The organism is [Micrococcus luteus] ATCC 49442 (assembly GCF_010367585.1).
GTDB classification, from domain to species: Bacteria; Actinomycetota; Actinomycetes; order Actinomycetales; family Micrococcaceae; genus Arthrobacter; species Arthrobacter luteus_A.
On sequence record NZ_JAAAXP010000001.1, the window covers coordinates 3886389 to 4001731 of the forward strand.

Sequence of the window (115343 nt, forward strand, 5' to 3'; positions counted from 1 at the left end):
AGCGCACAATACGAGGATGACAACAACATGACTACGAATACTGACGGAATCAAGCCGACTGCCCTCCGTGCAGGTCTGGCAAGAGATGGCGTTTCGCGCCGCGGGCTCATTAAGCTGACGGGTGCCGGCGCCGCCGTACTTGGGCTGTCCGGTGTGGCCGGCATGGCAACTGCCGGAGCAGCCAACGCAGCGCCTGGCGGATCCCGCACCGATTTGGAGCCCGGAGACACCTCGAACGGCGCAGACAACTTCTACACCAGCGATCAGATCACGGTCCGGAAGATCTCCTTCAAGAACCAGTACCAAATGAAGGTCGTGGGCAACCTCTTTGTCCCGAACAACCTGGACCGCAGGCTCAGCAACCCTGCGCTGGTGGTCGGACACCCGATGGGCGCTGTGAAGGAACAGAGCGCCAACCTCTACGCCACCAAGATGGCCGAGCAGGGCTTCGTCACGCTGTCCTTCGACCTCTCGTTCTGGGGAGAGAGCGCCGGGAAGCCGGGCAACGCCGTCTCCCCGGACATCTACGCCGAAGACTTCAGCTCCGCGGTCGACCACCTGCGTTCGCTGTCCTTCGTGGACAAGGAACGGGTAGGTGCCATTGGTATCTGCGGCAGCGGCAGCTTCGTTCTCAGCGCGGCGAAGATCGACCCGCGGATCAAGGTCATCGCCACGGTGAGCATGTACGACATGGGCGCAGCAAACCGCGACGGGCTCCGGAAGTCCGTCACCCTGGAGCAGCGCAAGGAGTTCATCGCCCGGGCTGCGGCGCAGCGGGATGTGGAGTTCGACGGCGGCAAGATCGCCTACACGGGCGGCACCCCCGAAGTGCTGACTGCGGAATCGACCGCCGTCGACCGGGAGTTCTACGACTTCTACCGCACCGCCCGCGGCTGGTGCCCGAACACCACCACGCACCCTGCCCTGGCGACAAACCCGAAGTTCATGACGTTCTACCCTTTCAACGATCTAGGCCTTCTATCGCCCCGCCCGCTCCTGTTCATCACCGGCGACCAGGCGCACTCCCGCGAGTTCAGCGAGGAGGCCCACCGCTTGGCCTCCGGCCCGAAGGAACTGGTCCTGGTTCCCGGCGCCGGCCACGTGGACCTCTACGACCGCGTTGGACTGATCCCCTTCGACACGCTCACGGGCTTCTTCCGGGAAAACCTCTAAGCAGCCGGATGGCACTCCTCGGCTTCTGGGCCAAGACCCTTGTCGCCGGCCCATCACGATCACTTTTCTCAAGGGAGGAACCATGGACAATCCAATTGAATTGAACCCCCCACTGGCACTGAACAACGGCGTGCTAATGCCGGCGATCGGCTACTCTGTGTTCCAGAGCGCACCGGAAGAAACCGCGGTTGCTGTCGAGACAGCCCTCAAGGCCGGCTACCGGCACATCGACACAGCCGCAGGGTACGGAAACGAACGCGAGGTCGGTGAGGGCATCCGCCGGTCCGGCGTCGACCGGGACGATGTTTTCATCGAGACCAAGGTTTGGGTCAGCGACTACGGCTACGACGAGACACTGCACGCGTTTGAGAAGAGCGCGGCCAAGCTCGGCGTCGCGCAGATCGACCTGCTGATCCTGCACCAGCCCATGCCGCAACACTCCGAACGCACCGTCGAGGCATACCGCGCGCTTGAGTAACTCCTCGCAGACGGGAAGGTGCGATCCATCGGCGTCAGCAACTTCATGCCGCACCACCTGGCGGCGCTGCGCGAGCAGACGGAGATCGTCCCGGCGGTCAACCAGGTGGAACTGCATCCGTACTTCACCCAGCCCGCCGTGCAAAGTGCCAATGCTGAGCTCGGCACATTGACGCAAGCGTGGTTCCCGATTGGTGGCATCACCTTCTACCCGGGGTGGGGGGAGAACCGCGCGAGCGTCATGGAGGACGAGACGATCGGGCGTATCGCCGCGGTGCACGGCAAAACCCCCGTGCAGGTCATGCTGCGATGGCACCTCCAGCAAGGGAGGTCCGTGATTCCCAAGTCCATTAAACCGCAGCGGATCGCGCAGAACATCGACGTGTTCGACTTCGCCCTTAGCGACGGGGAACGTTACGTCATCGACGCGCTTGACCGCGGCGTGCGGGGCGGACCCGATCCCGACGAAGTTGACCCCTCGACGTGGGACCTGGAGATCCCGGAAGCCTGACCCCGCCACAACGGGAGGGCCCGCCGTCATAAGTCATCGGGGCACCCACACAGGAAGCACTCCGATTGATCATGCCGTCCAGGCATGCCGGTCCCCGTCTCAGCCTGCCTGGAACCGGGTCGTGCCGCGCAGTTGGCGGGGGCGGCCGTCCCTTACGCGGTAGCCGTGGCCATCTTCGGCGGCACGGCACCGTACTTGCAGAGCTGAGCTGGTCCAACGCTGCCTTCGGGCCCTCGGCCTTCACCATCTACGTGGTGGTACTTCTGATCATCTCCACGGTGGTGGCCTGGAAGCTCCCGGAAACGAAGGGCAAGGACCTGACGCAGCTGCAGCGGTGCGCGCCTGCCGGCCAGAGGCCAGAGTCATTGACGGCCCCGTGCCGACCGGCCACCATGAGTTATGAGCGAATCAGGAGCTGATACCGCGGGTGCCCCTCTTGACGACGACGGCGTCGTGTCGGAGCACACCGAAACCCCCGAAAGCATCGCCGAAGAAATCGTTCACGAAATTCGTCTGGGGCACGTGGAGGACGACGTCAGCCACGTTCTCGAGGAGCGCTTCGACAAGGCGGGCATCGAGTTGCCGCCCGAAGAGGTGGACGACCTTGCGGAGGAAATCGAACGGGACGCGTCGACTTAGCCATCGGGTCTGGTCCCGGGCCAAGGCCTACGTGCTAAGGCTCCAGTGGACCCGGATGGCCTCGGCAATTCGCTCGCTTGCGACGTCTACCCGGAAAGCAACGGGCGCGGTCCCGGTCTCTTCGACCACCGAGTCGCTGTACACGCGGCCGCAGGCGGGGCACAGCGTGTAGAGATCCTCGTCGTCAGGCCAAGCCGCCAGCTCCGGGGGAACGGGGGTGTCGTCAGCGTTATGGACAGGGACGCCTTGTGAGTTGGCCTGGATCAGCCCGTCCTTGCTGACGGTGTTGCCGCAGACGCAGGTGATGGTGGTGACATCATGGCCAATCACAGTGGCCGTTTCAGCGTCCACTTTGACCTCCCCGGTAGTGGAAGAGAGCTGCTGGTACTCCAAGCTTAGACCGATGCCCGGACCAGCACTTCCCCCAATCCGCAGGCCGCAGGACCGGTCGACGGCGGGAGGTCCCGACGTCGACCGTCTTACCTGTTGCGAAGCTTCGGGTCGACGATTTCTGTCCGGATCACGGCCGCCAGCGTCTGGACCGTTGTGGTGATCCCGGTGTTCCGCTTGATTTCCTTGCGGATGACGTCCAGCACCGAATCGGACAGGATGATGTCCAGAAGCGCATCCGGCGATGTTGCCGCCCGGTGCTTCCACAGCTCATCGATCCGGCGGCGCTTGAGTGCTTCCCGGTGGAGGAAGAACATCTTGTCCGCTTTTTCCTCCAGCGGCTCGGGGCCGAGGAGATCAATCTCGAAGGCGAGATTCACAATCACAGGGAGCCCGCCGGTGAGGTGGTATGCCTGCCAGACCTGGCCGTTGGTGAGGATCATCCACTCCACACCCTCGTTGACCGCATACATCTGGACCTGGCGAAGGTGGCGCTCGCTGAGTTTTTGGCTCACCCGCTTGACCTCGATGAACGCAATGAGCTGTTTATCAATCCTGACGCCGTAGTCCGCGAAATCCTGCTTGACCATGTATTCGGTGGTCAGATCGCGGAATTTGTCGTAGCCCAATCCCTCGCAGAGCATGTCCGTGATCAACAGGCGGGTGTCACCCTCGTTGGCATCACGGGCCAGGAGATCATGGAGTGGCTTGGTGAACCGCTGCACGGCAGCTTTCACCTGCTCGTGGGCCTCGGACTCCCACTTCGGTATCTTGGCGGCCGGCGGCGCGGGCTTAATCTCCGCGACCACCGTGACGGCTTCGGCGGTGTCGACTGCCACCAGGCTGACTTCCATCACCGGCGGCGCCGGCAGATCAACGACGGCACCCAAGGGACGCGACAGTTCGTCGGGGAGCTGGACATGTGCGTCCACCACACCAAATGCCGCCTGTTTCAACAGCCACTGGATGGTCGGCAACCAAGGCTCGACAACGTCCCTGCTGACCCCCGGGGCCTCGACGGTCCTCGCTGCGGAGATGGCCTCCAGATCCGCGATGCGCGGCACAAGGTGGCCCTGCCCGGCTGCGTCAGTGGCCCACTGGGACAAGACCTGCAGGCGCGCCTGATACTTCATGTCAGTCATTTTTCCCCCAATTGAATTCAGTCCCTTCTGAATTCGTCAATTAGACGAGACCATACACGGCCGCCTTGTCCGGCTCCGCCCGCGCCACGGCTCAATATTGGAGCGCATCCGCCCGGAGGCCGGATTGCCAAAATTCCTCAATTGCACGGGCGTTTACCGTGGGTTCATGCATTCGTCGCTCCGCTGATTTTGCCGCCAGCGTAAAGGGGCTTCGCACTTATCTCTATTCCGGCTAGGATCGCTCTCGAGTCCGGCCTGATCGGCATGGTCTGCGTCCTCACCCCGGCTAACGTCACATGTAGATAAGGAACTAGCGCATGGGCGGGCACGTTGGGAATTGAGGACGCGAGTATTTTCACACTAGCTGGAGGTTGAGAAATTATGGGTTTGAGCTTGCAGAAGGGCCAGTCGCTGTCGCTGACCAAAAAAGACGGCGGTTCGCTCACAAAAACCAAGATGGGCCTGGGCTGGGACTCGGCGGCTCCGGTCAAAAAGGGCTTCTTCGGAAAGGCCAAGACCGTAGAGGTGGACCTCGATGCCTCGGCCATTTTCTTCGACGCGTCCGGGAGGGCCCTGGACCAGGTCTGGTACAACCAGCTGCAGAGCAAGGACGGCTCCACGCGCCACACCGGGGACAACCTGACCGGCGACGGCGCCGGCGATGATGAGACGATCCTGGTCAACCTGGAGCTTGTCTCCCCGGCCGTGGCACACATCGTGTTCGTCATCAGCAGCTACACCGGCCAGACTTTCGACCAGGTGCAGAATGCCTTCTGCCGCCTGGTGGACGACTCGACCGCGGGAAGCCCGGAAATCGCCAAGTACCAGCTGACCGACTCGGGTACCCATTCGGCCATGATCATGTCCAAGGTGTCCCGTGACGGCGCGGGCTGGACGTTCAAGGCAATCGGTGAGCGCGCCCAGGGCCGCTCGGTCGCGGATCTGATTGCACCGGCCGCTGCCGTCCTCTAGCCGTTCGAAGGATCAATTATTTTGTCGAGCCTGACCCTTACCAAAGGCAATAATCTCTCCCTCACCAAGGCCGATCCGGGCCTGGAGCGGGCCCTGATCGGCCTGGGCTGGGATCCCAGGACCACCAGCGGCGAAGCCTTCGACCTGGACGCTTCGGCGCTCCTTGTCGGGGCGGACGGCAAGGTCCGGTCCCAGGACGACTTCATCTTCTACAACCAGCTCCAGGCCAAAGACGGGTCAGTGGTCCACCAGGGCGACAACCGCAGCGGTGTGGGCGACGGCGACGATGAACAGATCCTGATCGACCTCAGCCTGATCGCAGCAGACGTGGACCGCGTTGTCATCGTTGTATCCATCGACCAGGCGGATGTCCGCGGCCAGAATTTCGGCCAGATCCGCGGCGCGTACTGCCGTGTGCTGAACCAGGACACGGACCAGGAAGTGGTCCGCTACGATTTGAGCGAGGACGCGGCACCTGAAACGTCAATGATTTTCGCCGAGATTTACCGCAACCGTGCCGAATGGAAGTTCCGGGCGGTTGGCCAAGGCTATGCCACGGGCCTCCACGGCATCGCCACGGATTTCGGCATTTCGCTGGACTAGTTCGCACGACCGATTCAACACGAAGGAATGGTACAAACATGGCAGGACTAACCCTTACCAAAGGCAGCAATCTGTCCCTGACGAAGAGCGCACCAGGTCTGTCGAAGGCTGTAGTTGGGCTGGGCTGGGACCCGCGCACGACGACGGGCGAGGCTTTTGACCTCGACGCCTCCGCCCTCCTGATTGCCGCGGACGGCAAGGTCCGGTCCTCAGCGGACTTCATTTTCTACAACCAGCCCGCTGCCGCGGACGGCTCCGTCACCCACCTGGGTGATAACCGGTCCGGCGAAGGCGCCGGCGACGACGAGCAGATCCTGGTGGATCTCTCCCTGGTGGCGGCCGACGTCGAACGCGTTGTCATTGTGGTCTCCATCGACCAGGGCGAAACGCGCGGGCAGAACTTCGGCCAGGTGCGCAGCGCCTACTGCCGCGTGATCAACCAGGTCGACGACAAGGAAATCGTCCGCTACGACCTGAGCGAGGACGCTGCGCCCGAAACGTCGATGATTTTTGCCGAGGTCTACCGCAACAACGGTGACTGGAAGTTCAAGGCCGTCGGCCAGGGATACGCCACCGGACTCGCAGGCATCGCCAAGGACTTCGGCGTCGACCTTAGCTGATGAGTATCCCGGACTGATGAGGTCCGGACCGCTCCTTCCGCTCCGCATCGTTTCCACCTGAGGTGGTGTCCCGGCACATCGAAACCGGGACACCACCGAACTCTTGAAAAGGCAGCATCATGAATTCTCCGTTGACTCCCCCCGACGCCGCAGAGGCTTCATTGGTGCTCCATGCCCCGGAAGCCCCCGCCATTGTTCAGCCCGAAGAAGCTCCCGGCATGGTGCCGGTCCCCGACGAACGGCGGGCCGAGATCGACAGGCAGGCCAGGGAGTTCGTGGCCGGACTGGCCAAGCTGGACGCGCGCAGCCCGGAGTTCTCCTCACAGGTGGACGGCATCAACAAGATCGGCAGCGCCGAGATCACGGCGTCCAGCAACTCCTCCAGCAGGCTGCTGGAACGTTCCTCGACATCCATTGCCGGTGCCAAGAAGTCCGGGAACAGCGCCCAGGTGGCGGTCGCCAACACCCTCGGTGAGCTGCGGAGCACGGTGGAGGACCTCACCCCCAACCAGGCCAACCTGAGCGTGGGCAAAAAAATCCTGGGCTTCATCCCCGGCGGCAACAAGCTGGCCAAGTACTTCCAGAAATACGAGTCGGCTCAGACCCAGCTGAACCAGATCATCAAGTCCCTGATGACAGGCCAGGACGAGCTGCTGAAGGACAATGCCAGCCTGGCCAACGAAAAGGTCCAGCTCTGGGAGACGATGCAGGCACTGAGTGAATATGCCGTGTTCGCCAAGGCCCTGGACGCCGCCTGCGTGGAGAAGATCGACTCCGCCCGCGCCGCCGGTCAGATCACCGAGGCCCAGAAGATGGAGGCGGACGTCCTGTTCCCGGTGCGCCAACGCCACCAGGACATCCTGACCCAGCTCGCCGTCTCGGTTCAGGGATACCTGGCGATGGACCTGATCCGCAAGAACAACGTGGAACTGATCAAGGGTGTGGAGCGGGCGCGGACCACCACCATCTCGGCCCTGCGTACTGCTGTGATCGTGGCCCAGGCCCTCGCGAACCAGAAGATGGTCCTGGACCAGATCGACGCCGTCAACACCACCACCAACAACATGATCCTGAGCACCAGCGAAATGCTCAAGGACCAGACTGCCCGGATCCACCAGCAGGCTTCCAGCTCCGGTGTCAGCGTGGAGACGCTCCAGAAGGCCTTCGACAATGTCTTCGCCACGATGGATGCCATTGACACCTTCCGGTCGGAGGCTGCCAAGAACATGGAGAGCACCGTCGGTGCCCTCGAAGCCAGCGTGCAGAAGGCCAGGCCCTACCTGGAACGCGCACGGCAGGGCCAGACAGACTAAATGACAGCGGAAAGCAGCAGGCGGTACCGCAGTGATTGGTAAGTTCATCGGCTCCCTGTTCGGCGCTGCCCCCGTGCCGGGCACCGCCGAACAGGCCTCCGAGCCAACGGCCGACGCCGAGTTGGCGCAGGCCGCCGCATCCTTGGACAACCTGCGCAGCGCCATCCGGCGGGCAGGCGCTGAACTGCCGACGTCGGTCTCCTCGCAGCTGCGCCAGATCGACGATGTGCTGCGCCCGTTGGTCAGCCATATGTCCGAGCAGGGCGCTTCGATGGAACAGCAGGTGCTGCTGAATTCCATCGTCTGCAGCTACATCCCGGATCCGCTGCGCACCTACCTGGCGCTCCCGGACAGTGCCAGGACTGAAGAGTCCAGGCCGACGCAGCTGCTGGCGGAACAGCTCGCCACGCTCGAGGAGATCGCCCGAGACCTGGCCAATCAGGTTCGGATCGGTGCCATTGCCGAGCTGTCCACCCACGGCCGGTTCCTCGAGGACAAGTTCGCGCCGTCCGCGCTACGTCTGGAAGGCCGCTGATGGGCAAGCTTGTGGCAGGAGCCAACGCCGCACTGACGGCCGAGAACCCGGGACTGACCAGGATCCTGGTCGGCCTGGGCTGGCAGTCCATCCCCAGCCGGGGCCCGCAGTCCGAGCTGGTTCCCCTGGCGATCATGTGCGACGCCGGCGGCCGGGCCATCTCGAATGATCACCTGGTGTTCTTCAACCAGATCGCCAGCCCCGAGGGTTCGGTGGCTTTCGCCGGCACCGAGGACCAGGAGCAGATCGACGTGGACCTGTCCCTGGTGCCGGACAGCGTCGCCAAGATTACGTTCATCGTCTACGTCGACCCCGATCTCCGCGGGCCCGGCACCTTCTCCTCGATCCGCAGCCAGTACATCAGGGTGGCTACCGCACAGAACCTGGAGTTGGTGCGCTTCGATATTCCCCAGTCCCCGCAGGACAACATCACCGCCATGATGTTCGGCGAACTGTATCGCCACCGTGAGGACTGGAAGTTCCGGGCCCTGGGGCAGGGTTACACCACCGGCCTGCGCGGCGTGGCGGCCGACTTCCGGTTCGACATCTAGGCGATGGCACTGGACAGGTCCACGCTCCGCACGGACATCACCTTCCTCAGCCGCCGCGTCAAGCCGGCCGCCCGCGCTGACACGTCCGCGCCGGCCGCCCGCGCTGACACATCCGCCGCCGCACCCGTCCCGGCGGCAGCGCCGCCGTCGTCCGCTGCGGCCCCGCCAGCCGCCACATCGCTGTCCCTCAGCCGAACGCCCGCACCCGCATCCCCGGCACCGGCCACGTCGGCTGCCGCCCCATCCGCCGAAGCGCGCCCCGTGGCTGCGGCCCGGCCCGCCAGGCTCTTTCCGGCTCCCGGTATCGGCGAGACCAGGCTGCTCAACGCCCAGACGCCCATGATCCGCCTTGACCGGCGCCAGTCGGCGATCGGCAGCCTGCTGGTGACGGGGGCAACCTCGGCGGCCTGGGAAAGCTCGAAGCACGTGACCGGGGCGATGTCCGTTGACGGCACGGTCTCCGGCACGTCCATCACATGCCCGGGCAACCGTCCGCTGGTGGGCTACGTGGACGGGACGGCAGTCGTGGCGCTGCGGCATGTCCGCGAACTGCGGCGGGCGCTCTTTATCGGACACCCTTCGGCCTCACTGAGCGTGGAGATCTTCGACGGCGGCACCGTGACGCTGCCTGCAGCCGACGGGGAGACGGGGTACATCCTGTCCCTGACAGCCGTCGATGGAGTCATCGAGCTTCGCGCCGAACCGGTGCCGGCCCGCGCCGACGCCCCCTTGCACTGGCAGGAATTCGGCTTTTCCATGACCACCCAAGCTGCCGCCCGCCGGCAGGGACCCTGACGGGACGGCATGCGCCATTTCAGTTTCCTAACCGACGAGCATGCCTCGCGGCTTTTCCACATCGCGCCGCAGGAGCTGAGCCTGGACTCGGCCCCCGCTGTGCTGGCCGTGGCCCTGGGCGCCACGCTCTACACTCCGGCGGACCGCCCCAACCTGGCGCAGGACATCCGCAAACAGGCGGCCCGCGGCTGCCTCAGCATGGTGATCTGCCTTGAGGATTCGATCGCCGATGATGCGGTGGACTCCGCCGAGACCAACGTCGTGGACACGCTGACCCGGATGCATGCCGGCGACCCCGACGACGCGTTCAAACCCGACGGGGGGCCGTTGCTGTTCCTCCGGGTCCGCACCCCCGAACAGATGCTGAGCCTGGCCCGCCGCTGCGGCACCGCCCTGGGCATGCTGGTGGGCTTCGTCATCCCGAAGTTTGAGAATGAAACCGGCAGGGCGCAGCAGTTCCTGGATGCCCTGCATGAGATCAACGCTTCCCGCGGTGACGGCCGCCGGCTGCGGATCATGCCCATTATGGAATCTCCGCTCATGATCCACGGCGAGACCCGGACCAAAACCCTGACCGGTGTCTGCGACGTGCTGCAGGCCAACCGCGAGGATGTCCTGGCCGTCCGCGTGGGTGCCACGGACATGTCCAGTGCCTTCGGCCTGCGCCGCTCCCGGGACCTGACCATTTACGACGTCAAGGTGGTCGCCGCCGTGATCGGGGACATCGTGAACATGCTGGGCAGGCCGGACAGCGGGTTCGTGATCTCCGGCCCGGTCTGGGAGCACTACAGCAACAGCGAGCGGGTGCTGCGCCCGCTGTTGCGGCGCACTCCCTTCGCCGACGCCAATGAGATGCCGCTGCGCGACCGGATTCTGACGAACAACCTCGACGGGCTCATCCGCGAAATTGAACTGGACCTGGCCAACGGGCTGCTGGGCAAGACTGTCATCCACCCCACACATGTCCCGCTGGTCCATGCCATGTGCGTGGTCAGCCATGAGGAGTACGTGGACGCGCTGGAGATCGCCGGCAAGAACGGCGGCGGCGCCTCGGCCTCGCCGTACGGCAACAAGATGAATGAGATGAAACCCCATCAGGCCTGGGCCGGCCAAACGCTGCTTCGTGCCGCAGCCTTCGGGGTTGCCGCCGAGAACATCACCTACGTTGACCTCCTGGAAGCGAGCATGAATTGAGCCAGCACCCCTGGACCGGCGCCTTTGTGCAGGACGCCCTCGGCGTGGACATCACCACCGACCACTACGCCAGCCTGCTGCCGGTCGAGGACCTGGTGGGACTGGCGCTGCGCCGCAACCCCAAACGGGCGCACCTGCTGGTATCCCGGGTGCTGGGCAAGCACGTCCCGTCGGAACCCGGCCTGGTCATCGCCGCCGGTGAGCTGCTTGGGGTGCTGGTCGGCGAGGCGCTGTCCCCGGCCCCGGAGTCCGGACCCGTGACCCGGACGGTTGCGGCCGGGCTCGCGGCGCTCCTGCGCGGGGAAACGCACGACGGCGGCCGGCGGGCCGCGCTGCAGAGCCTCCGGCGGGAGCTGGCCGGGTTGAAGACCCGCAACCAGCACGTCATCACCATCGGGTACGCGGAAACGGCAACCGGCCTGGGGCGGCTTGTGGCCGACACGATCGGCTCGTACTACATCCATTCCTCCCGCCACGCCCCGGCTGGTGCCGCCGCCTACGGGTCCTTCGAGGAATCACATTCGCACGCGACCTCACACCGGCTGCTGCCCACGGATCCCCGGCGCCTGAGTGCCCCGGAACCGGTGGTGCTGGTGGACGACGAACTCAGCACCGGTGCCACCATCATCAACACCATCACCGAACTCCATGCCCTCGCACCCCACCCCAGCTACACGGTGGCCGCACTCGTGGACCTGCGGACACCGGGCGACCGTGCCAGGTTCGACGAACTCGCGAAACGGCTCGGGACCCGCATCCGGGTGGTGGCCCTGGGCACGGGCCGGATCACCCTGGGCGCGGACATCCTCCAACGCGCCGCGGAAGTGGTGGCGGCACTGCCCCAAGCGCCGGCCACTCCCAATGCGGCACCCGGCACGGTGACCTTCCTCAGGCCCGGGACGGCCGGCGCAGCTGTTCGCAGCGACCGGTTCGGCAATGGCGGCTCGCCCGCGGCGGCCACCTTGGCCGCCATCGGCGAATCGATCCACCGGGAACTGCCGGGGGCGGCCGCCGGAGAGCCCGTTCTGGTCCTGGGCAGCGAGGAGTTCATCCACATACCCCTGGCCGTGGCCGACTCACTGGACCGGCTGAATCCGGACCGCGGCGTCCGGTTCTCCACCACCACCCGGTCCCCGATCGTCGCGCTGGACCGCCCGGACTACGCCATCAACGGGACAGTGCAGTTCGCCAGCCACGATGTCACCGTGGACGGTCCCGGTGTGCGCTTCGCCCACAACGTATCCTCCTCCGGACGCAGGTTCGGCACGATCGTACTGATGCCCGAACCCGGGACCGCTGCGGAGGTCCTCGCCGGCCCCGGCAGCGTGACCGAGGCGCTCAGCACCGTCTGCAGCGCCGTCGTCGTTGTCCTCCTGCCTGCCGCACCCATCCTTCCGGCGCCGCTGGCGGGACCGGCGTTTGGTTCCTACGCCCCCGACGACGTCACCTGGCTGCTCAAGGACATCGGTGATGCCGCGCTGGAAGCGCCGGCGGCCGATCGTGAAGCCGTGATGCAATCGGGCGGGGGTAGCTATGCAGAGTCCCTGCCGATCGAATATTCGCCTTCGCAGCAGTACCGGCAGCTGTACCGGGATGCGTTGGAACGCTCCGCCGCCCGCGTGGCGCAGGCTGTAGGCACCGTGACCGAGCTGGCCCTGGCAGCGCGCGGCAACCGGCCGGTGCTGGTTTCCCTGGCCAGGGCCGGCACGCCGGTGGGCATCCTGATGCGCCGCTGGGCGCAGCAGATCCACGGCATTGACCTTCCCCACTACACGATGAGCGTTGTGCGGGGCGTCGGGCTGGACGAGACGGCGCTGCGGTACCTGGCCGCCCATCATGACCCGGAGCAGGTTCTCTTTGTGGACGGCTGGACCGGAAAGGGCGCAATCACCCGCGAGCTCTCCGCTGCCCTGGACAGCTTCGCCGAAACCGACGGTGTTGTGTTCCCGAAGGACCTTGCCGTGCTGGCTGATCCCGGGCACTGCGCCGACCTGTACGGCACCCGCGAGGACTACCTCATACCGTCCGCCTGCCTGAACTCCACCGTGTCCGGGCTCGTGTCCCGCACCGTCCTGAACAGGGACTTCATTGGCCCGGACGACTTCCACGGGGCCAAGTACTACCACCAGCTGCACGGTGACGACGTCTCGGCGGACTTCCTGGCCGCCGTCGCCGGCCATTTCGCCGACGTCGAAGGGTTCGCCCGGGCCGGAGCCCGGACCCTGACGGCCGCGGACCGGACGCCCACCTGGGCGGGCCGGCTCGCCGTGGAAAGCCTCGCCCTGGACCACGGAATCGAGGACCTGAACCTCATCAAACCGGGGGTCGGCGAGACAACACGGGTGCTGCTGCGCAGGGTGCCGTGGAAGATCCTGGTGCGTCCTGATGCCGCGGCCGAGATAGCGCACATCCTGCTGCTGGCTCAGCAGCGCGGCGTGGACGTGGTGGAGGTGCCGGGCCTGCCCTTCAGCTGCGTGGGGCTCATCGAACCGCGGTTAAGCCGTGCGGGAAGCGGCGCCGGCGCATCCGCCGAAGAATCAGCAGTGGCGGCCGCCCTGTGACTTCCGTTTTGGTGGCCTCGGATCTGGACCGGACCCTGATCTACTCCGCGAAGGCCTTTTTCCTGGACGTCCCGGACCACCTGGCACCGGACATGGTGGTCGCGGAGCTCCACCAGGGGGTGCCGATCTCGTTTATGACCCGCACCGCTGAGCGGCTGCTCCTGGAACTGACCCGGGCGGCCATCTTTGTCCCGGTGACCACCCGCACCGAGGCGCAGTACCGGCGGGTCCGGCTGCCCGGACCCGTGCCGGAATACGCAGTCACCACCAACGGCGGCGTCCTGCTCAAGAACGGCGAGCGGGACATCGAGTGGCAGACCGCCGTGGGGCAGGTCGTCTCGGAAGGCTCCGCACCGCTGGCCCTCATCGAGGAGTTTCTCTCCCGGGAGGCCTACCGGTCCTGGATCCTCGGGCCGCGCCGGGCCGAAGACCTGTTCCTTTACTCCCTCGTGGACCGGGCGCTGATGCCGGCGGAATTCGTCCGGGAGCTGGACGCATGGTGTGCCTCGCTTGGCTGGACAGTGTCCGTCCAGGGCCGCAAGCTCTACTGCGTGCCGCAGGCGGTGACGAAGAACAGCGCCGTCGCAGAGGTCGCCCGGCGCACCGGAGCCTCGCGGGTGATTGCGGCCGGGGATTCGCTGCTGGACGGGGCGATGCTGGCCGAAGCCGACGTCGCCTTCCGTCCCTCCCACGGCGAACTGGCGGACGTCGGCTTCCGCAGGGATCACCTGCGCGTCACTAAGGCCCGCGGCATCCTGGCAGGGGAGGAAATCTCCCGGCGGATCCATGAGCTGGTCCAACGCTAGGGACGCAGTGCCCAGTGATCCCCCAACTTCTTGTGCATCCATTGCCCTCGCTGCAATGCGCGGTTCACTATGGAGGGAATTGGGTGGGCCGGTACGGACCGGAACGCCCGCCGCCTGACGGCTCAAGGGAGAGTCCATGGACAGCACTGGTTCCGTTTCCCCTAACCGACGTACGCTGCTGAAGGCGGCCGGGATAGGTGCGGCCAGCGTTGCCGCCATCCCCCTGCTGTCCTGCTGCACCGCAGAACCTGCCCGGCTCGCGTCATCAACCCCGGCGTCGCTGCTCCCGGCCCCGCCGGGCCAGGTCGAGCCGCTGCTGGACCGGGCGAAAGTTACAAACGCCTTAGGCAAGCTCGAGGACCTGGTCCGCGAAGCCATGGAGAGCACCGGACTCCCGGGGATGGCTGTGGCCGTGGTGTATCAAGACGAGGTGGTGTACTCCGAGGGCTTCGGGGTCCGGGAAGTGGGGAAACCCGGGGAGATCACTCCTGACACGGTGTTCCAGGTGGCTTCGGTGTCCAAACCCCTCGCGTCCACAGTGGTGGCAGGACTGGTGGGGCGGCAGGTCATTAACTGGACCGACGCCGTCGTGGACCATAACAAGAACTTCGCGCTCAAGGATGACTACGTCACGCGGAATGCGAGCTTTGCTGATTTGCTGTCACACCGCAGCGGGCTGAAAACGGGCTCGGGCGACCTGCTGGAGGACCTCGGCTACGACCGCGCGTACATCCTCGGCCACCTCAACCAGGAGCCCCTTGACGCGTTCCGGTCCAGCTACAACTACAGCAACTTCGGCTTCACGGAAGCGGGCCAGGCAGCGGCCGATGCGATGAACATGACCTGGGAGGATCTGGCCGACGAGGTCCTGTTCCGGAAGCTGGGCATGTCAGCCAGCAGCTACCGTCACTCGGACTATGAGAGGGCAGCCAACAGGGCCATCCTGCATGTGCCGCTGGGGAACAAAGAGTGGGCACCGAAATACCGCCGCAACGCCGATTCCGAGGCTCCGGCCGGGGGAGCGAGCTCATCAGTGCGGGACCTGGCCCAGTGGCTCCGGCTGCAGCTCGGAAGCGGCAGTTACGAGGGCCAGCCCGTTATTGATCCCGCCGCCCTCCAAACCACCCACGTTCCCCACTCAGTCTCCGGTCCGGCGTCGGCTCCGGCTGCCCGTTCCCGCTTCTACGGGCTGGGCTGGAACGTCTCCTACGACGACCAGGCACGGGTCCAGCTGGGACACTCCGGGGCGTTCAATCTCGGTGCAGCCACCGCCGTCTCGATGCTTCCCGGAGAACAACTGGCCATTGTGGCCCTGACCAACGGGCGCCCGCAGGGCATTCCTGAAGCAATCGCCGCCGGCTTCCTGGATGCAGCCCAGCACGGGTCTCCCACGGTCGCTTGGCTGGCCTTTACTGCCGGCGTCTTCAAACAAATAGATGAGGCCGACAAACCGGAGGTCGACTACACGAAGGTTCCCTCCAACCCTTCCCCTGCCAGGGCAAACAGTGCGTACACCGGCACCTATGACAATTCCTACTATGGCCGGCTGGAGGTCTTTGACGAGGACGGCAAATTGGCCATAAGGATGGGGCCCGCCGCCAGTCCGACGGACTTCCCGCTCACCCACTTTGACGGCGACACGTTCAGCTTCGAATCCGTCGGAGAAAATGCCAACGGCCTGGCCGGCGCAATTTTTGCAGGGGCAAGCGACGGCCCGGCTCCAAGTGTCACGCTGGACTTCTACGACAGAACCGGGCTGGGAACCTTCACGCGGGCCTCGTAACGGGGCGGCACCCATCACCAGCGGACGACGGCGGGACCCGGTCGTCCGCTCAAATTTTCATTGTGGTCAACCCACAACAGGGCCACCATGATCGTATGAACGCTCAAACACCGAAGACGTCGGAACTAAACCTTCCCCAGGCCTTCCTCCTTCTGGCAACGAACGACACCACCGGCAAACCTGAAGTGCCGGTGTTCGCACTGAGGACCACGGTGGCCGGGGCAATACTGGCCGAGCTGGACCTGCTCGGTGCGATTGAGCTGCAGGGGAAGAAGGTCAGGGCCACCGGTGCCACCCCCGAAACCGACCTCCAGCACGAACTGGACGTCATCCGCGGCAAATCACGGCCGCATTCGCCCAAGAGGTGGGTCTCTATGCTTGAGGGCCGCGCCGAAGTGCAGCGTGTCTACGAGAGCATGGCGGCCCTGGGGATCGTGGAACATGTCGGTGAAAAGCACCTGGGCCGGTTCCGGGCCGTGCGGTACCCCGAGAAGGACCATGCGCCGGAGGCGGCGCTCCTCAAGAAGGTCGAGGCTGCACTCAGCGGCCCGCCGTCCGAGCTCGAGGTGCCTGATACGACGGTCCCTATCGATGCCTCAGTGCCCGGCGCGCCTGATGTCGGGGCCCCCGGGTCCAAGCCCGTTTCCAAGGGGCCCGAGGCCAGGACCATCGTGCTGATTGCCCTTTTGCAGGCGGCCGGGCTGCTTGGGAAGCTCTTCCCTTCAGCCGATCTGACCGCAGCAAGCGAGCTCTCCAAGGATTACTGGCCCACCCGAGCTGTGGAGGACGAACTTCGGCTGATCAGGCTGGCGGAGCAGGAAGCCGCAACTTTGTAGCGCCTGGAACCGCGTTGAGCGGAAACAGGCTCACACGCACGACGGCGGGAGGCTCCGCCGTCGTGCGTTCCACCCAGGGTCAGTGGTCCAGCAACCCGCCGCTGGCCCAGCGCCGCACCGCGAGTTTTTCCGCGGCGTCGAACTCCAGCAGCGCCACCCTGCAGAGTTCCTCCACGTTCGCGGTCCATGCTGCGGCCAGGCCTTCCGGTGTCGCCTCGTCGTTGAGCGGGAAATTGGCGTAGGCAATGCCTTGCAGGACGAAGCTCACGGCGTTGCGGGAAACGGGCTGGTCCGCGTTGACGCAATCGTCCCGGACCTGCCGGGACAGTTCGGTGCGGTTGACGGGATGCTCCCGTAGCCTCGCCGCCATGGCCTGGAACATCTGCCGGAACTGGGCCGCCGAGAGTGCCGGCACATCCGTGACCCTGGTGACCTGCTCCTCGATGCCCGGCTCGAGATCGCCGGGTGCGGGCAGGTCCTCGCTGGAAAACCGCTTGCCGTCCCAGACCCAGCCGCCCTGTGCGGGGGAGTATTCCACGCCCTGGCCGATCTGGGACACCCAGGTCCCGAACTTTCCGAAGCCGGCCCAGTCTGTCTTCAGCGACGGCTCGGCCGTCAGCGCCCGGTGGGCCACCATCGCGCCCACCACCGGGCCCGGGGCGGCACGGACCAGATCGAGGACGTCACGGATCGCGGGTGATGCTGCCTTGAACCTGGTCTTGGCCTTCGCGGTGACCGGGGCATCCTGCTGCTTTAGGGATGCGACCGCATGAATCGGTTCCGCTGTGGTGCCGTTGAGGATGGCCACGAAGTCGTGGGACTCCACCACATGGTCGGCCATCTCACGGTAGGCGAACGCCACGGCGCCGGCGGCAATGACCGTGGTCATCCGGTCCGCAGCCCGGAACCGCTGGATGAGGGACGTGAAATCGGCGTCAGCCGAGGCGATGAAGAATTCTTCGATGCCAACGTTGCCGGACAGGGCGTCCATCGCATCGAGCACCAGGTTGATGTCGGTGCTGCTCTTTCCGCGCTGGGTCAGGGACGGGCAGTCGATCACGCGGAAGCCTGCACGGGTCCAGTAGGTCCGGTACTTCGAATACACCACCGGGTTCAGGTAGCAGTTGCGGATCAGGAAGCGGCGGGTGTCCTCGCCCGAGCTTCCGGAGGATAACGCGTCCGCCCAGTGCTTGGGGTCTTCGGCGAAACGCTTTGCCGCCAGCGGATCGAGGGCCTGCAGACCGGTAAAGACATTGTCAAAATCAACAAACATCGCAGCACGGATACCAGGCCTGCGGGACGGTGAAAGCGCCTCATTCATTGGCTAAGTGTGACAGTCAGGGCGCCCGGCTGCACTCATCCTGTTCAAGACTCTGCCGCCTCCCTCTCCTCAGCAGCCGCCTGCGCATACGACGCCGACACCCGGCGGTAGACCGGGGTCAGGAAGGCCAGCAGCGCGGCCGCGATCATGATGGTCCCGGCCACCAGGAAGATCAGGGCGATGCCGCGGGAGACGCCCTCGCCCAGCAGCGGGGCCAGCTGGGCGGCGCCCTCCGGGGAGCGTCCCCAGGGGATGATCCAGACCTGTGCCAGCGGGGCAATGAGGAACGCGGTGATGGGCGCCGCCGCGGACTCGAAAGCCATGGCGAAGCCGAACACCCTGCCCTGGCGGGGGAGGGGTACCACCCGCTGGATGACTGTCTGCTCGGCGGCCTCCACAAAGGGGATCAGCACCATGTAGAGCCAGATGCCAACGATGTACAGCCAGGCCCACTCCCGGATGGTGAACACGGCACCGAGGACGCCCATCACGATCACCGCGAAGAGCATGGTGCGCAGCGGGTTGGACCCGAGCCCGAACTTGCCGATCAGAGCACCGCCCAGGATGAAGCCGGTGGCGCCGATAGCGAAGACGGCTCCCCAGGCTTCCACCGGGAACATCTCCAGGCCGTAGGGGTCCATCAGCGCCATGTAGACGCCGCCAATGAAGTTGTTGAACGTGCTGAACAGGATCAGCGCGAACAGCCCGGCAATGGCCAGGACGGCGGCGATGGACCCGCGCAGGTCGAACGCGCCGTGGGCGTCCGTGGCGGCCACGCGGACTTCCTCGGGCATGCGCAGGGTGAGCAGGTGCGCGAAGGCCAGCGCAGTGAGCACCAGGGACACCACAATGGTCCAGCCCATACCCAACAGCCCGACCGACAACCCGGAGAGCACCGACGTGACGATAAACGCCAGCCCCTGCACCATGCCCACCATCCCGTTGGCGTTGGCCCGCCGGTCCGGATCGATGAGGATGGTGACGGTGGTTGACAGGGCCACGTTGCGCATGTTCTCCACCACCGCACCCACCAGGATGATCAGGGCGAAGATCCAGAACCACGGCTGCGTCAGGTCCAGCATCGAGGCTCCGGGCGTCAGCAGGAACATCACCCCGGCCAGCAAAAACATGACCAGGGTGAAACCGGCCGCGAAGCGCATCACGGCAAGCTTGCGGTAGCGGTCCACGAACGTGCCGAAACTGATGCTCGAAACGGCGATCAGCAGCATGTAGGCGCCGCCGATCACCCCGGTGGCGATCACATTGCGCGTCTCCAGGTACACCCAGAACGTCAGGGCGAACCAGAGATAGCTTGTGGTTATGTTGGCCAGGGCGGTGTTAATCAGGATGCCGGCGAACGTGCGGGACCGCTGTGCCGGACTGCGCAAAGTGGTGTCGATGGCGTCGGGGTCGGCCAGGCCTGAAGACTCCGCGACCCCGGCCTGGGCCGGTTCGTGCTCGGTCATGCCTCCACTTTAGTAACAACCGGCTGACGCGGGTACCCCACTTACGGCCGACTTAAACGGAAACGGCCGACGGCGGGAGGTCCCGCTGTCGGCCGTTCACCTTCTCCGCCGCAGCAGCGGGGAGCGTCGCAGGTTAGTGCCAGAGGCCGAGGGCGAACTCTGCGATCACCGTGGAGAGCAGGAAGGACGCCGTGATGGCCACCAGGCCCACGGGGATGATCTTCCAGCCGATATTCTTCAGCAGCGGGATGTCCTTGCCGAGCGACAGGCCCGCGAGGGTCAGCATCACGGTGGCGATGGACAGGAAGTCCACGGTCTTGACGGCCGCGTTCAGCGGTTCCGCGCCGAAGAACCACGGGCTGGAGATGTAGGCGCCGATGGTGGTGACAAAAACGATCGCCGAGATCTTCCGGGTGAGCTTCGCCAGCGCAATGCTGAGCAGGACCAGGGCAAGCATGATGGCGTACCCGGCCACAATCGAGATGCTGAAACCCTTCGCCGCCACCGACGCCGTGCCGATGCCCAGCACCGTCAGGACCGATAGCGACAGCCACAGCGGAAGCTTCATGGCCGCGGAGGATTCGGCCACGCGCTCCCGGAACAGCCGGTTTTCTTCCGCCTGTGCTGCGTCGCGGTCAACGTCGGCAGCGGACCGCTCGGCAGGCGCCCCCGCCGTCACGGCCGCAGTTTCACGGGCCGTCTGCTTGCGGGTGAGGGCCTTGTAGAACTTGTCGGCCAGCGGCAGCGCGATGTAGATGCCCACATAAACGCCCAGGACGGTGGTGATCAGGTTGGACACGGCCGCCATGCCCAGGATGGCTTCCTCGTCGGCCGGGTAGGCCGCCACGATGCTGGCCGCGGAGGCCGCCATCATGGACCCGGACCCCACGCCGGCGCCCATGGCCAGGGCCAGCGGATCGAAGATCTTCCAGTTGGCCACCAGCGAGGTCAGGAGCGTGATGAACACGGCACCGAACAGCGTCCCGAAAACGTACATGGCCAGGACGCCGCGGTACTGGTCCGAATCGGGTCCGTACTTCTCGGACACCATGGCGAACGACGGCTCGCGGTCCAGCGAGAACGTGGCACCCACGGTGGCCTTGCCCATCCTCAGCAGGACGGCGAGGGGGAGCGCCAGCACGATGGTGCCCAGCAGGTGGCCCACCTCCTGGAGGAGCAGCGCCGGCCCCGCCTTGAGCAGGGTGGGCAGGCTGGGGCCGATGTTGAAGGCCAGTCGAGCCACCAGGAGCAGCACAGCCACGCCCACCAGGGCGGCCGCGACGCGCTGCAGGTCCAGGCCGAGCGGCTTGAACTTCTGGACCGAGACCAGCAGGCCCAGAATGAGGCCCCACACCATGGGGAAGATGATGATCGAGCCGATCCCGACGTCGATCTTGGCCTGCCCGATGAACTGGACCGCCAGCGCAATGACGAAGGCCAGGGCGGCAATCGGGAGGGTCAGCCTGGTGCCGGCCTTGTCCGTCCGCGCTGTTTTGGTGCTGCTGCTCATGATGTGCCTTCCTGGGTGAAAGCTTCCTGGGTGGAAGTACGACGGCGGTATGCCGCTTGGGTGAAGCGTTCCCGTTCTGCGGGGGTTGAGGCGGCCGCGGCGACGGTCCAGGCCAGCGCGGTGGCGGCCTCGAACATCGCCCCGTACGCCTGCGGGGTGTCGGCCAGTGCGGCGAACGCGTGCGAGTGGATGGGTACGTTGGCCCCGGGGATGCTCAGCCAGGGGTGCAGGGACGGGATGACCTGGGAGATGTTGCCCATGTCCGTTGAGCCGCCGCTGAGCCCGGACGAACGGGACGTGTCCTTGCCGAACACATCCATCGCATCCGTCCAGTGCGCCGCGAGGGCGTCGTCCTGAAGCAAAGGCTCGTAAAGGGGTTCGGTTGCTTCGATGGCCAGCGTTGTTCCGGTGGCCAGGGCCGCTCCCTCAAAGCAGCGCCGGACCCGCTCCAGCAGGGCCTCGTACTCCGGCAGGGTGAAGGCCCGGCACTCAAACTGCACCACGGCCTTGTCCGGGATGATGTTGGTGACGTGTCCGGCCTCGGCCACGAAGCAGGCGATGCGGTGGTCGCTGGGGATCTGCTGGCGGAGCAACCCGATGGCCACCTGGCTCAGCACGGCGGCGTCCGCGGCGTTGATGGCCTGGTGCGGTGCCGCCGCCGCATGCGCGGCCTTCCCGGTGAACGTGGCCTTGTACCGGCCCACCGCCTGTGCGCTGGTGCCCGCGGGGTTGTAGGTCAGCCCGTCCTGGACGGGATGGACCATCAAAGCCAGCCCCACGCCGTCGAACGCACCCTGTTCCAGCATCAGCGCCTTGCCGCCGCCGTGCTCCTCCGCCGGTGTCCCGATGGCCTTGAGCGTGATGCCCAGTTCGTCCGCGTACGGCGCCAGGGCAAGCGCGGCCGCGACCGAGGCGCCGGCGATCAGGTTGTGCCCGCACGCATGCCCGATGTCAGGGAGGGCGTCGTATTCCACGCAGAGCGCCACCGTGAGCTCGCCGCTGCCGGCAGTCCCGGTGAACGCCGTGGCCAGCCCGCCGGTGCCGCGTTCCACCTCAAAGCCGCCCTCTTCCAGCAGCCTTGCGATGGCATCAGCCGAGCGGACCTCCTCGAAGGAGACCTCCTTGAGCGCGTGGATTTCCTGCGCCAGTGCCTGGACGCGGGGCCTCCAGCGTTCGACGGCGTCCGCCAGGGCCGTGCGGAGCGTCGCCGTGGGCGGGGTGTCTGTCAGTTCCATAAGTACCTGCCTGCTCTGTTTTTGCGTGTCAGTTTGAGGTGTCAGTAGGACAGCGACGGGAAGGGCGATCCTGCCGCGCGGGTGGGCACCCAGATGGCCTTGGTCTGGGTGTACTCGTCCAGGACGCCGGGGCCGGAGGAGCGGCCGTGGCCGGAATCGCCGAAGCCGCCGAACGGGACCGCCACGTGGATGGTCTTATACGAGTTGATCCAGAACGTGCCGGCCTTAACCTCGCGGGCAACGTGGTGGGCGCGGGACACGTCCGAGGTCCACACGGCGCCGGCCAGGCCGAAGTTCGTGTTGTTGGCCCGGGCAATGGCTTCTGCTTCGGTATCGAACGCGTCCGCGCCCACCACGGGACCGAAGACTTCCGTGGTTTCGAGCCGGTTCGCCGGCGTTACCCCGTCCAGCAGGGTGGGCATCACCCAGTGGCCGCCGGCCAGGGCGGACCCGGCCAGCGCCTCCGGAAGCGTGGCCCCGGTGACCCGGCGGCCGCCGTCGTGCATTCCTGCCTCGATGAGGGTGGTGACGGTGGCGAACTGCCGGGCTGTGATGATGGGGCCCACCTCGGTGTCCGCGCTCAGCGGGTCGCCGACGCGCAGCTTTGCCGCCTTGGCGGCCACCAGCTCCACAAACTGCGCGTGCACGCTCCGCTCCACCAGGAGCCTGGAGCCGGCCACGCACGATTGGCCGGCGCCGGAGAAGATCGCGGAGATGGCACCGTCCGCGGCACGGTCCAGGTCGGCGTCGGCGAATACGATGTTGGCGCTCTTGCCCCCGAGTTCCAGGAGGGCGGGGATCCCGGCCTGCGCGGCAGCAACAGCCACGCGGCGGCCGGTGGGGACGGAGCCGATGAAGCTGACTTTGCCCACGCGCCGGTCGGTGGTGAGGGCGGCGCCGACGGTCTGGCCGAGCCCTGCGGCGACGTTGAAGACGCCTGCCGGCAGGCCGGCTTCGTGGGCCAGCTGGGCGAGCCGGACCGAGGAGGCCGGGGTGAATTCGCTGGGCTTGATGATCACGGCGTTACCGGCCGCGAGCGGGGCTGCGGAGTTCCAGCCGGCTGTGAACAGGGGAGCGTTCCACGGCGTGATGGCGACGACGACGCCCCAAGGCATGCGCTCGGTGTAGGTGTGCCAGTTGCCGGGGACCGGGATGGTCTGGCCGGTCAGCTTGTCCGCCCAGCCGGCGTAGTAGCCGAACATTTCGGCCACCTTGGCGGCTTCGGCACGGGTGTCGCGGATGGGCTTCCCCGTGGTGGCAGATTCGAGGATGGCAAGTTCCTCGCCGTGCTGTCCGACGACGAGGCTGACGTTGCGGAGGATGGCGGCCCGCTCGAAGCCGTTCAGCGCCGCCCAGGCGGCCGCGCCCGCCGTCGAGCTTTCCAGGATGGCGTTGGCGCCTTCGGCGCCGGGGTCCGCGTAGGTGGCGAAGGGTTCGCCGGTGGCGGCAGCGGTGAGCGTGATGCTCCCGCCGCTGCCGGTGACTACTTTGCCGTCAACGAACGCGCCGAGACCGGCCGGGAAAGCGGCGTCCAGGACGGCCCGGGCGGTGGCCGCCGAGGAGGAGGTGGGTGCTGTGGTGATGCTCAATGTGGTGGTCCTTAAGGGCTGGGAGCTGGTTGCTTAGGAGACGGGAGCGGTGCCGGGCGCGCTGGTACCGGGGGCGCCGGCGGGCGTGATGGCCGGGGCCACGGTCCTGGCGATTTCGGTGAAGTCGGCGCGGGGTCCGAGCAGGGCCAGGGCCTCCTGCCACTGCCCGGCCACGGCGGCGAGCAGCGCCGGCGTTTCGCCGATCTGGGCGGCGACGTCCACGGCGAGGGCGGCGTCGCGGGCCATCAGCCCGAGGGAGAAGCCGGAATCGTGGGTCCCGCTGAGGACCCAGTTGGGGTACATGTTCGCGGAGACTTTGCTGCCGCCGGAGGCTTCGCTGATGCTGGCAGCCGCCGTGGCGGGATCGATGCCGTACGCCTTGGCCACGCCCAGGGCCTCGCCCACGGAAACCAGGTTGGCCGCGGCCAGGACGTTGTTGAGGAGCTTGACCACGTTGCCGCTGCCGGGGCCGCCGATGTGGCTGTACTTGCCGCCGGTGAGGGCGAGCAGCACGGGCTCGGCGGTTTTGAGGGCTGCGTCCGTGGCACCCACGAAAGCGCTCAGCGTGCCGGTTGCAGCGCCGTCGCGCCCGCCGGAAACCGGAGCGTCCACGAACGCTGCCCCCCGGGCCTCGGCGAGTTCGGCCATCCTTTTGCTGGTGGCAGGTTCGGAGGTGGTGGTGTCGATGATGGCCACGGTTCCCGGCACGGCCAGGAGCTGCGGCACGGTGGTTTCCACGGTGCTTGCCGCCGGCAGGGAGAGGACCGCGTAGGGGGTGCCGGCCACGTCCTCGAGGTTCGCTGTGGTTTTGATCCCGGCCTCCGCGGCGGCGGCCCGGGCGCCGTCGAACGGGTCGAATCCCGTGACGATCCAGCCGGCGCGGTGCAGGGTGCCGGCCATGGCTCCGCCCATGGCGCCGAGGCCTATGACGGCGACGCGGCGTTCGGTGGTGGTGTTCATGAAGTGCTCCTGAAGTCTTGCGGTGTGTGCATCGGGGGACGTGCGGGTGTCAGTCGAGGTAGATGTCCAGGTCTTTCCAGAGCTGCTGGGTGCGGCGGATGGCGGCGCGGCTGCGTTCGGGGTGCGCCGCCTCCATGCCCGCGAGCAGGCCGTAGACCAGGGAGTTTGCGGCGGTGACGGACTGGAAGAAGGAGATGCCTTCCGAGGCCACCACCAGGAGGTGATGCGCTGCCGCGGCGAGGCGGCCGCGGCGCATGTCGCTGATGGCAATCACCGTGGCACCGGCCTGCCTGGCGGCTTCGGCGGTGACGATGATCTGCTGGATGGAACGCCACATGTTGATGACCACCAGGACGTCCCCTTCGCCCAGGGTGTTGGTGCTGGACGCCAGGTGGACGCCGCCGCGGTTCTCCAGGCTGATGGGGTAGCCCATGGTGGAGCCGAGATGCGCCATCACGCTGGCTGGTCCGGCGAATGAGCCAAGCCCGACGACGGTGATTGACTTGGCGGCTGCCATCGCCGCGATGGCTGCCTCGGCGTCGTCCGCTGTATTGGATTCCAGGGTCAGGCGCAGGTTGTCGATGTCGTGGTTGAGCGCGTCGTGCAGGGGGCTGCGGTGCTCCCCGTGCTCGGTCAGCGTGTCCTCGGTGGAGATCATCACGAGGTACCGGGAGCGCAGCTCCCGCTGCAGGTCGGGCCAGCCCCGGTAGCCCAGGTGCTGGGCGGCGCGGACCACGGTGGAGTTGTTGACGTCGGCGCGCTGGGCAATTTCTGCGATGTCCGCGTAGGAGGAGAGCTGGGGATTGCGGCCGATGACATCCACCACCCGGCTCTGGGCCTTGGACAACGGGACATCGGGAAGCGCGTCCCCGAGCCACGCGTGGGAGGCTTTGCCGGTGCTGCCGGCGCCCTCCGCGTTGTCAACATCCACTGCGCTGGTGTTCACTCCGGAACCTGTTCTGTAGTGCGGATCACTCTGCAAGGCTGATTGCATCCAATGTACTCTGCAATTTTGTTTGCGAGAAGGGGTTTTGGTTTCCGGCTTGTAAATACTCGTTGTGGTGGACGGTTTTCAGCGGGACCATGGTCATATGGATGCCAACTATCAGAAGGGTGTGGAGCTAAGCCTGCCCCAGGCTTTCCTCCTGCTGGCTACGAACGACACCGACGGCGAGCCCGAGGTTGAGCCTGCTGTCCTCAGAGCCGGCGTGGCTGGCGCCACCCTGGCCGAGCTGGACCTGCTGGGAGCTATCGAGCTGCAGGGGAAGCATGTGGTGACTACCCGCGCCACCCCGCGCACGGACTTTCAGCACCAGCTGGAGATCCTCCGCGACAGGCCCGGACTGCACACTCCGAAGAAGTGCATTTCCATGCTGGAGAGCCGTGCCGAACTGCACCGCGTCTATGAAGGCATGGCAGCGCTGGGCATTGTGGAACATGTGGGCGAACGCCACCTCCGCCTGTTCAAGACCACGCGGTACCCCGAGAAGGACCACGGGCCTGAGGCAGCCCTCCTGCAACAGATCCAGGCTGTCCTTGGCGGCGATACATCCGGTAGCGATTCACCCGGTAGCGATGCAGCCGGCACTGTGCCGGCCGACGGGGCGCCGTATGCCGGATCATTCGATCCCCGGGCCACGGCGCTCGTTGGCCTGCTATACGCAACCGGGTTGTTCGGGAAGATTTTCCCTGCTGCCGATCAGAACCGGGCGCGGGACATGGCAAGAAACTACTGGCCTTCCCGAGCCGTGGCGGATGAGCTCCGCATGGTCAGGCTGGCGGAGGCCGAAGCAGCAACATAGGCACTGAAGCGGGCCTTGGTGGCGGGAGGCGATGTGAGGGTAATCGTGACCGGGGCCGGGATTGCGGGGCTGGTCGCTGCCCGCCAGCTCGGGCTTGCCGGCTGGGACGTTGAGGTCTTGGAGAAGTCTCCCACTCCGCGTCCCGATGGCTACATGATGGACTTCTTTGGGCCGGGGGTGGCGGCGGCGGAGCGGACCGGCCTCTATCCCCGGCTTGCAGCGGCTGCCTACCGGGTTGACGCGGCCGAGTACGTGGATGCGGCAGGGCGGCCCACGTCCCGGCTTGACTACCGCCGGTTCGCGGGGCTCGCCGGCGGGAACGTCCTGAGCCTGCTGCGCCCGGACCTGGAGCGCGCCGCCCTCGCCGCGCTCGGGGACGTTCCGTCCGGGCGGGTGCGCGTCCGGTATGGCGCGCCGGCTTCCCGGGTATGGAATGACGACGACGGCGTCCGGGCCGCCGTCGGCTCCCCGGAAATGATCCTTGCTGCGGATGTCCTGGTGGGCGCGGACGGCCTCCATTCCGGGGTGCGGGCCCGGATCTTCGGCCCCGAAGAGGAGTATCTGCGCCCTTTGGGGATGAGGGCTGCCGCCTTCATCGTGACGGATCACCGGCTGAATGCCCGGTTCCGGGACCGGTTCGTCCTGACGGACAGCATCGGCCGGGTTGCCGGCCTGTACAGCCTGCGTTCGGACGAGGTTGCGGCCTTGCTGGTCTACCGGTGCGGAGCAATTGAGGCAGGGGAGCTGACTGTAGGCAGTACGCGTGAGCGGCTGCGCCGTGAATTCACCGGACTCGGCAGCACTGTGGACCGGCTGCTGGAGCTATGCCCGGAGCAACCGTACGACGACGTGGTGGCACAGATTGTCATGCCGGGCTGGCATGTGGGGCGGACGGTGCTACTGGGGGATGCCTGCGGCGCGGTGTCGCTCCTCGCCGGGCAGGGCGGTTCGCTGGCGGTTGCCGGTGCCTCGCTGCTCGGAGACCTCCTTGGGCCAGTGGTCACTCCGGCGGGCGTGGGCCCGGCGCTCGCCGAATTCGAGCGGCGCTGGCGCCCGGCGGTGGAGGAGGCCCAGGCCGCCGGGAGGCGCGCCGCGTCATTCTTCCTCCCGGCAAGCCGAACCCGGCGTCTTCTGCGCCGGTTGGTCATCCGGGCCAGTCATGTGCCGGGCATCGACCGGCTTGTGGCCGGCCGGATCGTGGGCAGGATCGCCCGGTAAGTCCAAAACGCCGGAGCGGCGAAAAACCTATAAAACGCAGAAAGTTCGATGCCGGCACTTATTCAGGTGCCGACAGCGAACTTAATATGGGTTACGCAAGTGCACCGAATAAAACGGGCCAAGCAGGTTTTATTTACCATCAAAAATCCGGAAATGTGACGATAAATGCAGAATCACGCAGCTTTATCCGGCGCGCGATGCGCTTGACCGCATGAGTCCATGGTGGCGAACTGGCGGGGATTTTCGGAGAAACTGGCAATAAAAATATAAGTGTGTATGGTACTGGGTAAGCACAGAGGATAGAAAGGTGTGATTGCGTTGTCAGGAAAATCTCCCAAGAGCGGCAGTGCCAAAAAAGCGGGAAAGTCAATTCTCGAAAAGCGCGCCGAAAAAAGGGCTAAGGGCGAGACCAATGACTTGTTCGTAAAGCCGCGCAAGAACCAGCGCTAACATGCCGCGGGCAGCCGATTGCGAGACTCCTAGACCCAATCGGCTGCCTGCCACACTCATGCCGCGGAATTGAGGCCGCCCCTGAGCACGACGTTTCAGTCACAAGGACAAGACCATGAACACCAACTATCGGGCCCTGATCGTTCCTGCCCAGCTCGCCCAGCCTGTGCGCATTGAGACCGTGGATACGGGCATGGCGGCGCTGCAGAAGCTGGTTGCAGGGAACATTGAATCCATCACCAGCCGGGACTGGCACGTTTACCTGAATGATGAGGGGAGCCGCCTGCCCCAGAACTTCCGAGCCGAAGTGCTTGCCCGCGAGGCCGGGGTCCATCTCGATGACACCCTGAACGGGACAGCAGTGTTCCTGGGGCACTGCGCCCACGGGGACGAATCGGACGCTCCCATCCGCCTGATCCGGCTCGCCGAGCAGCTTTTCGACGCACCGTTGGCAGCCTAAGCGGGCTGCGTTTCGTCCATGGTCGGGACCGGCCCGGGGCGCCGCGCCGGCAGTGTCAGGATGATGAGGCTGCCGGCGATCATCGCAGCGCCGGCCCAGCCGAGGGCCGGTAGGCGTTCGCCCACCACCAGCACGGCGAGGACGGCCGCCACCACCGTCTCCGAGAGGGACAGGGTGGTGGCCGTACTGGCGCGGACGCGGGCCAGGCCCCAGCCGAACAGGACGTACCCGGCGAACATGGGGACAAGCGCCATGTAGGCACCCACTGCCAGGTTCTGCCAGGAAGCCAACAAAGGTGCTCCGGTTGCCGCCAGTACGGGCATAAGCAGCAGCCCGCCGATGCCGAAGACCGCGCCCATCACCGCCCGTGATGGCACGCCCGTGTTAATGAGCCGGTGGGCAGCCCAGGAGTAGAGGGCGTATGTCAGTCCGGCCAGCAGGCCCAGCGCGATCCCCGCGGGTGTGGACCATTCCGTGCTGCCCGATGCTGCCCCTTCGGGGTGACCGGCATCGGCGACGCACAGGAGAGCGGCGCCGCTGACGCCGAGGACGGCGCCGGCCACCCAGCGGCCTGTGAAGGGCCTCTTGTCCACCACCCTTTCGATGACAGCCGAAGCGAGGGGAGCCGAGCCGATGGAGACAACTGTTCCTACCGCCACGCCGGCCAGGTGCATGGACGAGTAAAAAGCCAGGGGGTACGCGGCCACAGCCAGTGCGCCGAGTGCCACGGTGCGCCACTGTTTTCGAAGGCTTGCGCGGAAGTCCATCATGGGCCGCACGGCGATCGCCGCCTGCAGCACGCCGCCGAACCCCATGGCCACCGCGCCGATCGCCAGCGGGCTGACACCCGGAGCGAACGTGGCCGCCGTGCCTGTGGTGCCCCACAGGACAGAAGCGGCGAGCACAAACAGCGCGCCCCAGGTGGTCCCGTGAAACCGGGCCCCCGTCACAGGCCGGGTCGCCGGGCGGGCCGCCGTCACAGGGCGCCGATCAGGGTGGCCGCGATGCCGCGCGCCTCCAGGACGCAGCGATCGTCGCCTTCGAGTCCGGCGCGGACCATCGCCCCTTCGAGAAGGAACGCCAGATGCTGCGCCAGGGGAGCAGCCTGCTTTGCCGGATCGGGCAGGAACTCGGCCAGATGACCGGCCAGGAGCGCTTCCACCTCTTCCTTGTGCCGCCGGACCACCGCACGCCCGGGGTCGCCGGCAGGCAGTTCAGCCGCCGCATTCAGGAGCCCGCATCCGCGAAAACCGTGCTCGTAGGGCAAGTCGGCGTGGTCTGCGTAGGCATCAAAGACGGCCAGCACGCGGTCTTTCGGTGTGGCAGCCTTTTCCAGCCGCGCCCGGTACAGCCCCAGCCATTCCTCATGCCGGGCGTAGAGGTAAGCAGCCACCAGGTTGGCCTTGGACGCGAAGTTGTTGTAGAGGCTTTTCTTGGCCACGCCAGCCTCGGCTGTGATGGTATCGATGCCCGTCCCGGTGAGGCCGTGGGCATAGAAACGCCTGGCGGCCGCCTCCAGGAGCGCCTCCCTGGCTGGTCGGCGTGCGGGGGGCGGTGCCGATGCAATCTGCTTCGCCGTCATGGCCGGTCCTTTCCCCGAGGGGTGAGTAGGTAGCCCAGTCTACCTACTCCAAGCTGGGAACGCACGACGGCGACCTCCCGCGGTTTCCCTGCAGGGATCCCTTGGCCTGACGCTGATCTTTGCGCCTCCTGGATCCTCGTCAGGCGGGCTGGGAGCTGAGCGCGGTCAGGGCGGACAGCCTCGCTTCACCGATGGGTTCTTCGGGTAACAGGGGAATGAGGGCGACCCGGTCCGTCAGGGTGTGCACCTTCGTGATCTGGTCCATTTCGCCCGCGGCGCGGGCCTGCAGGAACGGCGTCTGCGGGTGTGCGGCCGCGATCGAGTTGTTGATGACCCACGCCCAGGGGTGGATTCCGGCCCTTTCCAAGTCGCCCTGGAGTTCTTCGGCTTCGAGCACGGGCGTCGTTTCGGCCAGGGTGACGAGGACGACCTTGGTCTGTGCCGGGTCCTGAAGCCGCATGAGCGGCGTCACGAATCCCATGGCGTCGCCAACCTGGCGGGCGATCTCTCGGTGGTACGAACCGGTGGCGTCCAGGAGCAGCAGGGTGTGGCCGGTTGGTGCGGTGTCCATCACGACAAAGTGCCGGCGGGATTCCTGGACCACCTTGGAGAACTGCCGGAACACAGCCACCTCGTCGGTGCAGGGCGACAACAGGTCCTCAGCGAGGGCCGCGCGCCCATCATCGTCCAGGTTTCGGCCTTTGGTCTCCATGACGTGGCTCCGGTACTCCGTAATGGCCGCTTCCGGATCGATGCGGGAGACCGTCAGGCCCGGGATGGAACCGTGGAGGGTCTCGGTAAGGTGCGCTGCGGGATCCGTCGTGGTGAGGTGGACCGCATGGCCTCGTTTGGCCAGAGCGACCGCGATGGCGGCAGCTACGGTGGTCTTCCCGACCCCGCCCTTGCCCATACACATCACGAGGCCGTGGCCACCTAACTCCACTTCGTTCACCAGAGCGGCCAGCGGGGCGTCCTCGACGTCGGCCACCGCGGCGTCATCAGTAAAGACGGCTTCGGACGTGGCCGCGAAAAGGGACTCAAGTGCCGGAATGCCGACCATGTTCCCCGGCTTCAGATCCAGAACATCGCGGGGCAGCCCGGCAACCGCTTCGGGAATGGCCGCGATGGCTGCCGCTTCCCGGGCGCGCAATGCCTGCGCCAGATCCTCCTCGCCTGCGGCTTCCGGGAGGACGCCGTTGACGACGACGTATCCGCCACCGATCCCGATCTGGTTGAGTTCGAGGTAGGTCCGCTCAATCTCGCCCAGGGACGAGGTCTGGGCGCGGCTCACCAGGACAAGCCTGGTCCTCGCCGGGTCCGTGAGGGTCTGGACTGCCTTGGCGTACACCTGCTTGTGCTTTTCCAGCCCTGAGAGCGGGCCCAGACAAGAGGGGTCTCCCTTGCCGGCAGCGAGGAAATCGGTCCACGAACCGGGCAGCTGCAGCAGCCGGAGGGTGTGGCCCGTCGGGGCGGTATCGAAGACGATGTGGTCATAGTCCCCGTAGGAAGTGTCGTCGGCGAGAAGGTTGGTGAACTCGTCAAAGGAGGCGATCTCCGTGGTGCAGGATCCTGAGAGGCTCTCGGCGATGCCGACCAGTTCCGTCTCTGGCAGGAGCCCCCGGACGGGGGCGATGATCCGCTCCCGGTAAGCCTCGGCTGCCTGCTCCGGGTCGATTTCCAGGGCCGATAGGCCCGGCACATCCCGAAGGGGGGTGACGGTGTTCCCGATGATCATGCCGAAGACCTGCCCGACGTTGGATGCGGGGTCGGTGCTCACCAGCAGGACTTTCCTGCCGGACTTGGCGAGGGTGAGCGCAGTTGCGCACGCTACGGAGGTCTTGCCCACACCGCCCTTGCCGGTAAAGAACAGGAATCGGGGCGCGTTCTGGAGAAACTTCACGACCGGGACCTAGCTGCAGCTCGCTGAGCCGCCGCAGCAGCCAAACTTTTCGATCAAGGACGTGGTCCATGTCAGGGCCACAGACCCCGGTGTCACAGCAGACTCGGATTCGTAAATTCGAATAGCAGGCATGTTGTTCTCCTGGGGCCTTCGTGGGACGTACGCGGTGTGATTGCGACTTCTCCTCAGAGTATCGACAATCGTCGATACACAGAAGGGTGCGGGTAAGCTCACGACCCGAGTGCCGACAAGGAGAGAGCAACTTGCCAAGCCCCGACAACCCTGCCCAGCCGGAGGTGGCATATGAGTCAATGCGGCACCTTCCCGGCGCCCGCGTGCGGTGGGACGATTTCAGTATGAGCGCAGACATTCCTGACAGCACCCACGACCATGGCCCGCACCTGCATGCCCACTCGGCTCCGACAACACAGCAAATTCGGACGGTGGGGCAACGACGCCGCGAGGCGGAGGAAAAATTGGAGCACCACCTCCAGGAGGCCCGGCACAAAGAGCACCCTCACCACGACGGCGATGCTGAGCCTGCTGAGCCGGATTCCGTGGACAGCAGCGACGTTGCTGCCATCCAGGGAGATGAGGACCTGACCGCCGCAGACCGCGTGGACATGATCGCCAACCAGGTGGTCCCCGAGGGCGAAGGATCCACGGGCCGCCAGTAATCCCGGGGCGAGGCCTTCCCGGAGTCTGATGACCGGCGCCGCTGCGCCGTGACTTCGCCATGCCTAAATGATAAGTATGCTTGCCAATTGGATGATAAGCATGCTTATGGTAGTGGCGCGGATCACTTCAATGCTCCGTCATCAGATCAATGAGTGAGGAAGCCCATGTACCTGCATACACAGCTTTTGATCAACGAAATCGCCGCCGACGAGCCGGATCCGGCTGCCGCCAACGCCCTACAGGAGGGTCTCGGCGGGCAGTTCGGCGAGATGCGGACCATGATGCAGTACCTGTTCCAGAGCATGAACTTCCGTGGCGACGCCGCCGCCAAGCCCTACAAGGATCTGCTTCAGGGCGTAGGCACGGAGGAGATCAGCCACGTCGAGCTCATCGGAACCACCATCTCCCAGCTCCTGGACGGCTCCCCGCGGTACCAGGGCAAAAAGACCGACCCCGTGGATGAGCCGGGAGCCAAAGGTGCCACGCCCCTGAAGATCGCGCTGGACACCAGCAACATCCACCATTACCTTGTGGGCGCGCAGGGTGCTCTGCCGGTGGACGCGGCAGGAAACCCCTGGAGCGGCTCCTACGTCTACAACAGTGGCAACCTGGTCCTGGACCTGCTGTACAACCTCATGCTGGAATCCACCGGGCGGCTGCAGAAGTGCCGGATCTACGAGATGACAGAAAACAAGACGGCCCGGTCCACCATCGCGTACCTCATTGTCCGGGACCAGGCCCACGAGAACGCCTTCGCCAAGGCACTCGAATCCCTGGGGGTGAACTGGGGCAAGGTGCTGCCCATTCCTAAAACCAACGCCGAGCAGTTCCCCGAGGTCAAGAAACTGCTGGACGTGGGCCTGCAGAGCATCCAGTACACATTCAGCGCGGACAACCTCAGCGAGGCCGGCAAGCTCTACCGCGGCGCCTCGCCCTCCAATGACGGCACCGAGCTCAGCACGGACGTTATGCCTGAGGGTTTCCCCATGACCATCTCCCCGGAGCGCCGCGAGGAGTTCTCCCCGGGGCTCGACCCCGACCTCCTCGCCCTGATCCAGGCCACGGCGGAGGTGGAGCTCCAGGACGCGAACAACCCCAAGGACACCACGGCTACGTCTGACGGCAAGGGCCGGGCAAAGAGCGCCGCCGCGAGCCCGGCCAAATCCGCAAAGAAGTCTTAGCCGGACTGTCTGGCCGGGCTGTAAACGGCAGAGGTCGACGGCGGGAAGGTCCCGCCGTCGACCTTTTTCTTTGCGTGCCTGCTAAAGACTGCCCTGGTGTGCGGTCCCCGCCGGGATCGGCACCAGGCGGGTAACTTCCACGGGCCTTTCGAGGAGCCCCTCGAGTGAGGCGTTGAGCCGTTTGACGGGATCGCCGGCGCCGTGGGCGTCCAGCAGTTCCGCAGTTTCCCATTTTTCGATCATCATGATCTGGCCGCCGGGTGACTCGTGGATGGCGTACAGCAGGCAGCCGGCTTCTTCGTGGACTTCTGCGATCGCGGGGGACAGGGCAGCCACTACCTGGTGGTAGGCGCCTTCTTTGGGAGTGAACTCTGCGGTGACAACGATGGTCATAGTGCTTTTCCTTAAGAATGAAGGGGATTGGAGATCATGTCAGCCGTGGGAGGACAGCAGTCCGGCGTCGGATTCCTGCGCTGCTGACGCCAGGTTCGCCCCGGTGCCGGTGTCGAAGTAGCTGGCCATCCCGGCGTTGAAGGCTACAGTGCACGGGTCACCGGCCATCAGGCGGGTCTGCCCCGTCTGACGGATCCAGATCAGGTCGTCCTGGTTGAGCTCCCACAGCTTCAGGTCCAGGGTCCGGTCTGGCTGAATGCCGATCAGGGTGTCCGCGCCGAGGTCTTCGACTCGCCGGACGGTTCCTGCCAGGCCCGGCCCGTCGACGTCGGCAGAGACAGTCAGGTGTTCCGGGCGCAGGCCCAGTGTGACGGTGCCGGCCTGGAGCCGGACACCTTCGGGTGCCGGGAGCCGAAGGCCTCCGAGTGCCGGCTGCCCGTCGGTGACGCTCGCGGTCATGAGGTTCATGGGCGGGCTGCCGATGAACCGGGCCACGTACGTGTTGGCGGGGCGGGCGTAGATTTCCTGGGGTGTGGCGTGCTGCTGCACGATGCCGTTGTGGAGGATGACGATCTGCGTGGCCATGGTCATGGCTTCAACCTGATCGTGCGTGACGTACACAAAGGTCTTCCCGGTGAGTTTGTGCAGCCGGACGATTTCACCCCGCAGTTCCGCGCGGAGCTTGGCATCGAGGTTGGACAGCGGCTCGTCGAGCAGGAACATCGAGGGGTCGCGGATCAGGGCGCGGGCCAGGGCGACGCGCTGGCGCTGTCCGCCGGAGAGGCCGCCGGGCTTGCGCTTGGCATACTCGTCCAGTTCCAGCATGGAGGAGACGCTGTCCACCCGCTCGGTGATGTCCTTGGAGGAACCGAAGATACGGCGTGCGATCGCGCTGATGCCCGGAATATGGTGCCAGCCCTTGAACTTGTCCAGGGCCAGGGGGAACGCAATGTTCTCGCGGACCGTCAGGTGCGGGTAGAGCGCGTAGGACTGAAAGACGAACGCGATGTCCCGTTCGCGCGGGCTTTGACGGTTCACCCGCAGGTTGTCGAAAATGATGTCGCCCTTGGTGGGATCCGTGAGCCCGGCAATAATGCGGAGCAGGGTGGACTTTCCGGATCCCGATGCCCCGAGGAGAACGAGGAACTCCCCGTTGTCGACGTCGGCGCTGAAGTCGTGGATGACCTGCGTGTCGCCGAAGCGCTTGCTGATGTTGCGTAGTGAGAGCTTTGCCATGATCAACCTTTGACTGAGCCGGCCGTGAGGCCCGAGACGATGCGACGCTGGACAAGGAGGAAGAAAATCAGCGCCGGGAGGGTGAACAGCAACGCCGCAGCCATGACGGAGTTCAGGGACGTCAGGTATTGGCCGATGAAGGACGCCAGGCCCACGGACGCCGGCCAGAGGTCGCGTTCGGCGATGAACGTCTTGGCCAGGAGGAACTCGTTCCACCCGTCGAAGAAGTTGATGACGGCGGCGGCGGCGATGCTGGGAAGGATCAGGGGCGTGAGGACCAGCGACAGGATAGTCACGCGGGGGCAACCGTCGACGGCGGCCGCCTCCTCGATCTCGTAGGGAATCGCATCAATGGCGCCCTTGATGATCCAGACGCTCACGGGCATCGTGAAGGCGACGTTGGCCAGGATCAGGCCACCCATTCCGTTCAGCAGACCGAGCGAGGCGAACAGTGCGTAGATGGGAACCACCAGGAGCGCCTCGGGCAGCATCTGGGTGGCGAAGAGCAGGAACCCTGCCGCGCCCTTTCCGTAGAACTTGAACCTAGACAGGGCGTAGCCCGCCAGTACGGCGAAGATCAGGGACAGCAGTGTGGTGCCGCCGGCGATGACCATCGAGTTGGTGAGCCATTTGAAGATGGGCACACTGCCGATGACGTCGCCGAGGTCCGCCAGCCGTTCCCAGTGCGGCCACCAGCCCTGGGCCTGGCCATAGAGCTCGGAGTCCTGGCTGAGTGCGGTGTTCAGCATCCAGTAGAGCGGAAAACCGGAGAACAGAACCAGGGCGGCCAGCATGAGGATACGGACGGGCTTGCTGAAGTTACGCTTGCCCGGCGCCTTCAACCGCCGCTTGTGCGGGGCGTGCTGTGTGACGGGGGGTGCTTCGTGCGTAGTCATTGTTCTAGGCCTCCTTGGCGGCGTTGCGGCGTTCCATCATGAAGTAGACAACGGTGACCACCAGGGACAGGACCAGGCCGAGAGCGCCGATTGCTGCCGCGCGGCCCAGTTCCTGGTTGCTGAAGGCCTGCCGGTAGACGTTGACCACGAGGGTGTTGGTGCTGTCGACGGGGCCGCCGCCGGTGAGGAGGTAGATGATCTCGAAACGCCGGATGGACCAGATCGTCATGAGGAGGGTGACCACCCTGACGGTCGGGGCAATGTGGGGCCAGGTGACAGCCTTGAACGTTTCCAGGGCCCCGGCGCCGTCCATGCGGGTGGCTTCGTAGAGTTCGCTCGGAATTGACTGGAGCGAGGCGAGCACCACAAGCATGACGAGGGGCATGACTTTCCAGACGGAGGTGAGGACCACGGCAGCCATGCCGTACTTCGGATCCACCAGCCAGCCCTGCTGGCCGACGCCGAACACGCCGACCACCTCATTCAGCACACCGTCGGAGCGGTTGAAGATCCAGCTGAAGATCAGTGCGGTGGCAACGGTGGGAACGGCCCAGGGGAGCGTGATGATGGCCCGGACAATGGTGCGGCCCTTGAACGCCTGATTCAGCAGAAGGGCTGCCCCTGCTCCGATGGCCACCGCAAAGATGACCGTGGCAGCCGTGTACAGAACCGTGGCGCCGAGCGAATTGTAGAACTGGGGACTGCTGAGCAGCCGGGAGTAGTTGTCGAATCCCACCCCGGTTCCGCCGTCCGGCCTGACGAGCGGGGTCTTGGTGAAGCTGAGCTGAATGCCCTGCACCACCGGGATGATCATGAAGATGATCAGGTAGATGACCGCCGGGCCGATGTAGATGTACGGCGAGATCCTCTGCCACATATGGTGCTTGGAGGGGGCGTCCTGGATCTGGGTCGGTGCCACGGCTGGCGGGGAGATCGAAGTTCGGAGCGTCATTGCCCGGGTCCTTTGCTTTGGTTCACTCAGCCAAGGAGCTGAGTTACTTGTTTCTGTGCGGTGGAGAGCGCCGCGGCGGCGTCACCGCCGTCAACGAGGTAGCGTTCCACCTGCGTCATGACTTCGCGCATGATGGCCTTGGTCTGGGCCTCGTAGCCCTTGATGAGCGGGCTCCTCGATTCCGCTGCCAGGTCGATGAACGACTTCGCCCACGGGTTCGCTGCGGCGTAGTCGGGCGCGAGCGGGACGTCGGTGGCCAGGGTTGAGGGTCCCATGGCCTTTCGCAGTGCCGCCTGGCCGGCATCGGAGCCGACCCAGCCGACAAAGTCGACTGCCAGGTTCTTGTTCTTGCCGTAGCCGTTGACTGCCAGCACAATTTCCTGGTGCGCGGACGGCCGGGGGAGCGGGATGCGATCGGCGAAGCCGATGTCCGCCGAGGTCAGTGCCTTGGAGGAGCGCAGGATACCGGCGACAGTCGATGAGACGTCGATCATCATGCCCAGGCGTCCCTCGCGGAACTTCGTGCGCATTGTTGATGCGTCGTCGCCGATTGGCATGGCACCCGAGCGGTAGATCTCCCCGAACGCCTCGACGCCGGCGATGTTCTCAGCGGAGTCAATGGTCGGGCGTGAGCCGTCCGACCACGATCCGCCGTGCCCGTAGGTCCACACGTCGAAGTCCATGAACCAGGAATCGAACTCCGTCATCTGGTGGCGGACACCAAACCCGTCCAGCCCCGTGGCGGACCGGATCCCGGCTGCGGCCGAGATCAGCTCCTGCACGTTGGTTGGCGGGGCGACGTTGGCCTTCTCCAGGAGTCCCCGGTTCCAGAAGAAGTTCCAGTTCAGCCGTTCCCACGTGATCCCGTACTGCACCCCGTTGACCAGCCCGGACTTGTTCGTGTGGTTGAACGGGGTGCCCTTGTGCGAATCGATGACCGAGGTGAGCGGGGCCAGGATGCCGGCGTCGGCCAGCGGGTAGAAGTTGACGTCCTGGACCACGAAGACATCGGGCCCGCCCTTGCCGCCGAGCTCGGTGTTGAGCTTGTCCGCGAAGGAAAGGAACGGTGTGGTGCTCTGGGCAAGGCTCGCAGAGGGATTGGCTTCCTTGTAGGCCTGGATGGCCTGCCACATGGCCTCGCCGCGGCCCGGCTCGAGCCACTGCCAGCTGCCAAACTTCAAGGTGCCGCCGGCCGACGCGGCACGGTTGGGGTCGAGTCCCGGGCCGGCGCCGCAGCCGGCAAGCAGCATGCTCGCCGCCGCGGCCCCCAGGAAGGTGCGCCGGTCGATCATGTCGCGGGCACCACGTCGAGTGCGAGGGCCTCCGTCTCGCGCCGCAGCTTCAGGGCTTCGTCCAGGGAGGTGTCGATTTCGACGTCGTCCCAGCCCACGATGCCGCCCTCGGGTACGTCGTTGATGAGCTTGACGTGGTGGGCCATGGCGACCGGCAGGGCACGGTCCCGGACCGACTTCTCGGCTGAGATGAGCTTGCCCCAAACCGTGAAGCCGCCCTCGCCGTCGAGGATTTCCCCGGCGCGCAGGTCCTTCTTGGCGCAGGCGACGACGTCGGCATGGAAACCTTCCGGTGCGCCGGTGGCCACACCGCGAAGGACGGCGTTGGCGATGGAGATGTTGAGCTCCAGGCCGACGTAGTGGTACGGACGGTAGAGCGCGGCGTACTGGCCGGTGGGGTCCGGATGCCAGGGGTATTCCTGGAAGCAGCCGGAGACGTACTTATTGGTGGCCTTCACCACGACGAAGACGCCTTCCTGGGTGTTGTGGGGGATCCAGTCGCCGTCGCGGGTCACGCTGGACATCACGTCCACGCTTCCGATGTTGCTGAGCACGCCGCCGTCGGCCGCGGGACGGCAGATGGTGGCAATCTCTTCCACGTTCCCCGGGGTGAAGGTCAGCCCTTCGTCGGACGGGCGCAGGCCCGCAGCGTTGGCTACGGCGGCCATTTCGATGGCGGCTTTGGTGCCGTCACGGAAGGAAGTGTGCATGTTGGGGTTGAGCTGGCCGGAGTCTGTCAGTTCCTTGGAGAACTCCCAGTTTTCCCACACGTTGTCCGGATTCATCTTGTGGTAGTGCTCAAGGTACTTGGCGCCCTTGCCTGCACAGACGACGTCGAAACCGGATGTCCTGGCCCAGTCGACGAGTTCCCAGATCAGTGCCGGCTGATCGCCGTATGCCAGTGAGTACACAACGCCGGCCTCCTTGGCACGCTTAGCCAGGGCCGGGCCTGCCAGGGCGTCTGCCTCGACCGTCACCATGATGATGTGCTTGCCGGTCCCGATGGCCCGGAGTGCGTGGTTGATGCCGACGATCGGGTTGCCGGTGGCCTCAACGATGACGTCCAGATCGGCGTCGAACAGTGCGGAGGCATCCGTGACCACTGTGGTTGCCCTGGTGGCGAGGGCCGTCCCGATGTCTTCGACGAAAGCTTCCTCGGGCCAGTCGACCAGCTTGAGGGCGCCCTTGGCGCGCTCCGCGTTGATGTCAGCGATGGCGACAACGTGGATGCCGGGGATGTTCCTGGCCTGTGCGAGGTACATGGTGCCGTAGCGTCCGGCGCCGATCAGGCCCACACGGATCGGGGCGCCTTCGGCCTCGCGCTGGGTCAGAAGTTTGTGCAGGTTCATAACTACCTTTCAATGGGTGCGGCTCCATCCCGTATGGATGGCCGGCGGAAGCATCGGGTCCGCCGCAGCGTTGCGGGGGATGCTCAGGTGTCGTGCTGGGGGGTGTGCTCCCTCAGTCCCTGACGGTGCTGCGGTAGACAACCGGCTCTGAAGTAAACATAATGGAACCGGTTACACTTTTATTTCACACCTGCTCGGCGAGGTCAATACCCTAGTCTGAAAAAGTTCTTGCCGGAGGTTCCGGGGGAGCCGCAGTAGCCGATCGAGGAGTACACGTGCAGAAGCAGCCGACCATTCGCGATGTTGCCGCGGCTGCGGGGGTGTCCGTCGCCGTTGTCTCCCGGGTTCTCAACCCGGGGTCCGGCCCTGTGGCTGCCGCGACCCGGAGCCGCGTCAGTGAGGTCATGGAAACCCTTGGCTACCACCCCCGCACGGCCGCGCGGGAGCTGAAGCATGGCCCGCCCACCACGCTGGGACTGCTCCTGGCCGACGTCTCGAATCCCTTCTTCGCCCGCCTGGCGGACCAGGTTGTCCAGGAGGCGCACTCGCGCGGAATCCAAGTACTCCTTATGACCACTCAAGAGGATGACCAGCTGGAGTCGGAACGGCTCTCCACCCTTATTGAGCGCCGGGTCAGCGGGATCATCGCCACTCCCACAGGGAACAACCTGGAAATCTGGAAAAAGCTTCAGGATATGGGCACTGACGTGGTCTTCGTTGACCGCTCCATCCCGGCGCTGCCGGCCGTGGATGTCGTGACCATCAACAACATTGACTCGGGGCGCTCTGCCACGGCCCTGTTGGCGGCCCACGGACACCGAAGGATCGCCATCATCTCGGGCCCGGCCTCATCGACCACCGGACGGGATCGTATCGCGGGCTATCGGGAAGCCTTGGAAGCGGCCGGGTTGGACCAGGACGACCTCCTCATCCGGTCCGCGGCTTTCAGGGGTGCTGCCGGCGGGGATGCGGTGACGGCGTTGCTCAACCTCGAGGATCCGCCCACGGCCCTGGTGGTGGCGAACACGGCCCAGGTAACGGCCGTGCTGCGGCGCCTCGCGCATGCCGGTGTTTCGATTCCGGACGAACTGTCGGTCATCGTTTTCGAGGACTCGCCGTGGACCGAACTTATGACTCCGCCCTTGACGATTGTCCGGCAGCCCATCGACCTGCTGGCCCGGCACTCAGTACGGCTGGCGCTGGCCAATGCCAACGGAAAGCCCGCCGGAAAGCCGACCGTTGTCCGGGTTGACGCCGAACTGATCGAGCGGTCCAGCGTGGCACGGCCGAAGTTGCGCGTGTAGGTTTCACGTTCCCTAGGCAGCAGGCACGGGCGCTGTGCACTCTGCCTGTTTTACACCGAATGCGGCCTCATGGTACAAAAAGTAAAACGGTTCCACATTGGTTCCACAAAGCCCCAACGCAAGGACTTGATCATGACCGAACCCACGCTTGCCCTCCTGGGGCTGGGGCCCATGGGCGGCCCTATGGCCCGCCAGCTTCTGGCTTTCGACGCCGGCCTCACTGTCTGGAACAGGACGTCCGCGAAAACGGAACCGCTGGTGGCCCTCGGCGCGCGGGCCGCAGCCTCACCGGCTGACGCGGCAGCCGACGTCGTACTGACGGTCCTTCCCGATCTTGCCCAGGTTGAATCACTGCTGCCGGGGGAGGACGGCCTGCTGGCCGGTTGGGCGGCCAGGAACATCACCCGGCCCGTCCTCGTGGTGCACGGCACTGTTTCGCCGGTCGCCGTCGCGGCCTTTGCTGAACGGCTGCTCCGCTCACATGGCGTCGCTGTCCTGGATGCCCCGGTCAGTGGCGGCACCCTGGGTGCTGAGGAAGGAACCCTCAGCATTATGGTCGGCGGCGACAAGGATGCTGCGCAGTCCGTGAAGGAGATATTTGAGGCCATGGGCACCACCGTGCGGTATATGGGTCCGAGCGGCTCGGGGGCGCTGGCCAAGGCGTGCAACCAGGTGGTGGTCGCCGCCACTGTGACCGCAGTATCTGAAGCCATGCTCCTGGCGCGCAGTGGAGGACTCGACCTTGCCGTGATGCTTGAGCTGCTCCAGGGCGGGCTGGCTGATTCCGCTGTCCTCCGGCAGAAAGGTCAGCGCTGGATAAGCGGCGACTTCACCGGTGGCGGCAGCGCCAAGAATCAGCTCAAAGACCTCGGCTTCATCAGGGAAGCGGCCACTGCGGACGGCTTGGAGCTTCCGCTGAGCCGCACTGTGACGGAGCTGTTTGGCGAGATGGTGGCCCGGGGCGACGGCGAACTTGACCACACGGGCATCCATCGCGCGCTGGCGCTCCGTTCAGCCGCTGCGAACGCCGGAATCCCTTTGGCGCACTGAGGGGACCTGATCAAGTCGTCGGCGGGACCACTGCGCTTGGCTCGGCCGGGCTTCTATTGCCGGCGCTCCAGCTGGCGAGGAACACCGGGGTGCTCGCGGGCATGGTCAGCGCATTGATTCCGTGCCAGGTGCACCGGATAGAGGCTGCGGAGGCCTACCCGGGCAGCTATGACGCCACTGTGGCGCGCAATGTGCGCGAACAGCGTGAGGATGCCCGTCCCGCGATCAGGAACCCGCTGCCCGCCATCGACGAGTTTGACACCGTGATCCTGGCCAGCGGCATCTGGAACGTCAGGGCGCCGATGATCATGACTACCTTTGCCGAAAGCTACGACTTCACCGGGAAAACCGTCTTTCCCGTCACCACCCACGCCATGAGCGGGCTCGGGACCACCGCCCGCGACTTTGGGGAATCCTGCCGGGGGCCACGGTCGCGGAAGGCCTGGCAGTGAAAGGCGAGGAAGTCCGCGAGGCAGGGGCTGACATCCGGTCCTGGCTCCGGAGCGCGGGGCTCCTCCCGGCTGGATAACCGCAGTGCGGGAATGCGCGACGGCGGGACGTCCCGCCGTCGAACGCTCCAGTTCCCTGAAGCTCCCGCAGGCGGTGAGATGGGTATCATCGGAGCATCCGTCCCTTTGAGAGTGGAGTTACCCATGCAGCTCGGCGCCTTTTCGATCAGCCTCGCCGTCAACGACATCGCGGCCTCGGCTGCGTTCTACGGGAAGCTCGGCTTCACGAGTTTCGGTGGCGACATCACCCAGAACTGGCTGATCCTGAAGAACGGTGAGACGGTTATCGGCCTCTTCCAAGGGATGTTTGAGAAGAATATGCTCACGTTCAACCCCGGCTGGAGCCAGAACGCCGAGGCGCTGGACTCGTTCACCGATGTTCGCGACCTGCAGAAGGAACTCAAGGCCCAGGGCATGGAGTTCATGTCCGAAGCCGACGAGGCAACGGCCGGGCCGGGCAGCTTCATCGTGGTGGACCCGGACGGCAACCCGGTCCTGGTAGACCAGCACGTCTGACCCGCTTCACCGGCCCTGCTAGGGCAGCCTTGACGCCCTCAACATCGACGCCTCGCCGGCGCGGCCAGGCTCCAGCGGAACCGGGCTGATCAGCACTGCCGGGCCGCGGTGCAGGATGCCGCCGGTGAGCGGCTGGCAGCGCACGCCGCCCCGGCCGCGCATCGCCTTGTGGGCGCCGGGGGCCAGCATCTGGTCCATCCACGCGCAGGGGTTGGCGGGCCGGCCGGCCTTGAACCACACCTCGTGCCCGTTGGATTCCAGCGCAAAGTCGCCGCCAATGAGCGGAGCGAGGTGGGCGCCGCGGAGGACGATGTTGCGCCGGGTCAGCAGCGGGTCGAACGGTGCGGCACCCAGTTCTGCCGCCATCGCTTCGAGGGCTTCAACCGAAAGAAGGGTGACGGCGGCATCCATGTGGGCGGCCTTGCCGAAAAACCGGTCACCCACGATCCCCTTGCCGGCCACCAGCTCGACGCTGTCCGCGTCCGCGGTGGGGACGTCCGCCGCCCCTTCGCGTGCGCGGCCGAAGTAGGCGTGTGCCGGTGACACCAGGAGGTGCCGGATCTCGACGTCGTACCGGTAGGTTTCTGTCATGTCCTAAAACTAACCTCCCGATTGGGGACCTCGCGATGGGCACAAAGCCTGCACGCCCCGCGGCGGCAGGGTTCAGAGATCCTCGTCGAGCCGCTCGGTGAGAATCCGGTTGGCATTGAACTGCAGGATACCGAGCGACTCCTGGATCAGGGGTGAGGCGATGCTGCCCCTGCGCACCGCGGCGACGATGCGGCGCGTGGGTCTCGTCTGACCCGTGATGCGTAGCCGAACCACGTTTTCGGCACCATGCAAAGGCGCCAGCCGGGGCAGCAGGCCTACGCCCAGCCCCGCTCCCACGAACGCGATATGGGTTTCCCATTCAACGGCTTCATGGGCAATCCGCGGCGTCACCCCGACTGCCGTGAACGCTGCGGTGAAGAGGGAATGGTACGTGGAACCGGCGGACTCCGTAATCCAGGGTTCCGATGCCAGTTCTTCAAGCGTCGCTGTTTGGCGTGATGCCAGCGGATGGTCACCGGGAATGATGACGTCCAGCGGATCGTCGAGCAGAACTCTCTGCTCGAAGCGCGGATCGTCCTCACCGTAACTGTCGGACTGCATGGCGACGATAACCGCAAGGTCGATTCGTTCCGCCACCAGCAAGTCGAAGCAGCGGGCCGGTTCAGCCTCAAGAACCTGCACCTCCAGCAGGGGGCGTGTTGACCGCAGGGTGGCGGCCAGCGGCGCGAGCAACTGGGCGGCCGCAGAGGAGAATCCGCCGAGGCCAAAGTGGGACTGCACCTGGTCGCCGGCCTCCATGGCTGCGGCGCGCAGGCTCTCCCATTGGGCAATGAGGGGATCCGAGCCCGCCACCAGATAGCGTCCCGTGGCGGTAAGCCGCAGGCCCCGGCCGTCTTTCGTCAGTAGCTGCATTCCCAGCACGCGCTGGAGCTCGCGCAACTGCGCGGAGACTGCAGAGGGAGAAAAGCCTGTGAGCTCCGCGGTGGCGCCTACGGTGCCGCACCGGGCGAACACGCGGAGTGTGATGAGCCTCGGATCGATCATGCATCTATTGTGCATGGTTATCTTCAAAATCTTGCGCTTTTATTGCAGCTGATGTGACTCTAATCTCATCATTACAAGTACTTCGACCACACCGTTAGCACCCGTGGTTAACACGCAACACCCACTACCCATGCCTCCCGGGAGGAAACCCATGACTGCTTCAGTGAACGTGCCCCTCAATTCACGCGGAAAGATCGCTGCATCGCTGCCTGCCGAGCAGCTGGCAGAAATTACCGCGTTGTTTGAGTTCAGGCGCACCGGATACTCCCTCGATGCCCCCTTCTACACCGATCCCTCGATCTTCAAGATCGACATGGAGGCCATTTTTGGCCAGCACTGGATCTTTGCCGCAAGCACCGCCGAACTGCCGGAGCCGGGCGACTACGTCACCGTCGACTACGGGCCCTACTCCCTGATTGTGCTGCGCAACGACGACGGCGGCGTGAACGTCCTGCACAACGTATGCCGCCACCGCGGCGCCCGCGTCCTCACGGAAGCGGCAGGCTCAACCGGAAACCTTGTCTGCGGCTACCACTCCTGGACCTACTCCCCGGAGGGCAACCTGATCCATGCCTCCGCGCCGGGGGAAACGAAGTTCGACAAGAGCTGCTTCGGCCTCAAGCGCGCCCACGGCCGCGAGGTTGCCGGACTTATCTTCGTCTGCATCGCGGATGAACCGCCGACGGACTTCGACGAAACCGCAAAGATCTTTGAACCCTACCTGGCGCCCCACGATCTCTCGAAGACAAAAATTGCCTACCAGCAGAACATCATCGAAGAGGGCAACTGGAAGCTCGTCATGGAGAACAACCGTGAGTGCTACCACTGCGACGGCCACCCTGAGCTCGCCTGCTCCCTCTTCCCCACCTGGGGCCTGACGGAGGGCCTGATCCCGCCCCACCTTGAGGAAGTGTGGAACCGGAACAAGGAGGCCCAGTCCTCCCTCGAGGAGCGGTGCCGCCGCTACGGCCTTCCCTACGAGGTGGTCGAGCAGCTGGACACGCGCATCGCCGGAATCCGCATCTCGCGGGAATCACTCGATGGGGACGGTGAATCGTTCTCTGCCGACGGTCGGAGGCTTTCCAAGAAGCTCCTCGGTGACTTGCGCGACTTCCGCCTTGGCCGCTGCTCGATGCACCTGCAGCCCAACAGCTGGTTCCATTTCCTCGGGGACCATGTCATCACGTTCGGTGTCTTCCCCATCAACGAACACCAGAGCCTGGTACGCACCACGTGGCTTGTGGCTGACGACGCCGTGGAAGGCGTCGACTACGACCTGGAGAAGCTCACCTACACCTGGAAGCAGACGAACCTGCAGGACAAGGCGTTCGTGGAGCTGTGCCAGCAGGGTGCCGGCAGTCCCGCCTACGAGCCCGGTCCCTACATGAAGAGCGAATACCAGGTCGAGGCGTTCATCAACTGGTACGTGCAGCGCGTGCAGGAGCACTTGGCGTGATTGAACTCCTCACTGAAACGGCAATCCAGGAACCACAGCGTATCCGCGGTCTTGAGATGCCCTGGAACAGGGTGATGGGAAGCACTGAGACACCCGCCCGGGCAGCCCGTGCTTTGGGCCCATGGCATCCGCAGGAGTTCATGGCCGAATGCGTCGAGACCATTCCCGAGGCCGGCGCCATGATGACCTTCGTGTTCCGCCGCTGCGACGGTGCGCCCCTGGCGTTCCGTGCCGGCCAGTACGTGAACGTCGCATTTCCCGTGAATGGCGAGGACCAGGAACCGGTGGACCGCAGCTATTCGCTGTCCAGTTCGCCCACCGAGCCGTGGACCTTCAGCATTACCGTCAAGTGCGACTCCACGGGACTGGTCTCGCCGTGGGTGCACGAGAACGTAAAACCCGGCACCGTCCTTGAGATGCTGGGACCGGTGGGAGCATTCCACCTGCCCGATGCTGACCGCCGGGCACGGTATCTTCTGCTGGCCGCCGGCGCAGGCATCACTCCCATCATGTCCATGATGCGGACCATCCACTCCCTGCCCGGACACGCCGATGTGGTGGTGCTCTACCACGGCTCGGATGCTGGAGGCTTTGCCTTCCACCGGGAACTGGCCTACATCGCCTCCGTGGACTCACGCATCAAGGTCTACTACTCCCTGGGCGACCGCAGCATACCCGAGGGGTGGGAGGGACTCAGCGGAAGACTGACTGCGGCCATGCTCGAGGAGGTGGCTCCGGACGCCAACGGACGCCAGGTATACGCATGCGGTCCTGAGGGCTACCTGAACACGGCCACCGAGCTCCTCAAGAACGTCGGTGTGGACGACACTTCCATCTATATGGAGTTCTTCTCCGGAGACCGCCAGACGCTCCTTGAGTACCAGGCGGAGGTTGCACTTGCAGCCGACGTCGCGGAGGAGATCGCCGAGGAGATCGCCGAATCCGCCGAGGACTACTTTGAAGGCCAGCCCGCCGCGTTCGGGCTCTACGAGCCTGGCTACGACGCCGAGGGGACTCTGCAGGCCTCGGGCCTGCCGCTGGAAATCGTCGGCCCGGAGACGTCCGGCTCCGACCCCTCCGCCGACAGCCCCGGCGGGGAACCGGAAGCCGGTTCCCCTGATGCCTCGAGCTTCGACACGGTGGGAACAGGCAGCTTCACCATGTCCTTCATGCGTACCGGCATCAATGTGCGGATCGACCCCGCCGAGCGCATCCTCGAGGTGGCACAGCGTGCGGGCGTCAGGATCGGCGCGAACTGCAAGGAAGGCATGTGCGGCTCCTGCAAGGTCGTCAAGCTTGCCGGGGAGGTCGAGATGAACCACCAGGGCGGGATCCGGGCGCGGGAAATCTCTGCAGGCAAGTTCCTGCCCTGCTGCTCCACCGCGCAGACGGACCTGGTGATCGATGCCTGAACTTAATTACTGAATGCCAGGAAGCTCCCGATCTTCCGCCCGGCTTGGGGACGCCGGAGTACAGCGTAAGCCCATGAATTCAAACCAAAGGACTTGACATGGCTTTGAACAGCGACATCCGCACGGATGCCCAACCACCCCTTGACCTGGAGGAGCCCACACCGGTTCCGGCACAGGAGAACTCTCCTTCCTCCCACGACTCACACGACGCGGAGAACACCCAACAGATAATGCAGGAACTTCGCCAGACCAAGGCCGAGCAGGCTGTTGCGGAGCGGCGGAACCGTAAGCTCACCCTCGACAAAGCCACCTTCGGCATCACCGGTGTCCTCGCCATTGCCTTTGTGGCCTGGGGCTTCCTGGGCCGGGACAGCCTGGCCGCCACCTCCACACTGGCCCTTGACTGGGTGATGGAGTACACCGGCTGGCTCTTTATGGTCCTCGCCTCGTTGTTCGTTGTTTTCGTCCTTTGGCTGGCCCTGGGCAAGTGGGGCAACATTCCCCTCGGCAAGGACGGGGAAAAGCCGGAGTTCCGGACTGTTTCCTGGATCGCCATGATGTTCGCGGCCGGCATGGGCATCGGCCTGATGTTCTACGGTGTGGCCGAGCCGCTCTACCACTACATCTCTCCGCCGCCCGGAACGGTGGACGGGAGGACCCCGGCGGCCATTCAGACCGCCATGGCCACCTCCATCTTCCACTGGACCCTGCATCCCTGGGCGATGTACGCCGTCGTCGGCATTGCCATGGCCTACGGAACCTACCGGCTGGGCCGCCGGCAGCTGATCTCCGCCGCGTTCACGTCGCTGTTCGGCATCAGGACGGTGGAAGGGCCGGTAGGCAAGTTCATCAACATCCTGGCGATCTTCGCCACGCTCTTCGGCACGGCGGCCTCCCTGGGTCTCGGCGCCCTCCAAATCGGCAGCGGCCTGACCTCCAACGGCTGGATCGGCGAGATCGGCACCCCCGTCCTGGTGGCCATCGTTGCCATCCTGACCGCCTGCTTCGTGGCCTCGGCGGTGTCCGGCATCAGCCGCGGCATCCAATGGCTGTCCAACATCAACATGGTCCTCGCCGTGATCCTGGCGCTCATCGTCTTCATCGCAGGGCCCACGCTGTTCATCCTCAACCTCATTCCCGCCGCGGTGGGCGACTACGCCAGGGACCTGGCCGAAATGTCCTCCCGCACCGAGGCCGTCGGTGACGAGGCCCTGCGCACCTGGATGTCCGGCTGGACCATCTTCTACTGGGCCTGGTGGGTGTCCTGGACGCCTTTCGTGGGCATGTTCATCGCCCGGATCAGCCGCGGCCGCACCATCCGGCAGTTCGTCACCGGCGTCCTGCTGGTACCCAGCATCGTCAGCGTCATCTGGTTCGGCATCTTCGGCGGAACGGCCTTCAAGATCCAGGAGGACGCGGACAAGGCCGGCACGGCCGGCCTCATGTCCATGGCCAGCGGGTCACCGTCCATCGACTTTGACGGAGCCCTGTTCAACCTGGTGAAGAACATGTCCATGCCGGCCTGGCTGACCGCGGCGGTCATCGTCCTTGCCATGGTCCTGGTGGCCATCTTTTTCATCACCGGTGCCGACTCGGCATCGATCATCATGGCGTCCCTGAGCTCCAACGGATCCTCCGACCCGAAGCGCGGACTGGTCATCTTCTGGGGCCTCCTCACCGGCGCAGTTGCCGCCGTGATGATGCTGGCCGGCGGCGATGAACCGTCCGAGGCGCTCTCCGGCCTGCAACGGATCACCATCGTGGCGGCCCTGCCGTTCGTGCTTGTCATGCTGCTGCTGTGCTTCGCCCTGGTCAAGGACCTGCGCCGGGATCCACTGTCCCTCCGGCGCCGGCTGGCGGACTCCGTCGTGGAGCGCGCCATTCGCAGCGGCGTGGACCAGCACGGCGGCGTCCAGTTCGATCTCGTTACCAAGCATCAGTGTGATCAGCACTGTCCGGACGACAGCCGCTGCGCGGCTTCTCCCGCTGACACCCAAGCCCCCGCAAAGAACCAGGAGTAGACAATGACCACAGTCCTCGAAGGCCGCCCCACTGCTAACGTGACGGCGGAGGCCGGCGCCGTCGCCGGCGGTCGCGGCACCGACACCGTACAGTACGTCCTGACCCTTGCGTGCCCGGAGCGCCCCGGAATCGTCCGGGCGATCACCGCGTTCCTTGCTGATCGCGGCTTCGACATCGTTGAACACCAGCAGTTCGATGACCACATCAGCGGCAAGCTCTACCTGCGCACGGCCTTCACGCCGGGGGGCGAGGAAGTTTCCGCGGAAGGCCTCAGCGCGGAGTTCGCTTCCATCGCCGATGAGTTCGGCATGGAATTCGCCATCCATGACGGCAGGCCGCAGCGGCTGCTGGTGATGGTTTCCAAGTTCGGCCACTGCCTCAACGACCTCATCTTCCGCTGGCGCGCCGGCAGCCTGGGTGCGGAAATCGCCGTCGTGGTGTCCAACCACGAGGATCTCCGCCCCATGGCGGAAGCCGCCGGCCTGCCGTTCATCCACGTCCCGGTGACGGCCGCTACCAAGCCCGAAGCGGAAGCGCGCCTGCTGGAACTGGTGGCCGAGTACGACGCGGACCTGGTGGTCCTGGCACGCTACATGCAGGTCCTGTCCAACGACCTGTGCGCCAGCCTCCGCGGCCGCGCCATCAACATCCACCATTCCTTCCTGCCCGGGTTCAAGGGGGCCAAGCCCTACCACCAGGCCTATGACCGCGGCGTGAAGCTCATCGGAGCCACCGCGCACTACGTCACCGCAGACCTGGACGAGGGACCGATCATCGAGCAGGAAGTGTTCCGGGTGGATCACAGCCTGGACCCGAACGCCCTTGTCACCGTAGGCAGGGATGCCGAATCGCAGGCACTGTCCCGCGCAGTCCGGTGGCACAGCCAGCACAGGGTCCTGCTCAACAACACCCGCACCGTCGTCTTCCGCTAACGCCAACGCCCGCAAAGCTACACAGGAGAAACAACACCATGAGCGCATCACCACGCGTTGTCATTATCGGTGCCGGCATTGTCGGAACCAACCTTGCCGACGAACTCGCCACCCGCGGCTGGACCAACATCACGGTGGTGGAACAGGGCCCGCTTGAGCTGGCCGGCGGCTCCACCTCGCACGCGCCGGGCCTGGTGTTCCAGAACAACCCGTCCCGGACCATGACCGAATTCGCCACCTACACGGTGAACAAGCTGCTGGCCCTGACCAAGGACGGCGAGTCCTGCTTCAACCAGGTGGGCGGCCTGGAGCTGGCAACCACCCCCGAGCGCCTCGCCGACCTCAAGCGCAAGATGGGCGTGATGACCTCCTGGGGCGTGGAAAGCCGGATCGTCGACGCCGACGAATGTGAAAAGATCTACCCCCTCCTGAACACCGGCAAGCTCACTGGCGGCCGCGAAGTCCTGGGCGGCCTGCTCATTCCCACCGACGGCCTGGCCCTGGCCGCCCGTGCCGTGCAGTTGCTGATCGAGCGCTCCAGTGCGGCCGGCGTGACATACCAAGGGAACACCACCGTGACCGGCATCGCCCAGGAAGATGGCAAGGTGACCGGCGTCGAAACCTCCGACGGCGTGATCCCGGCCGACATCGTGGTGTCCTGCGCCGGCTTCTGGGGGCGTGAGCTCGGCAAGATGGTGGGCTTGGAAGTGCCGCTGCTGCCGCTTGCCCACCAGTACGTGGTCACCGCCCCCCTTGCCGAACTTGAGGGCGTCAACGAGCTCCCGAAGGGTGCCAGCAAGCCCATCCTGCGCTACCAGGACAAGGACCTCTACTACCGCGAATGGGGCAACCGCATCGGCATCGGCAGCTACGCGCACCGGCCCATGCCCGTGGACATGTCCGCCCTGCCGAAGGTCCCCGCCGAGGAAATGTCGGACCACAAGATGCCGTCACGCCTGGAGTTCACCCTGGAAGACTTCCTGCCGGCCTGGGAGGACAGCCAGGACCTGCTGCCGGCACTGCGCAGCTCCGCGATCCAGGACGGCTTCAACGGCATCTTCTCCTTCACCCCCGACGGCGGCCCGCTCATGGGCGAGCACCCGGACCTGTCCGGCTTCTGGGTGGCCGAGGCAGTGTGGGTGACGCACTCCTCGGGTGTGGCCAAAGCCGTGGCCGAGCTCCTGGTCGAAGGCCGCTCCCGCACCGACCTGCACGGCACCGAACTGACCCGTTTCGAAAAGGTCCAGACCTCGGATGCGTACGTCAGCGAAACCTCGCAGCAGAACTTCGTGGAAATCTACGACATCCTGCACCCGCTGCAGCCCAAGGAATCCCCGCGCGACCTGCGCGTCAGCCCCTTCAACGTCCGGCAAAAGGAGCTGGGCGCGTTCTTCCTCGAGTCCGCCGGCTGGGAGCGGCCGCACTGGTTCGAGGCCAACCGCGGGCTCCTGTGGGAGCTGCCGGAGGAATGGCAGACGCCTCCGCGGGATGAGTGGTCGGCCATGTTCTCTTCCCCCATTTCCGCAGCCGAAGCGTGGAAGACGCGCACCGCCGTCGGACTTTATGACATGACGCCGTTGAAGCGGCTGTCCGTGGTGGGCCCCGGCGCGCAGGCACTGCTGCACCGGCTCAGCACCGGCAACATCGCCAAAAAGCCCGGCGCTGTGACGTACTGCCTGCTGCTGGAGCACGACGGCGGCATCCGCAGTGACGTGACCGTCGCCCGGCTCGCGGAGGAAGACTTCCAGCTGGGCGTGAACAGCAACGTGGACTTCGACTACCTGCGCGTTGAGGCGCGGAAGCAGTCCGCCGCCGATCCCGCCCAGTGGGTGCATGTCTCCGACATCACCGGCAGCACCTGCTGCATCGGCCTGTGGGGCCCGCTGGCCCGTGAAGTCATGGGCAAACTCAGCACGGACGACCTCACGAACGACGGCCTCAAGTACTTCCGCACCAAGGAAATCTCGGTGGCCGGCATCCCGGTCACAGCCATGCGGCTCTCCTATGTGGGCGAACTCGGCTGGGAGCTGTACACCACCGCCGAGTACGGGCTGAAGCTGTGGGACCTGCTGTTCGAGGCCGGGCAGGAGTACGGCATCGTTGCGGCCGGACGCGGCGCGTTCAACAGCATGCGGCTCGAGAAGGGCTACCGGCTGTGGGGCACGGACATGAACACCGAGCACAACCCCTACCAGTCCGGCCTGGGCTTCTCGGTGGCCAAGGACAAGACGGGCTTTGTGGGCGCCGAGGCGTTGGCCGCGCTGAAGGAGCAGCAGCCGGAGAAGGTGCTGCGGTGCCTGACCGTGGACGACGGCACCTCCATCGTGTTGGGCAAGGAGCCGGTGTACGTAAACGGCGAACCCGCGGGCTACGTCACCAGCGCCGCCTACGGCTACTCGATCGGCAAGCCCCTCGCCTACGCGTGGCTGCCTGCGGCAGTGTCCGAGGGCCACGCTGTGGAGATCGAGTACTTCGGGAAGCGCATCGCCGCGACAGTCTCTGCCGAGCCGCTCTTCGATCCAGGCATGGAGCGCCTGCGCGGCTAGCCTTATCTGTGATTGAGCCACTCGAAAACCGGGGGCTGCCATTCCGGCGGCCCCCGGTTTTGCGTGTTACTAGCGGTTTCGGTTGATTGTCATACCCCCTTGTCATGATGGGTATATGAGGAATCCGGTGGTGGCGAAGGCGTATGCGGAGATCACCGCTGCCGTTGCTGTGCTCACCGGAGTCGTTAACGGCGTGCTCACCGGTGAGGCGGGTGAATCCGGCCCTGGTGGACTTTCTCCATGCGTCGATCCGTTGCAGGAATTGTCCGGGGATTGCCTGGATATCCTGACCGGGGCCGCGGAAGCGGACGCGCAAATTGCAGGATTGAAAGCCCTTGCGGCCGCGACATTTGTTGCGGCCGAGGTCGCGTGTGCCCTGACCGTTGGCGGCCGGGCGGCCGGTTCGTTCCTGGCCGTGTCCCACGCCCTGACCACTGCTTTGCCGCTGACGTTGGCCGCCCTGCAGGCAGGCACCATTTCCTGGCAGCACGCCCGGGTCATGGCGGACGAGGCCGCCACCCTCGACCCCGCCGGCGCCGCCGCGCTGGAGGCCCATTTCCTGGACCCTGACGCGCCGGGCGCGGCCAGCGGCTGTCCCGCCGGGGAGATGCCGGCGTCCCGGTTCCGGCACCGGGCCCGGACCTGGCGCGAACGCCACCACACCGAAAGCCTCGAGAAACGCCACGCCAAAGGCGTCCTGGACCGGCGGGTGGAATACTGCCCGGACCAGGACGGCATGGCCTGGCTCACCGCCTACCTCCCCGCAGACCAGGCGGCAGCAATCTGGAACCGGACCACCGCGATCGCCCGCGGCCTGCAGGGCCCGGACGAGGACCGCACCCTCACCCAGCTCCGCGCCGACGCCTTCGCCACCGCCCTCCTCAGCCACGGAAACCAGATCAGCGGCGGAAACCAGATCAGCAACGGAAACCACGAAGGATCCGGTCCGGGGCAGGTTCCGCCGCCGCGGGCCCAGGTCCTGGTGACGGTCCCGGTGTTTTCCCTGCTCGGCGTCACCGAGGAACCTGCGATGCTGGACGGCTACGGCCCGATCCCGGCCTCGATGGCCCGGGACCTCGTGGCGAACGGGGCGGACTCGTTCTACCGGGTCCTGATCGATCCGCGGGACGGGGCGCCGCTGGAAATCGGCCGGACCAGTTACCGGCTCACCAAAGCCATGCGGAACTGGCTGCGGCTGCGCGACGGCAAGTGCTCCTTCCCGGGCTGTAACAACCAGTCCCTGGACAACGAAGCGGACCACCTCCTCGCCTGGGCCCAAGGCGGGACCACCGGCATCAGCAACCTCGGCCAGGCCTGCCCGGCCCACCACAAACTCCGACACACCACACCCTGGACCCCCACCCCGGCCACCCAAAACGAACCACCCGGCTGGATCTCACCCTCCGGCCGACGATACCGAAGCGAACACCAGGACTGGGAACCACCACACTGGCCCACCCAACTCAACCAGCCGGACCCACTAAAACAGCCGGACCCACTAAAACAGCCGGACCCACTAAAACAGCCGGCAGGACCCCGGGGCGGCCCGCCGGACTTCGTCCACCTCGGGGTATCCCTGGGAGAAGACGGCCTGGAGCGGTTCCTCCATGCGCTCGCCTGACAACCGTCCCGTGCGGTTGAGTGATTGCGCGCGGTTGAGTGGGGCCCTCGGGTTTTTGGTGCCCATGGTTGCGGCGGCTCCGAACGGGTACAACTAAGTCATGACGATGTCCTCCCTGGTGCTTGGCCCGATGATGCGGTACGTGGATGAGACCTCCGCCAGCATCTGGGTGGAAACCCGAACTGATTCCCGTGTCACCGTCCGCGCAGGTGGCAGCAGCTGGGAGGCCCGGACCTTCGCCGTGCACGGCCATCATTACGCATTGGTGGAGGCGGACGGCATAGAGCCTGGTTCGGTGCTGCCGTACACCCTGGAGATCAACGGAACGCAGTGCTGGCCTGAGGCCGCTTCCGAGTATCCGCCGCCGGTGATCGCCACCCTGAAGCCCGGCAAGCCGCTGCGTATGGCCTACGGTTCCTGCCGCACCAGTGTTCCGCACGATAGTGCGGGCAACCGGACCCACGGCGTGGACTCGCTTCGGGCCTATGCTTTGGCGATGGCAGCCGGCGGAGGCCTGGCGTGGCCGGACCTGGTGGCTTTCCTCGGAGACCAGGTTTACGCGGATCTGACCAGCGAGCAGATGCAGGAGTTCATTCGTTCCCGGCGGGACATTGATGCGCCGCCCGGGGAGGAGCTCAAGGACTACGAGGAGTATGCCCACCTGTACCATCTCGCGTGGTCAGACCCGGCTAACCGATGGCTGCTGTCCACCCTGCCCAGCGCCATGATTTTCGACGACCACGACATCCGGGACGACTGGAACTCCTCGCTGAGCTGGAAGCAGGAGATGGAAGCAACTTCCTGGTGGCATGAGCGGATCGTCGCGGGACTGGGCTCGTACTGGGTCTACCAACACCTGGGGAACCTGTCCCCGAAGGAGCGCGCCGACGATGCCCTCTGGCAGCGGATCGCCCTGCACCGGAACGATGAACCTGAAATTGATCTCAGCACAGAGCTGGACAGTTTCGCGGACCGGGCTGATCGGGACCCTGAGTCGTACCGATGGAGCTTCTGCCGGGACTTTGGTGACACGAGGCTGATCGTGGTCGACTCCCGCGCCGCCCGGAACCTGAAACCGGAAAACCGCGGCCTGCTCGATGCCGAGGAAATGGCCTGGCTCGACACCCGGATGCGCGGGGGATTCCGCCATGTCCTGGTGGCGACGTCGTTGCCTTTCCTGCTGCCGATGGGCCTGCATCATGTCGAGTCCTGGGATGAAGCCGTGTCCGAAGGAGCCTGGGGGAAGCACGTCAGCCAAGTTGGTGAAAAGCTTAGGCGGGCCCTGGATCTGGAGCACTGGGGTGCCTTCCAGAAGAGCTTCCATGCGGTGGCCGTTATGGCTGCCGAGGTGGCGGACGGCATGCGCGGCCCGGCGCCGGATACGGTGACGTTCCTGTCCGGGGACGTGCACTTTTCCTACGTGGCGGAGGTTGAGCGCTCGTCGGGAAGCCGCATTATGCAGGCGGTGTGCTCCCCGATCCGCAATCCACTTCCCCGCCTGATGCGGTCCTTTGGGGCCGTTCTGTCTTACGGCTTTGCTGCCCCGATCGGCGCCCTGGTGGCCCGCTCGGCCCGTGTACCCGACCCGCCCTTTGCCTGGAAACGGGTTAAGGGGCCGTGGTTCGACAACAATCTGGCCAGCCTCGAAGTCACCCCGGAAGGACTGCAACTCTGGTGGCAAACCGGCGTGGTGCACCACGGCGACAACCTGCACCCGAGGCTGGAGAACGTGGCGTCCCTTACCGTGGCTCCCCGCAACACCCAAGAGCACGCGGTGCAAAGCGGAACACTGCCAGGTCGCAGCCAGCCATGATCCCGGGTCTTCATCGTGCACCTGGCCCGTGATCACGGAAGTCACAACCGCGGGACGCACGCCCCGGTTCCCAGCAGGGCCAGCCCGGCCCTGTCGCCCTCGCCGAAGTCGAACTGCCCGGTGTTCTCTTCGTGCATCAGCTGTGTGGGGTCGTCCACGTGGTCGAGTCCCAGGACGTGAGCCAGTTCATGCATGATGATGGCACGGACCAGCGGGGGACCGTCGGGCCGGGAGAGTGTTTCGGCGAGGCCTGGCGCGTCAAGCGTCACCTGGCCGGTGACGGAAACATAGGGTTCGCCCGGAATCTTGACTGACGCGCTTCCGCCTGTGCCGGCAACCTTGCCCGCAAGTTCGGGTGCTTCTTCCGGCGTTGACCACGTGATCAGGACGGGCGCCCACTTCTTGCCGTACCGATCAGGCTGGTAGGTTTCGCGCGCTTCGGACGGCCCTTCATCGGTGGTTCCGTCGTCGACGAACTGCAGTCCCGAGGCGGCGGAAACTGCGGCCACGGCCTCCTGGATGAGCCGGTCCGTGCCCGGCGGTGCATTGTCCGGCCGGACGACGTAGTGCACGGGTCGGCACGGATCGTAGGCAACAAATGGCTGGCCCGGGTCCGGCGATTTCTGCAGGACGTAGGCCGTGGATCCGCTGGCGGCCGGAGGCAGTCCGAGCGGGGACGGCGCCGCCTCAAATCCTGGCGGCGGCACCTTCGCCCCCGGCAGATGGGGTGCGGCTGCCGGCAGTACATAGCGGTCGAAGAGGGTGGGCGTGAAGTACAGGACCACCACCAGCGCGAGGCCCAGGACCGTGGCCGCCCACCTTTTCCACTTACGCGCGCGGGCAGGCCGCTTGCGGGCGTAACCCGTTCGCCGGGCAGTCATTTGTGAAACGGGAGCACTCCGCCAGGGGTCGGGCGCTGGCTGTTTCCCCCGTGCCTCATCGATGGCCCACTGCGGAATGCGGCCGCTCGGTGACCGGCGGATATGCGGAAGATCCCCGTCGTCAGAACCTGAACCCAACAGTTCCCCCTTTTGCCGCTGCATCCATCACTCTGGATGGTCAGCTCAGCTTAGTGGCCGATTCCGGTGGTGCCCGATACTGGCGCGAATGACTGGCGCGCGGACGACGGCGGCCGCCTCCCGCCGTCGTCCGCGTCACCCAGGGTGAGTGGACTACGGCTCGATGGTCACGCCGTGCCAGAAGGCGATCCGGTCCTCGATGGGCTTTGCCCGCGACTTGGTCTCGGGGTAGAACCAGGCGGCGTCCACGTTCAGCTTTCCGTCGACTTCCAAGGTGTGATAGCTGGCGCGCCCCTTCCAGGGGCAGAAGGAATGGAGGTCGCTGTCCCTGAGGAAGTCCGGATTAACGGCGTCCCGCGGGAAGTAGTGATTGCCTTCAACCACCACTGTCTCCCCTGATTCGGCAATGACTTTTCCATTCCAGACAGCCCTGACCATGTGGTTCCGTTCCGTAGGGTGCAGCCCGGCCCAAGCCCGCAGCACGTCGTAGGTATGCCAACGGCCGGGGCAGTGCACTTGTTCCCGGGCGTGTGGCTTGGGCAGAGCATGGCGTGGGCGGACCGTAGGTAACAGGTTGAGCTTCTGGAGCGTACGATCGGGCCATGGCCGCTGACGAAGCTGAACAGAAGCGACGGATTGAACGTCTCGTGCCGTATTTCCGTGAGCTCGGTTCGCGCACCCTCGAAAAGTACGCCCAGGCCGGGATAACCGGGGCCATCCCCGGCGATAGCTGGCCCGTGGCGGACGCCTTCTTCAAACGGCGGGACAACGGTTTCACCTACCATCCGCACGGTGCTGTGTATCTGAATGTCACGCGGGAAGGGGAACTCCAGCTCGCCCTCCCGGACCGCGCAGTTCCACTCCATGAGGGCCTGAGCCATTACATCCAGTTTGCCCATGAAGCGGATCTGGCGGACTCCGGAACGGCCGAAGGCGCCACAGAGTGGTTTCCGCCGCCGCACTTTGTCCTCGTCTGGGAAACGTCCCGGCTCTACATAGACTCGGCCGCCCTCAGCGGCCGCCCAGGCATCACTGCCGGCCTCGTGCCTCTGGAACAGTATGTGGATGAGAGGGCGCAGCTGTTTGTGGAAGGGTTCCGGGCGGCCCTTTGAGCGTCGGGCCTGTTGGGCCCTCGGGCCCTCTGTCACCAGGACAGCTGCTGTTCACGGCCCCGAAACCATGTGGTCCCCGAACGTTGGTCCTCGCCCTGAAGTCTGTTAAGGCACACGCCCAGCGCAGCCCGGGGGATAACCCGGCCACCTGGGCAGCCATTGACCGAGGAGACCCTCCGTGTTTGTTAGAAGCGCCGTCACCGCCTTTGTGACACTTTTGTCCGTGACCGGACTCGCGGCCCCGTCCGCTGTTCCCGACGCCGCGGGTATTCCGTCCGGCGAGGGTGTTCCGGCCGGTGCCCCCGTCAGCGACCAGGCGTTCAGCTTTGGCGTCATCGGCGACATCCCGTACGGCGCCGCTGAAATCGCCAAGTTCCCGGCCCGGATAAAGGACATCAACGCTGACAGCGGGCTGAAGTTCGTCACTCACGTGGGAGACATCAAGAACGGGTCATCCATCTGTTCTGACGAGTACTTCCAGCACATCCGCTCCGAGTTCGATACCTTCGAGCACCCGCTGGTCTTCACCCCCGGCGACAACGAATGGGTGGACTGCCACCGCACCAACAACGGCACCTACAACCCCCTGGAGCGGCTGGACAAGCTGCGCCAGGTCTTCTTCAACGAACCCGGTAAGACGCTGGGAGAGACCATGCCCGTCACAACCCAGGAAAGCCAGGGCTTGCCGGAGAATGTCCGCTTCACGCAGAACCGTGTGGCTTTCTCCGTGGTGAATGTCCAGGGCAGCAACAACTCCCTGCAGCCGTGGACCGGCCTGGGCGAGACGGCCGCGACACCTGAGCAGCTGGCCGAAGTGGAGCACCGGACCGCTGCCGTCCTGGAGCAGATCCGGACCACCTTCAGCGAGGCTACGCGCCGGAACGACCGTGCCGTGGTCCTGATGACCCAGGCTGACATGTTCGATCCCTCGCTGCTCGGTACGGCGACCGACGACCCCGAAACCATGTCCGGTTTCCGGGGGATCGTCCAGGCCATCGTCGAGGAGACCAACCGCTTCGACGGTCCCGTCTACCTCATCAACGGCGACAGCCACGTCTATGCCGAAAACCACCCGCTTGCCGAAGGCTCACCGTGGCTGGCTGTCTACGGCCAGGACACGGCCGCTGACCACCTGCAGCGCATCACGGTGGACGGATCCGCCAACGCCACCAACTACGTGAAGTTCAACGTCGCGGCGAACAACGCAAAGGGCGGCGAAATCCTGTCCTGGGAGAAGGTGCCCTTCAGCGGGTAACCGCAGCGGGCGGACGACGGCGGCGCCACCCGTCGTCGTCCGTTTCCGGTTCCCGTCCAAGACGCCGCGCGGGAATGAATCCAGAAACTTGAATGTTCAAGCAGTCATGGACTTTGGCATCTTTACCTTCGGCGAACTCACCCGCAGCGATACCGGCAGCGCCCTTTCACCCGGGCAGCGGCTCAAGGAGATCATTGAGCTTGCCAAACTGGCGGACCAGGCGGGCCTCGGCTTTATGGGCCTGGGGGAACATCACCGGCACGATTTCGCGCTCTCGGCCCCGGAAATCGTCCTCGCGGCTATCGCCCGGGAAACCACCAACCTCCGGCTCAGCACGGCCGTGACCGTGTTGTCCACCCAGGATCCCGTCCGGATTTTCGAGCAGTTCGCCACCCTGGACCTCATCTCCGACGGCCGCGCCGAGATCATTGCCGGCCGTGGGGCGTTCATCGAGTCCTACCCGCTGTTCGGCCACGACACCGCGGACTATGACGGCCTGTTCGACGAGAAGCTGCGAATGCTCCTCGAACTCCGCGACAACGCCGTCCTGAACTGGAAGGGCAACCTGACCCAAAGCATTCCAGGTATGGACATTGCGCCGCGGCCCCTCCAGGAAAAGCTCCCCGTCTGGGTAGGCGTGGGCGGCACGCCGGCCAGCTTCGCCCGCGCCGGACGGCTTGGCCTACCGCTGTTCATCGCCCTGCTGTCCGGCCCGGAACGCTTCCGCCGCCTGGCCGCGCTGTACCGGCAGAGCGCCGACGAAGCAGGGCATGATGCCGCAGCCTTGCCGGTGGGCGTGGGCGGGCACTTCTACGCCGCGGCCACCTCCCAGCAGGCGCGGGACACGTTCTACCCGCACTACCGCGCATACTTCGAGCAGAACATGCCGCGCAACGTGGACCACTTCCCCCGCTCCACCTTTGATGACTGGAGCGATCCGGGCGGCGGACTGCTGGTGGGCAGCCCGCAGCAGATCATCGAGAAGCTGCTGGTCATCCAGCAAACGCTGGGCAACACCCGCTACATGGCGCAGATCGGCCTGGGCGGCCTGCCGTTCGCCGAAACCGCCCGCTCCATCGAGCTCCTCGCCACCGAAATCATGCCCGCCGTCAACCGGGAACTGGGCGCCAGCGCCGCCTAAGCGCAACGTGCGCGGACGACGGCGGGAGGTTCCGCCGTCGCGCTGGTTTTGCCTGGTCTCCGCTGCAGCTGCTGCGTGGGGTCTGCATCAGCCCTGCGTCCGCTGGCGGTACTGCCGGGGCGTTTCGCCGGCGTCGTTGAGGAAATGCCGGTTGAAGTTGGACAGGTTGGAGAAGCCCACTTCGTAGCAAATGTCAGAGATGGCCTTATCGCTGTGCTCGAGCAGTCGCCGGGCATGGGCAAGGCGAAGTTTCCGGACCAAGTCGCTGAAATTCTGCCCGGTGGCGCGTTTGAAGTATTTCGAGAATGTCGGTTCGGGCATCCCCACCAGGGCGGCCGCTTCGGACATTTTGACGCTGCCGGCGTGGTTGCTGAAGACATACTCGAGGACGATGTCCACCACCGCGGCGGCCTGTCCGTCCAGCTGCGGCCCGAACCATTCGTCCGCCAGGTAGCGCCGGTCCTGCTGCGGAGCATGCGCAAGAATCGCAAAGAGTTCCAAGAGATGGTGCAGCCGTTCCAGCCCGGTGGAAGCCCCCATCGCTTCTATGGCTGCGGCCGCCGTCACAGCCGTGGTCCCCAGGAATTCGATCCCGCGCGCGGACTGTTCGAGCAGGGGCTTGATTTCGGCGAATTCGGGAACAAGGGTTGCCGTCTGTTCCACCCACTTCCCATCGAACTGGATGAGCGCGTCCCTGCCCGCGATGACCTCGCCGGGCTCGAGGTCACTGACCCAGTCGTGGGGAAGTCCTGATCCCACCAGGGAGACATGCCCGGCCTCGAACGTGCCGATGTGGTCGCCAACGATGAACTTGCCGGTGCCCTTCCGGATGAGGTGGATCTCGTACTCGGGATGGTAATTCCACCGTGCCACGGTGCTGGGGTAGTCATGCTGGTGCCACCGGACGGAGTGGTCCGGGTCCGGCGGGATAACTTCCCGGTTGGCGCGCATGCCCAGCAGCCTTTCGGCCAGTCGGGCCGTTGCTCCGTCGCTCAGGTCCGCAGCACTCATGATGGTTCTCCAGGCTTTGGGGTTTCATGAAATTTGGACACGATACCGTGCGCCTTCCCCAAGATTAGCGCCCACACCGCGGATCATGCGGAAAATAAGTATCAGAATATGTCAACGACGACGCTAGTTGTGGCATACCGCACACATCTACAGTTGAGGAAGACCAGCCCGGCCCATCGAAATCCCGATGACGGGCCAGCCACAGCCGCAGGACGTCGATACCGCAGTCGACGCAAACCGGCTGCGCATCCCCTGAAGAACAAAGGAGTCCTTAATGCGCCCAAAAATGCGTGCTGCGACCCTCGCCGCCGGCGCTTTGTGCGTCGCCCTGAGCGCCTCGGCCTGTGCCGGAGCCGGCGGAGGCAACTCCGCCGGTGACCCGAACAGCATCAACGTCCTGATGGTGAACAACCCTCAGATGGAGGACCTGCAGCGGCTCACCGCAGAGAACTTCACCAAGGAAACCGGCATCAGGGTGAACTACACGATCCTGCCGGAGAACGACGTCCGGGCCAAGATCAGCCAGGAATTCTCCAGCCAGGCCGGCCAGTACGACGTCGCCTCGCTGTCCAACTACGAGATCCCGTTCTTTTCCGCCAACGGCTGGCTCGCACCGCTGGATAACGTCGCCGCGGACCCCGGGTTTGACCAGGACGACATCCTGCCCGCCTACACGGCTTCGCTGACCGGGGCAGACGGCAAGCTCTACGGCGAACCCTTCTACGGCGAATCGTCCTTCCTGATGTACCGGAAAGACATCCTGGAGGCCAAGGGCCTGACCATGCCGGAGAAGCCCACCTGGGACGAAGTCGCAGCGATTGCGGCGCAGGCGGACGGGGCAGCCCCGGGAATGAAGGGCATCTGCCTGCGCGGCCAGCCCGGCTGGGGCCAGGTCTTCGCGCCGCTGACCACCGTGGTGAACACCTTCGGCGGCACCTGGTTCGACAAGGACTGGAACGCACAGGTCAACAGCCCGGAATTCACCGCGGCAGTGGAGTTCTACACCAAGCTGGTCCGCGAACACGGGGAAGCAGGAGCCGCCCAGGCCGGCTTCACCGAGTGCCTGAACAACATGAGCCAGAGCAAAGTGGCCATGTGGTACGACGCCACGTCGGCCGCGGGAGCCCTGGAAGCCGATACGTCACCCGTGAAGGGGAAGATCGGCTACGCCCAGGCCCCCATCAAGGAAACCAAGTCCTCGGGCTGGCTCTGGACCTGGTCCTGGGCCATGCAGGCGGCGTCCAAGAAGCAGGACGCTGCCGGGAAGTTCATCGCCTGGGCCAGCTCCAAGGAGTATGAGGAGCTCGTGGCATCAGAGCTCGGCTGGGCGAAGGTACCCTCCGGCAAGCGCATCTCCACTTACGAGAATGCCGAATTCCAGAAGGCGGCGCCCTTCTTCGAAGCTGAACGCTTCGCCATCGAGAACGCCGATCCGAAGAACCCCGGCCCGCAGGAACGCCCCGCCGTCGGCATCCAGTTTGTGGGTATTCCCGAGTTCGCGGCCCTGGGAACCAATGTCTCCCAAGGTGTCAGCTCCGCCATCGCCGGCCAGGGCACCGTGGCCGACGCCCTGGCCAAGGGCCAGGAAGCCGCCCAAAAAATCGGCAATAAGTACAAGTAGCAGCAACCGAAACGCAGGAGAACATCATGACTACCGCAACGGCGCGCATCTCCCGCCCGGGACACCACGCAGCCAAACCCTCACGAGAAGCCAAGTCGCGCGAACGCGCCCTGGCCTGGGCCCGGCGCGCACCGCTGCTCCCGGCCCTGATCTTCCTCATCCTGGTCACCCAGCTTCCATTCGTGGTGACGCTGATCATCTCGTTTATGAACTGGAACAGCCTGAGCCCGGACAAGACCGCCTTCGCGGGCTTCGAAAACTACGCCACGGTCCTCACAGACCCGGACCTTCGCCAGGCCATCTTCACCACCATCCTCCTCACCGTCTCCGTGGTCCTGATCAGCCTCCTCATCGGCCTGGGCCTGGCCCTGCTGCTGGACAAGAAGTTCATCGGACGCGGCCTCGCCCGGACATTGCTGATCGCCCCGTTCCTGGTGGTTCCCGTGGCCGCGGCCCTCATCTGGAAGCACGCACTCCTCAACCCCACCTACGGGCTGATCAACGGCATCCTCACCTGGGTATGGTCCCTCTTTGGCAGCGCCGCGGCACCGCAACTGGACCTGCTCTCGCAGGCACCAATGATGGCCGTCATCATCTCCCTCGTGTGGCAGTGGACCCCGTTCATGATGCTCATCCTGCTGGCCGGCCTTCAGTCCCGACCCATGGACACCGTGGAAGCTGCCCAGATGGACGGCGCCACGCCCTGGGGGATATTCCGCCACCTGACCCTGCCGCACCTGCGCCAGTACCTTGAGCTCGGCGGACTGCTCGGAGCCATTTATATCGTCCAGAACTTCGACGCCGTCTTCACCCTCACCGCAGGCGGACTGGGCACCGCAAACCTGCCCTACGCCATCTACCAGACGTTCTACTTCGCCAACGAATACGGCCTGGCCTCCGCCGCCGGCGTCGTGGTGGTCATCGGCACCATCATCGTGGCCACCTTCGCACTCCGCACCGTCTTTTCACTCTTCAAGAAGGAGGCAGCACGATGAGCACCCTCACCCCCGCCGCACCCCGCAGCACATCCTCCGGCCCCACAGCCCTGAACACCGGCACCCGCAAACGCGGGAAGGCACGCATGGACCCCACCCGCAACAACACCGCCGCCGGCATCGCGGCGTGGCTGCTCGCCCTGCTGTTCGCCGTCCCGGTCCTGTGGATGATCCTCACCTCGTTCCACTCCGAGACCGACGCCGCCACCAACCCGCCCTCCATCGCCGCGAACCTCACCCTGGACGCGTACCGGGAATTCTTCGGTGAAACGTCTGGCGTCAGCCCTTGGCCGTCGCTGATCAACTCCGCCACCGCATCGATCCTGTCCACCGTCCTGGTGCTGCTCCTGGCCTTCCCGGCCGCGTATGCGCTCTCCATCCGGCCGGTGAAGAAATGGACAGATGTGATGTTCTTCTTCCTCTCCACCAAGATGATGCCGGTGGTGGCCGCGATCCTGCCGCTGTACCTGTTCGCCCGGACCGTGGGGGCACTGGACAACATCTGGTTCCTGATCCTGATGTACACGTCCATGAACCTGCCCATCGCCGTCTGGATGATGCGCTCCTTCCTCGCAGAAGTGCCGGAAGAAATGCTGGAGGCCGCCCAGATCGACGGCGCCAACCTGCTGCTCATCCTCCGTAAGATCATCGCCCCCGTGGCCATGCCCGGCATCGCTGCGACAGCCCTGATCTGCTTTATCTTCAGCTGGAACGAGCTGCTGCTTGCCCGGGTCCTCACCGGGGTGGTGGCAGGCACGGCCCCGGTGTTCCTCACGGGCTTCGTCTCCGGCCAGGGACTCTTCCTGGCGAAGGTCTGCGCCGCCGCCGTCGTGATCTCCCTGCCGGTGCTGTTCGCCGGTTTCGCGGCCCAGGACAAGCTCGTCCAGGGTCTCTCCCTGGGCGCCGTGAAATAGCCGGCACCCCCACTTTCGAATTCGTAGAAGGAGTACTCCCATGACCACCTCAACCACGCACGCCCGCGCCGCCAGCCCCGAAATTCCGGCCACCATGCGCGCCTCGGTGCTGAAGCGCCAGGGCGACATGACCATGGAAACGCTGCCCGTTCCGACGCTCGACGCCGACCAGGTCCTGGTGCAGGTGGCTGCCGTGGGGGTCTGCGGCAGCGACGTCCACTACTACGAGCACGGCCGCATCGGCGACTACGTGGTGGACCACCCGCTCATCCTCGGCCACGAACTCTCCGGCCGGATCGCCGCCGTCGGAAGCGCCGTGGATCCCGCCCGCATCGGCCGGCGCGTCGCCGTCGAGCCCCAGCGCCCCTGCCGCACGTGCAGGCAGTGCAAGGCCGGCCGCTACAACCTCTGCCCGGACATCGAGTTCTACGCCACCCCGCCGATCGACGGCGCCTTCGCCGAGTACGTGACCATCCAGTCCGACTTCGCCTACGACATCCCGGACAGTGTCAGCGACGAGGCGGCTGCACTGATCGAGCCGCTCTCCGTGGGCCTCTGGGCCTGTGAACGTGCCGGGATCAAGCCCGGCAGCCGGGTCCTGATCGCCGGCGCCGGCCCCATCGGCATCATCGCCGCGCAGGCGGCCCGTGCGTTCGGAGCCACGGAAATCTACATCACGGACATCGCCGACGACCGGCTCGAGTTCGCCCTCAAACACGGTGCAACACACGCGCTCAACGCGAAAACGGACAGCGTGGAAGGGCTCGACGTCGATGCCTTTATTGACGCTTCCGGCGCCCCGCAGGCAGTCCGTTCCGGGATCAAGGCAGTGGGCCCGGCAGGCCGGGTGATCCTGGTGGGGCTCGGGGCGGACGACGTCGAGCTCCCCGTGTCGTTCATCCAGAACCGGGAAATCTGGCTCTCCGGCGTGTTCCGGTACACCAATACGTGGCCGCTGGCGATCCAGCTGATCGCCGACGGCAAGGTGGACCTGGACATCCTGGTGACCGGCAAATTCAGCCTTGCCGAGTCTGAAGAAGCCCTGAAAGCGGGCAAGCAGGCCGGTCAGCTCAAGGCCGTCGTCTACCCGGGCCGCTGACCATGATCACCGTCATCGGCGAATCGCTTGTGGACATCATCAGCGGCCCGCACCGGGAGGCGCCCACCGAGGCGCACCCGGGCGGGAGCCCCCTGAACGTGGCGGTCGGCGCGGCCCGGCTGGGCCTGGCGACCACCCTCGTGACCCACTACGCCGGCGATTCACACGGGGACATGATCGAAAAACACCTGAGCGTGAACGGCGTCACCGCGATCCGGGGCGGCAGCGCACCGACGTCGACGGCCACTGCCACGCTGGGGCCCGACGGCGGCGCCACCTATGCGTTCACCATCAGTTGGGACATCAACGGGGCAGCCCTGCCTGCCCTTGAAGCGGTCCAGGGTTCCAGGCACGTCCACACCGGATCCATTGCCGCCGTGGTGGCGCCGGGCGACCAGGCCACGCTTGCCCTCCTGGCGGCAGCCCGGGAGCACGCGAGTATCAGCTACGATCCGAACTGCCGGCCCGGGATCAGCCCGGACGTGGACGCGGCGCGGGCACAGGTCGAACGCTTTGTCACCGCCAGTGACATCGTCAAGGCCAGCGACGAAGACCTCGCCTGGCTCTACCCGGACCGGACGCCGGAGCAGTCACTGTCAGCGTGGCTGGAGCTCGGGCCGGCCATCGTCGCCCTGACACGTGGCGCGGCCGGGCCGGTCATCCTCGCCCGCCGGGGCCGGGTGGAGCTGGCCGCCGAACCCATCAAGGTGGCGGACACTGTGGGGGCGGGCGACTCGTTCATGGCAGCCCTCATCTCGGGCCTGGACCAGCTCTCAGCCCTCGGCGCCGGCGGAAGGCGCCGGCTGCAGGCGCTCACCGTGGAGGAGTTGCAGGCGCTCGCGGCTTACGCCAACCGCGCCGCGGCGATCACCTGCTCACGGCCAGGGGCCAACCCGCCCGGGACGGCGGAACTCGGTCACCTGACCGTGCCGCTGCAGGCCTAACGGGCCACCAACGGAACCAGCCACGCGCGAGGTTGCGGGCCAGGGCAGCGTCACGCCGTTTTTCAGAGGTCGTGCGGACAGATTTCAGCGCCCGCCAGCTCAGGCCTTCCCTGCCCGAACGCGGGGTCGTCGTCGCTTCCTGCCCAGACGACACCGCCTCGGGGACAAGGCATCACCGCGAACGCTCTGCCATCAAGCCGGGCCCGAAGGTGGCGCCCGTCATCCTCGACCACGTCCCAGCCCGCCGCTGGCAGCGCTGCACGGTAGTGCTGCAGCACATCGGCGTCTCCCGAGAGCACAAACCCGCGGGTACAGCCACCGACACCGTTCATGCCGCCACCACCGAAATGCCCGATGTGCTCGATGGAATCGAACGTCTGCTGGGACTCACGGTCTGCGCTGGCCGTGCGTTCATCCATGCCCTCGATCACGCATTGCGGAGTCGAGTTGAACTGCACCTCAAGCCGCTGCCCCAGTGCCGAGGGGGTGACAGCGAACATCCCGACCAGCATGAGCACCGGGATGGCAACGGCTGCCAGCCGCATCCAGAGTCGTGTCGAGAGCATAAAGCCGATCAAGGCAACCACCGCGACCAGGCCAAGCGCCAACCCGGCGGGACCGGCCGTGAGCCCCCACGTGAGCCCTTCCAACGCGGTAGCGGTGATATCGCCGTACACTCTCATAAATTCGTAGTGGACCAGCACAGCGAGCAGAGCCAGTCCTGCCCCAACGACGAGCAGCACTGCGGCGGAGACGGCTCGGCCGGTCACGGGCATGGCTAAGTATAGGACCGCCTGACCAAGTGTCAACCGTTCCTCAATGGCGAGGAGTGCGACGGCCGCCAGGACCGAAGGAGACAGCCGGAACTCAGGCAAATTGTCGCCGGACAGGCCCTGTACCGGCCGCGGGGATTCTGGGTATCGTGTGGGCATGGTGCGCAACGTGGCCGATATTGGAGCGGAAGGCGTTCTGCTCGCGGGAGCCGGGCGTGCCATTTTGCTGCAGATCGCCAACCCCGCGGTGGGTCACGGTGTGGCCGAGCACAGCGACTTCGTTTCGCGGCCCTTGGACCGTTTTCGTGCCACGCTCACCTATGTGTACGCGGTGAGGTACGGAACTGAGGACCAGGTGGCAGCTGTCCGCCGCAGCGTAAACCGCGCCCACGCTGTTGTGCGCCGCAAGGCCGGGGCAGGCCACCACGGATACAGCGCCTTCGACGCGCACGCGCAACTCTGGGTGGTGGCAACGCTGTACGACACCGCGGTCACCGTCTACGAGAAGATCTACGGCCCGATGGACGACGAGACAGCCGAGCTGATGTACAAGGACTACGCCCGGCTCGGTACCGTCCTGCAGCTGCCGGCGGAACTCTGGCCGGCTGACAGGGCAGCCTTCAGGAAGTACTGGGACGCCCGCATGCAGGCTCTCGAGCCGGACGATGTCACGGCGCGCGTCGGCCGCGATCTGCTCTACCCGCCAACCGGCCCGCTCTGGCTACGGATGAGCATGCCAGTGATCCGGTTCATCACCGCAGGTCTCCTGCCCGATCGCCTTCGAAGCAGCTACGGCCTGCCGTGGAGTGCGCGCCGCAGCCGCCTCTTCGACCGCACCACCCGTGTGTCGGCCGCGGTGTATCCACGGCTGCCGCAACCGGTCCGGCATTTCGCGAAGAACTACTGCCTGGGCCGGCTCCGCGCAGCGTAGTTCAGGAGCCCACTGCCGCGCGGAGCGCATCGGTGCGTTCCTGCAGGAAGGTGCGGAGCGTTTCAGTCTCCGCTGCCAGTTCGTCGGCGGTCAGACCATCGCTTGAGGGCACGACGGCGGCGATCGCGTCCAGCAGGCCGGCGGCGGTCCCGCTGGCGTACAGCTGCTGATAGAGCTCTGCGTAGGCGTCGTCGTAGGCGGTCTGGAAGGCGGCCGAGGCCAGGAACCTCTCCTTCAGTTCGTTGCCGCCGCGGCCGGATCCCGCAGGGGGCGCACCGGCGTCGTCATTTTGCCCGGGTGGCCGCATTGCCCCGCCACCGCCGCCACCTGCGCCGTTTCCACCGCCGCCGATGGACAGCTGCTCGTCCGGGGATGCGGCCGCGTTCCCGGTCATTGCCAGATTCAGGTCCCAGGAGATCACGGATATCTTTTTCGTCCCGAGGTCGTACCAGAGGTAGTAGTTCTGGCCGGGGCCGGCCATGTCGTCGCCGTTGACCAGGAGGTTCATTGTGGCGGTGTAGCGTGCGAAGGACTCCACATCCACCCACTCGCCCAGCCGGGCGTCGAACTCCTCGTCGCTGGCTTCGGACAGCCACCTCAGGAAGTCCACAACGGGCTGGACGTCCGCCGTCTTTTTGGCGTTGAGCTGCTTGAACTGTTCCTCGTAAGTGGCCAGGTCGTCGCCCTGGTAGGTAAAGCTGGACTCGGCATCCGCTTTGTAGAGGACCCCGGCGGTGTCGAACAGGGAATCCGCGTACGCCTCGTCCGGGTTTTCCACCAGCAGCCGGGTCTGGGTGGCGCTGCCGTTAACCGAGTAGGTGGTGTAGGCGTAGCGTTGCGTGGCCTGGCCGCTGGCCGCAGTCAGCGCAAGCGCCAGGGCCTCGTTTAGGACGGGGGAACCGGGCCTCAGCGAAAGCTGTGTCAGGCCTTCATAGGTCTGCGCGTCCACATACTTGTCGAAATCAATCAGTAGCGGCAGCGATTCGGGGACATCAGAGGAGATCCCGGCCGACGTTCCGCCGGGACCGCCCATACCGCTGCCGCCGCTGAGGCTCCTCAAGGTGGAGTTGCCCTTGAGGCGCACGCCTACGTTGGACACCAGCGTGCCGTCGATGGTGATGTTGGCCGTGATCCAGTCCTTGGAGCCGTCAGCCTCATAGGCGGCGATCATGGCGGCGTAATCATCCGCGTTCCACGTGATGCTGACCGAATGGGAGGCGCCGTCCGCGAAAAGGGTGGTCCCCGCCGTCGTCGTTGCAGCTTCTGTCCCGTTCGCCTCCGCTCCGGCCGCGGACGCCGCTGTGGACGTCGCGGTGGACGTCGCTGTGGCGGAGGACCCCGTGGAGGTGGCGCCCGTGCCGGTTCCGCAGCCCGTCAGGGCGAGGGCCACCGCAAGGACGGAGGCGGAAAGAATGGCACCGGTGGAACGTTGCATGGGTCCTGCTTCAGGCTCGGGAATGTGTTCATTCCACGGTTGCGGGTGCAGCTGTGCTGTTCCTGTGCCGGGGCCATACGGCCGGTGTGCATCGCGCTGGAGCTGCGTTAAGTGAGAGAGCGTCCGGGGATTTTCCGCATTAAGTGAGAGAGCGTCCGGGTGGCTACACGCTTCGCCGGCGGATCAGCCTGCCGCGGGGTGTCAATCCGTCCACCTCAACGCCGCGCAGGTATGTTTTCCGGACGACGCCGGTGAGCGCCTTCCCGTCGTAGGGCGTGATGGGGTTCTTGTGCTTGAGCCTGGCGGCGTCCACCACGAAGGTTTGGTCCGGTGCGAACACTGCGAAGTCCGCATCGAATCCGGGAGCCAGCTGGCCCTTGTTGTGCACGCGGGCCACGACGGCGGGTTTCTCAGCCATCCAGGAAACCACCTCTGCCAGGGTGATGCCGCGCTGCCGGGCTTCGGTCCACACCAGGGCGAGCCCCAGCTGCAGGGAGGAAATGCCGCCCCAGGCCACGGCGAAGTCGCCGTTCTCCAGGTCCTTCAGGTCCAGCGTGGAGGGGGAGTGGTCCGAGACGATGCAGTCGATGGTGCCGTCCTGCAGGCCCTGCCACAGCAACTCGCGGTTGGAAGCCTCGCGGATGGGCGGGCAGCACTTGTATGCCGTGCCGCCGTCGGGAATCTCCTCGGCCATGAGGGTGAGGTAGTGCGGGCACGTCTCCACGGTAAGGCGGACGCCGTCGCGCTTTGCGCTCGCGATCATGGGCAGGGCATCCGACGAGGAGAGGTGCACAATGTGGGCGCGGGCGCCGGTCCGTCGTGCCCGTTCGATGACCTCGGCGATGGCTGTGTTCTCGGCATCGCGCGGGCGGGAGGCCAGGAACGTCCCGTAGTCGCCGCCGCCCGGGTGCGGAGCGTGGTCAATGGTGCGGGAGTCCTCGGCATGCACCAGCATGAGGGAATCGAAGGACCTGAGTTCGGCCATGTCCTCCTCCAGCCCGTCCGCGTCCAGGTGCGGGAACTCGTCAACGCCGGAATCCAGCAGGAAGCATTTGAAGCCGAACACGCCTTCGTCATGCAGGGGGCGCAGGTCGGCCTTGTTGCCCGGGATGGCGCCGCCCCAGAACCCGACGTCCACGAACGACTGGTCCGCAGCCACGTCCCGCTTGAGCTTGAGTCCCTCCACGGTGGTGGTGGGCGGGATGGAGTTCAGCGGCATGTCGATGATGGTGGTGACGCCGCCGGCTGCCGCGGCGCGGGTGGCGGAGGCGAACCCCTCCCACTCGGTGCGGCCGGGCTCGTTGACGTGGACGTGGGTATCCACAAGGCCGGGAACGAGCGTTTCGTCGTCGGCAAGCTCGACAAGTTCAGTGCCGGCCAGTTCCGTGCCGGCCGGTTCAGTGCCGGCGAGGCCGCTGCCGAGCGGTTCGACGGCCACGATCCTGCCGCCGCGCACGCCCACTTCCCGCTGGGCGATGCCGTCGGCAGTGAGGGTGCGGCCCCGGATCACCAGGTCAAAGCGTTCGTCAGGCACGGACGTCCTCCTGTGAGACGGCGGCCGCCGCGGTCGCGAGGTTTTCGGCACCGGGGGCGTCGTGTTTTTCGGGCGAGTCCCCCTCTACCCGGTTCCCGTAGAGCGCATGGAAGGCCCTGCAGCCCAGGCGCTCGCCGGCATCAAACCCGGCATCAAACCCGGCAGCCCGACGTTCGGGCAGCGGAAGCTCGGTCAGGAGGATGGAGCAGTTCACCGTGTAGGTCATCGTGGGTCCTTCCGGGAAGGGGCGTTGATCCATCTTCGCGCGATAGCCTGAAGACCGCCCGCAAGCCGCACTCCGGAACGAGGATTTCCCCTTGATTACACGCACCGACGTTGACGAAGCGGCTGACCGGATCGCACCGAGGATCCGCGTCACGCCCGTCCTGAAGGCCGACGCCGCAATGTTCCCCGGCGATGTGTGGCTCAAGTGCGAGTTCATGCAGCACACCGGCACGTTCAAGGCCCGGGGCGCGTTCAACCGGGTCCTGGCCTGCCGCGAGCGCGGCGAACTGAAGGATGACGTTGGCATCGTGGTGGCCTCCGGGGGCAACGCCGGCCTCGCCAACGCCTATGCCGCCAGAGAACTCGGCGTCCCCGCCACGGTATTTGTGCCCGAGACGGCTCCCGCCGTGAAGGTCAAAAAGCTCTGGGCCGTTGGCGCCAACGTGGTTCAACGCGGGACCGAATACTCCGAAGCGTACGACGCCGCCATCGCCTACGCCGCCGAGACCGGCGCCGTTTACTGCCACGCCTACGACCAGCCGGAGATCGCAGCCGGCGCCGGGACCATCGGAACCGAACTGCTGGAGCAGCTGGGCGAAGTGGACACCATTATGGTGGCCGTAGGCGGCGGCGGGCTCATGGCGGGCGTTGCGGCCGCCGTCGAGGGCCGGGCCACAGTGGTGGGCGTCGAATCCGAAACAACGCCCACCCTCCACGCCGCGCTCGCCGCCGGGGAACCCGTGGACGTGGCCGTCGCCGGCATCGCCGCCGACTCCCTGGGGGCCCGCAGGATTGGCCGGATCGGGTTTGAGGTGGCGGTCCGCACCGGCGTCCGCGCTGTGCTGGTCTCGGACGAGGACATCGTGGCCGCCCGTTCCCTGCTGTGGCAGGAGTACCGCATCATCGTGGAGCACGGGGCGGCTGCAGCGTTCGCAGCCCTGCAGTCCGGCGCCTATGTCCCGGCGGCCGGGGAACGCGTGGCCGTGATTCTCTGCGGCGCCAACACGGACCCCGCCACGGTCTGACCTGCGGGGGCATCGAAGAGCCAGGGGTTGTGGGCCCCTGGCTCAGGACTGCATTGATTAGTACTGCATTACTTAGTACTGCGTTGATTGGTACTGCATGGTTGTCAGTTAGCGGTCATAGTGCGAATTGACGTACCTCAAGGTGGGGCTCTTGTCGTAGTGCCACTTCGTCACTTTGCCATCCTTGTTCTCAACCCCGTACCAGATCACGTGATAGACCTCTTCACTGCCGCGGCGGTCGAGGTTCTGCCGAACTTTGTCGAGGCTGTCGATTACTTTGTGGCCCTTCACGTCGCGCTCAAAGTAGTCGTCGCCCAGCCTGGTATCCCGGCCGCGATCAGCTTCGTAGCGTACCTGCTTGATGTGGACAGTCCGCTTCCCATCTTCACAATTCACTTTGATCCTGAAGTTCACCCATACCCCGCGTTCGTCCGAAGGCTTCAGGGCTTCGACTGTACATCCGCGTTTTGAATCACGGTCATTGTCAGCTTGGGCCGGGGCAGCAAACACCGCGGAGCCCCCGAGCAAGCTCAATGACAGGGCCGGAACCAAAGCGATCCTTGCCCGCATTGAACGGCTTTTCGTAGTTGTAGTGCCAGACATTATTTATTGCTCCTTGTAAGGATGCGATTCACAATTTTTGGGCAGCCAAAAACCGCGCAACCGAGCAAAATGTCGCGCTTGGAGCAGCGTGGCGGCCGCGGCCTTCTTGGTCCCCATTTTTCAAACAGCACGCCCGACTGAGCGGGGGCTTGACTCCGGACTCACTTTCGATGTTGTGATCCGGTAAATCCATGGTGCGCCTGCATTCGGGCCTAGCGCTAGGGCAAACTGCAACCTTTTTCAGTTGCTTCTTTCGATTGCCAAATAGTACGTGGCGGCCTTGTCACAGGCGTCAGCCTGGTCACTCCAGTACCGGCGAGAAGCTCAGGTGAGCCGGATCTGGCGGTTGACGTCCTTGTAGAGCAGGTAGCGGAACTCGCCCGGTCCGCCCGCGTAGCAGGCTTGCGGGCAGAAGGCGCGCAGCCACATGAAGTCCCCGGCCTCCACTTCCACCCAGTCGCTGTTGAGCAGGTACATGGCCTTGCCCTCCAGGACGTACAGGCCGTGCTCCATCACGTGCGTCTCCGGAAAGGGGATCACGCCGCCGGGCTGGAACGTCACGATGTTCACGTGCATGTCGTGCGCCAGATCGTTGGGGTCCACGAAGCGGGTGGTCTTCCAGGCGCCGTCCGTGTCCGGCATGGACGTCGGTTCCACGTCCTGGTCGCTGGTGACGAACGACTTCGCCTCGTAGCCTTCGAGGCGTTCGTAGGCTTTGCGGATCCAGTGGAAGGAGACGATCTCATCCGAGACGTTCTCCAGCCCCCAGCCGGAACCGGCGGCCAGGTAGGCGTAGCCGCCCTCCGCAAGCTGGTGCAGTTCGCCGTTCAGGGTCAGGTTGACCTTGCCCGTGGTGACAAAAATGACGCCTTCCACCCCGGCCTCGAACTCTGCTTTGGGGGCGCCCCCGCCCGGGCCGATCTCCACGATCAGCTGCGAGAAGGTGGTGGCAAAGCCGGAGATCGGGCGGGCAATGATCCAGGACCGGGTGTTGGAGAAACCCGGCAGGTTGCTGGTCACGATGTCGGTCAGGACGCCCTTGGGGATGACCGTGTACGCCTCCGTGACGATGGCCCGCTCCGTGGTGAGGTGCGTTTGCGGCGGCAGGCCGCCCTGGGGGTAGTAGTACGTGCCCATGGTGGAGCCTTCCTTACTTCGAGATGGACTGGGGCTGCGAGGCGGGCTGTGATTTGGAAGTGGACTGCGCCAGCCGCGGGTGCGCCAGTGCGGTCAGCCGGGAAAGCTCGACGCCGGCCAGCACCTGGATCTCGTCGGCACCGACGGCGCCGCATTGGACGCCGCGCAGCACGAAGGCCGCCAGAGCCCGGGCCGTTGCGGGCTCGTCCAGCACGGCTCCAGGGGTCCGCGCCAGATAGTTCCGCAGCCGGGCCGCGGCAGCCGGGAGTCCCTCGCGGTAGAACGCATACGTGGCGGCGAAGCGGCTGGGCAGCTGGGCGGGGTGGAGGTCCCAGCCCTGGTAGTAGCCACGCTCCAGCGACCGGCGGACCAGCCGGCCGTGCAGCGCCCAGGCGTTTTCGACGTTGTCACCCACGGGGATGATGTTGGTGGAACCGTCAGAGAGCCGGATGCCCGTTCCCGCGACAGCCAGCTGCATCACTTCCTTGGCGAAGTCCGCCACGGGGTGTTCCATGGACTGGTATTCGGCCGAGATCTGCAGCGATGCGGAGTAGTCGTAGGTGCCGTAGTGCAGGGCGCTGATGCGTCCCGGGACCAGGTGCGGCAACTGCGCCACCGGGGAGGTGCCGTCCGGCCCCAGGATCAGCTGCGGGGTTTCCACCTGGACCTCGAAGCGGAGCCGGCCGGCAGGGAGGGAGTGGACCTCCTCAAGCCGGGAGACCGCATAATCCATGGCCTGGACCTGGGCAACGGTGGTGACTTTGGGCAGGGTCAGGACCAGGCCCTCGGGCAGTTCTCCGGCCGCTGCGAGCCCGGAGACAAAGAGGTCCAGCGTCCGAAGCCCGCGGGCCCGGGTGGCAGCTTCGAAGCACTTGAACCGTATCCCGATGAACGGGGGAGCGGTGCCGGCGGCAACTGCGGCAGCCACGGCGGACGCGGCGGCAACCGCGGCGGCGTCCTCGGCATCATCGCCTCTGTCCCCGTAACCGTCCTCGAAGTCCAGGCGCAGGTCCTCGATGGGTTCGCTTTCCAGCTTGGCCCGGACCCGTGACGCAACCGCCCCGGCGAGTTCGGCGTCCTGGCCCAGCAACGCGCCCAGGCGTTCGAGCCCGCCGTGAGCTGCCGCCGTCGCCAGCGCCTGGGAACCCCAGTCCGCAGCGAGCGACGGCGTAAACCGGTCCGCGGGGATGTAGACACTGTGCACGGGCTGGCGCGAGCCGTCGTCGCCCGGGTAGTTCCGCTCCAGAAGACGATCCGTAGCGGCGAGTTGGGCGTCGATGTGGGCGGTGTCCGCCGCGGACAGTGCAGGAGTGGGGGACACCGCCATGCCTCAGTCCACCAGTTCGTAGGCCGGCAGAGTGAGGAAATCGGTGTAGTCCTCAGAAAGGCAGATGCCGGCAATCAGGTGGCTGGCGGGTTCGTAGTAGCCCTGGAACGCTTCCTCGTCCACCTCCGCCCGGAGCCGTTCCGTTTCCTCACCCAGGATCCGCTCCACGAGTTCGCGGGTCACGGTGTTGCCGGTGTCTGCCAGGACTGACTTGTTCCGGATCTGTTGCCACACCTGGGACCGCGAGATCTCCGCCGTGGCGGCATCTTCCATCAGGTTATGGATGGCCACGGCACCGTTGCCGGACAGCCACACCGCCGTGTAGGCGACGGCGACGTAAAGGTTCAGGCGCAGCCCGGCCTCGGTGACCTGGCCACCTGCTGAGGCGATGTCCAGCAGCTGATCGGCCGTGACAGTGACCTCCGGGCGCTGCTTGTCCAGCTGGTTGGGCCGGCCGCCGTTTTCCGGATCGCCAAGCACGGCATCGAACACCTCCTGGCAGGTGGACACCAGGTCCGGGTGCGCCACCCAGGAACCGTCGAACCCGTCATTGGCCTCACGGGTCTTGTCCGCGCGTACCTTCTCGAAAGCAGCGGCCGTGACGTCCGGCTCCTTGCGGTTGGGGATGAACGCCGCCATGCCGCCCATGGCGAAGGCACCGCGCTTGTGGCAGGTCTTGACCAGCAGCTCGGTGTAGGCGCGCATGAAGGGGGCGGTCATGGCCACCGAGGCGCGGTCCGGCAGGACAAACTGCTCACCGGCGTCGCGGAAGTACTTGATGATGCTGAAGAGGTAGTCCCAGCGGCCCGCATTCAGGCCGGAGGCGTGGTCCCGGAGTTCGTAGAGGATCTCGTCCATCTCGAACGCGGCAGGGATGGTTTCGATCAGGACGGTGGCCCGGACCGTGCCCTGCGGCAGTCCGAGGAAGTCCTGGGCGAAGACGAACACCTCGTTCCAGAGGCGGGCCTCAAGGTGGCTCTCCATCTTGGGCAGGTAGTAGTACGGACCCTGGCCGTTCTCCACCAGCTGCCTGGCCACGTGGAAGAAGTGCAGGCCGAAGTCCACCAGCGCACCCACGGCGGGTTCGCCGTCGATCAGCACGTGCTTCTCCGGCAGGTGCCAGCCGCGCGGGCGGGTCACCACCACAGCGAGCGGAGCATCGGTCCGCAGGGAGTACGCCTTGCCTTCGGGCGACGTGAAGCTGAGGGTGCCCCGGGCGGCGTCGCGGAGGTTCAGGATGGAGTCGATGACGTTTCCCCAGGCTGGAGTGCTGGCATCCTCAAGATCCGCGAGCCACACCTTGGCACCGGAATTCAGGGCGTTGATGGCCATCTTTGCCGGGGAGGCGGGGCCGGTCATTTCCACCCGGCGGTCCTGCAAAGGTGCCGGCGCCGCTGCAACTTTCCAGTCGCCGTCGCGCACGTCCCGGGTCTCCGGGAGGAAATCCAGCTTGCCGGTTTCTGCGACCTTCTGCCGCTTCACCCGGCGGGCAGCAAGAAGTTCGTTGCGGGTGCCGGCGAAGCGCTGGTGGAGTTCCTCGATGAACGCCAGTGCCTCGGGGGTGAGGATTTCCTCAGCCCGCTCGATCGGCTGGGGGTCGGTCACGGTGATGGCCATTTCTGGTCCTTTCGATGGCTGCCGTCAGGCAGTTCAGTCGGATGAATTTCGCGCTGTGATGTCCGGTGGTGGTCCCGTGCTGAAAGCTAGCAGAACCCGGCGATGCCGGACCAGGCCGTCTCAGCAGGGACAGCGTCGTCGCGCTGGACCGTGGCTTCGATCAGTCCGTAGGGCCGGTCCGCGGCGAAGAAGACCTCGTTGGGGTTGTCGAGGCCGAACGGCGAAAGGTCCACCAGGAAGTGGTGCTTGTTGGGCATCGAGAACCTGATCTCGTCGATCTCGCCGCGGGCTTCCAGGACCTTCCTGCCCATATCGAACAGGGTCTGCTGCAGGGCGTGGGAGTATTTCTCCGTGAAGGCTTCGAGCAGGAGGGCCTTGATGTCGGCGTAACTCTTGTTGAAGTCCAGCGTGCTGAAGTCAGTCCCGGCTTTGAAGCGCCAGCGCGCCGAAACCTCGGTGGCCAGGATGCGGTCCGTGGTTTCCGGGAGCGTGGTGTATTTGTCCTTGTCGTAGCCCACAAAGCCGGACTGGGTGGTTTTGAGGACCGTGAGGTCCTTCAGTCCGGCGATGAGGTGGGTGCCGGCGCCGTCGCGCACCAGGACGGCGGTGCGGACTTCCTGGCCGTTGCGCACAAACGAGTGGTGGTGCCCGGAGCCGTGGGCCTGGATGCGGTCCCAGCTGTAGGACTCGGCTTCCCACCGGCCGCCGGTGACCCAGTCGAAGCTGGACGTGAAGTGCTCTCCGAGCCGCAGCAGGAACGCCTCGGGGGAGCCGACGCCGTCACGGGCGAAAGCGAAAATGGTGTTTTTCTGGGTGTCCGTGGCCACCACGTGGGAGTTGTCGCCCTCAAGGTGGGCGGCCTCGAAGTCCCCGCGCAGCTGCGAGGTGACATTCAGGTCCTCGATCTCGTGGCGGCGGGTGTCGCGGGTGATCTTGACGACTCGGACTTCGGCTTTTCCATACTGGTTGGGTCCCAGGATGATGTTGCTCATGGTCGGATTCCCCACTTCATAGGTGTTCGCTGGCTGACGGGCTGGGTGAGGTGCCGGCTGAAGATCTGGCTGGGCTGGTGTGAAGGCCGGCTGACGGCAGGGCTGCGAGCAGGTCTGCGGCGGCGCTCACGGCGATGACCGCCGGGGCCTTTCCCCGCACCTCCGGCAGCCCGATGGGGCACTGGATCCGGTCAATCTCAGCCTCGGCGAAACCTTCCGCGGCCAGCTTCTGCCGGAACCGCAGCCACTTGGCCCGCGAACCGATCAGTCCCACGCGTCCCAGGTCTCCCCGGCGCAGCGCTGCGTGGCAGAGCAGGAAGTCCTCGGCATGGTCGTGGCTCATGATGAACACGTGGGCGCCGGGAGGCAGGTCGCCGAGGAACGAGTCCGGAACCGGGGTGTGCACCGGGCGCACGTCCGCTAGCCCCGAGGTCACGTCGGCCAGCCTCGCGGCATCGAGCTGCTCCCCGCGGCTGTCCACCAGGTAAAGGGTCATGGGCATTCGCGAGAGGATGCGGCCGAGTTCGTAACCAACATGGCCGACGCCGAAAATTGCCACCGTGGGAAGCGACAGGAAAGGTTCCAGCAGCACAGTGACCTTCCCGCCGCAGCACTGCCGGCCGTGATCTGTGGGCGCGTGCTCATTGAGCGCGAACTCGGTGGTGCAGGGCGCGGTGATGCCCCGCGCCATCATGTCCCGGGCCTGGTCCACTACGGTGGCCTCGAGATTGCCGCCGCCAATGCTGCCCCAGGTGGCTTCAGCCCCGACCACCATCTTGGCGCCCGCCTCACGCGGCGCATGGCCGCGCACCCCGGACACGGTGGCCAGGACCGCGGGCAGACCCGCGGACCTCAAGTGCTGCAACGCATCCAGCCAGTCCATGTCAGGGCACTGACGCCGTGGCTGACGGGCGGGAGTCGTGCTGGTTGTACGCGGACTGCGGCGTGAGCCTTTCAATTGCCCAGAACACGGCCTCCGGAGTTGCCGGGCTGGCCAGTTCCACGGAGATTCCGGCGGGACCGAAGGCCGCCACCGCCGCCCGCAGGGCCTCGCGGACGCTGATGGCCAGCATCAGCGGCGGCTCACCCACTGCCTTCGAGCCGTAGACCACGCCGCTTTCGGTGGCCCGTTCGAACAGGTGGACGTTGAATTGCTCAGGCATCTCCGAGAAACTCGGCAGTTTGTACGTACTGGCCGACTGCGTGGTCAGGCGCCCCCGCCCGTCGCCGTCGGACACGTCCCACCGCAGGTCCTCAAGGGTCAGCCACCCCGCGCCCTGCACGAAGCCTCCTTCGATCTGCCCAACGTCGATCAACGGCGAAAGGCTGTCGCCGACGTCGTGCACTATGTCTGCCCGCACCTGACGGTACGTGCCCGTGAACCGGTCCACCTCCACCTCGGTGACCGCCGCGCCGTAACTGAAGTACTTGAACGGCTCGCCCTGCATCCGGGCACTGTCCCAGTGCAGACCCTCCGTCCGGTAGTACCCGGCGGCCCACAGCGGGACCCGCTGGAAGTACGCATCGTGGACCACCTCGGCGAAAGTGAGATCGCGGTCGTGGAACCCGATCCCCGTCACCCTGCCGTCGTGGAACCTCACATCATCCGGGTGGATGTTGAGCTTCCGTGCAGCTACCTCGGCCAGCCTGGAGCTGATCTGCTCGCAGGCGTTTTTTACGGCCCCGCCGTTGAGATCGGCACCAGAGCTTGCCGCGGTGGCTGAGGTGTTGGGCACCTTGTCGGTCCGGGTGGGAGCCAGCCTGATGAACGCCAGCGGCACCCCCAGGGCCGTGGCGGCCACCTGGCGCATCTTGGTGTGCAGGCCCTGGCCCATCTCGGTGCCGCCGTGGTTGATGAGCACGGACCCGTCCTTGTAGACATGGACCAGCGCGCCCGCCTGGTTGAACGCGGTGAGGTTGAAGGAGATGCCAAACTTCACCGGCGTTATCGCGAGCGCCCGCTTAGTGTTCGGATGCGCTGCGTTGAATCCCGCGATGTCCTCGCGCCGCCGCGCCACGTCCGCTCGGTCGAGCAGCAATTCCCAGATCGCGGTCAGCCTTTCCGCGTGGCGCACGGGCTGCCCGTACGGTGTGCTCTGACCTGGCTCGTAGAAGTTCCGGCGGCGGAGCTCGCCCGGCTCGAGGCCCAGCAGCGGCGCGCACCGGCCCAGGAGGTCCTCCATCACCAGCATCCCCTGCGGACCGCCGAAGCCGCGGAACGCCGTCTGCGAGGTTTTGTTGGTCTTCGCGATCCGGCCGTGCACCTCGATGTTGGGGATGAAGTACGCGTTGTCGATGTGGCACACCGCCCTCGCCAGGACGGGTTCGGAGAGGTCAAGGCTCCAGCCGCCGTCACTGGTGAGGGTGGCCTTGAGTGCCTGGATGCGGCCGTCGTGGTCGAATCCTGCCTCCCAGCGTGCGTGGAACGGATGCCGCTTGCCGGTCAGGGTGATGTCCTGGGTGCGGTTGAGTCGGAGCCGGACCGGCCGCCCGGTCAGGCTTGCACCCAGTGCTGCCACTGCAGCGAACCCGTGCGGCTGCATTTCCTTGCCGCCGAACCCGCCGCCCATCCTCAGGCACTGCACCGTCACCTGGTGGCTGGAGAGCCCGAGCACATGGGCCACGATTTCCTGCGTCTCGGTCGGGTGCTGGGTGCTGCACTGCACAAAGACCTGCCCGCCGTCGTCGATGGAGGCCAATGACGCCTGGGTCTCAAGGTAAAAGTGTTCCTGGCCGCCGAACTCGAACTCGCCGCTGAACCGGTGTGCCGCGCCCGCCAGAGCCTTGTCCGGCTCACCCCGGGCCAGCCTGGGCTGGTTGCCCTGAAAGCTGCCGGCGGCAATGGCTTCTGTCAGCGTGAGGAGCGACGGCAGCAGCTCATACTCCACCGCCACAGCCTCAGCGCCCAGCCGTGCCGCCTCCAGCGATTCGCCGAGGACCCAGCACACCGCCTGGCCGTGGAACATGACCTCGGTGGGGAAGAGCGGTTCGTCATGTTTGGTGCCGGAATCGTTGATCCCCGGAACGTCCGACGCCGTCAGCACCTTCACGACGCCCGTAACCTCCAGCGCGGGCCCGGTTTGCATCGAAAGGATCCGCGCATGGGCGTGCGGTGCCTGGACCGGCCACGCGTGCAGCACGCTGCGGGACCGGACCACGAGGTCATCGGTGTAGAGGGCGGTCCCGGTCACGTGCGCGTCGGCGCTCTCGTGCGAAACGGGAACACCGACCACAGGATTGACCGGACGGTCTGCCAGGGATTTCATGAGGCCACCTCCAGCACGGGAGCGTTTTCGGCATGGAACTTCAGCAGGGCCTGCCGGAGCATGGCCGAACGGTACAGCGCGCTCGCACGCATGTCGTCGATCGGCGTGCCCTCGCCCGCCATCACGGCGGCCGCCGCAGCCACAGTGTCAGCGGTCCACGGGCGGCCCGCCAGGGCGTCCTCTGTTGCGGAGGCGCGGATCGGCGTGGCTGCCACACCGCCGAGGCCGATCCGGGCCGAGGCTATGACGCCGTCGGTGATGGTGACTGCGATGGCCACCGACACGCTGGAGATGTCGTCGAAGCGCCGCTTGGCGATTTTATAGAACGCGGTGCTGCCGGCCAGCGGCGTCGGAATCCGCACGGCCCGGAGCACTTCGCCGGGCTTCCGCACGCTCTGCCGGTACCCGGTGTAGTACTCCGAGAGCGGAACCTCCCGCTCACCGGCTGCGGAGGCCAGGACTACCCGCGCGTCGAGGGCCAGGAACACCGGGGCGGAATCGCCGATCGGTGACCCGGTGGCGAGGTTCCCGCCGAAGGTTGCGGCGTTGCGGATCAGGCGGGACGCGAACTGCGGAAACAGCTGGCTAAGGAGCGGCACCCGGCCGTCGAGGCTGTGTTCGGCTTCCGACAGGGTGAGGGCTGCCCCGATCTCGATCGTGTCGCCGTCGAGCTTGACTGACCGCAGCTCCTCGAGGCGGTCGATGGCGAGGACCAGCGGGGGACGGGCGTGCCGGAGGTTCACTTCGACGCCGAGGTCGGTTGCTCCTGCCATGAGTTTTGCGTCCGGGTGTCCCTGCAGGACCTGGAGGACTTCGGCCAGCGTTCCAGGGCGAAGAAACTGCGCGCCGCCTTCTGTCCGCGTGTGCTTCGCGGCCGGGGCCGGCCGGTTCTGGCGGGCCAGCAGCGGATCGGCGGCCGGTGGTGCACCGAGAGCATAGGCCGCATCCCGAATGGGCCGATAGCCCGTGCAGCGGCACAGGTTCCCGCTCAGGGCGTGAAGGTCAAACCCGTTGGGGCCGCATTCGTGATCGGTGGCATGCTCTTCACCCACGGCGCCGGTCCCGGTTTCCTTTTGTGCCTGGGCGGGGCTGCGGTCCGGGCGGTAGTACTCGGCCGCCATGGAGCAGATGAAGCCTGGGGTGCAGTATCCGCATTGGGATCCGCCCCGGTCCACCATTTCCTGCTGGACCGGATGGAGGTCTTCCCGGGCGGCGCCGGGCACGGATACCGTACCGAGGCCTTCGGCTGTGATGATTTCCTGGCCGTCAAAAGCCAGGGCCGGAGGCAGACACGCATTCACCGGGGTCCAGCGGCTGCGGTCCGGCCCGTCCGGCCGGGCCACCAGGACCGCGCAGGCCCCGCATTCGCCCTCGGCGCAGCCTTCCTTGGCGCCGGTCAGGCCCTCCCCGCGCAACCAGTCGAGGAGCCGGGTGTGCGGGCTGGTGCCGCTGCAATCGCGGGGCTGCCCGTTCACGACTACCTTAATTCCGTCCATGCTTCATCCTTACTGCGCGTGGGCCGGAAAGCCAGAGCTTGGGAACCGGCGTGTTCTGACCCATATAGTCGTGGAATGGAACAGCGGATTTTAGGCAAGACCGGACGTAGCGTTTCCGTCGTGGGACTGGGCACCTGGCAGCTGGGCGCGGACTGGGGGAACGTGGACCCGGCCCAGGCCCAGGCAATCCTGGCGGCATCGGCGGAGGCAGGGGTCAACTTTTTTGACACCGCCGACGTCTACGGTGACGGCAGGAGCGAGCAGGCCATCGGAACGTTCCTCGCCGGGAACCCCGGGCTGGACATCACCGTGGCCACCAAAATGGGCCGGCGCGTTGACCAGCGGCCTGAGAACTATACGCTGGCCAACTTCCGCCAGTGGGTGGACCGGTCCCGGAAGAACCTGGGCACGGACACCCTGGACCTGGTCCAGCTGCACTGCCCGCCGACTCCGGTGTACAGCAACGCCGAGGTCTATGACGCCCTGGACACGCTGGTGTCCGAGGGTGCCATCCGCCATTACGGCGTCAGCGTGGAGCGCGCCGACGAGGCCCTGGAAGCAATCCGCCACGGGGGAACCGCCTCCGTACAGATCATCCTCAACGCCTTCCGCCTCAAACCCCTGGATGAGGTCCTTCCCGCAGCAAAGGCAGCAAACGTGGGCATCATCGCCCGTGTACCGCTCGCATCCGGGCTGCTCTCCGGAAAGTACACCAAGGAAACCGCCTTCGCCGGGGACGACCACCGGAACTTCAACCGCAATGGCGGCTCCTTCGACGTCGGGGAGACCTTCTCCGGCGTGGACTTTGAACTGGGACTCAAAGCCGTGGCGGAGTTTGAACAGCTGGTCCCGCCCGGAGCCGCCACCGCGCAGGCGGCCATCGCGTGGATCGCAGCGCAGGACGGCGTCAGCACCGTGATCCCCGGCGCGCGCAGCGTGGAACAGGCGACCACGAACGCGGCTGCGGCTTCCGTGCAGGTCACCGAAGAGTTCGACGACGGCGTCCGCTGGATCTACGACCACTACTTCCGCGACGCCATCCACCCCCGCTGGTAGAAGTGTGACGCGATCAGATGAGGAGCTTTCCATGACCACTCCACAGCTGCCGGCACGCATTGCGGTGGTGACCGGGGCCGGTTCCGGAATTGGCCGGGAAGTGGCCCGGCAGATGCTGGCCGACGGCTACCGGGTGGCGCTCGCCGGGCGCCGGGAGGCCCCGTTGCTGGACACGGCGGACGGCCATCCGGAAGCGCTGGTGGTGCCGTGCGACGTCACCCGGCCCGACGACGTCGAGCACCTGTTCGGCAGCGTCGTCCGGCGGTGGGGGCGGGTGGACGTCCTGTTCAACAATGCGGGTATGTTCGGCCCGGCGGCGTCGGTGGACGAGATCAGCCTTTCCCAGTGGGAGGAGGTCCTGGCCGTGAACCTGACCGGCTCCCTGCTGTGCGCCGGCGCGGCGGTCAGGGCCATGAAGGCCCAGGTCCCGCAAGGCGGCAGGATCATCAACAACGGGTCAATTTCTGCCCACTCGCCGCGGCCCCGGACGGTGGCCTACGCCGTCACCAAGCACGCCATGAGTGGCCTGACCAAAAGCATCGAGCTGGACGGGCGGGCCTTTGGCATCACGTGCGGGCAGATAGACATCGGCAATACCGCCACCGACATCATGGACACTATTGGCGTTGGTTCCGGCGCGCTCCAGGCTGACGGCTCGCGGAAGGTCGAGCCGATGTTCCCTGTGGCGGACGCAGCCCGGGCGGTGCTGATGATGGCGGGCATGCCGGCGTCGGCAAGTGTCGGGTCCGTGGTGATTACGGCAGCGGGAATGCCGTTCATCGGGCGGGGCTGACATCGGGCGGGGCTGAGCGGGACCGGCTCAGCTGCCCCGGTAGGTGGAGTAAGCGAACGGGCTGAGGAGCAGCGGCACGTGGTAGTGCGCTTCGCTCTCTGCCAGGCTGAACGTGAGGGCCACCTCCGGGAAGAAGGCTTCGGTGCCGTTGGCGGCAAAGTACTTTCATGGGTGGTGACGTGGGAGGTGCTCATGTGCCCATCAGCCCTTCGAGTCGGAGCAGCGCGATTTCCCGCAACTGCCGGCCAATGATCGGTTCTTCCTGTTCCGGGGTGTTGGCGAGCCGCGTGGTGAGCGCGGCGAGGATCTCCGCCCGGCTGCGGCTGGCCGCCCGGATCAGGAAGACCCGCCCGAATTTCTCCTCGTAGGCCTGGTTGCCTTCCGCCAAAGCCTGCTCGACGGCGGCATCGGCCGCCCCCAGCCCGGCCTGCTCTGACCGGGACAGCCTGGCCTCGGCGCTGTCGCCCTGTGCGCGCTCGCCGATCCTTGGATGGCGGGCCAGCGCCGCCTCGATTTCCGTGCGGGTAAACGGGTCAGCTGCGTCGTTCGCGGCAGCCAGGAGTTCCGCAAGGCTGGAGTACGGCCTGCCGTCGGCGAGCTCATCAAGCCACCGGGGGATGTCCAGGCAGGGGCGAAGGAAATCGACAGCCTCCCGCCGGCCGGCCGCATTGAACTCTTCGAGCTGCATGGTTTCAGCATATGAACCCAGGGCCGGGGTGTCTGTTCCTGCCGGGCCGGAGGGATGCGAGCCATAACAGCAGGTGGACAGTATTTAGACCTCTGTCATATCAATCACGCCTGAATTAGTATTTCCCATTGCCGAATCGGTGCCATAAGGTTGCGGATGTCGCTGACGTGATGCCCGGCACATCGTGCGGTTGTCAGCCACCGTAATTCCCGGGCTACCCGCGCCCCCACGGCTACCAAGGCCAAAGATATGTGAAAGAGAGTCACCGTTGACTAAAGCTGCCTATAACGTCCAGGACGTTATCGACAACACGCCCATGGGGGTGAAGCGCTGGTCCGTCATCGCCCTGTGCTTCATTGTTGCCCTGCTGGACGGTTTTGATACCCAGTCCATTGCCTTCATCGGCCCGGCCATCGCCGAGGATTTCGGCCTGCAGGCCACGGACATGACCTGGGTGATCACCGCCAGCACCATCGGCATGTGCGCCGGGGCCATGACGCTGGGCACTTTCGGTGACCGGATCGGCCGCAAGAAGACGATCATCCTCGCATTGGCCCTCTTTGGCGTCTTTTCCCTGGCCGGCGCCTTCGCCCAGACGCTCGAACAGATCATCGTCCTCCGGTTCCTGATCGGCCTCGGCATGGGCGGCGCAACGCCGGCACTCCTGGCCCTGACCGCGGAGTTCAGCCCGAAGGCCCGCCGCGGAACGTTTATGACCCTGGTGCTGCTTGGCCTCCCGGGCGGCGCGCTGCTCGGCGGCCTGGTGGCAGCGGCCTGGCTCCCCGTGATGGGCTGGCGCGGCATCTTCCTGGTGGGCGGCGTGCTTCCGCTGGCGCTGCTCCTCGTGTGCCTCAAAATGCTCCCCGAGTCCCCGGTGTTCCTGGCTACCAAGCTGACGCCCGCTGCCCAGGCCCAGGCGCGCAAAATCATGGCTGCCATCTCCGGAAAGCCGGTGGATCCGGACGTCGAGCTTGTCACTGAAGACAAGAAGGAGGAAAAGAGCTCCATCTCGGCCCTGTTCTCCGCCAAGTACCGCATGGTCACCATCGCCGTCTTCGCCACGTACCTGCTGAACTGGATCGCCTGGTACCTGCTGCTGCTCTGGATGCCTACAGCCCTCAAGACGCTGGGTCTGGCAGCGTCACAGGCGGCCATGGGCACCGTGACCGTCAACGGCGCCTTCATCCTCTTCGCCATTCCGCTGTCCATCATCCTGCCCAGGGTCAACCCCCGGAAGCTGCTGCTGGCCATGTTCGGCGCGGGGATCCTCGTGGCGCTGGGCCTGGGCCTGGCCGGTTCCAACTTCGCCCTGGTGTTCATCCTGATCGGCCTGGCCGGCTTCGGCATCGGCGGGCAGCAGTTGGCCCTGAACTACCTGATTGCGAATGCATACCCAACCCAGTTGCGCGCCACGGCAACCGGCTGGGGCATCGGCATCGGCCGCCTCGGCTCCATTGTGGGCTCAGCCCTTGGCGGGCTCATCCTGGCCGGCTTTGGCGCCTCGGGTTACTTCATGACCCTGGCCGTGCCGCTGGTGCTCGCCGCCCTGGCCACCCTGCTGGTGCGCAACTCCGTTGCAGCCGCCGCGGTGGAGACCGCCGCAGTAGAAACCGCGGCTGCCGAGGTCGAAAGCGGACCGTCGGCACCGCTGGAGCGTGAACCTGCCCGCTAAGCCCGCGTAGGCGCGGCTGCCGCAGGGGGCAGCTTTAACGGAAGCGGACGACGCCGGGAGGTCCCGGCGTCGTCCGCTTCAGTTTTGCCTGAGGTACTGGGGAACTTAGTCCTGGTATACCGCGATGAAGCGGCCCACAACGCCGCCCGTGCGCAGCTTGTCGATGGCCTGCGGGATGTCCGCCTGGGTGATGAGGTTCATCGGCGGGTTCAGCTGGCCCGACTTCATCAGGGCGTAGAGGTTCTCGAGGTCTTCCTTGGTGCCCGACTTGGAACCCTTGATGGAGAGCTGGTTGACGATCAGCGGGTAGGTGTTAATGGTGGCTTCGAGGCGGCCCATGCCCACCTGCACCAGCGTGCCGAACTCGGCGAGCGTCTCGAGCGCGGCGGCCGTGGTGCTGCCGAAGCCGGCGTAGTCAACGATCAGGTCGAGGTTCTTGTCCTTGAAGGCCTCGATGGAGTCGGCGACTCCTGCCAGGCCGATCTCGTCGGCGAGCTTCTGGGTCTCGGGGTTCACCTCGGCGCCGTAGACCTCCGCGCCGGCGATGACGGCGACGCGTGCCCCGATGTAGCCGAGGCCGCCCAGTCCGATCACGCCCACCTTCATGCCCGCCTTGGCTCCGCCAACAGCCATGATGGCGTGGTATGCGGTGAGCCCGGCGTCAGTTGCCATGGCCCCGAGCTCAAACGAGACCTCGTCGGGCAGCTTCACCAGGTTGTCGTCCGTGGCGAGCAGCTTGGGGCCGAAGCCGCCGTCCCACTTGCCGTAGCCAATGGCGTCGCCGTCGCTCATCACGGGGGAGAGGCCCACCCGGTCGCCGACCTTCCAGTGGTCCATGCCTTCGCCCACTCCGGTGATGACACCGGCGTTCTCGTGGCCCATGGTGCGGGGAAGAACCGGGAACAGCGGCATCCACCCGGCGTCGTCAATGGCGGTGACGTCAGAGTGGCATACGCCTGCGGCCTTGACGCTGACAACCACCTGGCCCGGACCCGCCGTGGGTTCAGCCACCTCGTTGAGTGCAAGCGGGTTATTGGTTCCGGTGAACTGCCATGCCTTCATGGGGCGTCTCCTTAGCTCTTTTGTGAAATCACTTCATGCATATGCATGCACTTATGCTTACTGTACGCAGTTCCCGGCGGGTGGACCCCGAACGTGACGGGGTCGTCAGGAGGGTGTGCCCCGGGGCACACAAAAGAAGCGGACGACCGCTGGAACCCGATGGGGTCCCGGCGACGTCCGCTTCTTTGGTTTTGGTGTGGAGCCGTTAGACGGTGACGAGCTGGCGGTCGTCGCTGCGGACGGTCAGCGTGAAGGTGTTGGGGCCGCTGGCGTGGACCGCGATGCGGCACTTCGTGGTGTTTGCCTTGGCAGAAAGGTCCTGCGCTGCAGCGTCAAGGGTGTGATCGACCGCGGTGCGGTCCCAGATTTTGAGGGTCACAGAGTGGCTGGAATCAAACGTCATTGTCAGTACTTTCGCTCTAGCAGTTGACGGCCCGGTCATCCTTGATAAGGCCGCATCCTCGTCGGTGAGGATTGCTGGTTTAGGTGTGCGGGGCACGGGGCCCTTACTTCATGGTTCATGGTGAGCCGGTGCTGTGGCAACCAAAACGGCGAAAGTGTGATGGATTGCACGTTCGTGTCGTGCGCCTGTTACGCCGGTTCAGGGGCGCCGGCGAGCGTGCTCAGTAAACAAAAATGTCGATCCACGCGCGGTTGTGCGCGTGCAGCAGGACCAGGAACAGCACAAAGTCGAAGAGCAGGTGGATAGCCACGATGTAGGTCAGTGAGCGGGTGAGCGTAAAGAGCTTCGCCTGGAGCAGTGCGAACGGGAAGATGAAAAACGGCGCCCACGCGTGGAACCCGAGCTCCCAGAGGAATGACGTAAAGAGGACCGCCTGGAGCAGGTTGGCCTGCCAGTCGGGGAGGTGCCGGCGCAGGAGTGTGAACGCGGTGCAGATGAAGAACAGTTCGTCCCAGATACCCAGCGCGTTGGTGCCCAGGAACAGCCTGCCGATGCCCTCCGGATCGCTGACGGCCGGCCAGTTCTGATAGACGCCCGTGCTGATCATGTAGACAGGGAGCACCGCATAGCCCAGTGCCGGGACGGCCAGCAGGTACCACTTCTCGGCGCGGGTCCAGGGCTCGTCGGTCCGAAGGGGGAAGCCGATGGCATGGTCCTTGGTGGCGAACCGGGAGACCAGGTACGGAATGCCGACAGCCACGATCATGGCCGTGCCCATGACCAGCATGTGCCCGGTGCTGATGTCCGTGGTGATGGGGACGGCGCTCATGGCCGTCAGGCCCACGCCGATCAGGGCGAGGTCGAGCAGCAGGCGGCGGCTGATGAATCCGGCCAGTAGCAGGGCGGCGCCGAGGAGGATAAATCCGACGAGCCGGTTTTCCAGGGCAAAGAGGGTAAAGCCTGACGCCGATACGAGCGTTGCCGGAATCAGCCGCAGCGATGTGCCGGCCGGCATGGTGGCGGGGCTCGGCCTGACGTCGGATTCTGTTTTGGAGCGCTGGCTCATGCTGGCCTCCGTGGACGGACTCGGGCTGGCGGTGCTGGGTGGTTCCTCCAGCTTACCCGGGGCGCCCCGGCGTCTCTCTGAAAACCTTGACGCGCGTGCATGGCAGGCGTATCGTACAACCAAATGGTTGTATATCAGCTCAGTGATGCGGACGTTGACCGCCTGTTCCAGGCCCTCGCGGACGCTACCCGCCGGGACATCGTCCGGCGGGTGACCCTGGCGGAGTATTCCGTCTCCGGCCTTGCTGCGCTCTACGCCATGAGTTTCGCCGCCGTCCAGAAGCATGTGGCGGTGTTGGAGCGCGCTTCCCTGGTCACCAAGGAGAAGCGCGGAAGGGAGCAGATCGTGCGGGGCAACCACGACGGTTTGGCGAAGGCCCGCCGGCTGCTCGATGAGTATGAGGCGATCTGGCTGCAGCGGGCCGATCGGATCGCGGACATTCTGGCTGAAGGATAAGGAAGGTACGGCAATGCCTGTTATCAGTTCCACCAAGAATCTCGAGGCACTCAGCCTCACCCTCGTCGCCGAGTTCGACGCCGCCGTCGAACGCGTCTGGCAGATTTGGGAAGACCCCCGGCAGCTTGAGCGCTGGTGGGGCCCGCCCAACTATCCGGCCACGTTTGACCGGTTCGACTTCCAGCCCGGAGGAAAGGCCGACTACTACATGACCACCCCGGAAGGCGAGAAGCCGCGGGGCTGGTGGAAATTCAGAACCATTGAGGCGCCGCGCAGGCTCGAATTTGATGACGGCTTCGCTGACGAATCCGGAGTGCCCGTGGATGCCATGGGCAGTGCCCATGCCGCTGTTGACCTTGAGGACATCGGTGGCCGCACCCGCATGACCATCATGTCCACTTTCGATTCCGAAGAGCGGATGGAAGAGATGGTCAAGATGGGCATGGAGGAAGGCATGAAGGAGGCTCTGGGCCAGGTCGATGCAATCCTCGCCGAGCACGCCCGCACCTGAGCGCGGCTCGACGGTTTCACCCAGAAGGCAGGGGTGCGCGCGGCGGGATTTCCCGCGGCGCGCACCCCTGCCTTTGTGGCGACCTGGGTCAGCCGGCGACGGGTGCTACTTGGTGGCCGGTGCTACTTGGTGACCAGGAGTCCGGTGTCCCAGTTGAAATCCTCGAACGCCGGGTTGGCCTGCATGGTCATGAGGACGAACTGGAAGCCCTCGAGTTCGCGGGAACGCTTGAGCGGCCCGACTGCCAGTGGGCGCATGCCGGCCGCGCTGACAAAGGTGCTTACCGCCTCGGTTGCGGCGGCGTCGTCACCGGTGATGAAGACGTCCAGGGGCTGGCCGCCTGATTCGCCCGCCACAAGCGTGCCCGCGAAGGTGGTGTTGAAGGCCTTGACCACGTTGGCGCCGGCCGGAGACAGGGCTGCGATTTCTTCAGCGGCCGAGGAGCCCGGGGCCACGACCAGGGAATCGAAAGTCTCGAAGTCGACCGGGTTGGTGATGTCCACGATGGTCTTGCCCGCGAGCTGGTCGCCGTACGCGGTGACCACTGGTTTGGCGGCTTCGAACGGGACGGCGAGGATCACGATGCTGCCCTGCGGGGCGCTGGCGGTGGTGCCGAACGTGACGCCGGCGCCGAGTTCCGTGGCGAGCGCCTGGGCCTTGGCCGCATCCTGGCCGAGGATCTCGACCTGCTTGCCTGCAGCGACGGCGCGGGTGGCGATGCCACGGGCCATGTTGCCGTTACCGATGATGGTGATGTCAGGCATGGTGTTCTTCTAATCCCGTAAAGTTGAAGAGTCAAGTATTTTCTTCCAGTTATTTTGGGGTACCGGGCCCGGTCATGGCTCGGTAGGCTTGCCCCATGCACGGGAGCGAGCCATGACCCAGCGAAGCTATCCGGAGGGCGTGCCCTCCTGGATCGACACCCGGCAGCCTGATGTCCGGGCAGCCGCTGACTTCTACGGCGGGCTGTTTGGCTGGACGTTCGAGGAGGCCATGCCGCCAGGCGCGCCGGGTACCTATCTCATCGCCAAGCTGGACGGCAGGGACGTCTGCGGCCTGACCGGCACGGAGGGCGGTGCCGCGGCCTGGAGCACGTACATTGCCGTGGACGACGCGGATTCCGCAGCCCGGCGGCTGGCGGCCGCCGGTGCCACCGTGGTGTCAGCGCCCGCCGATGCCGGAGAGGGCGGCCGCGGTGCCGTGCTCACCGATCGCCAGGGAATTGAATTCCGGATCTGGCAGGCCAGACGGCGGCTGGGTGCGCAGGCGGTCAACGAACCCGGATCGTGGAACTTCAGCGACCTCCACACGTCCGACGTTGGTGCGGCCATGGCGTTCTACCGGGAAGCGTTCGGCTGGGAGTTCGACGACCTGGGCTTCGGGACGATGGTCCGCAGGCCGGGCTATGGCGACCACCTCGAGGCCACAACCGATCCGGACATCAGGCAGCGGCAGGCTGACGTAAACACGCCGCCCGGATTCGAGGACGCTGTCGCCTGGTTCGCACTTGCCGCCCCGGGTGAACCGCCACACTGGCACGTCGCCTTCGCCGTGGCCGACCGGGGCCGGACGGTCGCTGACGCAAAGCGGCTCGGTGCCCGGATCCTCAGCGAGGACGACACCGAGTGGACACGCGCCGCGTTGATCCGCGACCCGCAGGGAGCGGAATTCACCGCCAGCCAGTTCACGCCGCCGTCGGGCTGAATGCGCCTTAGGCAGTTTCCAGTCCGTTGGCCTCGTAGGCCGCCCTGGCTTCGGGGCCATGCAGGAAGTCGCGCAGCTCCGCGGCGCCCGCAGGCTGGTCCGCCAGCAGGGACGCAGGGGTGCCCAGCGCCGTCGAGAAGTCCGTGTACTCCTGGATGGCCTCCGGAAGCGGGCCGATGATGACGGACTCCGGCACGAGGACAAGTTCGCTGAGCTGGTGGATGGCGAGGTCGGCGCGGCCGTCCAGCAGCGCCAATGCCGTTGGTCCTGAATCGACCACGGTGGCTTTGGCTTTGACCTGCTCCGCAATCCCGAGCCGTTCCAGCAGTCCGGCGAAGTAGATGCCGCTGGGTCCGCTGCGGGAGTAGGCCACCGAGCGGGCGCTGGTCACCGCGCTTACGAACGCGTCCACGCTGCTGATGTCCGGGATCGCTGCCTCCGGCGCAACGGCAACGCCGACGCCGGTCCGGGCAACGGGCTTGGGGTCCGCCATAACACCGGCCGTCACGAGGTCCGCCAGCGAGCCGGTGATCCCAACCATCACATCCGGCCGGGCTCCCGACTCGATCCGCGTCAGCAGCCGGAACGTTGGCTCATAGACGGCCTCGACCGGTGGCCCGCCGGCCCGGAGGTACGCGGGCAGGATAGTGCCCTCGACTGCCTGTTTGAGCGCAAAGGCGCAGAGCAGCGTGAGGGGCCGGGCGTCGCGGCTGGCAGGGTGGGCGTTCATGTGGGTCCTCAAAAGTAGGGCGCGGTGCCTAAAGTACCGCGCGCTCCCTCAAGACTTACCCTGTGGGAGCGCGCACTGATAACTGTGACGCCCGGCCCGATATTGCCCGCCTGAAGATTGTCCGCCCCGGAGCCAAACATGACGCTATCTCACTTAATGTCGGTTTTACCGGGACCCTCTCTCACTTTCTTGAAGAAAGTGAGAGAGGGTCGCTGTTTTTCCCGCATCAAGTGAGAGAGCGTTGGTGATCAGCCTCGGGTGAGGCGACGGCTGGCAAAGATCAGACAAACAGATCAGAGAATCAGTGGGTCAGGTCCTTGCCCTTCGTTTCGGGGATGGTGAACACAAACGCGATGCTGATGACGAGCAGGACCACCGCGTAGACGTTGAACAGGTTGGGCTGCCCGATGGAACCAAGCCAGGCCTGCAGATACGGTGCGGTGCCGCCGAAGAGTGCCACGCAGATGGAGTAGGGGACGCCCACTCCGACGGTACGGATCTTGGTGGGGAACAGTTCAGCGTAAACGGCCGGGACGATCGCTGCGCTGCCGGCGATGAAGAACAGCATCACGGACATGGTGACGGCGAGTTGCCAGGGGGAGTCCTTGAGCAGCCACGTCATGGGGAAATGGAGCAGGGCGGCGCCCGCGGCGCTCATGATCATGACGGGCTTGCGGCCGATCCGGTCCGACAGCCTGCCCCAGAACGGCAGGGCGGCGATGAACAGGACGTTGGCGATCACGCTGGCCCAGAGGGCTTCGCCGCGGTCCATCTTCAGGACGGAGGACGCATAGCTGGGGGTCACGACGCCCCAGATGTAGTAGGAGACAGTCAGGCCGACGGTCAGGCCGATGACCTGCAGGGCCTGCTTGCGGTGCTTGTAGATCTGCGGCCACATGGGCTCGTGCTTTTCCTTGGGTGATTCTGCTTCGAAGGCCGCCGTTTCCTTCATGCGGGCCCGCATCAGCAGCGCGTAGAGGCCCAGTGCGCCACCGATCAGGAACGGGATCCGCCAGCCCCAGGCGTTCATGTCGGACGTGCTCAGGACGTTGGACAGGATGGCGCCGAGCATGGTTCCGGCCAGGATGCCCGCGGTGCCCGAAGTGTAAATCAGGGTTGCCCAGAAGCCGCGCTTTTCCTTGGGTGCCATCTCGGAGAGGTAGGTCTGCGACGACGGCAGCTCGCCGCCGTGGGCCAGGCCCTGGATGAGCCGGGCCACCAGCAGCAGGACGGAGGCGAAAGCTCCCACCACTTCAAAGGTGGGGGCGATGCCGATCAGCAGGCTGCCGAGGGCGGCGAGGCCCACTGCAAAGGTCATCGAGGTCTTGCGGCCGATGCGGTCGCCGATCCAGCCGAACACAAATCCGCCGAAGGGCCGGGCAACGAAGCCCACGGCGAAGATCGCCAAGGTGGCCAGGAAGGCCGACGTCGGGTCCGCCTTGCTGAACAGGGCACTGGCAATGAAGGGTGAGAACGTGGCGTAGATGGCCCAGTCGTACCATTCAACGGCGTTGCCGATGCCGGTGCCGACGAGCGTCCGCAGGTGGGACTTGTGTACTTGGACGTCAGCTGGGACGCCTGCAGTTGTGGTCATGGTGTGCTCCGGGAGGTTCTAGTGGGCCGAGGCCAGGGCTGCGATGCGGGAGACGGCCAGCTCTGTATAGAGCGCAGTTCCGTCGGAGAGGACGCCGTCGTCAAAAGTGGCGTACGGGGAGTGGTTGAAGGCAGTGGCGTTATGGTCTGCGCCGGGGGCGACGGCGCTGAGGCCGATGAACGTTCCCGGTACTTCCGCGAGGACCCTGGAGAAGTCCTCGGAGCCCCCGAGCGGAGTGGCCCAGCGGGAGAGGCGCGAGGTTCCAAAGAGATTCTCAATGGTCTTCTCGGCAGTATGTGTCTCGTCAACATCGTTGATGGTGGCGGGATATTCGTGACGGTAGTCTACGTCCACCTCCAGCCCGTGGGCAGAGGCGATCCCCTTCAGCAGTGTGGGGACGGCGGTCATCATTCGTTCCCGGGAGGATTCCGAGAACGTGCGGATGGTCGCTTCGATGCTGGCTGATTCCGGAATGATGTTGCGCTTGGTGCCGGCCTGGAGGACGCCCACCGTCAGGACAACCGGATCGAAGACGTTGAACTGGCGGGTGATCATGACCTGCAGGGCGGTCACCATTTCGGCTGCCGCGGTCACCGGATCCTTGGCAATATGCGGCGCCGAGCCGTGGCCGCCTGCGCCCAGTACAGTGACGGTGAGCGCGTCTGACGCGCTGAGCATCACCCCTGACTTGGTGGCAAACCGGCCGTGGGGCTCCAAGGCCGAAAAGACGTGCATCCCGTAAGCGGCATCAACCCGGCGGCCTGCCGCGTCCAGCACACCCTCGGCAATCATGTGGGATGCGCCGTCCCAGCCTTCTTCACCCGGCTGGAACATCAGGACAACGTCGCCGGCCAGCTGGTCCCGGCGCTCGGCCAGCAGGGTGGCCGCTCCCGCGAGCATGGCAGTGTGGAGGTCGTGGCCGCAGGCATGCATGGCGCCCTCAACCTTGGACGAGAACTCCACCCCCGTCCGTTCCTGCACGGGAAGGCCGTCCATATCGGCGCGGAGGAGGACCGCCGGCTTCGCCTCATTTTTCGCGGCAAGCGCAGAAGGTGCGGTGCCCCGCAGGACCGCGGTGACCGACGTCGTGCTCTTGCCCAGGGTGATTTCGAACGGCAGGCCGTCAAGCGCCTTGAGGACCTTTTCCTGGGTCCGGGGCAGCTGCAGGCCGGTCTCGGGTTCCTGGTGCAGCCCACGACGAAGCTGGACAAGCTCTGCCTGCAGCTCCTGGGCGTCGGCGGTAATTGACATCTGCTCTCCTTCTGGAAATGCGGCCGTTGTTGCTCTGCTGTCCATTGTGGGGTGACGTGGTTCACAGGCGTCGAACTAACTGGAAAAAATCAAAAGTATGCTGGGAAATGCAGAATTCATTCAATGCAACGGAAGGTTGGTGCGAAGTGATGCTCAGTGAAGAGGACCTGGCCCTTATCAACGTCCTGCAGGTGGCGCCCCGCATCAGCTGGTCCGACGCGGCGGAAGTGCTGGGGGTACATGCCACCACGCTGGCCGCGCGCTGGGACAAGTTGAAGGCTGCGGGCGCTGCCTGGACCACCGCACACCTGATTGGCGATCCCAAACAGATGTGCTTGGCGCTGGTGGATGTGGACTGCGAAATGCGGCTGCGCGCCGAAGTCACCGCCGAGCTGGCCGCCATCCCGGACGTGGTCACGGTGGAGGAAGCCGCGAGCAACAGGGACCTCATGCTGACGGTCATTTCGCCCACGTTGGAGCAGTTCACGGACCACGTTCTGCCCCGGTTCAAGGAAATCCCGGGACTGCTGAAATACCGCACCTCGCTGGGCACCCGCCTGCACTCCGCCGGCCATGTGTGGCGGCTGAACGCGCTGGATCCCGCGCAGCAGAATGCCTTGCAGGCAATGGTTGGCCAGGATGCGGCCCATGCGGGACCGCGCTCCGGCGGCCCGCTGCCGCCAAGCCACATGGACCTGATTCCGTTCCTGGCGCGTGACGGGAGGGCGAGCGCAGCCGACATTGCCCGGAGCCTGGGCCGAAGCCCGGCGACGGTGCAGCGGCAACTGAACAGGGTCATATCCAGCGGCCCGCTGACCTTCCGGTGCGACGTTGCGCAGAACCTCTCCGGCTACCCGGTGAGCTGCCAGTGGTTCGCCAACGTCCCGCCCGGCCAGCACGAGGCTGCCGCAGCGGAACTTCGCGGCCTCCGGACAGTCCGGCTCAACGCATCCACCAGCGGGAGGACTAACTTCGTCATCCTCATGTGGCTCAAGTCGCTGGCGGATGTCATGAACGCCGAGCTGGCCCTCCAGCAACGCATTCCGGAGATTGAGCTCGTGGAAAGCGCTGTAATCCTCAGCAGGGCCAAGCGGATGGGCTGGATGCTGAACCCGGATTCGACGGCGAGCGGCGCGGTGGTTGTAGCCGACGCCGGGGTGCCGGCCCTGGGGCTTCCCTGACCGCCGGTGCCTTAGGAATACTGGAAACCTGGGGAATGAGGCGGACAGGGAGGCAGCGGGGCGATGGGCGGGTCAGGCGAACTTCGACGGCGGCTGGAACGTGGAGCGGAGCTGCGCTCCTACCGCGGAGCGGGCATCAGTGCCGATGAGGAAGCCGAACTTGAGGCGGCAGAGGCGAAGGAGCGAGAGAAGCGCAAGAAGGTGGACGATGCCCGGCGGGTGGAATACCTGATCAGGGACGCCATGGCGCAGGGAAAGTTCGACAACCTCAAATACGCGGGCAAACCCATCCCGGGGCTGGGTGAGGCTTACGATCCCGACTGGTGGGTCAAAGGCCTGATCCAGCGTGAGAACCTCAGCGGACTGGGTCCCAAAGCCATTCTGCTCCGCACCGAGGACGCCGAACTGGACGGCCGGCTCGATGCCCAGTTCACAGAAAAGCAGGTCCGTGACCTCCTTGCGGACTTCAACGCCCGGGTCATTGACGCCCGGCGCCAGCTCCAGGGCGGCCCGCCCGTCATTACCAAAACGCGGGACGTGGACGCCGAAGTGGCCCGGTGGCACGAGCGGCGCGCGGCCCGCGCCCTGGCCGCCCGGCCGGAGCCGAAGCGCTCTTGGTGGCAGCGGCTCTGGCGCGGAACAACTTAGCGCCTGCCTCCCTGGAAGCCGGCATCAGGCGGCAGGTCCGGCGGGAGCGGCGGCTCGGACGGGTCCGGCTCGGGTTCAGGATCGGGCTCCGGCTCCGGCTCAGGCTCGGGTGCCGGCGGGGCCGGTTCAGGAACGGGAGCAGGTGCCGGCTCGGGAGCGGGGGCGGGCGGCGGCGCTGGTGCAGGCGGCGGTTCGGGTGCCGGAGCCGGTGATTCCGGAGCCGGTGATTCCGGAGCCGGTGGTGCCGGAACCGGTGATTCCGGAGCCGGGACCGGGGCAACGGCTGCCGGGGCGGCAGGAGGGGGCGCAACCCAGGGGGTGGTGGGCGCGACCGGAGCGTAGTAGGTCGGTTTCATCATGGCAGCCGGTGGCGGCGGGAACGGGTTCGCCGGATACAGCGGAGCCGCCTTCAACATGTAATTGACCCATTGCGGCCCGGCAATCATCCAGCCATCCAGCCGGGGGTAGAAGGTCCCGTTGATGGTGACGTTCTGGCCGGAGCGTTTCTGGCCCTCCAGCGCATCACCAAAGAAGGACGCGGTGGACAGGCCCGACGTGTATCCCACTACCCACGTGGATCCGTTGTTGTTCGAGGTGCCGGTCTTGGCGGCAGTCGGCATCTTGTCGTGGATCTTCGGGTTGATCCAGAAGCCGGAGCCCTTGACCAGCACATCCTGCAGCACCGAGTTGACGCCCCGGGCAACGTCAGGCTTCACAGCGTCCCGGCATTCGACGTTCTGGGCCGGGAGCTTGCCCCCGGTGGCATCGATGATTTCCACGAGGGCTATGGGGTTGCAGTACTTCCCGTCGCTCGCGAATGTGGCGAACGCGTTGGCCATATGCAGGGGTGCCACGCCGATGGCGCCCAGCAGGTTGCCCAGCTGGTGCATGTTGATCGGGGCGCCATCCAGCCCGCTGTGCAGGCCTACGGCGTCGACCATTTTCTGGATGCCGCAGAAGTCCAGCTGGGTTGCGGAGGCGAAGGTGGCGGTGTTGATGGAGTTGTACAGCCCGTAATTTATGGGCATTTTGCGGTAGAAGCCCTCTTCGGCGTTCTGCAGGTCATCGGCAGCGCCCAGTTCAGGATTGTTCTGTGCCGTGCTGTAGGCGCCCATCACCTTTCCGCAGCTGGACCGCCACGGGAATCCCAGCGGGTAGACCCGACGGGAAGCGTCCACTTCTGCCGTGATTGACTTGCCTTCATTCAGCCACTCAGCGAACGTAAACGGCTTCATGGTGGACCCGGGCTGGAAGCCACCGGCTCCGTTGAGGTCATTGCCCTGGGGATCCCTGGCATCAACGTTGAAGTTCAGGTGGGTATCGAACTTCCCGGGTTCGGCCAGGAATACAGTGTTCTGCGCCATGGCCAGGATCTTGCCGGTGCCCGGCTGCACGGTGGTCAGGGCGGCTCCCCATCGGTCCGGGTTGGGACCCGCCGTACCGTCCACCTGAGCCTGGGCCGCTGCCTGCAGCCTGCTGTCCAAGGTGGTGGTGATGGTCAGGCCGCCGCGGTAGAGCTTTCGCTGCCGTTCGATCAGGCTCGTTCCGAAGGCGGGGTTGTTGAGGATCAGGTGTGAGATGTAGTCGCAGAAATAGGGTGCCATGGTGGCATTAGCGCAGCCCTGCCGCTCCGGACTGATCTTCAGCTCGATGGGGGTGGCCACGGCCTCGTCGTGCTGGACCTGGGTGATCTTGTCCAGTTTGAGCATCTCGTCGAGCACCTGGTTGCGGCGGGCCATCGAATTTTCCGGGTTGATGGCGGGGTTGTAGAAGGTGGGGCTGTTGACCAGCCCGGCCAGCAATGCTGCCTGCGGAAGGGTCAGGTCTTTGGCGGTGCTGCTGAAGAAATACCGGGAAGCGGCCTCGATTCCGTAGGCGTCACTGTTGAAAAACACGATGTTCAGGTAACCCTCAAGGATCTGTTCCTTGGTGAACTTCTTTTCCAGCGCGACGGCCAGCTTCATCTCCCGCAGTTTGTCGCCCATGTCTTTCTGGCCGCTCAGGATCACCTCATCCCGTTTGTCCTGCGAGAGCCGTGCTTCGTTGATGACGTTGGTGACGTATTGCTGGGTGATGGTGGAGGCGCCTTGCCGCCCGCCGGAGGTCACGTTGGACACGAGCGCCCGCACGATGCCCTGGGGGTCGATGCCGGCGTGGGCATAAAAGCGGCTGTCCTCGATGGCCACCACGGCGTCTTTGATGTACGGGGACATCTGGTCCAGCGGAATCCGGACCCTGTTCTCGGCATAGAACGTGGCGATTGGCTGACCGTCGGCGGTGAGGACCTTGGTGGACTGCGACGGCGGCTGAACGGTGAGTTCCTCGGGGAGGCTGTCGAAAAATCCTATTGACGTGCGGACCCCGAGGCTGGCGGCCGCCACGGCCGGGACTATCAGGCTGGCAGCCAGGACGCCGCACAGGGCGCTCGCGATGAAGAACCCGAGGATCCTTGCCAAGGTCCCGGCCGTCCCATGCCCGCGATTCTTCGTCGCCATTGATCAGCCCTCAAGCTAGCAGCGTTTGAACAGGATACGCCGCAGGGGCTGCCGCAGCCAGAGGCTGGATGAACTGATGCCAAGCCGCAATTTCCCAACGACTTTCCGTAATACCTATTGTCGAACCGATAGTTAACGATATATCGTTAACTATCGGTGATAGGTTCACCGATTCCAGCGAACATGAAGGGACGATGCCACCATGAAAGGCATACACGATGAGAAGTTTTTGGAACCGCCATTCGGGCGGGGAAAGTTTGGGCGCGGGCGGGGACGCCGCGGTCCGCATGGCCACAGGGGTGGCGGGTTCGGCCCGGGATTCGGGCCGCGCGGCGGCTTTGGACCCGGCTTTGGTCCAGGGTTCGGGCCAGGCGGCGGGCCCGGTTCGAGGCGGGCCGGACGGGGTGATGTCCGGTGGGCCATCCTGTCGCTCCTGGCCGAAGCGCCGTCGAATGGTTACGGCTTGATCAAGACCATCGCTGAAAAAACCTCAGGGGCCTGGCGGCCGAGCCCGGGGTCGGTCTATCCCACGCTCCAGCAGCTGGTGGACGAGGAACTGGTGACACCACTGAGCGAGGGCCGGCGGACGGACTTCACGCTCACCGATGCGGGCAAGGCCTACGTGGCAGAGCATGCGGAGGAGCTTGAGAACGCCTGGAATAACGACGCCGAAGGGTCGGGGCCTGCGTTCCACCAGAGTGTGGGAAAACTGATGGGGGTCATCCATCAGTTCCGGACCGCCGCTACCGAAGGTCAGCGCACCGCGGCAATCGAGAAGCTCGACGAAACCCGCCGCGCACTCTACCGGATCCTGGCCGACTGACCAGGATCCGGCGTCGTGCGTTGCCTTTAGTGGCCCTTGCCCGTGGTGAACGGCAGGACGAGCCGCGAATGGTGGGCGGCGTCGCGGTAGATCTTGTGCGTGACGGGGCGGCCCACCGGCAGGTGGAACGCGTCCGGAGGGAGGAGCGCGTTGTGCTCGTCGGCCAGCGGCTCGTCGTTGGACAGTTCCACCACCAGGCGGTGGCCCGGCATGAAGGTGTTTGCGAACGGGTAGAGGCGCAGCACGTACTCCTCGATCCGGCCCGGCTCCACCGGCACCGAGCGGGTGTGCGGGTGGTACGGGTTGCCCTCGGTGGTGCGTTCGTCGAGCTCGCGGTGTGAGGCCTTGAGGTATCCGCTGGTGATGAGCTGGCGCTTGCCGTTGGGAGCGTAGTCCCAGAGCCGCATGATGAAGTTGGTGTCCGGCTGGTCGATCTCCGCGAAGATATGCGCAGCCCCGGTGCCGATCAGCTCAGTGGCCGTCTCGAACGTATCGGTGCTCCAGGAGAGGATCTCCACCTTGTCCGTGACCGTCAGCGGTGCCTGGTAGAAGCCGTCCGGAGCGGCGTACTCGGCACCCATTGGCTCTGCTTCCGGGGAAAGCTTGCCGCGCGGGCGCAGGTACAGGGACTTGTACTCCACGTCCTTCGGCGGCCACTGGTCCGCGGTGACCACCTCGCGGGAGCCCTCCACGAAGACACTCACGGCCGGCTCGTCCATCACGCCGTTGTTGATGCCCTTGATCCAGTGGTCGTACCATCGGAACATCTTGTCGTGCTCTTCGATGAAGGGGCGCGACTGCATGGGCGGGTAGGGGCCGATGTCCAGCTTCTTGGGGCCCTTGAGCCCGTTGTACAGCTCGATGGTGCCGTCCAGGGTCCAGCCGCGGCCCTGGTCGAGCTGCAGGTAGACGGGGATGTCGATGTTCGGGGCCAGCGTGATCGGGTTGCGCTCCTCGTACCAATCGCCGTCGAGCTCGTTCATCACAATGTCGAACCAGGCCTCGTGGTTCTTGGGGTAGTTCAGCACGTGCACCAGGTTGGGCCAGGCGGCCACGTCCGGATCCTGCAGGCGCTCGGCCACAAGCTTCTTCAGCTCCTCCGGGGAGTACTTTTCGATCATGCGGGACTTGACGTTGTCCGTGAAGGCCCAGCCGGAGTCGCCGCCGCGGCCTTCACGGGCCGCACGGGGCATGAACCACATCACGCCGCCGTGGTAGGTGGTTTCGTAGAAGTCGTAGTGGCCGCCGGAAACGAAGATGGCTTTGAGGTGCGGCGGGCGCTCGGCCGCGGCCAGGACCTGCATGGAGCCAAAGTAGGAAATGCCCACCATGCCCACGTTGCCGTCGCACCAGGGCTGCGCTGCGACCCATTCGATGAAGTCGTACGCGTCCTGGCCCAGCGAGACGCCGCCGGCGTTGTAGTTGCCGATGTGCTCGCCGCCGGAGTCGCCGGAGCCGCGCAGGTCGCCGATGACGTGGACATAGTCTTCCTTGACGATCCGGGCGATGTCCCCGGCCTCGATGCAGCCGTCCCACATGGGGCTGGGGCGGCGCTGCGGCGGGGTGGTCAGGGCGAGGGCCTGCAGTTCCTTGCCGTAGGGGCTCAGCGCCACGAGGGCAGGGCGCGGCTTGTCCTCGGTGCCCTGGTAGGCATCCGCGGCGAGTTCAACGCCGTCGCGCATGGGGACCCGAAGGTCCTTGCGGACTGCAATTTTCTCAGCGCCGGCATTCACAAGCTGGAAGTCATCCACGAGTGCTCATCTCCTCATCTTCGGTCAAACGGCCGAACGTTGTGCGGTAGCCGTGCAGTGTTGTAAAGAATGGCGACGGCTCCAGTGTGGGATCGCCGTTGTAGCCCAGGTCCGCGGCCACACCGGCGAACGGTGAATACGGTGAGTCCGTATCCTGCAGCCCGGCCGCCAGGCAGTTGCACGCCGCTGCACTGACGCGGGCCTCGATTTCCAGGCTGGCCCGGAGCGCTTCCCGGGCCTGATCGGCGTCGAGCTCCACACCGTAGGGTGTGCCCTCCGCGGTCCGGTAGGGGTGCCCCAGGTAGAGGTGCTGCGGACGGACCTCATCGGTGAGGTACTGGAGGCCGCTGCGGTAACCGGCCGGATCCACAAAGCCGGGGAATCCGTTGGCAGCACCATGGACCTGGACAGCGTCGCCGACGAACACGTCGTTCTGTCCGTCAATCACGTAGGCCACTGACCCCGGGGTGTGGCCCGGGATCGAGTGGACGGAGATTGTGACGTCGCCGCCGAGGGAGATGGTTTCGCCGCCCCGCACCAGCAGCGTCGGCTCCATTTCACCGGAGATGACGGCGTTGGTGGCTGCCGTCAGCTTCGCCTCGCCGTCCGGTTCTTTCAGATACCGGGCACGTCCGGCAAGGTATTCGTCCACGTGGGCACGGCGTGAGCGGAGCAACGGTGCGTCAGCTTCGTGGATGACCACCTGGGCACGCCGTCCGGTGAGCTCCCACAACGCGTACGCGCCGCCGATGTGGTCAATATGTCCGTGGGTCAGGAAGATCCAGCGGACGTCCTCGATGTTCCGGCCGATCGCCGCCAGCGCCGGCGCCATGCCTTCGGCGGGCGAGGAGGCGATCCCCGTGTCCACGATGGCAGGTTCCGGAGCGTCGATGAAGAAACTGTAGAGCCCGAACCGGCCCCACGGGGAGACCAGGGGATGGACGGCGACCGGCTGGGTCACTGCCCGGCCCTCGCGTTCAGGAAGCCGGCTGCTTCGCGGAATGGCCGGTAGAACTCGGGGAGCCAGGAGAAGTTCTGGACGAAGCCGTGGTTGGCGCCGGCGTACCGGCTGACCGTGGCGTCCACTCCGGCATCCCGCAGGCGCCGGGCGTAAAGCTCGCCTTCGTCCCGCAGGGGATCGTGTTCGGCCGTGATGATGAGGGCCGGCGGCAGCCCGGTGAGGTCTTCCCGCTTGATGGGGGAGACCAGGGGATCGGCGGGATCGGCGCCACTGTCGAGGTAGAAGGCATTGAAGGGCTTCAGCCCCGCAGTTTCGAGCCCGTACCCGACGGCGTTCTCCCGCATCGACGGATACCGCTCCTCATCGAAGTCCAGGTCTACCGACGGGTAGAACAGGATCTGGTGCGTGACGCCGTCGAACCCGTCATCGTGGGCCTTGGCGGCGACGGCGGCCGCGAAGTTGCCGCCGGAGCTGTCGCCCGCGATGGCGAGGTTCTTGCCGTCCCAACCCAGGGCAGTGCCCTGTTCGGCGGCCCAGCGGAGCACCGCGTAGCAGTCCTCGAGTCCGGCGGGGAACGCAGCCTCCGGGGCCAGCCGGTAGCCCCCAGAAATGACCTTGTAGCCGGTCTCCTTGGCCAGCGCCCTGGCAACATGGTCGTGTGTGTCCAGGCTGCCCAGGAAGAACGCGCCGCCGTGGAAGTACACCAGCACGCCGTAGGAGTCGGCCTCGGCAGGCGTGTAGATGCGGACCGGCACCTGGCCGGATTTGGTGGCGGCCGTGAGGTCCTCCACGGCGTGCAGCGGCAGCCGGTCGGCAAGCGGCGCTACGTGTGCGGCCTCGCCGGCGCGCATGGCGGCAGGGTCCAACGGGGAACCGTCGGGCGCCGGCAGGGTAGCCAGGATCTTGGCAATTTCTGGATGGATGGTCATGGCGTTCAGGCCTTCGCTGCTTCTGCAGGCTGCTGCGAAGCCGGCTTTTGGCCCGGGAAGACGTCGTTGACCTCTTCCTCGCTCCAGCCCTGGCGCGAGATGCGCTGCAGTTCGTCGGTGACCGGCTTGCGGGTCGCCTGGAACAGTGCCAGTGCCTCCTTGACGGAACCGGCCTGCGCGAGGGCATCGGCGAGCGCGCCGGCGTCCTCAATGGCGGAGTTCGCACCCTGGCCCTGGTGGTGCAGCATGGAGTGTGCCGCATCGCCCATAAGGACAACAGAGTCGGTGTGCCAGTTCTCGACGGGGTCAATGTCGTACACGGCGCGGATGTTCACGGTGTCCATGTCCAAACCGCGGGCGATCGCCACGATCCGTTCGTCGAAGCCTTCCACGGTCTTCAGGAGTTCATCCTTGGTGATGGCGGGCGCCCAGGTGCTGTCCGGGTTCAGGGCGGTGATGTCGAAGGACATCTGGTTGCGGTGGCGCAGCGGCAGCAGGTAGACCTTGGTGCCCTTGCCGATGTACATGCGCAGGTTGTCGTCGGTCACCATGCCGTGGGCATCGTCGGCGGAGATCACCACGCGGTAGGCGTGCTCGCCGGAGAACACCGGGCCTTTGTCGCTGAAGAGCTGCTCGCGCACTGTGGACTTGATGCCGTCGGCACCCACCACCAGGTCGGCCTCGGCGGTGGTGCCGTTGGTGAAGGTCAGGACGGCGCGGCTGCCCTTGTCTTCGATGGTCTCCAACCGGTGGCCGAGCTGCACCATGCCTTCGGGGAGCACGCCGACGAGGGCCTCGATAAAGTCGCGGCGGTGGATGAGGTATGTGTGCTTTTCGTCGCCGAATTCCGGCCAGGTGTCCTTCATGATGGGCTCACCGGTGGCCGTGAGGATCTCGAAGTAGTCGCTTGCCGAGCTCACGTTGGCGATAGCGTCGAAGATCCCCCACTGGCGGAACCGGGCCATGGTGGCGGGGCGCAGGCCGATGCCGGCGCCCACCTCGCCCATCCGGGGAGCCTGCTCGTAGACCGTGACGTCCGCGCCGAGCAGGCTCAGGGCCTTTGCCGTGGCAGCGCCGCCGTAGCCTGCGCCGATGACGGCGATCTTGAGGTTCTTGATGTCTTCAGCCTTCATTGGATGAGTCTCTTTCATGAGCCAGGCTGCGCCTGGGGAGGGGTAGTTGTGGCGGGTCTGTCCGGGATCAGGCGTGCAGCGACAGGAAGTCGGCAGGGTTGTCCTCAAGCAGGAGTTTGAGGGTGGCGTCGTCGATCCCGGCGGCGCGCATATCGGGGATCATGTCCTCGAAGATGTAGTTGATGGTGTGGCCCTTCACCCCCGGCCAGCCCAGCGGGCTGCAGTTGGCATCGGCCGAGACCAGGAGCTTGTCCGCGTAGCCCTTGTTGACGAGCTTGACGAAGTGCTCCATGCGTTCGGCGCGCTTGCGTCCCCAGAACGGCGGGTCCGGCAGTTCGAGGTCGTAGCCGAAGGTATCGAACCCGATGCGGCCGCCCTGCTCGTAGATCCAGTCATGCGGGGTGACGGGAGCGTTCAGGCCGTCGTCGGCGTGGCCGAAGAGCACACGGTCCAGCGGGAGGCCCTCTTCGTTGAAGATGGTTACGGCCGGTTCCGGGTCGATGGCCAGGTGCGTCAGGATCGGGGCGCCGGTGACGACGGCGGCGCGGGCCGCGGCGCGGTAGATGCGCTTATCGAGGTTGGTCATCCGTCCGCCGCGGCTTACTCCGACCTTGATGACGCCGGCCTTGGCGCCGGTGTCGCCGATGCCGACCGTGATCTCGTGGATAAACACCTTCGCGAGGTAGTCCACGGTGGCGCGGGAGAAGTGCGGGAGGGCGGTGTCGCCGCCCACGAAGCCGGTGCAGGCCACGATGTGCACGCCCGTCTTCCGGGACAGCGACTTGTAGTAGTCCACGTCGCGGCCGTTGCAGATGCCCGTGGCATCCACGAAGGTACCGCCGCCGTATTCGCGGAACTTCCGCAGCTTCGGCACGGTTTCCTCGTACGCCTGTTCCGGCGTTTTCCACCACTTTGTGTCCAGCTCGGAGCCGGGCATGCCGTAACCGATGTGTTCGTGGACGGCCACGATTTCCAGTTCTTCGGCCGGGATGGTTCCCAGCACGGTGTTGACCTTGGTCATTCGTTCACCTCAGGGGTTCGAAAGCTTGTTATGTGGGGGGGGGGGGGGCTGGACGGTGCTTTAGCGCACGGTCAGCAGGTTGCGGGGGTTGTCCACGAGGATCCGCCGGGCGTCTTCTTCGCTCAGGCCCCGGGACTTAAGGAAAGGCACAAACGTGGTCAGGACGTGGCTGAAGGGCAGGTTGTACTCGGGCACGCCCTTGGCCACGCCGATCGAGTTGCCCGAAAGAATGATCTTGTCCGTATGACCGGCCTTGACCAGCTCGAGGACCAGCTCGGCGCGCTCCTGGTCGGTGACGTAATCGGCGTGGTCGTTCAGGCCCACATGGTCGATGCCCACGAACGCCCCGCGGGCCGCCACCTGGACGGCCGAGTCCTTGGCGTCCCGGCGGTCGAGGCCGCCCACCAGCACCCGGTCGGCCCCGATCTGCTCGTCCAGGACGATGTCCAGGTCATGCAGGGCGTCAGCGCCGAACCGGATGGAGACCGGCACGCCGGTGTCCCGGGCGGCGCGGGCGGAGCCGCGGAACAGGCTTTCTTCGATCGGAGTCATGCCGGCACGGTCGGCGATAGTGGCCACGATGCCGGCAGCAGCGCGGCGTTCAACGCGGGGGATCACCATGCCTTCGGTGACCTCCTTGCCGAAGAGGTCTGCGAACTTTTCTGCCGGCCACGGCGTGGGCGGGTTGGTCTGCGGGGTCAGGAAGTAGCCGCCGAGTTCTTCCTCGGGGCCGAGGCCCGTCGAGGCAATGATGTGGACGCCGGTGGAGCGGGACAGTGCCTCGTACAGCTTCAGGTCGCGGCCGTGGAACATGCCGGTGCTGTCCACGATGGTCTGACCGCCGTGCCCGCGGAACTCGGTGAGCTTTGCTGCCAGGGCCTCGAAGATCTCCGCCCGGTCCATGGAGATGTCCGGGGCGTACTGGGCGCCCGGGAGGACCGACAGGAGCGCCTCGTGCACCGCCACCACGCCCAGTTCGTGGGCGGGAACGGGACCGAGGACCGTGTTGGCTGTCGGCCCGGCGGGGGCTTGGGACGCGTCACCGGCGGCGACGGGTGCGGTGTGACTCACTGGGCTTCTCCCTTGAAGGTGGGGTTGCTGAATGCTGGGGATCGCGGAGCCGGACTGTGCAGGCGCTCCGTTGCAGGTGTAGCCAGCATCACATATTTCTATACATAGTGTCAAGGAAATAGCCGAAGTGTTTGGTGGCTTTTCGATCATGACGCTTATGAAGCAATCGTGCCGTAGGTGCTCTTGACATTGTGTAAAGATTTACCACACAATGTGGGCAGCGCCACATCCAGTTGGCCCCGCCGGACGCCGGTTCTTTGGGGCAACACGTAGAAATCGACCGGAGACAAGGAAGTTTCATCGATGAGTCAGACCTTCAAGGTGTCGAGCCGCGGCTCGGTACGGGCCACCTTCGTGGCCGCCTACAGTGCGGTAACGCTGGCCCAGATCACCAACGCCCTGCCCGGCGCCCTCAGCGGCACGTTTGCCGTGGAATTCCGCACGTCGGGTGCAGGCCTGACGTGGATCGCGGGCATGTTCCTGATGGGCATTGTGGTGTTCGAGCTCAGCTGGGGCCTCCTGGGCGACATGTTCGGACGCAAGAAGCTGCTCTACGTCGGAGCCGCAGTCAGTGTTGCCGGCTCCGTCCTGGCAGTGCTGGCGCAGACCACCGAAGTGATGATCTTCGCCCAGGCAGTCGGCGGCATCGGGGCGGGCATCCTGTTCCCCATTTCGCTGTCCATGATCGCGGCGATCACGCCCGACCACCGGGCCCGGGCCAAGGTCATCGCCACCTGGGCGGGGTTCCTGTCCCTCGGCGCGGTGATCTCCCCGGTGCTCGCCGGATTCACGGCACAGTTCTTTACCGTGCCGGGCGTGGCTCCGGGCGCCCCAAACACATTCAGCGGTTGGCGGGCGGCCTACCTGATCGCGGCAGGCCTTGCCGTGCTGGTGCTCATGGTCGCTCTCCGGGCGAAGGACTCTGCGGCTGCGGACGGGCGGCGCAAGCTCGACCTGCCCGGCCAGGCGACGCTCGCACTCGGTCTGATCGCTGTCCTCTACGCCACGGTGACCGCGGTGGACGCCGGCTTCGGCAGCGCCCAGGTGATTGCCAGCTACGTCGTTGGCGTCATCCTGCTTGCTGCCTTCGTCATCATCGAGTCACGCACGGCCGAGCCACTGATCCACCTCTCGCTGTTCAGGAACAGTGCCTACTCGATCACCGGCATCGTGGCCGTCACCGGCATGTTCGCCTTCCTCGCGATCTGCTTCAGCACCAGTGTCGCCGTCAGCGGACTCGCCCTTGCCGAGACCTGGAAGGTCGGTGTGCTCTTCGTCTTCATCCAAGGTCCTGCGTTCGCCTTCATCCCGGCGGTGGGATGGCTTATTCACCACGTGGCCCCGCGCTGGGTACTGACCGCGGGCTTCGCCCTGATGGCCGTGTCCGGTTTCTGGCTCTCGACCTTCGCCCTCGGCACTCCGGAGGCCTTCGGCGGCACGCCATGGACGGCGTTCATCCCGCCGCTCCTGGTGCTGGGCATCGGCTTCGCCCTCACGGTCGGCTCCGTCACCGCTGTTGCCATCAACACCGTTCCGCCCCGGCAGATCGGCATGGCCTCGGCCACAACGAACCTCCTGCGTGACCTCGGCTTCGCCCTCGGCCCCGTTGTCGGCTCAGCCATTGCCTTCGGTATCGGAGCCACGGCCTTTGCGGGTCCCCTTGCCGGGATCCTCGGCGGAGCCGGGCTGCCGGCCGAGGCCGTCAGCGGGCTGGCGAACGTACCGCCGTTGGGCTTCCTCTCCGGCTGGGACGGCGTGATCGCGCAGTTCTCCGGCCAGGCCGCGGCCGGCGGCGCCCCCGCTTCCGCCGTCGACGGTATGGTCCAGGCCCTCAACGCCGCCCAGCCGCAAATCCAGGGCGTTGCCGGGACCTCGCTGGGCCAGGGATTCCAGGCCGTGTACTTCACGGCCGGCGTCGCGGCCATCCTCTCCGCCATCCTGACCCTGTTCATCTCCGCCCGGTCCTCGGCACCCATGACCGAGGCCGTCGCCGGGACCACCCAGGAAAACGCCGGGGCTGTTGTCTAGCTGACCGTCCCATTCCACCAAAAAACTTCATCGAACCATTTCCAAGCCGCAAGGAGAATACTGTGACTGCACCCGTCCAGTCAGACATCGACATCTGGGATGACAACGTCCTCGTTGACCCCTACCCCACCTACGCCGCGCTCCGCGAGCAGGCTGCCGTGGTCCACCTCCCCAGGAACGACCTCTACGTCCTGACGCGCTACGACGCCATCCGCGACGCACTCGGTGATCCGGAAACGTTCTCGTCCGCCAGCATCGGCTTCAACCCCATGGTCAATGAGGCACTGCAGGGCACCTCCCTGGCCTCCGACCCGCCCCTGCACACCCAGCTCCGCGCAACGCTCTCCCAGAACCTGACGCCCCGGGCGCTCCGCGGCCTCAAGGTCACCATCGACGAAAAAGCCGACAAGCTGGTTGCCGAGCTCGCCGAGAGCGGAAGCTTCGAGGCCATCGATTCCCTGGCCCGCGCATTCCCCATCGAGATCGTGGCCGACCTCATCGGGTTCCAGGGACATGTCAAGGACAACATGCTCCGCTGGGGCCAGGCCGCCATGCAGGTCATCGGCCCGCTTAACCAGCGCACCCAGGAGAGCTTCCCCATTGCCGGGGAACTCTACGGCTGGTGCTCGTCGGTTACCGCCGAAGACCTCGCCGCCGGCTCCATCGGCCGAGGAATCTTCGACGCCGAGACCCGGGGCGAGATTCCCGAAGGCACCGCAGGGCACATCATCCACCAGTACCTGGGCGCCGGCGTCGATACCACCATCGCCGCGATCGGGAACATCGTGGCGCTGTTCGGGCGCCACCCCGAGCAGTTCGACCTGGTCCGGGCCAACCCGGAACTGGTTCCCGCAGCCTTCGCCGAGGTGCTGCGCTACTGGGCGCCGGTCCACATCTGGGGCCGCAAGGCAACCCGCGACGTGGAGACCGACGGCGTGACCATCCCCGCCGGCGCTCAAGTGGGCATCCTGTTCGGCGCCGGAAACCGCGACCCGCGGCACTACGAAAACCCGGACAGTTTCGACGTCGCGCGCAACCCGGTGGACCACCTGTCCTTCGGTTACGGCCCGCACGGCTGCGCCGGCCAGGGACTGGCGAAGCTGGAAGCGCACGCCGTCATCGAAGGCCTCGCCCGCCGCGTGCAGACGCTGACGCTCGGTGACGAGGTCCGGGAACCGAGCAATATTACGCGGAGCATCGAGAAGCTCCAGGTCGAAAAGGTGGTGGCAGCATGAAGATCGAACTCGACCGGCCGCGCTGCGAGGGACACGGACTCTGTGAGGAAGCCGCGCCGGCGCTGATGCACCTGGACGACGACGGCGAACTGGTCATCGATGTCCCGGAGGTGGACGGGGCGGAGCTTGACGCCGCGAAGGCGGCGGTCCGGATTTGCCCGGTGGCCGCGCTGCGATTGGCCGCGGCATGACAATGCGCCGGATTGTGGTGGTTGGCAACGGGATCGCAGGGCTGACGGCCTGCGACTCGCTGCGGTCTGCCGGTTTTGACGGCGAGCTGACGGTGGTGGGTGCCGAGCGGCACCAGCCGTACAGCCGGCCCGCCCTGTCGAAGGCCCTGCTGCACGGTGTTAACGGGAACGGCGAGGACAACCTGCAGGCCCACGAGTTGCCCCGGCCCACCCATGAAGCGACCGAGCTGCTGGGCGTGAGCGCCACGGGCCTGGACGTTGATGCGCGGCTGGTGCGCCTGGAAGGAGGCGGCGAGCTGCCCTATGACGGGCTGGTCATCGCCTCCGGTTCCCGGGCGAAGCGCCTTGCGGCGGGACTGCCTGAGGAAGGTACCCGCACTCCGCGGGAGCTGACGCTGCGCACCATCGAGGACGCGACCCTCCTCAAGGAACTGGTGGCATCGCGACCTTCGGTGGTGGTCATCGGCGGCGGCCCGCTCGGTATGGAGGTGGCCTCCGGGTGCCTCCACGTGGGCTGCGACGTCACGCTTGTCTCTGATGCCACGCCGCTGTCGCGGCAGCTGGGTGAGCATCTGGCCGGTATCTTCACGTCCGCCGCCACCCGGCGCGGCCTGAAAATCATCCGCGGCGGGCGGGCCAGCATGGCGGATTCCGACGACGGGCCGCAGGTGGTCCTGGCAGACGGCACCACGGTGGCGGCGGACCTCGTGGTCACCGCCATCGGGGACGAGCCGAACGTTGAGTGGCTGGCCGGCTCGGGACTCCTCACCGATAGTTCACTGCGCGTGGATTCGCGTGGCCGGCTCCGGCCGGACATCGTGGCCGCCGGCGACGTGGCATTCTTCCCCACCAGCCGCGGCGTACAGCGGATTCCGCTGTGGACGAGCGCCATCGACCAGGCGAAGGCAGCCGCCGTCGGACTTCTGCAGGGTGATGCCGCGCCCGGGTTCACCTTCCAGCCGTACTTCTGGACCGAGGGATTCGGACTCTCGCTCAAGGCGGTGGGCTACACGCCCGTGGCCGGCACCCCTGATTTCTGCGAGCCGGGCGACGGTACGGACTCGGTGCTGATGCGCTGGGACAACCAGGACGGTTCCGGCACGGCCGCCGCGATCAACTACCGGATCCCGATCCCCAAACTGCGCAGGCTGGCCAACGCCGGTCCGGAGGCCCTGCAGCGGGCAGCTGCGGCGGGTGTCTGATGCATCCGGCCGCCACACACCACGGATAGGATGGACGCATGTCGTCGCTGCGAGAAGCCCAGAAACAGCTGACCCGGGACGTGATCGTCGAGCGGGCACTGAAGTTGTTTACGGAGAAGGGCTACGCCGCCACCACCATTGACGAGGTTGCCGCGGCGGCCGGAACCACGCGGGCAACGTTCTACGCGTATTACCCGTCCCGCAGCGATCTGATGCGTGACTTCATGGCGCGCGTCAATGCCGTGCTGGAGCGCGCGGATGCCCCCGAACAGGGCACCACCGCCCCTGAGCTTGTGGACGTTGTGCGCGCAGGCGAGCTGTCCGGCATCCTTGCCTGGCTGGAGTCACGGGCGGCTTTGTGGCCGGTTTTCCGCCCCTACCTCGACGTTCTCGACGAGGCCGCGGCTGTGGACCGGGACGTGCGGGCCATGCTCGAAGAGTGGCACGAAGAAGTCATTTCCGACATCGTGCGGGGCATGCAGCTGGCCGGCCGGTTCCCGGAGGAAACGCGCCACATCAGGGGGACGCTCGCCTTCACGTCGCTCGATTACGTGGCCACGCTGTGGACCCGCCGTAAGTTTGAGCCGAACCGTGAGCACGCGCTCGAGGTGTTGGCAGACAGCTGGTACCACCTGCTGTGTGACGAAGGCTGAAGCCTAGGCGAAGGTATTTTCCTTGCCCCGACGGGCGTAAACCTCCGCGGCCGTGTCCCCGCCGGCGACGGCAGGTGACAGCTGGTGGTGCCCCGCAGGGTTGAAGCTGCGGCCCGTTTCCGTAAACGCGTAGGCACTCTCTGCGTGCTCGGACAGGTCCACTCCGACGGTCTCGGCCTCGTGGCTGACGCGGAAGCCGATAAACCGGTGGATGGCCCGGCCAATGACCAGGGTGACGATGCCGGACAGCAGCACGGTGACCACTACGGCCGCGGACTGTGCCACCAGCTGCTGGAGTCCGCCGCCATAGAATAGGCCGCCGCCCTGGCCGTCCACAGGGAGGGCGATGAAGCCCAGCGCCAGGGTTCCGATCAGGCCGGCTCCGAGGTGCACACCCACCACGTCCAGGGAGTCG

Annotated in this window: 104 protein-coding genes and 3 pseudogenes (1 of these 107 only partly in view); 55 read left to right on the forward strand and 52 right to left on the reverse strand. The window is 65.8% G+C overall.

Going from position 1 to position 115343, the window contains the following annotated elements:
• The first annotated feature begins 27 nt into the window (after positions 1-27).
• The 3 genes and pseudogenes from GUV69_RS17655 to GUV69_RS17665 all read left to right on the forward strand — a co-directional run bounded on the left by GUV69_RS17655 (position 28) and on the right by GUV69_RS17665 (position 2800).
• The gene (locus GUV69_RS17655) at positions 28-1173 is read left to right on the forward strand and encodes an alpha/beta hydrolase (RefSeq protein ID WP_208786670.1); all 1146 of its coding nucleotides are present in this window, start codon (positions 28-30) and stop codon (positions 1171-1173) included.
• A 136-nt stretch (positions 1174-1309) separates the two neighbouring features.
• A pseudogene (locus tag GUV69_RS17660) lies at positions 1310-2161 on the forward strand (aldo/keto reductase).
• Positions 2162-2560: 399 nt separating this feature from the next.
• The gene (locus GUV69_RS17665; protein ID WP_164204795.1) at positions 2561-2800 is read left to right on the forward strand and encodes a hypothetical protein; all 240 of its coding nucleotides are present in this window, start codon (positions 2561-2563) and stop codon (positions 2798-2800) included.
• 27 nt (positions 2801-2827) lie between these two features.
• Here the strand turns inward: GUV69_RS17665 and GUV69_RS17670 are convergent, their stop codons facing one another.
• Both GUV69_RS17670 and GUV69_RS17675 read right to left on the reverse strand, forming a co-directional pair.
• A complete protein-coding gene (locus GUV69_RS17670) occupies positions 2828-3151 on the reverse strand; it encodes a hypothetical protein (protein ID WP_164204797.1) in 324 nt (107 codons plus the stop codon).
• 128 nt (positions 3152-3279) lie between these two features.
• A complete protein-coding gene (locus tag GUV69_RS17675; RefSeq protein ID WP_208786671.1) occupies positions 3280-4323 on the reverse strand; it encodes a type I restriction enzyme HsdR N-terminal domain-containing protein in 1044 nt (347 codons plus the stop codon).
• Between the two features lie 390 nt (positions 4324-4713).
• On the opposite strand from GUV69_RS17675, the gene GUV69_RS17680 reads away from it, so the two are divergent.
• The 12 genes from GUV69_RS17680 (at position 4714) to GUV69_RS17735 (ending at position 16901) form a co-directional block, all read left to right on the forward strand.
• A complete protein-coding gene (locus GUV69_RS17680) occupies positions 4714-5304 on the forward strand; it encodes a TerD family protein (protein ID WP_164204801.1) in 591 nt (196 codons plus the stop codon).
• Between the two features lie 21 nt (positions 5305-5325).
• A complete protein-coding gene (locus GUV69_RS17685; protein ID WP_164204803.1) occupies positions 5326-5907 on the forward strand; it encodes a TerD family protein in 582 nt (193 codons plus the stop codon).
• Positions 5908-5945: 38 nt separating this feature from the next.
• Positions 5946-6527, forward strand: a complete 582-nt coding sequence (locus GUV69_RS17690) for a TerD family protein (protein WP_164204805.1) — start codon at positions 5946-5948, stop codon at positions 6525-6527.
• Between the two features lie 119 nt (positions 6528-6646).
• Positions 6647-7840 carry a toxic anion resistance protein gene (locus GUV69_RS17695; protein ID WP_164204807.1) on the forward strand — a complete coding sequence of 398 codons (1194 nt, stop codon included), beginning with the start codon at positions 6647-6649 and terminating at the stop codon, positions 7838-7840.
• 31 nt (positions 7841-7871) lie between these two features.
• The gene (locus GUV69_RS17700) at positions 7872-8375 is read left to right on the forward strand and encodes a hypothetical protein (RefSeq protein ID WP_164204808.1); all 504 of its coding nucleotides are present in this window, start codon (positions 7872-7874) and stop codon (positions 8373-8375) included.
• A complete protein-coding gene (locus GUV69_RS17705) occupies positions 8375-8926 on the forward strand; it encodes a TerD family protein (RefSeq protein ID WP_164204810.1) in 552 nt (183 codons plus the stop codon). The genes GUV69_RS17700 and GUV69_RS17705 overlap by 1 nt, the downstream gene beginning before the upstream one ends.
• Before the next feature lie 3 nt (positions 8927-8929).
• A complete protein-coding gene (locus tag GUV69_RS17710; protein ID WP_164204812.1) occupies positions 8930-9721 on the forward strand; it encodes a hypothetical protein in 792 nt (263 codons plus the stop codon).
• A gap of 9 nt (positions 9722-9730) precedes the next feature.
• Positions 9731-10915, forward strand: coding sequence for an HpcH/HpaI aldolase/citrate lyase family protein (locus GUV69_RS17715; protein WP_164204814.1), 1185 nt, complete (start codon positions 9731-9733; stop codon positions 10913-10915).
• Positions 10912-13476: a phosphoribosyltransferase domain-containing protein gene (locus GUV69_RS17720; RefSeq protein ID WP_164204816.1), complete on the forward strand. Its 2565-nt coding sequence runs from the start codon at positions 10912-10914 to the stop codon at positions 13474-13476. The genes GUV69_RS17715 and GUV69_RS17720 overlap by 4 nt, the downstream gene beginning before the upstream one ends.
• Positions 13473-14282 (forward strand): HAD family hydrolase, encoded by an 810-nt coding sequence (locus tag GUV69_RS17725; protein ID WP_164204819.1) that lies wholly within the window; start codon positions 13473-13475, stop codon positions 14280-14282. The genes GUV69_RS17720 and GUV69_RS17725 overlap by 4 nt, the downstream gene beginning before the upstream one ends.
• Before the next feature lie 136 nt (positions 14283-14418).
• Entirely contained in the window at positions 14419-16065 is a 1647-nt protein-coding gene (locus tag GUV69_RS17730) for a serine hydrolase (RefSeq protein ID WP_164204822.1), read from the forward strand.
• A 95-nt stretch (positions 16066-16160) separates the two neighbouring features.
• Complete coding sequence (locus GUV69_RS17735) at positions 16161-16901, forward strand: GOLPH3/VPS74 family protein (RefSeq protein WP_164204824.1); 741 nt, start codon at positions 16161-16163, stop codon at positions 16899-16901.
• Between the two features lie 79 nt (positions 16902-16980).
• On the opposite strand, the gene GUV69_RS17740 is transcribed toward GUV69_RS17735, so the two are convergent.
• From GUV69_RS17740 to GUV69_RS17770, 7 genes are all read right to left on the reverse strand, one after another.
• Positions 16981-18222, reverse strand: a complete 1242-nt coding sequence (locus tag GUV69_RS17740; protein WP_164204827.1) for an NYN domain-containing protein — start codon at positions 18220-18222, stop codon at positions 16981-16983.
• Positions 18223-18266: 44 nt separating this feature from the next.
• Positions 18267-19688, reverse strand: coding sequence for an MFS transporter (locus tag GUV69_RS17745; protein ID WP_164204830.1), 1422 nt, complete (start codon positions 19686-19688; stop codon positions 18267-18269).
• Between the two features lie 133 nt (positions 19689-19821).
• Complete coding sequence (locus GUV69_RS17750; protein WP_164204832.1) at positions 19822-21198, reverse strand: DUF3100 domain-containing protein; 1377 nt, start codon at positions 21196-21198, stop codon at positions 19822-19824.
• A complete protein-coding gene (locus GUV69_RS17755) occupies positions 21195-22433 on the reverse strand; it encodes an amidohydrolase (protein ID WP_164204834.1) in 1239 nt (412 codons plus the stop codon). The genes GUV69_RS17750 and GUV69_RS17755 overlap by 4 nt, the downstream gene beginning before the upstream one ends.
• Before the next feature lie 41 nt (positions 22434-22474).
• Entirely contained in the window at positions 22475-24022 is a 1548-nt protein-coding gene (locus GUV69_RS17760; protein ID WP_164204836.1) for an aldehyde dehydrogenase family protein, read from the reverse strand.
• Between the two features lie 33 nt (positions 24023-24055).
• A complete protein-coding gene (locus GUV69_RS17765) occupies positions 24056-24982 on the reverse strand; it encodes an NAD(P)-dependent oxidoreductase (RefSeq protein ID WP_164204838.1) in 927 nt (308 codons plus the stop codon).
• A 49-nt stretch (positions 24983-25031) separates the two neighbouring features.
• Positions 25032-25928 (reverse strand): MurR/RpiR family transcriptional regulator, encoded by an 897-nt coding sequence (locus GUV69_RS17770; protein ID WP_164204840.1) that lies wholly within the window; start codon positions 25926-25928, stop codon positions 25032-25034.
• Positions 25929-26073: 145 nt separating this feature from the next.
• Here GUV69_RS17770 and GUV69_RS17775 point away from each other — a divergent pair, with 145 nt between their 5' ends.
• The 3 genes from GUV69_RS17775 to GUV69_RS17785 all read left to right on the forward strand — a co-directional run bounded on the left by GUV69_RS17775 (position 26074) and on the right by GUV69_RS17785 (position 28912).
• Positions 26074-26784 carry a GOLPH3/VPS74 family protein gene (locus GUV69_RS17775; RefSeq protein ID WP_164204842.1) on the forward strand — a complete coding sequence of 237 codons (711 nt, stop codon included), beginning with the start codon at positions 26074-26076 and terminating at the stop codon, positions 26782-26784.
• Between the two features lie 33 nt (positions 26785-26817).
• Positions 26818-28002: an FAD-dependent monooxygenase gene (locus GUV69_RS17780; protein WP_164204844.1), complete on the forward strand. Its 1185-nt coding sequence runs from the start codon at positions 26818-26820 to the stop codon at positions 28000-28002.
• 565 nt (positions 28003-28567) lie between these two features.
• Positions 28568-28912 (forward strand): DUF3846 domain-containing protein, encoded by a 345-nt coding sequence (locus GUV69_RS17785; protein ID WP_164204846.1) that lies wholly within the window; start codon positions 28568-28570, stop codon positions 28910-28912.
• Here the strand turns inward: GUV69_RS17785 and GUV69_RS17790 are convergent.
• From GUV69_RS17790 to arsA, 3 genes are all read right to left on the reverse strand, one after another.
• On the reverse strand, positions 28909-29892 hold the full coding sequence (locus GUV69_RS17790) for a DMT family transporter (protein ID WP_431197114.1): 984 nt from the start codon (positions 29890-29892) through the stop codon (positions 28909-28911). The two genes, GUV69_RS17785 and GUV69_RS17790, sit on opposite strands and share 4 nt — an antisense overlap.
• Entirely contained in the window at positions 29889-30494 is a 606-nt protein-coding gene (locus GUV69_RS17795; RefSeq protein ID WP_164204848.1) for a TetR/AcrR family transcriptional regulator, read from the reverse strand. Before GUV69_RS17795 ends, GUV69_RS17790 begins: the two co-directional genes overlap by 4 nt.
• Before the next feature lie 139 nt (positions 30495-30633).
• Positions 30634-32394, reverse strand: a complete 1761-nt coding sequence (gene arsA, locus GUV69_RS17800; protein WP_164204850.1) for an arsenical pump-driving ATPase — start codon at positions 32392-32394, stop codon at positions 30634-30636.
• Between the two features lie 356 nt (positions 32395-32750).
• Here arsA and GUV69_RS17805 point away from each other — a divergent pair, with 356 nt between their 5' ends.
• A complete protein-coding gene (locus tag GUV69_RS17805; RefSeq protein ID WP_164198704.1) occupies positions 32751-33071 on the forward strand; it encodes a hypothetical protein in 321 nt (106 codons plus the stop codon).
• A gap of 165 nt (positions 33072-33236) precedes the next feature.
• Positions 33237-34253 carry a manganese catalase family protein gene (locus GUV69_RS17810; protein ID WP_244292771.1) on the forward strand — a complete coding sequence of 339 codons (1017 nt, stop codon included), beginning with the start codon at positions 33237-33239 and terminating at the stop codon, positions 34251-34253.
• A gap of 81 nt (positions 34254-34334) precedes the next feature.
• Here GUV69_RS17810 and GUV69_RS17815 read toward each other — a convergent pair whose 3' ends face one another.
• Genes GUV69_RS17815 through GUV69_RS17840 form a run of 6 tightly spaced genes read right to left on the reverse strand, consistent with a single transcriptional unit; the run spans position 34335 to position 40371 of the window.
• Complete coding sequence (locus tag GUV69_RS17815) at positions 34335-34646, reverse strand: putative quinol monooxygenase (RefSeq protein WP_164204852.1); 312 nt, start codon at positions 34644-34646, stop codon at positions 34335-34337.
• 39 nt (positions 34647-34685) lie between these two features.
• Positions 34686-35882 carry an ABC transporter ATP-binding protein gene (locus tag GUV69_RS17820; RefSeq protein ID WP_164204854.1) on the reverse strand — a complete coding sequence of 399 codons (1197 nt, stop codon included), beginning with the start codon at positions 35880-35882 and terminating at the stop codon, positions 34686-34688.
• 2 nt (positions 35883-35884) lie between these two features.
• Complete coding sequence (locus GUV69_RS17825; RefSeq protein ID WP_164204856.1) at positions 35885-36778, reverse strand: carbohydrate ABC transporter permease; 894 nt, start codon at positions 36776-36778, stop codon at positions 35885-35887.
• A gap of 4 nt (positions 36779-36782) precedes the next feature.
• Positions 36783-37730 (reverse strand): carbohydrate ABC transporter permease, encoded by a 948-nt coding sequence (locus tag GUV69_RS17830; protein ID WP_164204858.1) that lies wholly within the window; start codon positions 37728-37730, stop codon positions 36783-36785.
• 26 nt (positions 37731-37756) lie between these two features.
• Complete coding sequence (locus tag GUV69_RS17835) at positions 37757-39022, reverse strand: ABC transporter substrate-binding protein (RefSeq protein ID WP_164204860.1); 1266 nt, start codon at positions 39020-39022, stop codon at positions 37757-37759.
• Positions 39019-40371: an NAD(P)H-dependent oxidoreductase gene (locus GUV69_RS17840; protein ID WP_164204863.1), complete on the reverse strand. Its 1353-nt coding sequence runs from the start codon at positions 40369-40371 to the stop codon at positions 39019-39021. Before GUV69_RS17840 ends, GUV69_RS17835 begins: the two co-directional genes overlap by 4 nt.
• A gap of 275 nt (positions 40372-40646) precedes the next feature.
• Between GUV69_RS17840 and GUV69_RS17845 the strand changes: the two genes are divergently transcribed.
• From GUV69_RS17845 to GUV69_RS17860, 4 genes are all read left to right on the forward strand, one after another.
• Positions 40647-41675 (forward strand): substrate-binding domain-containing protein, encoded by a 1029-nt coding sequence (locus tag GUV69_RS17845; protein WP_164204866.1) that lies wholly within the window; start codon positions 40647-40649, stop codon positions 41673-41675.
• Between the two features lie 132 nt (positions 41676-41807).
• On the forward strand, positions 41808-42725 hold the full coding sequence (locus tag GUV69_RS17850) for an NAD(P)-dependent oxidoreductase (protein WP_164204868.1): 918 nt from the start codon (positions 41808-41810) through the stop codon (positions 42723-42725).
• A 101-nt stretch (positions 42726-42826) separates the two neighbouring features.
• On the forward strand, positions 42827-43177 hold the full coding sequence (locus GUV69_RS17855; protein ID WP_244292772.1) for a flavodoxin: 351 nt from the start codon (positions 42827-42829) through the stop codon (positions 43175-43177).
• Positions 43178-43378: 201 nt separating this feature from the next.
• Positions 43379-43750, forward strand: a complete 372-nt coding sequence (locus tag GUV69_RS17860) for a VOC family protein (RefSeq protein WP_164204871.1) — start codon at positions 43379-43381, stop codon at positions 43748-43750.
• Positions 43751-43768: 18 nt separating this feature from the next.
• Here GUV69_RS17860 and GUV69_RS17865 read toward each other — a convergent pair whose 3' ends face one another.
• Positions 43769-44341, reverse strand: a complete 573-nt coding sequence (locus GUV69_RS17865) for an MOSC domain-containing protein (RefSeq protein WP_164204873.1) — start codon at positions 44339-44341, stop codon at positions 43769-43771.
• 72 nt (positions 44342-44413) lie between these two features.
• The gene (locus GUV69_RS17870; protein WP_164204875.1) at positions 44414-45346 is read right to left on the reverse strand and encodes a LysR family transcriptional regulator; all 933 of its coding nucleotides are present in this window, start codon (positions 45344-45346) and stop codon (positions 44414-44416) included.
• 151 nt (positions 45347-45497) lie between these two features.
• On the opposite strand from GUV69_RS17870, the gene GUV69_RS17875 reads away from it, so the two are divergent.
• From GUV69_RS17875 to GUV69_RS17905, 7 genes are all read left to right on the forward strand, one after another.
• Complete coding sequence (locus tag GUV69_RS17875; protein WP_164204877.1) at positions 45498-46802, forward strand: aromatic ring-hydroxylating oxygenase subunit alpha; 1305 nt, start codon at positions 45498-45500, stop codon at positions 46800-46802.
• Complete coding sequence (locus GUV69_RS17880; RefSeq protein ID WP_164204879.1) at positions 46799-48214, forward strand: ferredoxin reductase; 1416 nt, start codon at positions 46799-46801, stop codon at positions 48212-48214. The genes GUV69_RS17875 and GUV69_RS17880 overlap by 4 nt, the downstream gene beginning before the upstream one ends.
• A 98-nt stretch (positions 48215-48312) precedes the next feature.
• Positions 48313-50235, forward strand: a complete 1923-nt coding sequence (locus GUV69_RS17885) for a BCCT family transporter (protein WP_164204881.1) — start codon at positions 48313-48315, stop codon at positions 50233-50235.
• A gap of 3 nt (positions 50236-50238) precedes the next feature.
• Entirely contained in the window at positions 50239-51168 is a 930-nt protein-coding gene (gene purU / locus GUV69_RS17890; RefSeq protein ID WP_164204883.1) for a formyltetrahydrofolate deformylase, read from the forward strand.
• A gap of 38 nt (positions 51169-51206) precedes the next feature.
• Positions 51207-53714 carry a GcvT family protein gene (locus tag GUV69_RS17895; RefSeq protein WP_164204885.1) on the forward strand — a complete coding sequence of 836 codons (2508 nt, stop codon included), beginning with the start codon at positions 51207-51209 and terminating at the stop codon, positions 53712-53714.
• Between the two features lie 115 nt (positions 53715-53829).
• Entirely contained in the window at positions 53830-55335 is a 1506-nt protein-coding gene (locus GUV69_RS17900; protein ID WP_164204887.1) for an HNH endonuclease signature motif containing protein, read from the forward strand.
• 100 nt (positions 55336-55435) lie between these two features.
• On the forward strand, positions 55436-57148 hold the full coding sequence (locus GUV69_RS17905; protein ID WP_164204889.1) for an alkaline phosphatase D family protein: 1713 nt from the start codon (positions 55436-55438) through the stop codon (positions 57146-57148).
• A gap of 41 nt (positions 57149-57189) precedes the next feature.
• Here the strand turns inward: GUV69_RS17905 and GUV69_RS17910 are convergent, their stop codons facing one another.
• Positions 57190-58029, reverse strand: coding sequence for a M10 family metallopeptidase domain-containing protein (locus GUV69_RS17910; RefSeq protein WP_244292773.1), 840 nt, complete (start codon positions 58027-58029; stop codon positions 57190-57192).
• Positions 58030-58320: 291 nt separating this feature from the next.
• A complete protein-coding gene (locus GUV69_RS17915) occupies positions 58321-58605 on the reverse strand; it encodes a DUF427 domain-containing protein (RefSeq protein WP_164204893.1) in 285 nt (94 codons plus the stop codon).
• 164 nt (positions 58606-58769) lie between these two features.
• Here GUV69_RS17915 and GUV69_RS17920 point away from each other — a divergent pair, with 164 nt between their 5' ends.
• From GUV69_RS17920 to GUV69_RS17930, 3 genes are all read left to right on the forward strand, one after another.
• Entirely contained in the window at positions 58770-59279 is a 510-nt protein-coding gene (locus GUV69_RS17920; RefSeq protein ID WP_164204895.1) for a hypothetical protein, read from the forward strand.
• A gap of 178 nt (positions 59280-59457) precedes the next feature.
• Positions 59458-60534, forward strand: coding sequence for a metallophosphoesterase family protein (locus GUV69_RS17925; protein ID WP_164204897.1), 1077 nt, complete (start codon positions 59458-59460; stop codon positions 60532-60534).
• Between the two features lie 106 nt (positions 60535-60640).
• Positions 60641-61675, forward strand: a complete 1035-nt coding sequence (locus GUV69_RS17930) for an LLM class flavin-dependent oxidoreductase (protein WP_164204898.1) — start codon at positions 60641-60643, stop codon at positions 61673-61675.
• A gap of 87 nt (positions 61676-61762) precedes the next feature.
• Here the strand turns inward: GUV69_RS17930 and GUV69_RS17935 are convergent, their stop codons facing one another.
• Positions 61763-62686 (reverse strand): AraC family transcriptional regulator, encoded by a 924-nt coding sequence (locus GUV69_RS17935; protein WP_164204900.1) that lies wholly within the window; start codon positions 62684-62686, stop codon positions 61763-61765.
• Between the two features lie 274 nt (positions 62687-62960).
• Here GUV69_RS17935 and GUV69_RS17940 point away from each other — a divergent pair, with 274 nt between their 5' ends.
• Genes GUV69_RS17940 through GUV69_RS17960 form a run of 5 tightly spaced genes read left to right on the forward strand, consistent with a single transcriptional unit; the run spans position 62961 to position 68259 of the window.
• A complete protein-coding gene (locus GUV69_RS17940; protein WP_164204902.1) occupies positions 62961-64307 on the forward strand; it encodes an ABC transporter substrate-binding protein in 1347 nt (448 codons plus the stop codon).
• 26 nt (positions 64308-64333) lie between these two features.
• Positions 64334-65302 (forward strand): carbohydrate ABC transporter permease, encoded by a 969-nt coding sequence (locus GUV69_RS17945; protein ID WP_164204904.1) that lies wholly within the window; start codon positions 64334-64336, stop codon positions 65300-65302.
• The gene (locus GUV69_RS17950; RefSeq protein ID WP_164204905.1) at positions 65299-66216 is read left to right on the forward strand and encodes a carbohydrate ABC transporter permease; all 918 of its coding nucleotides are present in this window, start codon (positions 65299-65301) and stop codon (positions 66214-66216) included. Before GUV69_RS17945 ends, GUV69_RS17950 begins: the two co-directional genes overlap by 4 nt.
• 40 nt (positions 66217-66256) lie before the next feature.
• On the forward strand, positions 66257-67315 hold the full coding sequence (locus tag GUV69_RS17955) for an NAD(P)-dependent alcohol dehydrogenase (RefSeq protein ID WP_164204907.1): 1059 nt from the start codon (positions 66257-66259) through the stop codon (positions 67313-67315).
• A gap of 2 nt (positions 67316-67317) precedes the next feature.
• Positions 67318-68259 carry a carbohydrate kinase family protein gene (locus GUV69_RS17960; protein WP_164204909.1) on the forward strand — a complete coding sequence of 314 codons (942 nt, stop codon included), beginning with the start codon at positions 67318-67320 and terminating at the stop codon, positions 68257-68259.
• Between the two features lie 62 nt (positions 68260-68321).
• Here GUV69_RS17960 and GUV69_RS17965 read toward each other — a convergent pair whose 3' ends face one another.
• Positions 68322-69029, reverse strand: coding sequence for a hypothetical protein (locus GUV69_RS17965; RefSeq protein ID WP_164204911.1), 708 nt, complete (start codon positions 69027-69029; stop codon positions 68322-68324).
• Positions 69030-69189: 160 nt separating this feature from the next.
• Between GUV69_RS17965 and GUV69_RS17970 the strand changes: the two genes are divergently transcribed.
• Positions 69190-69963: an oxygenase MpaB family protein gene (locus GUV69_RS17970; RefSeq protein ID WP_164204913.1), complete on the forward strand. Its 774-nt coding sequence runs from the start codon at positions 69190-69192 to the stop codon at positions 69961-69963.
• Between the two features lies 1 nt (position 69964).
• Here GUV69_RS17970 and GUV69_RS17975 read toward each other — a convergent pair whose 3' ends face one another.
• The 3 genes and pseudogenes from GUV69_RS17975 to GUV69_RS17985 form a co-directional block, all read right to left on the reverse strand.
• On the reverse strand, positions 69965-71398 hold the full coding sequence (locus tag GUV69_RS17975; protein ID WP_164204915.1) for a CotH kinase family protein: 1434 nt from the start codon (positions 71396-71398) through the stop codon (positions 69965-69967).
• A gap of 163 nt (positions 71399-71561) precedes the next feature.
• A complete protein-coding gene (gene allB / locus GUV69_RS17980) occupies positions 71562-72932 on the reverse strand; it encodes an allantoinase AllB (protein ID WP_164204917.1) in 1371 nt (456 codons plus the stop codon).
• Between the two features lie 10 nt (positions 72933-72942).
• A pseudogene (locus GUV69_RS17985) lies at positions 72943-73158 on the reverse strand (hypothetical protein); the annotation flags it as partial.
• 91 nt (positions 73159-73249) lie between these two features.
• Between GUV69_RS17985 and GUV69_RS17990 the strand changes: the two are divergent.
• The gene (locus GUV69_RS17990; protein WP_164204919.1) at positions 73250-74182 is read left to right on the forward strand and encodes a threonine/serine dehydratase; all 933 of its coding nucleotides are present in this window, start codon (positions 73250-73252) and stop codon (positions 74180-74182) included.
• A gap of 108 nt (positions 74183-74290) precedes the next feature.
• Here the strand turns inward: GUV69_RS17990 and GUV69_RS17995 are convergent, their stop codons facing one another.
• From GUV69_RS17995 to GUV69_RS18030, 8 genes are all read right to left on the reverse strand, one after another.
• Entirely contained in the window at positions 74291-74578 is a 288-nt protein-coding gene (locus tag GUV69_RS17995; RefSeq protein ID WP_164204921.1) for a hypothetical protein, read from the reverse strand.
• 531 nt (positions 74579-75109) lie between these two features.
• Positions 75110-75922, reverse strand: coding sequence for a bifunctional allantoicase/(S)-ureidoglycine aminohydrolase (locus GUV69_RS18000; protein ID WP_164204923.1), 813 nt, complete (start codon positions 75920-75922; stop codon positions 75110-75112).
• A gap of 13 nt (positions 75923-75935) precedes the next feature.
• Positions 75936-77249, reverse strand: coding sequence for a DUF6986 family protein (locus GUV69_RS18005; protein ID WP_164204925.1), 1314 nt, complete (start codon positions 77247-77249; stop codon positions 75936-75938).
• Positions 77250-77252: 3 nt separating this feature from the next.
• Positions 77253-78866: a malate synthase A gene (aceB, locus tag GUV69_RS18010; protein ID WP_164204927.1), complete on the reverse strand. Its 1614-nt coding sequence runs from the start codon at positions 78864-78866 to the stop codon at positions 77253-77255.
• Between the two features lie 86 nt (positions 78867-78952).
• Positions 78953-79858: a factor-independent urate hydroxylase gene (pucL, locus tag GUV69_RS18015; protein ID WP_164204929.1), complete on the reverse strand. Its 906-nt coding sequence runs from the start codon at positions 79856-79858 to the stop codon at positions 78953-78955.
• 16 nt (positions 79859-79874) lie between these two features.
• A complete protein-coding gene (gene xdhC, locus GUV69_RS18020; protein ID WP_164204931.1) occupies positions 79875-80741 on the reverse strand; it encodes a xanthine dehydrogenase accessory protein XdhC in 867 nt (288 codons plus the stop codon).
• Position 80742: 1 nt separating this feature from the next.
• Positions 80743-83124 carry a xanthine dehydrogenase molybdopterin binding subunit gene (gene xdhB / locus GUV69_RS18025; protein ID WP_164204933.1) on the reverse strand — a complete coding sequence of 794 codons (2382 nt, stop codon included), beginning with the start codon at positions 83122-83124 and terminating at the stop codon, positions 80743-80745.
• Positions 83121-84620 (reverse strand): xanthine dehydrogenase small subunit, encoded by a 1500-nt coding sequence (locus GUV69_RS18030; RefSeq protein ID WP_164204936.1) that lies wholly within the window; start codon positions 84618-84620, stop codon positions 83121-83123. The genes xdhB and GUV69_RS18030 overlap by 4 nt, the downstream gene beginning before the upstream one ends.
• Before the next feature lie 75 nt (positions 84621-84695).
• Between GUV69_RS18030 and GUV69_RS18035 the strand changes: the two genes are divergently transcribed.
• On the forward strand, positions 84696-85676 hold the full coding sequence (locus tag GUV69_RS18035; RefSeq protein ID WP_164204938.1) for an aldo/keto reductase: 981 nt from the start codon (positions 84696-84698) through the stop codon (positions 85674-85676).
• Between the two features lie 31 nt (positions 85677-85707).
• Positions 85708-86469, forward strand: a complete 762-nt coding sequence (locus tag GUV69_RS18040; RefSeq protein ID WP_164204939.1) for an SDR family oxidoreductase — start codon at positions 85708-85710, stop codon at positions 86467-86469.
• Positions 86470-86496: 27 nt separating this feature from the next.
• On the opposite strand, the pseudogene GUV69_RS18045 reads toward GUV69_RS18040, so the two are convergent.
• Positions 86497-86631 (reverse strand): annotated as a pseudogene (locus GUV69_RS18045) (hydroxyisourate hydrolase); the annotation flags it as partial.
• Between the two features lie 28 nt (positions 86632-86659).
• Positions 86660-87157: a 2-oxo-4-hydroxy-4-carboxy-5-ureidoimidazoline decarboxylase gene (uraD, locus tag GUV69_RS18050; protein ID WP_164204941.1), complete on the reverse strand. Its 498-nt coding sequence runs from the start codon at positions 87155-87157 to the stop codon at positions 86660-86662.
• Positions 87158-87425: 268 nt separating this feature from the next.
• Here uraD and GUV69_RS18055 point away from each other — a divergent pair, with 268 nt between their 5' ends.
• Positions 87426-88829 (forward strand): MFS transporter, encoded by a 1404-nt coding sequence (locus GUV69_RS18055; RefSeq protein WP_208786673.1) that lies wholly within the window; start codon positions 87426-87428, stop codon positions 88827-88829.
• A 105-nt stretch (positions 88830-88934) separates the two neighbouring features.
• Here GUV69_RS18055 and GUV69_RS18060 read toward each other — a convergent pair whose 3' ends face one another.
• The 3 genes from GUV69_RS18060 to GUV69_RS18070 form a co-directional block, all read right to left on the reverse strand.
• Complete coding sequence (locus tag GUV69_RS18060; protein WP_164204943.1) at positions 88935-89891, reverse strand: zinc-binding dehydrogenase; 957 nt, start codon at positions 89889-89891, stop codon at positions 88935-88937.
• 205 nt (positions 89892-90096) lie between these two features.
• On the reverse strand, positions 90097-90294 hold the full coding sequence (locus GUV69_RS18065) for a hypothetical protein (protein ID WP_164204945.1): 198 nt from the start codon (positions 90292-90294) through the stop codon (positions 90097-90099).
• A gap of 220 nt (positions 90295-90514) precedes the next feature.
• Entirely contained in the window at positions 90515-91309 is a 795-nt protein-coding gene (locus tag GUV69_RS18070) for a CPBP family glutamic-type intramembrane protease (protein WP_164206740.1), read from the reverse strand.
• Between the two features lie 174 nt (positions 91310-91483).
• Here GUV69_RS18070 and GUV69_RS18075 point away from each other — a divergent pair, with 174 nt between their 5' ends.
• Positions 91484-91816 carry an ArsR/SmtB family transcription factor gene (locus GUV69_RS18075; RefSeq protein WP_164206742.1) on the forward strand — a complete coding sequence of 111 codons (333 nt, stop codon included), beginning with the start codon at positions 91484-91486 and terminating at the stop codon, positions 91814-91816.
• Between the two features lie 13 nt (positions 91817-91829).
• Complete coding sequence (locus GUV69_RS18080; RefSeq protein WP_164204947.1) at positions 91830-92327, forward strand: SRPBCC family protein; 498 nt, start codon at positions 91830-91832, stop codon at positions 92325-92327.
• Positions 92328-92449: 122 nt separating this feature from the next.
• On the opposite strand, the gene GUV69_RS18085 is transcribed toward GUV69_RS18080, so the two are convergent.
• Positions 92450-93091, reverse strand: coding sequence for an NADPH-dependent F420 reductase (locus GUV69_RS18085; RefSeq protein WP_164204949.1), 642 nt, complete (start codon positions 93089-93091; stop codon positions 92450-92452).
• A gap of 112 nt (positions 93092-93203) precedes the next feature.
• Between GUV69_RS18085 and GUV69_RS18090 the strand changes: the two genes are divergently transcribed.
• Positions 93204-94031, forward strand: a complete 828-nt coding sequence (locus GUV69_RS18090; protein WP_164204951.1) for a VOC family protein — start codon at positions 93204-93206, stop codon at positions 94029-94031.
• A gap of 7 nt (positions 94032-94038) precedes the next feature.
• Here GUV69_RS18090 and GUV69_RS18095 read toward each other — a convergent pair whose 3' ends face one another.
• The 3 genes from GUV69_RS18095 to GUV69_RS18105 all read right to left on the reverse strand — a co-directional run bounded on the left by GUV69_RS18095 (position 94039) and on the right by GUV69_RS18105 (position 97606).
• Positions 94039-94761, reverse strand: a complete 723-nt coding sequence (locus GUV69_RS18095) for a molybdate ABC transporter substrate-binding protein (protein ID WP_164204952.1) — start codon at positions 94759-94761, stop codon at positions 94039-94041.
• A 301-nt stretch (positions 94762-95062) separates the two neighbouring features.
• Complete coding sequence (locus tag GUV69_RS18100) at positions 95063-96355, reverse strand: MFS transporter (protein ID WP_164204954.1); 1293 nt, start codon at positions 96353-96355, stop codon at positions 95063-95065.
• An 18-nt stretch (positions 96356-96373) separates the two neighbouring features.
• On the reverse strand, positions 96374-97606 hold the full coding sequence (locus tag GUV69_RS18105; protein ID WP_164204956.1) for a M20 metallopeptidase family protein: 1233 nt from the start codon (positions 97604-97606) through the stop codon (positions 96374-96376).
• A gap of 149 nt (positions 97607-97755) precedes the next feature.
• Between GUV69_RS18105 and GUV69_RS18110 the strand changes: the two genes are divergently transcribed.
• On the forward strand, positions 97756-98787 hold the full coding sequence (locus GUV69_RS18110; protein WP_244292902.1) for an Lrp/AsnC family transcriptional regulator: 1032 nt from the start codon (positions 97756-97758) through the stop codon (positions 98785-98787).
• A gap of 63 nt (positions 98788-98850) precedes the next feature.
• A complete protein-coding gene (locus tag GUV69_RS18115) occupies positions 98851-99435 on the forward strand; it encodes a DnaJ family domain-containing protein (protein WP_164204959.1) in 585 nt (194 codons plus the stop codon).
• On the opposite strand, the gene GUV69_RS18120 is transcribed toward GUV69_RS18115, so the two are convergent.
• Entirely contained in the window at positions 99432-101930 is a 2499-nt protein-coding gene (locus GUV69_RS18120) for a transglycosylase domain-containing protein (RefSeq protein ID WP_164204961.1), read from the reverse strand. The two genes, GUV69_RS18115 and GUV69_RS18120, sit on opposite strands and share 4 nt — an antisense overlap.
• Before the next feature lie 202 nt (positions 101931-102132).
• On the opposite strand from GUV69_RS18120, the gene GUV69_RS18125 reads away from it, so the two are divergent.
• Entirely contained in the window at positions 102133-102753 is a 621-nt protein-coding gene (locus GUV69_RS18125) for a PadR family transcriptional regulator (RefSeq protein ID WP_164204963.1), read from the forward strand.
• A 26-nt stretch (positions 102754-102779) separates the two neighbouring features.
• Here the strand turns inward: GUV69_RS18125 and GUV69_RS18130 are convergent, their stop codons facing one another.
• The 6 genes from GUV69_RS18130 to GUV69_RS18155 all read right to left on the reverse strand — a co-directional run bounded on the left by GUV69_RS18130 (position 102780) and on the right by GUV69_RS18155 (position 109619).
• Positions 102780-104504: a CocE/NonD family hydrolase gene (locus tag GUV69_RS18130; RefSeq protein ID WP_164204965.1), complete on the reverse strand. Its 1725-nt coding sequence runs from the start codon at positions 104502-104504 to the stop codon at positions 102780-102782.
• On the reverse strand, positions 104497-105465 hold the full coding sequence (locus GUV69_RS18135) for an MBL fold metallo-hydrolase (protein WP_164204967.1): 969 nt from the start codon (positions 105463-105465) through the stop codon (positions 104497-104499). Before GUV69_RS18135 ends, GUV69_RS18130 begins: the two co-directional genes overlap by 8 nt.
• A complete protein-coding gene (locus tag GUV69_RS18140) occupies positions 105462-106394 on the reverse strand; it encodes an alpha/beta hydrolase (RefSeq protein ID WP_164204969.1) in 933 nt (310 codons plus the stop codon). The genes GUV69_RS18135 and GUV69_RS18140 overlap by 4 nt, the downstream gene beginning before the upstream one ends.
• Before the next feature lie 5 nt (positions 106395-106399).
• Positions 106400-107527, reverse strand: a complete 1128-nt coding sequence (locus GUV69_RS18145; RefSeq protein WP_164204970.1) for an FAD-dependent oxidoreductase — start codon at positions 107525-107527, stop codon at positions 106400-106402.
• Positions 107528-107594: 67 nt separating this feature from the next.
• Positions 107595-108548 carry a phosphotriesterase family protein gene (locus tag GUV69_RS18150; protein ID WP_164204972.1) on the reverse strand — a complete coding sequence of 318 codons (954 nt, stop codon included), beginning with the start codon at positions 108546-108548 and terminating at the stop codon, positions 107595-107597.
• 60 nt (positions 108549-108608) lie between these two features.
• On the reverse strand, positions 108609-109619 hold the full coding sequence (locus GUV69_RS18155; RefSeq protein WP_164204974.1) for a phosphotriesterase family protein: 1011 nt from the start codon (positions 109617-109619) through the stop codon (positions 108609-108611).
• Positions 109620-109922: 303 nt separating this feature from the next.
• Between GUV69_RS18155 and GUV69_RS18160 the strand changes: the two genes are divergently transcribed.
• The 5 genes from GUV69_RS18160 to GUV69_RS18180 all read left to right on the forward strand — a co-directional run bounded on the left by GUV69_RS18160 (position 109923) and on the right by GUV69_RS18180 (position 114928).
• Complete coding sequence (locus tag GUV69_RS18160; RefSeq protein ID WP_164204976.1) at positions 109923-111647, forward strand: MFS transporter; 1725 nt, start codon at positions 109923-109925, stop codon at positions 111645-111647.
• Between the two features lie 62 nt (positions 111648-111709).
• A complete protein-coding gene (locus GUV69_RS18165) occupies positions 111710-112882 on the forward strand; it encodes a cytochrome P450 (RefSeq protein ID WP_164204978.1) in 1173 nt (390 codons plus the stop codon).
• Positions 112879-113073 (forward strand): ferredoxin, encoded by a 195-nt coding sequence (locus GUV69_RS18170; RefSeq protein ID WP_164204980.1) that lies wholly within the window; start codon positions 112879-112881, stop codon positions 113071-113073. The genes GUV69_RS18165 and GUV69_RS18170 overlap by 4 nt, the downstream gene beginning before the upstream one ends.
• Positions 113070-114275 carry an NAD(P)/FAD-dependent oxidoreductase gene (locus GUV69_RS18175; RefSeq protein ID WP_164204982.1) on the forward strand — a complete coding sequence of 402 codons (1206 nt, stop codon included), beginning with the start codon at positions 113070-113072 and terminating at the stop codon, positions 114273-114275. Before GUV69_RS18170 ends, GUV69_RS18175 begins: the two co-directional genes overlap by 4 nt.
• Before the next feature lie 38 nt (positions 114276-114313).
• A complete protein-coding gene (locus GUV69_RS18180) occupies positions 114314-114928 on the forward strand; it encodes a TetR/AcrR family transcriptional regulator (RefSeq protein ID WP_164204984.1) in 615 nt (204 codons plus the stop codon).
• 3 nt (positions 114929-114931) lie between these two features.
• On the opposite strand, the gene GUV69_RS18185 is transcribed toward GUV69_RS18180, so the two are convergent.
• On the reverse strand, positions 114932-115343 hold the final stretch of the coding sequence (locus GUV69_RS18185; RefSeq protein ID WP_223883767.1) for an ammonium transporter. It continues 923 nt past the right edge of the window; only the last 412 of its 1335 coding nucleotides appear in the window; its start codon lies off the right edge, out of view; the stop codon is at positions 114932-114934.

Coding starts and splice junctions, on each gene's coding strand:
- GUV69_RS18175 (WP_164204982.1), top strand. CDS start 113,070: ATGACAATGCGCCGGATTGTGGTGGTTGGCAACGGGATCGCAGGGCTG.
- GUV69_RS18160 (WP_164204976.1), top strand. CDS start 109,923: ATGAGTCAGACCTTCAAGGTGTCGAGCCGCGGCTCGGTACGGGCCACC.
- GUV69_RS18005 (WP_164204925.1), bottom strand. CDS start 77,249: ATGGCGGTGTCCCCCACTCCTGCACTGTCCGCGGCGGACACCGCCCAC.
- GUV69_RS17930 (WP_164204898.1), top strand. CDS start 60,641: ATGGACTTTGGCATCTTTACCTTCGGCGAACTCACCCGCAGCGATACC.
- GUV69_RS17945 (WP_164204904.1), top strand. CDS start 64,334: ATGACTACCGCAACGGCGCGCATCTCCCGCCCGGGACACCACGCAGCC.
- GUV69_RS18100 (WP_164204954.1), bottom strand. CDS start 96,355: ATGACCACAACTGCAGGCGTCCCAGCTGACGTCCAAGTACACAAGTCC.
- GUV69_RS17970 (WP_164204913.1), top strand. CDS start 69,190: ATGGTGCGCAACGTGGCCGATATTGGAGCGGAAGGCGTTCTGCTCGCG.
- GUV69_RS17665 (WP_164204795.1), top strand. CDS start 2,561: ATGAGCGAATCAGGAGCTGATACCGCGGGTGCCCCTCTTGACGACGAC.
- GUV69_RS17815 (WP_164204852.1), bottom strand. CDS start 34,646: ATGACCATCGTTGTCACCGCAGAGTTCACTCCCAAAGAAGGCGCCTAC.
- GUV69_RS17975 (WP_164204915.1), bottom strand. CDS start 71,398: ATGCAACGTTCCACCGGTGCCATTCTTTCCGCCTCCGTCCTTGCGGTG.
- GUV69_RS18180 (WP_164204984.1), top strand. CDS start 114,314: ATGTCGTCGCTGCGAGAAGCCCAGAAACAGCTGACCCGGGACGTGATC.
- GUV69_RS17795 (WP_164204848.1), bottom strand. CDS start 30,494: ATGACGGCGAAGCAGATTGCATCGGCACCGCCCCCCGCACGCCGACCA.
- GUV69_RS17875 (WP_164204877.1), top strand. CDS start 45,498: ATGACTGCTTCAGTGAACGTGCCCCTCAATTCACGCGGAAAGATCGCT.
- GUV69_RS18080 (WP_164204947.1), top strand. CDS start 91,830: ATGCCTGTTATCAGTTCCACCAAGAATCTCGAGGCACTCAGCCTCACC.
- GUV69_RS17840 (WP_164204863.1), bottom strand. CDS start 40,371: ATGAACCTGCACAAACTTCTGACCCAGCGCGAGGCCGAAGGCGCCCCG.
- GUV69_RS17765 (WP_164204838.1), bottom strand. CDS start 24,982: ATGAACACCACCACCGAACGCCGCGTCGCCGTCATAGGCCTCGGCGCC.
- GUV69_RS17735 (WP_164204824.1), top strand. CDS start 16,161: ATGAACGCTCAAACACCGAAGACGTCGGAACTAAACCTTCCCCAGGCC.
- GUV69_RS18095 (WP_164204952.1), bottom strand. CDS start 94,761: ATGAACGCCCACCCTGCCAGCCGCGACGCCCGGCCCCTCACGCTGCTC.
- GUV69_RS18075 (WP_164206742.1), top strand. CDS start 91,484: ATGGTTGTATATCAGCTCAGTGATGCGGACGTTGACCGCCTGTTCCAG.
- GUV69_RS17695 (WP_164204807.1), top strand. CDS start 6,647: ATGAATTCTCCGTTGACTCCCCCCGACGCCGCAGAGGCTTCATTGGTG.
- GUV69_RS17870 (WP_164204875.1), bottom strand. CDS start 45,346: ATGATCGATCCGAGGCTCATCACACTCCGCGTGTTCGCCCGGTGCGGC.
- GUV69_RS17785 (WP_164204846.1), top strand. CDS start 28,568: ATGAACACCAACTATCGGGCCCTGATCGTTCCTGCCCAGCTCGCCCAG.
- aceB (WP_164204927.1), bottom strand. CDS start 78,866: ATGGCCATCACCGTGACCGACCCCCAGCCGATCGAGCGGGCTGAGGAA.
- GUV69_RS18070 (WP_164206740.1), bottom strand. CDS start 91,309: ATGCCGGCCGGCACATCGCTGCGGCTGATTCCGGCAACGCTCGTATCG.
- GUV69_RS17855 (WP_244292772.1), top strand. CDS start 42,827: ATGGTCAGCGCATTGATTCCGTGCCAGGTGCACCGGATAGAGGCTGCG.
- GUV69_RS17910 (WP_244292773.1), bottom strand. CDS start 58,029: ATGACTGCCCGGCGAACGGGTTACGCCCGCAAGCGGCCTGCCCGCGCG.
- GUV69_RS17915 (WP_164204893.1), bottom strand. CDS start 58,605: ATGGTCAGGGCTGTCTGGAATGGAAAAGTCATTGCCGAATCAGGGGAG.
- GUV69_RS17850 (WP_164204868.1), top strand. CDS start 41,808: ATGACCGAACCCACGCTTGCCCTCCTGGGGCTGGGGCCCATGGGCGGC.
- GUV69_RS17805 (WP_164198704.1), top strand. CDS start 32,751: ATGAGCGCAGACATTCCTGACAGCACCCACGACCATGGCCCGCACCTG.
- GUV69_RS17905 (WP_164204889.1), top strand. CDS start 55,436: ATGACGATGTCCTCCCTGGTGCTTGGCCCGATGATGCGGTACGTGGAT.
- GUV69_RS18145 (WP_164204970.1), bottom strand. CDS start 107,527: ATGAAGGCTGAAGACATCAAGAACCTCAAGATCGCCGTCATCGGCGCA.
- GUV69_RS17960 (WP_164204909.1), top strand. CDS start 67,318: ATGATCACCGTCATCGGCGAATCGCTTGTGGACATCATCAGCGGCCCG.
- GUV69_RS17715 (WP_164204814.1), top strand. CDS start 9,731: ATGCGCCATTTCAGTTTCCTAACCGACGAGCATGCCTCGCGGCTTTTC.
- GUV69_RS18000 (WP_164204923.1), bottom strand. CDS start 75,922: ATGGGCACGTACTACTACCCCCAGGGCGGCCTGCCGCCGCAAACGCAC.
- GUV69_RS17935 (WP_164204900.1), bottom strand. CDS start 62,686: ATGAGTGCTGCGGACCTGAGCGACGGAGCAACGGCCCGACTGGCCGAA.
- GUV69_RS17895 (WP_164204885.1), top strand. CDS start 51,207: ATGAGCGCATCACCACGCGTTGTCATTATCGGTGCCGGCATTGTCGGA.
- GUV69_RS17775 (WP_164204842.1), top strand. CDS start 26,074: ATGGATGCCAACTATCAGAAGGGTGTGGAGCTAAGCCTGCCCCAGGCT.
- GUV69_RS17920 (WP_164204895.1), top strand. CDS start 58,770: ATGGCCGCTGACGAAGCTGAACAGAAGCGACGGATTGAACGTCTCGTG.
- GUV69_RS18090 (WP_164204951.1), top strand. CDS start 93,204: ATGACCCAGCGAAGCTATCCGGAGGGCGTGCCCTCCTGGATCGACACC.
- GUV69_RS18115 (WP_164204959.1), top strand. CDS start 98,851: ATGGGCGGGTCAGGCGAACTTCGACGGCGGCTGGAACGTGGAGCGGAG.
- GUV69_RS18060 (WP_164204943.1), bottom strand. CDS start 89,891: ATGAAGGCATGGCAGTTCACCGGAACCAATAACCCGCTTGCACTCAAC.
- GUV69_RS18040 (WP_164204939.1), top strand. CDS start 85,708: ATGACCACTCCACAGCTGCCGGCACGCATTGCGGTGGTGACCGGGGCC.
- GUV69_RS18035 (WP_164204938.1), top strand. CDS start 84,696: ATGGAACAGCGGATTTTAGGCAAGACCGGACGTAGCGTTTCCGTCGTG.
- GUV69_RS18065 (WP_164204945.1), bottom strand. CDS start 90,294: ATGACGTTTGATTCCAGCCACTCTGTGACCCTCAAAATCTGGGACCGC.
- GUV69_RS17740 (WP_164204827.1), bottom strand. CDS start 18,222: ATGAATGAGGCGCTTTCACCGTCCCGCAGGCCTGGTATCCGTGCTGCG.
- GUV69_RS18085 (WP_164204949.1), bottom strand. CDS start 93,091: ATGCCTGACATCACCATCATCGGTAACGGCAACATGGCCCGTGGCATC.
- GUV69_RS17865 (WP_164204873.1), bottom strand. CDS start 44,341: ATGACAGAAACCTACCGGTACGACGTCGAGATCCGGCACCTCCTGGTG.
- GUV69_RS17820 (WP_164204854.1), bottom strand. CDS start 35,882: ATGGCAAAGCTCTCACTACGCAACATCAGCAAGCGCTTCGGCGACACG.
- xdhB (WP_164204933.1), bottom strand. CDS start 83,124: ATGAAATCCCTGGCAGACCGTCCGGTCAATCCTGTGGTCGGTGTTCCC.
- GUV69_RS18170 (WP_164204980.1), top strand. CDS start 112,879: ATGAAGATCGAACTCGACCGGCCGCGCTGCGAGGGACACGGACTCTGT.
- GUV69_RS17830 (WP_164204858.1), bottom strand. CDS start 37,730: ATGACGCTCCGAACTTCGATCTCCCCGCCAGCCGTGGCACCGACCCAG.
- pucL (WP_164204929.1), bottom strand. CDS start 79,858: ATGAGCAACATCATCCTGGGACCCAACCAGTATGGAAAAGCCGAAGTC.
- GUV69_RS17755 (WP_164204834.1), bottom strand. CDS start 22,433: ATGGAACTGACAGACACCCCGCCCACGGCGACGCTCCGCACGGCCCTG.
- GUV69_RS18030 (WP_164204936.1), bottom strand. CDS start 84,620: ATGGACGGAATTAAGGTAGTCGTGAACGGGCAGCCCCGCGATTGCAGC.
- GUV69_RS17730 (WP_164204822.1), top strand. CDS start 14,419: ATGGACAGCACTGGTTCCGTTTCCCCTAACCGACGTACGCTGCTGAAG.
- GUV69_RS17745 (WP_164204830.1), bottom strand. CDS start 19,688: ATGACCGAGCACGAACCGGCCCAGGCCGGGGTCGCGGAGTCTTCAGGC.
- GUV69_RS17940 (WP_164204902.1), top strand. CDS start 62,961: ATGCGCCCAAAAATGCGTGCTGCGACCCTCGCCGCCGGCGCTTTGTGC.
- xdhC (WP_164204931.1), bottom strand. CDS start 80,741: ATGGACTGGCTGGATGCGTTGCAGCACTTGAGGTCCGCGGGTCTGCCC.
- purU (WP_164204883.1), top strand. CDS start 50,239: ATGACCACAGTCCTCGAAGGCCGCCCCACTGCTAACGTGACGGCGGAG.
- GUV69_RS18150 (WP_164204972.1), bottom strand. CDS start 108,548: ATGACCAAGGTCAACACCGTGCTGGGAACCATCCCGGCCGAAGAACTG.
- GUV69_RS17950 (WP_164204905.1), top strand. CDS start 65,299: ATGAGCACCCTCACCCCCGCCGCACCCCGCAGCACATCCTCCGGCCCC.
- GUV69_RS17825 (WP_164204856.1), bottom strand. CDS start 36,778: ATGACTACGCACGAAGCACCCCCCGTCACACAGCACGCCCCGCACAAG.
- GUV69_RS17810 (WP_244292771.1), top strand. CDS start 33,237: ATGTACCTGCATACACAGCTTTTGATCAACGAAATCGCCGCCGACGAG.
- GUV69_RS18110 (WP_244292902.1), top strand. CDS start 97,756: ATGCTCAGTGAAGAGGACCTGGCCCTTATCAACGTCCTGCAGGTGGCG.
- GUV69_RS18105 (WP_164204956.1), bottom strand. CDS start 97,606: ATGTCAATTACCGCCGACGCCCAGGAGCTGCAGGCAGAGCTTGTCCAG.
- GUV69_RS17680 (WP_164204801.1), top strand. CDS start 4,714: ATGGGTTTGAGCTTGCAGAAGGGCCAGTCGCTGTCGCTGACCAAAAAA.
- GUV69_RS17900 (WP_164204887.1), top strand. CDS start 53,830: ATGAGGAATCCGGTGGTGGCGAAGGCGTATGCGGAGATCACCGCTGCC.
- GUV69_RS17675 (WP_208786671.1), bottom strand. CDS start 4,323: ATGAAGTATCAGGCGCGCCTGCAGGTCTTGTCCCAGTGGGCCACTGAC.
- GUV69_RS17710 (WP_164204812.1), top strand. CDS start 8,930: ATGGCACTGGACAGGTCCACGCTCCGCACGGACATCACCTTCCTCAGC.
- GUV69_RS17885 (WP_164204881.1), top strand. CDS start 48,313: ATGGCTTTGAACAGCGACATCCGCACGGATGCCCAACCACCCCTTGAC.
- GUV69_RS17955 (WP_164204907.1), top strand. CDS start 66,257: ATGACCACCTCAACCACGCACGCCCGCGCCGCCAGCCCCGAAATTCCG.
- GUV69_RS17705 (WP_164204810.1), top strand. CDS start 8,375: ATGGGCAAGCTTGTGGCAGGAGCCAACGCCGCACTGACGGCCGAGAAC.
- uraD (WP_164204941.1), bottom strand. CDS start 87,157: ATGCAGCTCGAAGAGTTCAATGCGGCCGGCCGGCGGGAGGCTGTCGAT.
- GUV69_RS18125 (WP_164204963.1), top strand. CDS start 102,133: ATGAAAGGCATACACGATGAGAAGTTTTTGGAACCGCCATTCGGGCGG.
- GUV69_RS17860 (WP_164204871.1), top strand. CDS start 43,379: ATGCAGCTCGGCGCCTTTTCGATCAGCCTCGCCGTCAACGACATCGCG.
- GUV69_RS17835 (WP_164204860.1), bottom strand. CDS start 39,022: ATGATCGACCGGCGCACCTTCCTGGGGGCCGCGGCGGCGAGCATGCTG.
- GUV69_RS18120 (WP_164204961.1), bottom strand. CDS start 101,930: ATGGCGACGAAGAATCGCGGGCATGGGACGGCCGGGACCTTGGCAAGG.
- GUV69_RS17750 (WP_164204832.1), bottom strand. CDS start 21,198: ATGAGCAGCAGCACCAAAACAGCGCGGACGGACAAGGCCGGCACCAGG.
- GUV69_RS17690 (WP_164204805.1), top strand. CDS start 5,946: ATGGCAGGACTAACCCTTACCAAAGGCAGCAATCTGTCCCTGACGAAG.
- GUV69_RS18140 (WP_164204969.1), bottom strand. CDS start 106,394: ATGACCATCCATCCAGAAATTGCCAAGATCCTGGCTACCCTGCCGGCG.
- GUV69_RS17655 (WP_208786670.1), top strand. CDS start 28: ATGACTACGAATACTGACGGAATCAAGCCGACTGCCCTCCGTGCAGGT.